Origin of the sequence: Corynebacterium occultum (assembly GCF_009734425.1) — a bacterium.
Classification (GTDB): domain Bacteria; phylum Actinomycetota; class Actinomycetes; order Mycobacteriales; family Mycobacteriaceae; genus Corynebacterium; species Corynebacterium occultum.
In genome coordinates this window covers 2,578,387-2,693,729 of the sequence record NZ_CP046455.1, presented here as the reverse complement: position 1 = coordinate 2,693,729, position 115,343 = coordinate 2,578,387, and the positions used below count along the sequence as shown (strand labels likewise).

The window sequence follows — 115,343 nt, the reverse complement described above, 5'->3', positions numbered from 1 at the left end:
CCACCGAGCACGACGATGAACATGCCGGAGAAGAGCGCGGAGAGTGAAATCGCGATATTCATGACGGACATCGGCATTCCGACGTCCTCGGCCATCATCGGGCCGATGTTCATGGTGGTCTGTGCGAAGAGCCAGAAGGTCACGACCGCCAGGACGATGCCCAGCAGGGCGGAGTCATTGCCTTTGAAGGTGGTGGGGTTGGTGGGGGTTGCGGTAGTCATTTAGGACTCCTTGAGCAGCCAGGGCGAGACTGCGACGATGATGGCCTCGGTGCCGCGGTCCAGGGTGGGCTGGAGGTCGGGGGCAAAGAAGGGGGAGTGGTTGCCGGGGGCGGTGGTGTGGTCGGCGAAGCCGCCCAGTCCCCAGTAGGTGTAGGGCGAGCCGAAGGCGTCCGGGATCACGGAGAAGTCCTCCGAGGCCGGGATGGGGGCCAGGTCGACGGAGTTCTCACCGAAGTACTCATCGAAGGCGGTGCGCACCTTGGCGGTGGGCTCGGCATCATTCTCTGTCAGGGGGTACTGATCGTAGTAGCGGAACTCCGGTTCCCTGGGGGAGCGGGCCGCCTCGCATTCCTTGCGGACGATGCGTTCGATGGCCTCATGCAGGTGGGCCGCCACATCCGTGTCATAGGCGCGGGTGTTCAGCTGCAGCACGGCGGAGTCCGGGATGATGTTGGACTTGGTGCCGGCGTGGAAGCTGCCCACGGTGACCACGGCGGTTTCCGTGGCGGCGATCTCACGGGCGACGATGGTCTGCAGGCGGGTCACGATCGCCGATCCCAGCACGATCGGGTCCACCCCCAGGTTAGGCATGGAACCATGTGAACCCTTGCCGTGGATGGTGATCTCGATGGAGGCGGCGGCAGAGAGCATCGCGCCGGCGCGGGTGCCCACGGCACCACCGGGCAGGGAACCCAGGACGTGCTGGCCCAGGTAGACATCGGGCTTGGGCAGCTTATCGACGATCCCGTTGGCCACCATCTCCTTGGCGCCGGCGGCATTTTCCTCGGCGGGCTGGAACACGGCGAGGAAGGTGCCGGACCAGGTGTCCTTGTGGCTGTTGAGCGCCTGGACGGCGCCCAGCAGGCAGGAGATGTGGAAGTCATGGCCACAGGTGTGGGCGACCGGGGTTTCCTTCCCGGTGTTCTGGTCCACCTGGGTGACACCTGCAGCGGCGTAGTCCTTGTCGGACTGTTCCGCCATGGGCAGGCCGTCAATGTCACCGCGCATCGCGATGACCGGGCCCTCACCGTTGCTGATGACACCGACCAGACCGGTTTCCCCGATCCGGATCACCTCGATACCGGAGGCCTCCAGTTCTTCCTGAATCTTGGCGGAGGTCTGGTGCTCCTGAAGGGAGAGCTCGGGGTGCTGGTGGAAGAACTTATACAGTGACTCCCGGGCATCTCTGGTGGAATCGAGATCGGACAGAATCTTCTGAACTGACATTGGGCCTCCAAGGCTCAGAATTTTATCGGTCCTTTCCAATTTTAGACTTAATGAGCACCTTCCGCAGGACTTGTTATATCCGGTAGATCACAGTTCCTCAGATCCCCGGGAATCCTTGCCGGGGCGGGTTTGAACCGGGGGTTGTGCGATAATCAGCCGAACCCGAATTCCCGTGTCTAGGAGACCTGAATAACCGTGTATACCCCTGACCACATCGGCACCCCGCTCTCGGCGTCCGCAACCAGGGTGATGCTGCTGGGTGCCGGTGAACTGGGCAAGGAGATCGCGATCGCCTTCCAGCGGCTGGGGGTGGAGGTTCACGCCGTGGACAGCTACCACGACGCCCCCGCCCACCAGGTTGTCCACGAGGCGCATGTGGTGGATCTCAGTGATCCCGCCGCCATCCTGGAGCTGGTCCGGCGGGTGCAGCCCCAGCTGATCGTCCCGGAGCTGGAGTCGGTGGCGATCCAGGTGCTCCTCGATATCGAGGAGACCGGAATCGCCGCGGTGGTACCTTCCGCCCATGCCACTGAGCTGGCGCGGGACCGCGAGAAGATCCGCCGCCTGGCGGCCGAGGAACTCGGCCTGCCGACCTCCGCCTACGCCGTGGCCAGCAGCCTGGAGGAACTGGGCGGGGCCATCGATAAAATCGGTCTGCCCTGCGTGATCAAACCCGTCTTCGGTTCCTCCGGGCGGGGACAGTCCGTGGTCCGGGAGCTCTCGGAGCTGCCGGCCGCCTGGGAATATGCCTTTGCAGGTGCCCGGATCCAGGCGGACCGGGTGATCGTGGAGCGGCTCATCGACTTCGACCATGAGATCACCCTGCCGACGGTGCGTTCCATCGACCCGGCGACCGGGAAGGCGGCCACCTGGTTCTGTGAGCCCATCGGGCACGTGCAGGATGCCGGTGACCTGTCTGAATCCTGGCAGCCGATCAACATTCCCCCGGCGGCGCTGGATAATGCACGTTCCGTGGCGGCCCGGATCAGCAATGCGCTCGGGGGACGTGGGGTCTTTGACATCGAGCTTTTCGTCGCCGGTGAGGACGTCTACTTCTCGGCGGTCAGCCCACGCCCCCATGACACCGCCCTGGTCACCCTGGTCACCCAGCGGTTCTCGGAGTTTGACCTGCACGTCCGGGCGATTCTGGGGTTGCCGATCGATGCGACCCTGATTTCCCCGGGGGCCTGCTCGGTGCTCCGGGCGGTTGATGAGGAGGGTCCGGTGAACTATCACGGACTGGCGGAGGCCCTGCAGGTACCGGAGGCGGATGTGCGGCTCTTCGGTAAGCCGGTGGCCTATCCGGGGCGTCGCATGGGGGTTGCCCTGGCGACGGCCGATGATGTGGAGCAGGCCCGGGCAAACGCTGCGGAAGCGGCCCGGGCCCTGCGGTTGGAAACCCTGAACTAACTGGTGTCTTGAACTAGCTGGCAGCGGCGGCGGCGCCGAAACGCTCGCTCAGGACTGCGGCATCCAGCTTCATCGGCAGATGCGGGACATCCGCCTCGGTGAAGGGATCCCCGCAGACCTGGAAACCATATCCCTCATAGTAGGACTGCAGCGGGGTCTGGGCGGCGATGATGACATCCCGGCCGGGGGCGCGCTCGAAGGCGAAGCGCAGGGAGTTTTCGATCAGTTCGGCGGCCAGGCCGGTGCCACGCTCGGCGGGGGCGACGATGAGGCGACCCAGTCGGACGACATCGGCACCCTCGTAAGTGTCGAGGTGGAGGCGGGCGGCACCGACCAGCTGGCGGCTGGCACCTTCCTCACCCTTGGTGGCCTGCCAGGCCATGACGTGCATGGTGTGTTCCGCGGCGTCGATGTCCTCGATCTCAGCGTAGGGGGTGTGCTGCTCGTGGACGAAGATGTCAACCCGCAGTTTATAGAGTCGGTGCACCTCGAGGGATGAGAGGTTCGCGAGGTTGGAAACCGCATAGAAGATGGTCATGGGCGAAAAGTCTAGGCTGCTCACCCCCTGAAACAAAATAGTTGCCATGGGAATATTTCAAACGGAATCGGCGGGTGCCGTGGATGTGGTTTTGAACATCCGTGACACTGGCCGTCTTTCCGACGGACTCTTACCCGGGGTGGGTGAAAAGAGTGCGCTGAACTGGCGAAAGCTGCGGTCTATATCTCGTATTCCGGGCCCGCGTGCTGAACCATCTCATCCCACTCGACGATCTTCTTGCGTTCGCGCCCCTCCGCCTCACCGAGGGCACGCTCGGCGGCGTCGAGGCGGTACCAGCCATCCCAGGTGGTCACCGCGATACCGCGGGACCTGAGCATTTCGGTGACCTCTTCGGGGTCCCGTTTGGTGGCTTCGTTGAGCTTGCCGGCGGACCAGTCGGCCAGCAGCATGTCAGTGGTTTCCTTGGCATCGGACTTGGTGTTGCCGATCAGCCCGATGGGGCCGCGCTTGATCCAACCGGTGGCGTAGAGGCCGGGCACCGGCTCCGCGGTCTCCGGGTCGAGGACATGGCCGCCGTCATTGGGGATCACGGCGTTCTCATCATCGAAGGGGACGTTGGTGATCGGGTCGGAACGGTAGCCCACGGCCCGGTAGACGGCCTCGGCCTTCCAGATGGTGAACTCCCCGGTGCCGCGGACATTGCCGTCGCCGGTCAGTTCCATGCGCTCGGTCTTGATGCCGGTGACGTGGCCCTCCTCGCCGATGACCTCAACCGGGGACTCCAGGAAGTGGATGTACAGCTTGTGGGGGGCGTCCTTGGGCTCGCGCATGGCATAGGACTCCAGGGTCTGGCAGACCAGGTCCTGGGACTTGGAGGCGCGGCGGAGCTCCTCCGAGGCGGCGTCGTAGTCGATGTCCTCCGGGTTGACAATGACCTCGATGGTGGGGGACTCGTCGAGCTCCTTGAGTTCCTTGGGGGTGAACTTGGCCTGGGCGGGGCCCCGGCGGCCGAACATGTGGACCACCTTCGCCCGGTTCTGGGCCAGGGTGTCATAGACATTGTCGGGGATCTCGGTGACCTTGAGCTCATCGGCGGTCTTGGCGAGGATGCGGGCGATGTCGAGGGCAACATTGCCGACACCGATCACGGCGACATTCTCGGCGGAGAGGTCCCAGTCCCGGGAGAAATCCGGGTTGCCGTCATAGAAACCGACGAACTGGCCGGCACCGTAGAACTCCGGCAGATCCGAACCGGGGATGGCCAGGTGACGGTCAGCGGTGGCACCGGTGGAGAAGATGATCGCGTCATAGTAGTCACGCATCTCATCGATGGTGATGTCCTTGCCGATCTCAATATTGCCGAGCAACCGCAGTTCGGGCTTGTCCAGCACATTGTGCAGGGACTTGATGATGCCCTTGATGCGCGGATGATCGGGGGCGACTCCATAGCGGATCAGGCCGAAGGGGGCCGGCATGCGCTCGTACAGGTCAACGCTGACCTCCGTGTCAGACTTGATGAGAAGGTCTGAGGCGTAGATGCCGGCGGGGCCGGCACCGACAACGGCGACACGCATGGGTCGGGACATAAAGGGGCATCCTGTTCTGACGGGGTCTTGGGCGGGAACTGAATAATCCCAGTCTACGTGGCCCGCCTGGGGGATGAAAGGCCACCCTTATGACGGTGCTCACCCACAGTGTGGCAGAAAGTGGCCGCAGGACAGGTGGGGAAGGCCCCCTGGTGCGGTGTGCCGAGTGGGCAAGGTCCCTGCCCACTCAGCGGGGGGAGCGTCGGGGGGAGAGGATCCCCCTGGAGTGTTGCCCCGTAATTTCCGCTCAAGTCGGGCAAAAATGTTGTTAAGGAAGCATGATTGGATTGCCACAAAAATTTGCAGAGAAGAAGTACTGAAAGGTCTGGCCTGCAAAGGTAGAGTTAGCATCAATCACATGTCAGTGGTTAATGTGCTCTGTGGCACAATCGAGCGGAATGGGTTCCCCGGCTCCGGGCCAACGCCAGTGGTCAAGACCGCAGAGCCCGGATCCATCCCTGTCCGATCAGCAACCCGCACGGAGACCCCGTACAGAAAGGGACCGCATGTCAGTCCAACCCAGCCCGGTCGTTCTCAGCACCGTCGGTCGTAGCCTCGATGGTTTTGACGTCAAGGACTTCGCCGACCGTATCGGCCTGAAGCGCATCATCGATCTCACCGAGTTGGAGTCCAACCTCGGTGATATCTACGGTTCGAAGCCGCTGAAGGAGGGGCCGGCCCTGATCCTCACCTCCGGCAACCTCAGCTTCGATTGCGAGGTCGGTGGCGCGCTGGGCGTGCCGCTGCTGCTGCTCGTCGACCAGCAGGGGCCCCCGGTGGATCTGGCCTTCGCACAGGCCCACCGCCTGCAGGCCACCGTCGCCGATGCTTTCACCGCCGAGGAGATGGCGGACACCTCAAAGGTGGTCGAGGCGCTCAAGATCGACACCCCGGAGGTCATGACCCCGCCGGTCTTCGAGTCTTTCCTGCTGGAGCGGGCCCGGGCCGCCAAGGCTCATATCGTCCTGCCCGAGGGCCATGATGACCGCATCCTCATGGCTGCGGACCGCCTGCTGGAACGCCGCATCTGCGAACTGACCATCCTCGGCGATGCCGGGCACATCCAGAACCGGGCGCAGCAGCTGGGCCTGAACCTGGACAACGCCCAGGTGATCAACCACCTCAAGGACCCGCACCTGGAGGAGTTCGCCGCCGAGTTCGCGGAGCTGCGCAAGAAGAAGGGGGTCACCCTCGAAGAGGCGCGGGAGACCATGAAGGACATCTCCTACTTCGGCACCATGATGGTTCACCGGGGCATGGCTGATGGCATGGTATCCGGTGCCGCGAACACCACCGCCCACACCATCAAACCCTCCTTCCAGATCATCAAGACCGCCCCGGACGCTTCCGTGGTCTCCTCCATCTTCCTGATGATTCTGCGGGGTAGGCTCTGGGCCTTCGGTGACTGTGCGGTCAACCCGAACCCCAGCGCCGAGCAGCTCGGGGAGATCGCGGTGGTTTCCGCCCGCACCGCCGCCGCCTTCGGGATTGAGCCGCGCGTGGCGATGCTCTCCTACTCCACCGGTGCCTCTGGTGCCGGCCCCGATGTGGAGGTCACCATCGAGGCCCTGGAGCATGCCCGCCGCATCAACCCGGATCTCTGCGTCGATGGCCCCCTGCAGTTCGATGCCGCGGTGGATCCGAGCGTGGCGAAGAAGAAGATGCCCGACTCCAAGGTCGCCGGCCACGCCAATGTCTTCATCTTCCCGGATCTGCAGTCCGGCAACATCGGTTATAAGACCGCCCAGCGCACCGGTTCTGCCCTGGCGGTGGGGCCGATCCTGCAGGGTCTGAACAAGCCGGTCAATGATCTCTCCCGTGGCGCCACCGTCCCCGACATCGTCAACACCGTCGCCGTCACCGCCATCCAGGCCGGAGGGAACTGACCATGACCTATGCCCTCGTCCTGAACTCCGGTTCCTCCTCCATCAAGTTCCAGCTGCTGGACCCGAACAACAGCGCCACCGATGAGCCCTTCGCCTCTGGTCTGGTGGAGCAGATCGGGGAGCCCCTGGGGCGTGTCATCCTCAAGTACGGCGGGGAGAAACACCTGCTGGAGGAGCCGATCCCCAACCACTCGGTGGGCCTGAACCGTGCCTTCGAGCTGATGAGTGAGCACGGTTGCGGCCCCGCCCAGGTGGAGATCACCGCGGTCGGGCACCGCGTGGTGCACGGCGGTATCCTCTTCTCCGCCCCGGAGATCATCACCGATGAAATTGTCGACATGATCAAGGACCTGATCCCGCTGGCCCCGCTGCACAACCCGGCCAATGTGGACGGCATCGAGGTGGCCCGGAAGATCCTGCCGGATGTGCCGCATGTCGCGGTCTTCGACACCGGTTTCTTCCACACCCTCCCCCCGGCCGCCGCGATCTACGCCATCAACAAGGAGGTGGCGGGGGAGAACGGGGTGCGTCGCTACGGTTTCCACGGCACCAGCCACGAGTACATCTCGCAGCGGGTTCCGGAGCTGCTGGGCAAGCCGACCGATGAGGTCAACCAGATCACCCTCCACCTGGGCAATGGTGCCTCCTGTGCCGCGGTCCGGGGTGGCCAGGCGATCGACACCTCCATGGGCATGACCCCGCTTTCCGGCCTGGTGATGGGCACCCGCACGGGTGATATCGACCCGGGCATCGTCTTCCACCTCTACCGCACCGCCAACATGAGCATCGATGAGATCGACACGCTGATGAACAAGCAGTCCGGTATCAAGGGCATCTCCGGGGTCAATGACTTCCGGGCCCTGGCGGAGATGATCGAGGACGGCGACCCGGATGCCTGGCTGGCCTACCAGATCTACATTCACCAGCTGCGCCGCTACATCGGTTCCTACATGATCAGCCTCGGCCGCGTCGACGCGATCACCTTCACCGCAGGTGTGGGCGAAAACGCCGCCAATGTCCGCGCTGATGCCATGGCCGAGCTGGAGATGTACGGCATCAAGATCGACCCGGAGCGCAACGCCCTGCCCAACAGTGGCCCCCGCGAGATCTCCACCGATGACTCCACCATCAAGGTCTTCGTCGTCCCCACCAATGAGGAACTGGCGATCGCCCGCTACGCCACTGAACTCGCCCCCTAAAAACAACACTTATCGACGGCCGTGCCTGCCCCGCAAGGGGGAGGAGCGCGGCCGTCGATAAGCGTTTTAGAACCAGGTGACCGGCCGAACCTGATTGGCCATGTCCACCAGGGCGTAACGGTGGCGGGCGAAGGGGGCCTGGCGGGCTTGCTGGCGCAGCGTCTCCGAGAGCCCGTAGCGCAGGCCACGCTGGGTGAAGGAGAATTCGAAGAGTTCATTGGAGCTGGCCGCGGAGCGCAGATCCGCATCACGCAGATAGTTCAGGGCGGCGGAGAGCACGGCAGTCTTGATCTGGAAGAAACGGGGCTCATTGGTGGGGATCTCCTCCAGGCGGCGGGCCGCCCGCCTGATCCGGCCCTCGGTGAGCTTGCCGGAGACCAGCTCCAGGATGGTGGTCAGCTGGGCCATGCGGTGGTGTCGGGAAGCCAGGGGCACCTTGTCCAGGGCGGCGACCGCCATCTCAATCTGGTTCTCGGCGGTCAGCTGGCGGGAAAGCCCGAAGGCGGAGGAAACGGTGGTGGGGTTGGTGCGCCACACCAGACCGTAGAGACGCATCGCCACGAAACGCAGCAGCGCCGGATCCTCGGTGGTGTGGGTCCAGGCATCATTGATGGCGGTGAAGGCCGCATCATCGAGCTCCTCGGAGTCCAGGTCGAAATTGGCGGCCATGCGGGTGGCCGCCGGGTCGAGCAGGGGAGTGCGGTCATAACCCAGCTGCTGCAGCAACAGCTCATTGACAGCGGCGATCGCCAATTTGGGGGCGGACTCCCCGGGCAGGATGCTGAGCACACTGTTGAAGTGTTCCTGGGCGGCGGCGAAATCATCCAGCAGCAGGTCAGTCACCCCGGAATACCACTGAAAACGCCAGTCATGGCCGAGCCGCTCCGCCAGGCTGGCCAACCAGGAACGCGCCTGGCCGGTGAAACCGAGATCCAACAGGGCACGGACCACACCGAGCGGGATTTCCGAGGAATGCTGGTACTCCTCCGTCTTCATCGCCTGACGCAGGGTTTCCAGGGCCTCCTGGGGTTCGGTGTAGGAGGAACCGGAGAGCATGGCCGCACCCACATCGGAACGGTCGATCAGGGGGGCCGCCAGGGCGGAAACCACCTCCGAGGTGGTGATCCGGGCGGTGCGGTCGATGCCGTCGATGAGCTGGTCGGTGCGGAACACCAGCAGCTTGGTGCCGAAGGTGGAACGCTGCGGTGAGAAGAGGGAGTGCTGCGCCGGGAACTGCCGCCCATCCCGCACCGCCAGGATTTCCCGCAGCACCCCGAAAAGCTGGGTGCGCATCTCCTCGATATTGCGGAAACGCCGCTGCGGATCCACATGGGTGGCGCGTTGCAGAAAACGGTAGAAGGAGAGGTAACGGCGGAAGAGCGGCTCCTCCGCCGGGGTGGGCAACCCCGGCTTGTAGATGCCACGCTCATCGGCGGGCAGCTGCAGGGTCAGGGCCGCCAGGGTACGGCCGATGGTGTAGATGTCGCTGGCCACGGAAGGTCCCTCGGTGCCCACCTCCGGGGCCTGGAAACCCTTAGTGCCGTAGATATAGCCGAAGGCACCGATACCACTGACCGCACCCAGGTCAATCAATTTCACCTGATCCTCGGTGATGATGATGTTGGAGGGCTTGAGATCGTTGTAGACCACCCCACGGGAATGGAGATAATCCAGTGCCGGCAACACCTCCAGGATATAACCGATGGCGATGTCAATGGAGAAGGTACGGTCCGCGAGCACATTACGACGATCCCGCAGGGAGGGGCCACCGACATACTCCATGACAATGAACCCCCCTGGCACCCTGGGGTCATCGATGAAGTTGAAGATCTTGACGATACCGGGGTGGGTGATGTCGGCCAGGAACTCCCGCTCCGCCTCGGCGGTGCCCTGCTCCTCCAGGCTCTTCTCCGCCTGCATCCCCTTGAGCACCACCAGCCGGCCGGAGACATTCTGGTCCTCGGCCAGGTAGATCCAGCCCAGACCACCATGGGCGATGGGGCCCATGATCAGGTACTGGTCGGCGATGCTGTCCCCGGCCTTGAGCTGGGGTGGGGCAACCTTCGCCTTCTGGATATCCTCCGCACTCTTCAACGCCGCCGCCGGGTTGGTCAGACCGACGAAGGGCAGGTGCACCATGCCATCAGCGACGGTGCGTCCCACGCGCCGGGTGCCACGGCGTTGGCGGAAGGTGGAGATGGCCTCCTGCCGGGAGCGGGCACTGGTGTCCTGGGCCAGATTCCGTTCATGGGGTTCGGTGCCGTGATCATCGTCGAGAAGCCCGGAGACCCGGATGCCGGTGCTCATCAGACCGTCGCGGGCATCCTGCGGACTGATGACCGGGGCAGAGGAGGATACGGGTTCATCCGGTTCGGGAACCCCGCCGGGTTGCTCGCGTAGTGAACCGAGCTCCTGGATCAGGGCACCGATATCAGCGTCGAGGAGTTCCTCATCCTCTTCATCATCATCGGCGAAGGGGTCGAATTTCACCGCCTCGGTGCCTTCGTAGTTCAGGCTGGGGTGTTCCGGGGCCGGGGGTCGCGGATCCGCCGCCGCTGGCCGGGGGATGGGGATGGCCACCCCCAGGGTGGGGTCGAACTCGACCTCGATCTCATCTTCATCATCATCGGCGAAAGGGTCGAATTTCACCGCTTCGGTGCCGATGTGTTCCGGGTTCGCCCGGGCCCTGCCGGCCGCAACCTGCTCCGTCTCGGCGGTGGCAGCCCCATCTTCCGGGGTGTCCTCGTCGGCGAAGGGGTCGAATTTCACGGCCTGGGTGCCCACATACTCCGGGCCGACCACCTCATCATCATCGAAGACCACCTCATCTTCAGGGGTTTCCTCATCGGCGAAAGGATCGAAGGCCACCGCCTCGGTGTCGATGTCCACCGGCTCCGGGGTCTGGCCGTGTCCGCCCGCCTCGGCTGGGGGCGGGGTGTTCTCACACGGCTGCTGGTTGGGGTCGGTGCTCACGGCTCTTCCTCGCTGGTCTCGGTGGTCTCTGCTGCCGGGGTGTCCTGGTAGGGCTCCTCTTCCGCCCGGTAGTTCAGCGGGGGCTGCCCGGAGGTGCTGAGGTAGGCGGAGAACCAGCGGTCGTACATCCGCCACCAGGTGCCATCCTCCCGGATCCGCTCCATGGTGGCGTTGACCTGGCGGATCAGATCCTCGGAGAGCTCAGAGACCCGGGGGTGTGCGGCGGCGACACCGTACTCGGAGGAGGCCGGGGACTCCCCGACGATGGTGGTGTAGGGGTCCTGGGCGGTGATTCCGGAGAGGATGTAGTCATCGGAGATGATCGCCTGCGCCTGATGCTGCTGCAGGGCCACCAGGCAATCCGCCCAGTTGCGGGTCTTCAGGATGGGGGAGTGCGGGGCATACTCCCGGGCGGTCTCCAGTCCGGTGGAGTTATCGGCCACACAGACGGTCTGGCCAGGTAGGGAATCGAAGGAGTTGACACCGGAATGGGCCATCACCAACAGGCGGGTCTCGGCACTCAGGTAAGGGGCGGAGAAGAGCACCTCATTCTGTCGTTTCTCGGTGACCGACATATTGCGGATCACCAGATCCACCTCCCCGCTGCTGAGGGTGCTGACCCGGTCAAAACTGTCGACGAAGCGGAACTCCACCCTGGAGGGGTCCCCGAAGATGTCCCGGGAGATCTCCCGGGCCAGATCGATCTCAAAGCCCTGCAGGTCGCCGGTGACGGAATCACGGTAGCTGAGCAGGTACTGCGACTGGTCTACACCGATGATGATGCGGCCCCGCTCCAGGATCTCCGGGATCCGCTCCCCCGGGGTGGCGTCCCCGGGGCGTAGCGAACCGATGAGGTTATCGGTCAGGTCCGGTTCCGCGGGGAACTGGCCGGCCGCCTCCACTGAAGCATCGGCCGGCAGGGGTGGGCCATAGGTTTCCGCCCGATCCACCCGCTCTTTCTTCTCCTCGGGTTCCGGCTGGAAGAACATGGAACAGGACGTGAAGAGGACGGAGGCGGTGATCAGGAGAATGGTCAGGGCAAAAAGACGGCGGATCATCACAGGTACTCCCGGAGCCGGGGGCGGATGCCCAACCAGATGGCGATGACGGCAGCCAGGGAAAGCAGCATCACCACCGTAGACACCAGTTTGGTGGCGGCCAGACCATCATTGATGAAGGCCCGCATGGAGGCGCGGGCATCAGAGATCAGGGCGGCGAGGGCACTATCCAACACCCCATAGGCAGAAGCGGCGGTGGGTGAGCCACCATTTTGCTGCGGGGTGCCGGTGGAGAGAATGACGGCGCGTTCATAATCACCGGAATCCAGGGCAGTCCCCAACCCCTGATGGGCGTTCTCCCAGTGCTGCAGGGACTCCCGGGCCTGCAGCAGGATGCTGTCATTATGGGTCTGCTCGGTTTTTTTCTCAGCCAGTTCAAAATCCTCCAGGGCCACCTTGACCTCATCAATCGTCTGGGTGAAGGTGGTCTCGGTCTCCTCCAGGGACTGACGGCGCACCAGCACCAGGGTTTCCGCGGTGCGGGTCTGCTGTGCCAGGATCCGGGAGGTGGTCAGGGAGTCCCAGGGCATCGCAGCTTCCGCGAAACCGCGGTTACCGGCCTGCCAGGTGGCGAAATTCGAGGCGGAGACCCAGAGGATCGCCGTCAGCATCAGGGCGGTGGCCGCCAGGAAACCCTTGTTGAGGCGGCGTCGGGTCAACCGCCACAGCCACCACTGGGCGATGCTGAGGAAGAATACGGCGGCCAGCAGCCCAGACAGGGGCACCCACTGCGGCATGGTCAGGCTGCGCTGCTCATCGGACACCCGCTGGCTGGTCGCGTTGAAAAGGTCGGAGGCCGCCGGCAGGATCGTGTCCCTCATCAGGAAGGACGCTTCCGCCATGTAGGCCACACCCACCGGATTACCCACCCGGTTGTTGACCCGCGCGCTTTCCACCATGCCGCTGTACACCGGCAGCTGGCGCTGGATCTCGGTGATCAGGCGCATGGAGTCGATATCGGAGGCGGGAATGCTGGCCGCCGATTCGGAGGCCGCCACCGAGGCCCGGTCGAGGGCCGCGTTATAGCGGGCCCGGGTGTCCGCCGACTCCACCCCGGCCTGCACGAAACCGGTGGTGGCGATGGTGTCCGCCAGTGAGAGGGAGGTGTAGAGGTTGTGGGCGGAGTAGCTCATCGGCTCGGTGGTGCTCAGCAGCACATCCAGGGAGGCCTGCCGGTGACCCGCGGACTGGGACATGGAATAACCGGCGGCGAAGATCGCGATGGACAAAATCACCGTCAGAGTGAGCAGCTTGCCCGGACTGGTGGCGATATAGGAGAAGAGCTGCCGCGACCAGTGGATGGGCACGGCGAAGGAATCGTAGAGAACATTCCAGACATTGAACCGGCTCCCTCCCTCATCCTGGGAAATATGGTCGAGCCAGTGGTCCTGGGTGTCTTCCGGAACCTCACTGTCATCGATCAGCGGAGCCAGACCACGGGGTTTGCGGAGCTGCCGGACCGGCTCATTCCGCAGGCGGGTCCGGGAATAGGCGAACTGCTGCTCCGGGGATCCTGGATTTTCCCAGTCCTCCGGTTGCTCTGAAAGTGGCTCGCTAAGTGGCGCAGGGGAGCCCTTTTCGCCGTTCATTCTCCCAGGATAACCAATGTGGTGGGGAATATGTCTAATGTCGCGGTGAGTTCCCCGAAAACGCTTGGCGACGCCCCTGCTGTCCCCCGGTGGGGAAAGCCCCACCCCCAGGCAGTTGGGCAGGGGGTTGTAGGCTGAGCCACTTCCCTCCGGCGCGGTGAGATTCTCCGGGGTTCTCCCACTCCGGTCCCGGAACTGGTTAGTCTTTGAATCATGATTGGTGATGGAAATGGCTGGGCCGCAGGGCCCCGGGGTTCGAAGGTGTGGGGCAGGTTCGGGGCGGCCGGTCTCTTCCTGGTCGCGAATCTGCCCACCGGTCCCGAGGTACTGATGCAGCACCGTGCCCTCTGGACCAATGCCGGTGGCACCTGGGCGCTGCCCGGTGGGGCCCGGGACTCCATGGAATCCCCGGTGCAGGCCGCCATCCGTGAGGCTGCCGAGGAAACCGGCATCAGAGCCGCTGAGGTTGAGGTGCTCGACTCCCTGGTCACCGCGGGGCCCTTCCAGGGGGATCCGGAACGCCCCGCCCTGCCCGGGGGCTGGACCTACACAACTGTGATTGCGCGCACATTCCATGATGATCGTCTGGCGACGATCCGCAATGAGGAATCCGTGGAACTGCGCTGGGTATCGCTGGACTCCATCCAGGATCTGCCCCTGTTGCCGGCTTTCAGCCGTTCCCTTCCCAGCCTGCAGGAGAAGACCCTTGAGCTGCTGAGTTAGGAATTTGTGGCACCCTGGTGTGCATGATTGAAGTTCAGGGACTGACCAAACAGTACGGGGAGGTTCGGGCGGTCGATGATCTGACATTCTCAGTGAAGCCCGGAATCGTCACCGGCTTTCTCGGGCCGAATGGCGCCGGAAAATCCACCACCATGCGGATGATCCTGGGGCTTGATGCCCCAACCTCCGGTACCGCCACCATCAAGGGGCAGCGCTACACCGAGCTGAAGAACCCCCTGACCCACGTCGGCGCACTGCTGGATGCCGGTGCCCGTCACCCCAACCGCAGCGCAGCCAACCACCTCAGGTGGATCGCCCGCTCCAATGGGTTACCCAAGGGCCGGGTCCAGGAGGTTCTGGACCTGGTGGGCTTAAGTGGGGTCGCCACCAAATCCTCCGGTGGTTTCTCCCTCGGTATGGGGCAGCGCCTCGGCATCGCCGCAGCCCTGCTCGGTGACCCGGAGGTCCTGATCCTGGATGAGCCGGTCAACGGTCTCGACCCGGAGGGTATCCGCTGGGTCCGGGATCTGATGAAGTCCCTGGCCGCAGAGGGGCGGACCGTGCTGGTCAGCTCCCACCTGCTCTCTGAGATGGCACTGACCGCGGACCACCTCATCGTCATCGGGCGCGGCAAGCTCATCTCCGATATCTCCACCTATGAGTTCATCAAGCAGAATTCCGCCACCACCGTCGTGGTCCGGGCGGAGCAGCTGCCGAGATTCACTGAGAGTCTGAAGCTCCAGGGAATCAGCCATGCGGAATCCCGGGATGCGGAGAACCGTCTCATCCTGGAGATCCCGGACCGCAGCACCGATGAAATCGGTGCCCTGGCCTTCGCCGAGGGAATCAGCCTGCAGGAGCTCAGCCTCCGCCAGGCCTCCCTGGAGGATGCCTTCATGGGGATGACCGGAGATTCGGTGGAGTACCACGCGGCCGCTGTGCCGGGTGCCGTGCCGCCCACCGCCGCCACCGCGGTGGGCGTCGATAAGCAGCCGAATCAGGCAGAGGAGAAGTAGGACCACCATGTTTGTCAATACCATCATCTCTGAAGCCATCAAGCTCTTCACCACCAAGTCAATCTGGTGGACCTCTGCCCTCTTCATCGCCTTCAGCCTCGGCGTGGCAGCCCTGATGGGCAGCTTCACCGAAGGGATGCCACTGACCCCGCAGAATGCTGTGGTCGGTGTCTACATGTTCGGTTTCATCATCATCGCGGTGCAGGCGGTCATGGTGATCACCAGTGAATACCGGCACAAATACCAGTCCATCACCTACTTGGCGACCCCGCGCCGCTGGACCGTCGCAGTAGCCAAACTCCTGCTTTATGCGGTGATCGCCGCGCTTTTGACACTGGTGGTCCTCGTGGCCTGCTACCTCCTCGCGGAGGCGCTGGTCTCGCCTGAGGTCGGTGCCGCTTTCGATCCCTTCGGTTCCGAGGATGGCCAGCGACTGATCTGGGCGTACCCGCTGATGGCCGCCCTGATCACCCTCTTCGCCCAGGGTATCGCCCTGCTGCTGCGGCAGACCGCGGGTGCGGTGACCCTGGTGCTGATGTGGTACCTGGCGCTGGAGGACATCATCGGAATCCTGCCGAAGGTCGGTGCCGATATCCGCAACTATCTTCCCTTCAACAACCTCCACGCCTTCGTCTCCGGTACTCCCATTCCGGACATCGCCTGGGGTGTGGGCGGCAGTGGACTTTACTTCCTCCTCTGGGCAGTGGTGATCTGGGTGGCCGGTGTGATCCTGCTGCAGAAGCGGGATGCCTGATCGGCTCTGACACCACCTTGCCGGGGCGTGGCCCCCCTGGGAACCTTCAAGGTCCCCCAGGGGGGCCACGCCCTTTCTCATTCCGTGGAGAGCAGTCTTCAACGTCGGTGATTGCAGGTCTCACCTCCCCGCTTTCCCCGGGGCAGGAAGCCACCCCCAGGCTCAGTTCAACAGTGAGTAGACACCGATGACGGCGGCGGGGAGGAGGAAGAAATAACCCATCAGCAGTACGAAGGAGAGGGTGTAGCTGCGTACCGCGAAGTCCGCCAGGCGGGTCGCGAGGAAGAGGATCAGCTTCCTCAGGGGTGGCAGCAGCAGAACCAGCAGGGCACCCAGGACATTGAAGAGCAGGTGCACGATGGCGGCCTGCAGGGCGAAGCTGCCCAGACTACCGGGCAGGGCCAGGGCAACCAGCAGGGAACTGAGCGTGGTACCCACGTTCGCACCCAGGGTGATGGCCAGTACCTCCCGTAGTTTCAGGGAGCCGGCGGCGGAGAAGGGGAGTAGGGAGGACACCGTGACACTGGAGGCCTGCAGCGTCATGGTTCCCACCGTTCCGGTGAGCAGCCCCAGGGCGTCGGAGGTACCGGAGGAACGTTCCAGCAGGGTGTGGGTGGCGGCGGCCATGAGGGTGCGCAGCTGCACGCTGATGGCCCGGACCCCGATCACGATCAGCGCCGTTCCCAGCAGGATGGTCATCACCGCGGCCACCGTCGGTATGAAGATCTCCCCCAGCAGGCCGCGGTTGCCGATGAAATCGACCGCCGGCTGAAAGATGGCGGTGATGAAGGTGCCGGTATCCGAGGGGCCCAGAACATCACCGAACACTGAGGAGGCCATGGCCCCGGAAACGCGGCGGAGTGGTGCGAAGATGAATTCGATGGGGACGAGGAGAAGCACCATCAGCAGGTTGAAGAATCCGTGCACGGCGGCGGAGGCGAAGGCCCGTCGGAATTCCTCCCGGTGGCCGATGTAGCTGTAGGAGATGATGAAAACCGTCACGGTGGTGCCGATATTTGCGCCCATGATCACCGGTATGGCCACCGGAACGCTGATCACACCCAGCCCGACCGCGGTGACGGTGATGGCGGTGGTGGCGGTGGAGGACTGGAGGAGGGCGGTGGCCAGGATGCCCACCATCAGGCCGATCAGAGGATTGGTCGCCAGGCCGAAGAGATCCTGCGCCCGGGAATTGCCGAAGCCGTAGACACCGTCGATGATCAACCCGACGCCCAGCAGCATCACCAGGACGGATACCAGGACCCCGAGCCAACGGATCGTCTTCCCGATGCCGGAGAGCATGACCATGTCATCATCGGGGGAGATGGACTTGGGGTTGATGAACTGCTGGGTGCCCAACGCCGCGCGGTGTATCACCTGGTCCCGGCTGTTCCTCATCTCCTGGGGATCACCTGCCTCACCGGAAGTCACTGTTGCGCATCCCCTTTCACCGCTGATCCCTCTTCACCTGCCCTGACCCCGTTCTGATCGGACAGGGGATTCAACCACTCATCCTAGGCACCACGTCCCAGGAACCACCCCATATTGCCGAGGTGGCACTGCCGGCCGAAGAGCTGCCGGAGAGCTTGAGGTGCAGACTACCCCCGGGAATACTCCCCGGATATTTATTGAAATCGGGGGGAGGTGTCCCCCTTGGTCCCATCAGGTCTGCTGTTTCCCCGCGGGGCGATATCATCCCAAGAATATCAACTGACCCACATATCCGTCTCATCAGAGGGAGCTGGATATCAGCGAAGCACACCCAGGTTCGGGGATGTGTCGGCGGTGAGCGGAAAGTGTTCCCCGGTGGGTTAGGATTCATCCGTTTGCTCCTCACTGGGGCATCTCGGGCCGCTGGGATGGCCTGGGGGAAGAGGATTTCGACCCCGGAGAGTGCCTCATCGGGCACACCTGAGCCGAGGCGCATCCATTGGAATGATGAGAAAGAGGCGATGATCCTTGGCCGTGAATGATCCCCGGGGTGAGGAAGCCGGAAAACCCCGCCAGCATCTGGGGACGGGACTGTTGATCGGTCTGGCGACCCTCTCCGCTGCCGCCCCCCTGTCCACGGACATGTATCTTCCGGCTCTGCCGAATATCGTCAATGAGTTGGACACCACCCAGGCGATGGTGCAGTTGACGCTTTCCGGGTTCATGCTCGGCATGGCCGTCGGGCAGTTGATCATCGGCCCGATATCGGATGCCACCGGAAGGAAGAAGCTGCTGGTCGGGGGCGCGGTCATCGCCCTGTTCGCCGCAGTTGTCGCCGCGCTTTCCCCGAGTGTGGAAATGCTGGTGTTCTCGCGGGTGCTGCAGGGCCTGGGTTCGGGTGCCTGCATCGTGATCTCCCGCGCGGTGGTCCCGGATCTGGCGGTGGGGAAGAAGGCTGCCAAGGCCTTTGCCCTGCTGATGATGATCCAGGGTGTGGCCCCGGTGCTCGCCCCGGTGGTCGGTGGTCTGCTGCTGTCCTCCATCGGCTGGCGCGGAATCTTCTGGGTGCTGGCCGGCATCAGCGTGGTGCAGCTGCTGATCTCCCTCTTCGTGGTCCGTGAGTCCCTGCCCCCGGAGAACCGTTCGGAGCTCAGTATCGCCGGTGTCTTCGCCAACTACCTCTATGTGCTGCGCAAGGGTGCCTACCGCGGTTATCTGGTGTCCTTCAGCTTCGGCTTCGCGACCCTGTTCTGCTATATCTCGGCCGCTCCTTTCGTGGTGCAGAACCAGATGGGTCTTTCGGTTACCGCCTTCACCCTGATCTTCGCGGGGAATTCCCTCGGTCTGATGGCGGCGAACATCATCAATTCCCGGCTCATCGACCGGTTTGAGGTGCACTCCATTCTCCGCGTCGGGCAGCTGCTGCTCATCTTCTTCACCATCATGCTGCTCATCGCGGTGCAGTTCACCATCTCACCCTGGGTGATTCTGCCGCCGCTCTTCTTCTCGGTCGCCTGCCTGGCCATCGTCATGGGCAATTCCACGGCCTTGGGCACCGGTGTGGTGCGGGAGCGGGCCGGTTCCGGTTCAGCGGTCATGGGTTTCGCACAGTTCGGTCTGGCGGGTCTGGTCAGCCCGATCATGGGGCTCGGCGGCAACCCGGTGTTGATCATGGCGAGCGGAATGGTCGTGTGCGCGCTGGTGTCCTTCGCCGGCCAGGTCTACGCCGGTGCCCGCCGCGGCTGAATCTCCCCCATGCTTATCGACGCCGTGGGATCCCCGGCCCGCGCTTGCCCACATGGTCCGGTGCCGGGGCGGCGGGGTTATTGCAGTGCGCTGGTCAGCCGCATGACATTGTCCACGTAGCGGCGAAAGAAGCTGCGTCGGTTCCAGGCCTCCAGGGTCAGTTCCTTCGCCACGGACCGGTAGACCTCGGCCAGGTCGGCGAGCTGGCGCAGCAGATTTCCCTGGGTGATCATCAGGGAGACCTCGTAGTTCAACCCGAAGCTGCGCATGTCCATGTTGCTGGAGCCGACCACCCCGAGCGGATCACCGACCGGCCCGTCTGGGTCGGCGATGACGAACTTGGAGTGCAGCACGAAGGGCGCGGGGAACTGGTGGATGCGCACCCCAGCCTCCAGCAGGGCCTGGTAGTAGCTGGACTGCGCATGGTGCACCATGAACTGGTCGGCTTTCTCGCTGACCATCAGTTCCACCTTCACCCCGCGGTAGCAGGCGGTGGTCACCGCCTCCAGCAGGGATTCATCGGGGATGAAGTAGGGGCTGCAGAGAATCAGCCGCTCCTTGGCGTGGTGGACCACCGAGTTGAACATCCGGAGGTTGGGTTCAGTGGAGTAGCCGGGACCGGAGGGGACCAGCTGCACCAGGTTACGGGCGGAGGTCTCCGGGGCATCTTCAGAGGCGGGGGCGGGCAGGTGGTGCCGGGGCAGACGGTGGGAGATCTCCAGGTCCTCATTGGTTTCGGAGTACCAGTCAACCGCGAAGAGCATCTCCATTGAGGTGACCACGGAACCGGTGAACTCCACCATCACGTCCACCCACTGGCGGCCCGCCCGGACATTGGCACGCACCCGGTAGGAACGGTCGATCATGTTCAGGGAACCGAGGAACCCGATCTCGCTGTCCACGATCAGCATCTTGCGGTGGTTGCGGAGATCGGGGCGGCGGAAGCGGGCACGCCAGGGCTGCAGGGGCAGCATGAGATGCCATTCCACCCCGATCTCGCTGAGACGTTTCCCCAGTTTGAGGTAGCCGGGGTATTTGAAGCTGCCCACCTGGTCGAAGAGGAGGCGCACCTTCACACCCCGTTTGACCGCCCGTTCCAGGGCGCGGAAGAAGGGGTCGGTGGTTTCATCCCAGGACATGATGTAGATCTGCACATGGACCTGCACCTCCGCCCCATCCACGGCTGCCGCCATCCTCCGGATCGTGCCCTCATAGTCAGCGAGCAGACCCTGGTTGATGCCCACGACAGCGGGGTTGCCGGTGAGGAAACGGTTCTGCCGGATCAGGGAGGCCACCTCCCGGTCGACGGTGGCGTCCACGGGGTAGTCGGGTACCTCGGCCAGGACATTTTCCACCATGGCCTGGGATTCTTCCTGGATCCGGTGGCGGCGCCGGTTGATGTAGGGGCTGCCCATCAGCAGGAAGAGCGGTAGGCCGAGGACCGGAAGCAGCAGAATGGTCAGCAGCCAGGCATTGGAGGAGCTGGGCCTCCTGCCCTCCGGAACAAAACCGATCGCCAGAATCTTGATGCTGTAGTCGATGAGCAGACCGATGGTCTGCCAGACCTCAAGATCTATGGAGAGACTCACGGGCGATTCTAGAGCTCGTAGTCGATCACTACCGGGGCATGGTCAGATGCTCCCTTGGTGCTGCGCTCTTCAACATCCACGAAACCACCGGCGGCGGTGGCTGCCAGGGCAGGGGTGGCCAACTGGAAGTCGATGCGCATGCCCTCACCCTTCTGGAAACGCATGCCCTTGTAGTCCCAGTAGGTGAACTGGTCTTCGGTGAACTGTCGGCTGACCTCTACCAGGCCACGTTCCAGCAGAGTGTCGAAGGAGGCGCGCTCCGGTTCGGTGATGTGGGTTCTGCCCTCGAAGAAGGAGAGATCCCAGACATCCTCATCATGTGGGGCGATGTTGTAGTCACCGCAGAAGACGACCTTGGCCTGGGGATCTTTGCCCAGGCGTTCGGTGACGTGGATGCCCAGGGCGAAGAGCCAGCGCAGTTTGTAGTCATAGTGCGGGTCAGCGATCTCGCGGCCATTGGGCACGTACAGGCTCCACACCCTGACCCCGCCACAGGTGGCGCCGATGGCGCGGGCCTCGATGGCCTGTTCCTGGGTGGGGTCCTTGGCAAAGCCGGGTTGGCCGGGGAAGTGCGTTTCCACGTCCTCCAGCCCGACGCGGGAGATGAGGGCCACGCCATTCCACTGGCTCAGCCCAAAATGGGCGACCTGATAACCCAGCTCCTCGAAACGTGCGGTGGGGAACTGCTCATCCGTGCACTTGGTTTCCTGGACCGCCAGGACATCCACATCCTGCCGGACCAGAAAATCCACCATGCGGTCTACCCGGGTGCGGGCCGAGTTCACGTTCCAACTGGCAATACGCATGTGTCCTACAGTAGCCGTTCCACCTGCACGATGAACCTATGCGGGGGAGAATCGGAGTGGGGTACCGGCACCGGGAACCGGGCTGTCACCGAGGGGGTCCTTCTCCTGAGCACCATCCTCCCGGTCAGCAGGGGATGTTCTGCCGGGGGCACCTGAGTGGCTGGCCCCGGTGTCTCCCCCCCCTGTAATCCCGGTTCCGGTGGATATTCAGGATGATGATCAGGAAACGGGAAAACCCTGAGCCCGCCACCACCGCCACCACCACGGGGGCCGGCGCAGCTGAACTAATTCAGGTGGGCATAGCGGTGCCGGTGATGCTCGACGAAACCGAGCTTGTCATAGAGCCCGATGCCCGCCAGATTTGTGGCGATGACCTGCAAATAGGCTTCATCGGCTCCGTGTTCGGCACCCCAGCGCAGCATCTCCGCACCCAAGCGGGTTCCCAGCCCACGGCGGCGCCAGGCGGGGGCCACCTCCACTGCGGAGTAACCGAGGAAGACACGGTCGTTTTCCGCGGCGGTGATGGTGCCGCGGGTGATGGCGACGGTTTCCCCCGCGGGGGTGAGCAGCCGACCGAAGCCCATCTGGCCGTCGATCCTGGTGCGCAGCAGTTCCAGCGCACGGTGCGGCAACGGCTGACCCCGGAAGTGGTACAGGTCGAGCCAGTCTTCATCGGGCTGTTCATCGATGCGGAAGCTCAGGTGGCCGGGGTCGTCGATAAGCGGCGGCAGCGCGAGGTCACGGTGCATGATGATGATCTCCGGGCCCAGTTCCCAGCCATCGGCGCTGACCATGCGCAGTGCCGGGTTGCCCAGGCGCTCCGGTAGCAGCAGTCGGACGGGAAGCTGGTGGGAGCGGTAGAAATCGAGGATCTCCTCGAGGGGTACGGAATCAAAACCCGCGGAGGGGCCCAGGGGGGCGGCGGAGTTGGAACGCTCGGTCACCCCATCCCCGGCGCGCAGCAGCCATTGCCCGGATCCGGACCAGCGGTGCTCGATGCCGGGGAAGGCTTTTGCGGTGGCGGTTTCGATGGCGCGGATATCGGAGTTGCGGATCCGGCGGGGCGAGAGTTTCTTCACAATCTTGAGCAACTCAGCGGGAATCTCGATGGCGGGGGCCTGGCTGGGGAATCCGCCCACCGACTGGGGGCGCAGCACCAGGGGATCCACCGAGAGGACGTGGCCGATCACATCGCTGAGATGGCCGGGGGTGTCCGGCAGGATGCGGCGTGCCACCACCCGGTCGCCGACCTTGAGGGGATCAGAACGGAAGAAACCGGCCATATCAGCTTTCTGCTTCTTCTTCGGCGAGCTCGTCGTGGCCGAAGGGATCCTCATCCACACCCGGCAGCCAGGTCAGGCCGGCTTCGGTCCAGCCATTGCGTTTGATGGTTTTCTTCGCGGCCCGCTTGTAGCGTCCGATCAGGACGTCGGTGTAGAGGAAACCGTCGAGGTGGCCGACCTCATGCTGCAGGCAGCGGGCGAAGAAGCCGTAGCCTTCGACGGTGACGGGGTTGCCGTTTTCATCGGTGCCGGTCACCCGGGCCCAGTCGGCGCGGGGGGTGGGGAAGCCTTCCCCGGGGACGGAGAGGCAGCCCTCATCATCGGTGCCGTCATCGGCGGGCATGGTTTCCGGGATCTCGGAGGTTTCCAGCACGGGGTTGATCACACAGCCGCGGCGCATACTTTGTTCCGCTTCCGGCAGCGCTTCCCCGTTGGGGCCGTCGATGTCGGGGCAGTGGTAGACGAAGAGGCGTTTACCCACGCCGATCTGGTTGGCGGCCAGGCCGACGCCGTTGGCCACCTCCATGGTCTCGTACATGTCGGCGATGAGCTCCGCCAGCTCAGCCGGGGATTCAGTTACTTCGGTGGTGGGATTGTGCAGCACGGGGTCACCGTGGATAACGATCGGACGAACAGTCATGCCCTACAGTTTAGGCATGCCAGAGTTAGATGACTTCGACGCCCGCCTCCTGGACTTCGAGGCGACCTCCCCGCGCAGCCTCGGTGCCAAAGAGGAAGCCATCCGTCGGGAACTGGGGATCAGCCCGATCCGCTACTATCAGCGCCTCAACCTGCTTATCGACGCCCCAGCCGCCATGGCCGCCCATCCTGGCCTGGTGGCCCGGCTGCGCCGGATCCGTGAGCAGCGTGCCGAGGAACGGGCCCACGGACAGCATCAGGGGCGGCAGGAGGAGTGAGGGGGGTGAGGCTTTCCGGGTCTTTCCCCGATCCGGGGTCTCTGGGTCGTTGATTCCCCAGCTCAACAATCCCTTCAGTCACAGCAGTCACAGCAGCCCCACACCCGGGATTGTGTACTGAGGCGCGGTTGAGAGGTTGAGACGGCTAGACTCTAAGGGGTGTCGAATAATAACCCGGAGACCCAGAATTCCCCCGCCACCGGCGGCCTGCCGCTGCGTGGCCTGGCCATGGTGCTCATCGCAGTAGCCGTGCTGCTGGGGCTGTGGGGGCTTTATTCCCTGACCCAGGACGGCGAGGACCCCACCCAGACCGCCGAATCCTCCAACACCTCGGACAGCGCCCCAGCTGAATCCGGTGCCAACGGTGCCAACAATGCGACACCTGATGTCAACGGTGACGCAGACCGGGACACCCCGGTTGAGGAATCCGCCCGGGAAGATGCCGAAGATGCTGACTCCCCGGCCCCGGGGGACACCCCGGAAGCCGGCGAAGGGGAGCGTCAACCGGAGGCAGCTGAAAGCCGTGACCGGGATGCCGCCCCGGCCGGCACCGCCTCCGGCAAGCCCGCAGACACCCCCAAGCTGAATGTGCTGAACAACTCCACCGTCCCCCAGCTGGCCGCCACCGTCTCGGAACAGCTCAACGATGAGGGCTATGAACTCGGCGAGGTCGGGAACTTCGCGGATGAAATATTCCCGGAAACCACCGTATTCTTCCATCCCGATAACCCCGAGGCGGAGCAGGAGGCCCGTGAGCTGGCCTCCCGCCTCGGTGGTGTCGCCCGCGTCTACAAGGACACCCTGCCCGATGAGACCGGTGGCACCAATGACCTGACCCTGGTCCTGGTCAAGGAAGTCATCCTCTAATAACCCCTCCCCGTGTCAGCACGGGAATCTCAGGAAGGGAGGTCCGTGATGGCCGCCATTGAATTCAAGCGTTCCCCCCGCCCCACGCTCGGAGTGGAGTGGGAGATTGCGCTGCTGGACCCGGAAACCCGGGATCTGGTGCCCCGCGCCGGGGATGTCGTCGACATCGTCCACCGCGACCACCCCGAGATCCACCTGGAGCGGGAGTTCCTGCAGAACACCGTGGAGCTGGTCACCGGCATCTGTGACACGGTCCCCCAGGCCGTGGTGGATCTGGACAACTCCCTGCAGGCGGTGGTCGCCGCCGCCGATGAGCTGGGCCTGGAGGTCTGGGCCTCCGGTTCCCACCCCTTCTCTGATTTCCGTACCCAACCGGTCTCGGTCAAGGGCAGCTACGCCGAGATCATCGCCCGCACCCAGTACTGGGGTTCCCAGATGCTGATCTGGGGCATCCACGTCCACGTCGGCATCAGCCATGAGGACCGCGTCTGGCCGATCATCAACGCCCTGAGCACCAACTACCCGCACCTGCTGGCACTGACGGCCTCCTCCCCGGGTTGGGACGGCATAGACACCGGTTATGCCTCCAACCGGACCATGCTTTATCAGCAGCTGCCCACCGCCGGCCTGCCCTACCAGTTCCAGAGCTGGCAGGAGTGGCTGGACTACATGCATGACCAGGACCGTTCCGGGGTGATCAACCACACCGGTTCCATGCATTTTGACATCCGCCCGGCCAGCAAGTGGGGCACCATCGAGGTGCGTATCTCCGATGCCACCTCCAACCTGCGGGAACTTTCCGCGGTGGTGGCCCTCACTCATTGCCTGGTGGTCCACTATGACCGGATGATCGACCGCGGGGAACAGCTGCCCACCCTCCAGCCCTGGCATATCTCGGAGAATAAGTGGCGGGCCGCGCGCTATGGGCTGGAAGCACAGATCATCGTCAACCGTGACACCGATGAACGCTGGGTGACGGAGGAACTGGCCGAGATGGTCACCGACCTCGCTGAACTCGCCGAGGAGCTGGGCTGTGCCGCCGAACTGGCCCTGGTCCAGGAGATCCTGGAGCGTGGTGCCGGTTATCACCGCCAGCGTCGTATCTTCCAGAAGACCGGTTCCTGGATCCCGGCGGTGGACCAGACCTGCCGGGAGCTGAAGGAGATGAGGCCCCTTGAGTGAGTACCTGATCCTGCTGCCCGGCACGGGACAGCTGCCCGAGGTCTGGACCGAGGTGGTCAATGCACTGCCTCCGGAGCTCACCCCCAAGATCCCGCTGCTGCGGGGCAGCCTGGCGGAACAGGAGGAGCAGCTCTTCGACTATGTCCAGAAAAATGAACTGGGTTACTTCCACCTGGTGGGCCATGAAAGTGGCGCCATGGTGGCGCTGAGGTATGCCGCCGCCAACCCCCGGCGGGTCAACTCTCTGACCCTCTCGGATCTTTCCCTGAGCTTCGATCCCGCGCAGCTCAAGGGGATGAAACTGGGTCTGAAGATGACCCCCGGCTTCCTGTTGCGGAGAAGGGGAGTGGACAAGCAGAAGATGCTCAACCAGCTGGCGGAAGCCGCCGCACTTGATCTCAGCGAGCTGGCCGGGGATCTCAGTCTGCCGGTGCAGGTGCTGGCCGGAACCCAGGGGGATGCACTCGCCCGGGAGGCCGCCGGAAAGATCCCCGGGGCCAGCTACCAGAAAGTGGAGAGCTCAACCCAACCCTGGTTCCGGGAATACCCGGAGATCCTGGTGGAGGGACTGCAGCGCCTGCGCTGATATGGCTGCTCGGCCCCCGCAGTTTTAAGTCCGCTGCGAGCTTTTAGTCCGCTGTCGCACATGGCCGGCCGTGTCCCCAGGGGGAGTTCATCCCTGGCTTAACGACGGCGCAGGGAACGATCCGCCGGGGCCTCGTTCTCCAGCATCTTCCCTTTCTCCCCGTAGAGACCTTCACGACGTCCGATGCGGCCCACGCGCTGCGCGGTGACCGGACTGGTGAGCAGGGCGAAGATCACCAGCAGCAGCAGGACCCCCAGGTCACCGCGTTCCGCGGGGGAGAAGTCCGGGCTGCCCAGCACCCGGATGATGGTGCCGGTGACCGCGAGGATCAGCCCGGTGGTCTGGGGTTTGGTGATGGCGTGGACCTTGGACATGGTGTCCTTGAAACGCAGCAGGCCGACCGAGGCGGAGAACGCCAGGAAGCCACCGGTCAGGAGAAGCACCAGGGAGATGATGTCGGTGATCACATGCAGATCCATTAGGAACCATCCCGCTTCCGGAATCGGGCGACACTGACGGTGCTGATGAAGCCCAGCAGCGCCACCACCAGCATCGCATTGGAGACGGTGGTGTCCAGGGTCCAGCAGATGTAGGTGGCCAGGGCGCACTGGATCATCGCGACCAGCCCATCCAGGCCGAGCAGCCGGTCCAGGGAGTTGGGCCCGATCAGGATGGCCCACATGGTCATCAGGAAGGAGGCGGAGAAGAAGAGCGAGGCGATGATCAGGATCGAATTGTAGATTGCGGGATCCATCCGGCTTAGCTCCTTTCGAAGGCGTTGATGAGGCGGCGTTCCAACGTGGCCACGTTCGCGATTTCAGCCTGCAGCTGTTCCTCGGTGTCGGTGTCCAGCAGGTGGATGGTCCACATCCGGTTGGCGATGTCGATATCGGTGACGGAACCACCCGGCTGCAGGTTGAAGAGCATGGTGCCGAAGGCGAGGACCAGGTCATTCTGCACGCGCATCGGCACCTGAACGATGGAGGTCTTCGGCGGGGCCTGGGGACGCAGTGCCAGCCAGGCCACCTTGGCGGAGGCGAGCATCAGGTTGAAGATCCAGGATCCCATCAGCTGGAAAAAGGGACCCCAGTTGATGCGCAACCCGTAGATCGGCATCGCCGGCAGCGGCAACCCGAAGGTGATCAGCAGGGCGAGAACCAGCCCGGCGAGGAGGTTCGCGATGGTGAACTCACCCTGCAATCCCATCCACAGGATCGTCAACCAGATGATGGAACCGGGGCGGAAGCGGTTTTTCAGGCCGGTCATCACTGCTCCTCCTCATTTACTGCCACTGCTGCCGGGGCGTCGGTGGTTGAGGTTTCATTCACCGGTGGCGGTTTGGGTAGTTCATGCTCCCGGTTCTGGCGGTCATCGCGGCCGTCGTCCAGCCGGTTCTGCTCCAGGTTGCGGGTCGGGTTGTCCATGTTTCCGCCCAGCACAGCGGTGCGGTAGATGTTGACGTCCTGGGCGGATTCGGCGGCCCGGTCCGTGATTCCGGACAGCTGCCCCGCGCCCACTGTCAGGGAGAGGGAGGCGATGACCAGGGCGGCGGTGGCTCCGACCATGCCGAAGGGCATCTTGCCCACGTCCTTGCGGTCGGTGAACTTCACCTCATCGGTGACATCGGCCAGCGGGGCGGGGCGTGCCATGGCGACGGAACCTTCCGGCGCGTCCATACGGTCCCGCCAGAAACCCTTGGACCAGACCAGAACCATGGTGTACAGGGTCAGCAGGGAGGTGACCACGGCACCACCGATCAGGACCCAGGCCATCCAGCCACCCTCATTGGCACCGGCCTCAAGCAGGATGATCTTGCCCAGGAAGCCGGAGAAGGGTGGGATACCGCCCAGGTTGATGGCGGGGATGAAGTAGAGGATCGCCAGCACCGGGGAGATATAAGCCAGGGAACCCAGCCGGCGCAGGGAGGAGGTGCCGGCCTGACGTTCGATCAGGCCGACGACCAGGAAGAGGGCGGTCTGCACCAGAATATGGTGGATGGCGTAGAAGATGGCACCGGAAAGGCCCTGGGCGGAGCCGATGGCAATGCCGAAGATCATGTAGCCGATGTGGCTGACCAGGGTGAAGGACAGGAGTCGTTTGATGTCATTCTGTGCCATCGCGCCGAGGATGCCGACCAGCATCGTCGCCAACGCCACCCACATCAGCAGGGTGTCCAGGGAACCGTCGGTGAAGATCACCGAGCGGATGCGGATGATGGAGTAGACACCCACCTTGGTCAAAAGACCCGCGAAAACGGCGGTGACCAGGGAGGGGGCGGTGGGGTAGGAGTCCGGCAGCCAGGCATCCAGCGGGAAGACCGCGGCCTTGATGCCGAAGGCGACCAGCAGGGTGCTGAAGATGGCGGCCCGGGTGCCGGAGGGCACATCCTCCATGCGCAGTCCGATCTGCGCCAGGTTCATGGTGCCCACCGAGGCGTAGACCATGGCCAGGCCGAAGAGGAAGATCATGGAGGAGGCCATGGAGACCATCACATAACCCACGCCGGCCCGCACCCGGGACGGTGAACCACCCAGGGTCAACAACACATAGGAGGCGACCAGGAAAACCTCGAAACCGACGTAGAGGTTGAAGAGGTCACCGGAGAGGAAGGAGAGGTTCACACCCATGCTCAGCAGCAGGTAGGTGGGCATGAACACCGCCACCGGCTCATCCTTGCCACCATCCCGGATGCCCTGGCTGATGGCGTACCACATCACGCAGAAGAGCACGAGAGCGGAGACGGTCAGCATCAGGACGGAGAGGCGGTCGGCCACCAGCGTGATACCCACCGGGGCTTCCCAACCGCCGATCTGCACGGTCTGGATGCCGGCACCGTCCACCACCCACACCATGGTGGCGGAGATGATGATGACCAGTGCCAGGGTGACCAGGGCGACCACGCGTTGCAGGGTGGGGAAACGGCTGAGCAGCAGGGCCAGGGCCGCGGCGATCGCCGGGAGGACGATGGGCAGGGGGATCATGTAGGGGAGCAGATCCAGCAGGAAGGTGTTCAGGTCAGTCATCCTCTTCTCCCTTCACCGGAGCCTCGAAGGACTTCGGACCGAAGGAGTCACCCTCGGAGGTCAGGCGGCCGGTCTCCGGATCATCGGAGGCATCATGGTCGGGTGCCGCCGAAGCGGTGGAGGGGCGTGCCGCGATGGCCGCATCCTCGGTGTCATCCTCGATGAGGTCGGCGGTGCGGTAGCGGTACTGGCGGTAAGCCAGGGTGAGGATGAAGGCGGTCATCGCCATGGAGATGACGATGGCGGTGAGGATCATGGCCTGGGCCAGGGGGTCGGCGATGCGGTCATCATAGACCTCGGAGTCGCGGTTCATGATCGGTGGGGAACCGGCGGATCCACCGGACATCAGGATGAGCAGGTTGGCTCCGTTGCCGAGCAGCAGAATACCCATCATCATCTTGGTCATCGCACGATCAAGCATGAGGTACACCCCGGCGGCGATCATCGACCCGGCGGCGATCAGCAGGAAGAGGTTGGCTACCATTCTCAGCTCTCCTTTCCGGTGTGGTGCTTGCTTGTCGACGTCCCGCTGGGCGGGCTCTGGCTACTGTGTTCGGGGGCTGCGCTACTGGCCGCCAGGCGTTGCTGTTGTTCAGTGCGGCGGCGTTCCACCGCCCGGGTCATGGCCCGGGCGCGGTCCCTGGCCCGCTGTTTACGCATCTCCTCATCCCGGTCGAGCTGTCCGCCGAGGGAGGTCAGCACATGCATGATCAGACCCACGACGATGAGGTAGACACCGGCGTCGAAAAGCAGCACCGAGGGAATGTGCATATCGCCGATCAGGGGCAGCACGATGTCCCAGGAATGGGAGCTCAGCGGTGGCCGACCCCAGAAGAGGGGGAGCAGGACCGCAGCGGCCGAGGCAAGGAGACCGGCGCCCAGGATACGGCCGGCATCCACCGGCAGGGCCTCCTCGAGCTCATCCCGGCCACCGGCGAGATAACGCAGGGTGAAGGCCAGGGCGGCGACCAGGCCACCGGCGAAACCGCCACCCGGGGCGTTGTGCCCGGCGAAGAAGAAGTAGAGGGAGACGACCATCATCGCGGGGAAGAGCAGGCGGGTGACGATGTCGACCATCAGGGAACGGTTCTGTGCCTTCTCGGTCTCCACCGGGGCAGCCAGCCAGCGGCGACCCGTCGTCCGCAGTGTGGGGCGGCGGGACTCCCGGGAGAAGGAACGGGTGCGGTAGATCAGGGAGGCGACACCGGTTGCGGCGATCACCAGCACCGAGATCTCACCGAAGGTATCGAAGGCGCGGATATCAACCAGCAGCACATTCACCGCATTGGCACCATGACTGATGTCATAGGCCAGATCCGGCATGAACTTCGAGATCGGCTCCTCGGAACGGGCGTTGATGGCGAAGAGGGCGACGAGGGTGACGGAGAAGCCCACCGCAATGGAGAGCCAGGCCCGGAAACGGTTGCCCTTCGGGGTGCCCTTCCATTCGGTTTCGGTGGGCAGCTTGCGCAGCACCAGCATGAACACCACCATCACGATGGTCTCCACCAGGGTCTGGGTCAGCGCCAGGTCCGGGGCGCCGTGGAAGGCGAAGATCATCGCCATGGTGTAGCCGGTGACACCGACCATGATCACACCCGAGAGACGGTTCTGCGCCTGGGTGGCCGCCACCGACATGATCACGATGACCACCGCGGCAATCGCCTGGTAGGGGGTGTCCCAGAGCACCATGCGCACATCATTCCGCTCACCCAGGATCAGTGAGATCAGCGGCAGGGAGAGCAGCACGATGAAGATGACACCCAGGTTGATGGTCAGCGAACCACGCTGCGTGGAAGCGGTCAGGCGCAGCGAGATCTTGCGCAGCTGATCCAGCACCCAGTCATAGGCGGAGTCCGCATCGCCCAGGGCGGGCTGCTCGAAGGTGAACTTCGCGATGAACTTACGCTGCCAGAACAGGAGTGCACCCAGGGCGATGATCACCAGGGAGAGCAGCAGGGGCAGGTTGAAACCATGCCAGAGCGCCAGGTAGGTGGCTTCCTCGCCCGGGGCCAGGGGCAGCACCGCATCCAGGTGCAGCTCGATCAGCCAGGAGAGGGCACCCGGGAAAAGACCAAGCCCCACCGTCAGGAAGGTCAACACCATCGGGGCAACCCAGAGCTCGAAGCCGATGGGATGCATCTTCGCCACCGCCGGGGAGGTGCCACCACCGGAGATATGGCCCTCCTTCTTGGTGGCGAAGGCCTCGTAGACGAAGTAGAGACTGTAGGCCATGGTCAGGATGGAACCGAGCACCATGCCCACGATCATCAGGTTGCGGGGCATACCCACCAGCAGCGACTCATTGAGCACCGCATCCAGGGCGGTCTCCTTGGCCACGAAACCCAGCAAGGGTGGGATACCCGCCATCGAAGCAGCCGCGATAACCGCCAGCACCATCACCAGCGGTTGTTTCCGACCCAGCCCCGAAAGCTGCCGGATGTCACGGGTGCCGGCGGTGTGGTCGATGGCGCCGACGATCATGAAGAGCGTGGCCTTGAAGAGGGAGTGGCCGAAAGTCAGTGCCAGGCCGGCCAGCATCGCCTCCCGGGAACCAATGGAAATCACCGACATGATGAAACCCAGCTGGGAGACGGTGCCATAAGCCAGGATCAACTTCAGATCCTTCTGCCGCAGCGCCATCCAACCGGACATGATCATGGTGAACAGGCCCAGCGGAATGACCACCAGATGCCAGGCATTGACCACATTGAAGTCCGGTGCCAGGCGGGCCACCAGGTAAATACCGGCCTTGACCATGGCCGCGGAGTGCAGGTAGGCCGAAACCGGGGTGGGGGCGGCCATCGCACCGGGCAGCCAGAAGTGGGCGGGGGCGATCGCGGACTTCGAGAGGGCACCCGCCAGGATCAGCACGATGGTGGCCATGAAGTAGGGGGTGACCGCCAGGTCGGTGTACTGCGGGATGTCGGAGAAGTTCCAGATCCCGGTCTGGCGGCCCAGCAGGATGATACCCACCAGCATGGCCAGGCCACCGAGGGTGGTGACCATCAGCGCCTGTCCGGCGGAACGACGGGAGGAGGCACGCTCACCGTAGTAACCGACCAGGAGGAAGGAGAGCACGGAGGTGATCTCCCAGAACACGTACATCAGCAGGATATTGTCCGAGATCACCAGGCCGAACATGGCTCCGGCGAAGGCGACCATCTGGGCGCCGAAATAGGAGAGACGTCGGGGGTTGGAGTCGAAGTAGCCCCAACAGTAGATCAGGACCAGGGCACCCACACCCAGGATGATCAGGCTGAATAAGCCTGCCAGGGAATCCAGTCGCAGATTCAGATCCAGATTGGCGGAGGGCATCCACGGGGACCGGAACTCCAGGGCCCCACCGTTGTCGAAGGTGCCACGGAAGAACTGTGAGAGCACCCAGGCGAAACCAGCGGCCGGCACCAGTGCCAACAGTCCGAAGGCAGGTCTACCGATGAGTCTGATCAGGGCCGGGGCGACCACCGCGGCTGCAGTGAGCGCCATAAGAGTTATCAGCACGTGCCCGAAGCTCCCCTATTCATTGACGGACAGGACAATGCCGCTTTCCCGCTTGTCGTCGCCAACGTGCGTGCTGCCCCCAGCAGCAGACGGACCTAGAGATCTTCTTACTGAGAAACACCCATTTCGGCGGCGTCAGAAGGGCGCGGCCAACAAAATTGAAGTCTACCTGTGGTTTAGAAAGGGTGGTAGTCGAAACTCGAGAAGACAGTATTATATGGTGCTTCTGTGTTTCCCCGAAAAGTTCATGTTTGAGCTGCTGAACATGAAAATCTGGTGCTGTGGTCGGAGGCTGAGAAATTGCCGGAAAATTTTTCAGATTAACTGAAGACTCAGGGGCCCCCGAGGTCAGGTCCGGCTCCCGAGGTCAGGGCTGTGTAACCTCACACTGTGTCTGAATCCGAGAAGGTGTCCGAACCTGAGAAGAGCCCCAACCCGGAGGCGAATCTGCCGGGAATCCAGTGGGGCCCCCTGCTGCGCGGGGCCGGACTGCTGGTTTTCGTGGTGGTGATGCTCTGGCTCGCCTTCAATGTCCGCCTGCCGGACCTGGAGGTTATCCAGGCCTGGTTGGAGGGGCTGGGCTGGGCCGGGTTCTTGGGTTTCATTCTGCTCTACGCACTGGTTGCGTTGACCCCGATCCCGGTCACCATCATGGCGCTGGCGGGTGGCCTGCTCTACGGGGTGGTGGTGGGCAGTGTGTTGTCGGTGGTCGGGGCCCTGCTGGGTTGCTGGGGTGCCTACTGGATCGCCCGCGGCCTGGGCAAGGAAACGGTCAAGAAGCTCCTGGGTGATTATGGGGCCAAGGTGGAGGGGCATCTCGAGGGTGCCGGATTCCAGGCGGTGTTCATGCTCCGTGTGATGCCCGGCCTGCCCTATTGGCCGGTCAACTACGGTGCCGGGGTGTTCGGCATCAACCACCGTGACTATCTGGTGGCCAGCAGCATTGCCATAGTCCCCGGCCAGGTCTCCCTGATCGCCATCGGTAATTTCATCTCCGAGCCGAATCTGAGCAACGGGGTGATCGTCGGGGTCGCCTGGGCGGTGGTGCTGGCGATGACGGGATGGGGTTATTTCACCTGGCGGGACGCCCGCCGGGAGGCGGAGGCCGGAGCAGGCCCCGGCCCAGCGGGGCGTCGATAAGCGCTGATCAGTTGTAGAGGCGCTGCGTGTCATTGAGACGCTGGGCACCGGAGCTCATGGCGGCGGTGACCGAAGCCTCCGGGCTGGGGCCGAAACCGATGGCCCAGACAGTGCGACGGTCATTGGTGACCTGCAGGAAGGTGGCGGTGGCCGCGAAGATCTCCAGCTGGTGGAAGCTGAGGATCTCGGTGCGGCAGCCGGCCTCAGCCAGCAGGGTGGAGCAGGCGGAGGTCGGGCCGGTGGAGATCAGCTCACGACGCTCGGTGTGCGGCTCAGCGGTCTTGGAGCTGTGGATCAGTTCGGTGTGGAAGCGGTACAGGCCGCCGCGCAGCTTCTCGATCTTGCGGTGGTGCAGACGGATGTTGGCGCTGGGGGCGTAGGTGGCGGTGAAGAGGTTCCAGTCCATGCCGGCTGCCTCTTCGCGCAGGCCGCGGGGCAGGCGGTGGTGGGCGCCGAAGCGGTTCTGCAGGGGATCTTCACTGCGGGTGCGGGTCGGCTGGCTCGGGTTCAGGGACGCGGTCTGGCGCAGGAACTCAGTCTGATCCTGGGACTCGGTCTGGGTGTGGAACTCGGTGGTGGGGGTGCTGGTGAACATTTTTCGGTCCTTCGCTCTTAAGCGGATGAGGGGGTTGGACCGACTTCTTCAGATCGAGATTTATAACGACTACTGCCCCATGCACGGGGAGTCAGTCCTTATCCCGTGCTGGGGTATGTAGCCTCTGCTACTCGCTGCTGAAGAAGAATGTTCGTGATCATGTGAGCCAAGGTAATTCAGATCACATGAGAATGCAAACCCTAGTTCTGGTCACCGTAGTTGAGCAGGAACAATGCCTCCGCGGCGGCGATATGGAGGATCTCTGAGGGGTCCACCGACTCATTGGGGGAGTGGATGGTGGACTGCGGTTCCTCCACCCCGAAGAGCGCGATCTCCGCCTCGGGGTGCGCCTGCTGCAGGGCGGTGCACAGCGGGATGGAACCACCCGAACCCACGGTGCCGGTCTGCTCCGCGCCATAAGCGCTGGCCAGTGCCTTGCCCAGCAGGGAAAGCGCGGGGGAGGAGGTGTCCGCGCTGAAAGGCTCGTTGACATCGGCGACCTCCACCTCCACCAGTGCACCCCAGGGGGTGTTGTGGCGCAGGTGCTCAGCCAGTTTCGCGGCGGTGTCCGCGGCGGAGGTCCCGGGGCCGACCCGCAGGTTCAGCCGGGCGGAAGCGGTGGCCGGCACCGCATTCACGGCCTCGGCAACCGGGGTGGAGGTGAAACCAGTGATGGTCACCGAGGGCCGTGCCCAGACGAAATCAGCCGGCGAATCGGACTCATCGCCCATCAGCTCCACACCCCCGAGCACACCCGCATCGGCGCGGAAGGTCTCGGCATCATAGGGCTCACCCTCCCAGCGGGTGCTGGTGTCCACACCATCGATGACGGTGCGGCCCCGCTCGTCGCGAAGCGTGTTCAGCAGGCGGACCAGGGCGGCCACGGCATCCGGGGCGGCACCGCCGAACATGCCCGAATGGACCGGGGTTCGCAGGGTGTTCAGGGTGACGGTGACCTGCGCCCCACCGCGCAGGCTGGTGGTCAGGGTGGGCTTGCCGACGGCCGCGTTACCGGTGTCGGCGATGAGGATGGCGTCGGCGGCGAAAAGCTCGGGACGTTCGGCGATCAGCTTGTCCAGGCCCTCACCACCCTGTTCCTCGGAGCCCTCGATCAGCACCTTCAGGTTCACCCGCGGGGTCTCCTCGAACTGCTCCAGGGTGCGCAGCGCAGCCAGGTGCATCACCAGGTTGCCCTTGCAGTCCGCCGAACCCCGGCCGTACCAGCGGCCCTCACGCTCCGTGAGGGTGAAGGGATCCGAGAGCCACTTAGTGCGCTCACCAGCCAAAACCACATCATAATGGGAGTAGAGCAACACCGTCGGAGCCTCTGCGGAGATGTGACGCTGACCCACCAGGGCGATGGAGCCGTCGGCGGTGACGATCTCATCCACCGTCAACCCGGCCTCGGTCAACGCCTGACTGACCCAGGCGGCGGCGGAACGACAGTCCTCCTCGTGGCCGGATTCACCATGGACGGAATCGAAGGCCACGAGCTCCGAAAGCTGGCGGAACACCTCCTCCTTCTGGGTGAGGGCGTGGGTGCGGATTTCAGCGGACAAGGGCAGATGCGTGGGTGTGCTCATGCGCCCGAGTCTAATGATTTCCAGTCCGGGCAACCCAGGGGCCCGGTGGGGTTGGCATGGCTGGCTGATACTCAGGGGGCGTGCTGGCTGGGGGTGGGGAATTCCCGGTGGCCTTGGTGTGGGTTCCGGGAAGGACTGTCTGGGCTGGGGGTCCAGGGGGCCTCAAGCTGGCCGCCTGGCATGAAATCCAGGGGGGTGAAGGAGCCGATATTCGAATATATGTCGGTGCCATTCCCCTCCGAAACTGAGAATGTCCCTGCCATTAACTAGGCTTTCTGGCATAGTTGAATGATTTTCCTTTCCCTCTATGTGATGCCGGAGCAGCTGATGTCCCAAGGATTCACACCCTTTCCCGGAGATTCCGCCGGGTCCTCACCGGGAGGTAAGGGCCCCGGCCAGTCCGGTTCGGGCCAGCCGAGCTTCGATCAGTCTGGTTTCGGACCTGCCGGATCAGGGCCACCCCGTTTCGGACAGAACCCCCAGGGGGACTCCGGTTTCCGACCCGGCCAGCCGGGGAGCAGCCCTTTCCCATCGAATTCCAGGGGCCCTTTCGGATCCCAGCCAGGGCCCTCAAGCGGGCCGGGTCTGAATTCCCCAACCCCCGCCGCCGCCCCCTCCGGCGGCGGACGTGGTGGTGCCACCTCCGCCCCGGTGGGAAGGCTGGCTCCCAGCCTCATCCTGGGGTTGATCGGCATCATCCTCAACGCCTGGCTCACCTTCGGTTCCCTGGTTGCCACGGACACCACCTTCGGCATCACCGCCATAGTCGCCTGGTTTTTATCGGGTTTCCTGGGGGTGAGCTGCCTCGGCCTCTACTTCTCGGAGAACAATAAACGCCGGGCCTCCGGCTTCTACTCCCATGTCGACTGGAAGAAGGGGATCTTCTACGCCACCGTCGCCGCTCTGGTGATCGCAGTGCTCTGGTCCGCCGTTGATATCGCCCTGTGGGCGGGAAAGCTATGAACCCTGTGAGATCCTTCAAGACCCTGGCAGTGGCCGCCGCCGCCACCCTGATAACTGCAGTGGCTGCACCGGGCGCCCTGGCACAGCCCGGAATTCCGGCCCCCGCGAGTGGTTCCCTCTCCCAGGTCGGTGCCTGCATCTCCGATAAGAAGGCACTTGATCTCATCATCATGATCGATGAGACCGGCTCCCTGATCCACGAGGTCAGCGGTGGACAGATCCACGAGGACCGCCCCGGCGCGGACGTCGAACACAACCGGGTTCCCGCCGCCCAGAGCTTCGTGGAGGAGCTGCTGAGCAAGCAGAGTGATGAGGGTTTCCGGACCACGGTGCGGATCGCCGGTTTCGGCCAGACCTATAAGTCAGGGGCCACCGACCCGGAGAACTACGGGGAGTGGACTGAGCTCAGCGAGGCCACCGTGGCGGACACCAAGGCCGAGATCCAGGCTTTCACGGAGCGCACCGATGAGCAGTACACCAACTACGCCGCCGCCATCGATGGTGCCTACCAGGATTTCTCCCGTTCCGCCTCGGGTGATGCCTGCCGCATGCTGGTGACCTTCACGGATGGTGCGCTCACCGCTGCTGAGGGTGCCGACGCCGCGGAGCAGGCGCTTTGTGCCCCGGGTGGGGTCAGCGACCGGTTGCGGTCCGCCGGTGTCAGCCACATCGGCATCGGTCTCTCCGCCCCCCAGAACCCCTCCGACTTCGGTCTGCTGCAGTCCATCACCGAAGGGGCCGGTACCTGTGGTGAGCTGCCGCCCAATGGTGCCTTCTTCACCGCCGACAATGTCGGTGGGCTCTTCGCGGCTTTCCGGGAGGCACTGGCCACCGGCGGTGAGGCCATGGGGGAGACCGGCGCCGGGGAACCCTTCACCTTCACCCTGGATAACTCGGTGAATTCGGTGCGTTTCACCGCGATCGCCAAGGATGATCTTGGTCCTGCTGCCCACCTGGTGCTCACCGCACCGAATGGGGAGACCGTGGAGCTGCGGGAGTCAGGTTCCGGTTCCCTGAATTCGGCGGAGGTCGGCTGGGAGGCGGAGAGCACCCCGGTGCAGATGGCAGATGGCACCCTGGCCCTGCCGGAGGGCGGGGACTGGGCCGGTGTCTGGCAGCTGCAGTTCCAGAACTTTGATTCCGGGGCCGTGGACAGCCGGGTCTTCAACTCGGTGGAGATCCAGCCCGACCTGCAGCTGCGTTTCGGCGCCGGCGAGAATCCGGCCGAGGGGGGAGTGAACCTGCGTGATGATCAGCAGCTGCAGCTGCAGCTGGTGGATCGGGATGGCAACCCCCGCGCCCTGGAAGGGCAGGCACGCCTGGAACTGAGCTTCACCCGTGCCGATAATGCGGAGACGCAGGTGTTGGCTGAGGATCTCGACCTTTCTTCCGGCCAGGCGGAGGTGGCGTTGGATGCCATCACGGACCTGCCGGCCCTGGGTTCCTTGAACGCCCGGACCACGATCACCACCGCCGGGGCGGACGGCAACCCGGGCACCTCCCTCAGCCCGATCCTGAGCGCCACCTCCTTCTCCCTGACCCAGCGGGATATGCCGCAGCTGCCGGGGGGAATCCACTTCGAGGCCACTGAGGAAACCCTCAGCGTGGATGTCCCGGTCAACGGCCCGGGCAGGGTGTGGCTGCCGGAGGGCTCCCAGCTGCAGGGCACTCTGCCCGAGGGGATGTCCATCACGGCCGGCAGCGAGTACAACAGTGTGGATAATGCCCTGGTGCTCGGTGAGGATGAGTCCACCACCTTCCCAGTGGACCTGAGCTTGAGCGAATTACGCGATGGCCTGGTCAACGGTTCCCTGCCGTTGCAGATTGCGAACCCGGAGGGGGCGAACGAGGCCACTGTGGCAGTGCCCACCGAGGGCAGCGTCAGTGTGCCCATCAACACCACCACCTTCCTGGCGGCCCTGATCAGCGCGCTGCTCCTGGCCCTGCTGATTCCGCTGCTGGTGCTCTACGCTGTGCGTTTCTTCACCGCGAAGATCCCCCGGGAGGCTTTTGCAGCGGTGCGCATCCCGCTGGAGTACAAGGATGGTCTGCTCACCTATGAGGGCCGGAACCAGCCGGATCTGAACTCCCGCACCACCGCGCAGAATCAGGTCAACATCAGCGAGGGACAGTTCCACGCCGACGGCTACCAGGTCCAGGTCAAGAGCTTCCAGCTCAATCCCTTCGCTGAGCCGGTTGCCGTGGTCGAACATGTGCCCTCCATCAGTGGTGAGGGCAAGCAGGACCAGGGTCGGGCGAAGCTGCCGCTGGTGGTTCAGGGCAGCTGGTTCCTCGCCGCCCGCAGTGGGGAACCCGCACAGCTGGAACTGGTGGCATTCCCCTACCTGCCGAGCGACCCGGGACAGCTGAATGAGCTGACCCACGACATCACGCACTACGCCCCCAACCTGGCGGAACAGCTCCTGGAAGAACTTGACGACGTCCCGGCCCAGCCCGGCGATGCGAACCCCGGTGCCCCCGGTGGCGGGGACACCCCGGCTCAGCCGGGGACGGAGTACCCGCAGCCGAACTTCGGTGGTGGCTTCGGTTCCGGTGGGCCAAACGGTCCTACTCCTGGTGGTGGCTTCGGCTCTGGTGGGCCGGGTGGTGGTTTCGGTTCCGGTGGGCCGGGTGGCCCTAACCCGGGTGGCGGTTTCGGTTCGCCGCGAACCCCTTAAGCTCCCCGGCTAACCTGTACAGACATATCTGGGCATTTTTCAATTTCATCAATATCAGTCAAGGAAAAAGTGGATCATGCGTAAAATTTTCGTCGTCGGTTGCGGCGGCTCCGGTGCCAAGACCCTGGCCTATATGATGGATCAGCTCAAGACCACTCTGGCGGAGAAACTGCCGGAACGTTACCCCAGCCCCAAGGACGTGAAACTGCCACGGGCCTGGCAGTTCGTCTCGGTGGATGTGCCGACCAGCCCGGAAAGCGCCGGCGCGAATCTGCCGAACGTCTCCGAGGCCGGGGGCCGCTACATCTCCTGCGGTTCCACCGAGCGTTACTACCCGGTGGACACCGCCGTCTCCAACCAACTGGGCAGCCGCCGCGAGCTGGGCACCATCGCCAGCTGGGCGCTGCCCAACCCGGAGTCGGAGACCACCGTCATCAGTGCCGGCGCCGGCCAGTACCGTTCAATCGGCCGCATGCTGATCCTGAGCAAGCTGCAGGAGGTGCAGCAGGAGCTGCGCAAGTCCTGGGATGTGCTCTTCACGGGTGAAACCGACCGTGAGCTGGCTGACCTCCGTAACCAGCTCTACAACGAAACCTCCTCCGGTGCGGACAGCTCCCAGAGTCAACCCCTGGTGTTCGTCGTCTCCTCCATGGCCGGCGGTGCCGGTGCCTCCATGGCATTGGATATCTGCCGCCTGCTGACCGGCCTTGAGGGCATCGCCGTGGGCAACACCTCCCTGTTCATGGTCACCCCGGACATCTTCTCCCAGCTTTCCCCGGATGCCGTGGCCGGTGCCAACCCGAATGCCCTGGCGATGTTCTCCGAACTGCTGGCCGCCCAGCTGGGTTCCGCCACGGAGTCGGACCAGCGGATCTTCCAGGCGCTGGGAGTTCCGGTGGGAGGAGATTCCGTCCCGGTGGGACGTATCTTCCCGGTGGGTGTGCGTTCCGGTGAGAATGGTGCCCTGCTCGGCGACGGTCAGGCGGACACCGTCTACCGCGCCCTGGGCCGGGCGCTGGCGGCCCTGGTCGCCGATGACGGGGCCCTGGAGGACTACAAGCGTTACACCCTCGGCAACCGGGGCGGTGCCAGCGCAGACCAGAGCCGTTTCGCCTGGGGTACGGCTGAACCGAAGAACGTCCCCTGGGGCACTCTCGGCTACGCCCAGCTGTCCATGGGCCGTGACCGCTACGCCGAGTACGCCGCTCAGCGCCTGGCACGTTCCGCCGTGGAACGCCTGCTGCGCGGCCACTATGACAAGAGCGATGAATCCCCGGCCGACCTGCAGATCAAGAAGCGCCTGGACAATAACCGCAATGGTCTGGACAATCAGCTCCACCGCATCATGCCGCTGCCCGGCCAGTCGGAGGGCTGGATCAACCAGATGTTCCAGGGGGTCGTGGAGAGATGGACCCAGCGGATGATGGGTGTGGTGCAGGACCAGATCCCCAACGCCCAGAACAAGCGTGGTTCCGAATGGGTCATCGACGTCACCCGGGCCCTGCAGATCAGCAGCAGCATGGTCGACAATGACCAACGGCAGGAGCTCTACTCCGGGGTCGCCGAATGGGCCAGCGCCGGGATCCTCCAGGAAGGGCTGCTTGGGCTGCTGCGTTCCGAAATCGCCAAGTTCGGGGTGCCCTACGGCAGTGCACTGCTGCTCGACATCCGCCACAAGATCGAGGACAACCTGGTCGCTGAGCTGCGCCAGCTCTCCGATCGCCGCGCCCCACAGGCCGTGGTCCTGGATGAAACCCAGCGCGCCGCCCTGGAAAGTGACCGCGGCCGGATCGACGACTCCACCAAGTGGACGCAGGAGATCGTGGCCAAGATCGCCCCCCAGCTGCGGAACCGGGCGATGGCGATGATCGCCCAGCACATGGCCAGCGTGCTGCATGACTTCGTCAGCAACTTCATCACCCCGCTGCAGCGCAACATCCAGATGGGCCACGCCGATCTGGAGGATGCGATGACCAAGACCAGCGACTCCGACCTCGGCGTCGCCCAGCTCAAGACCAATGTCCCCGCCCTGTGGCCGGATGAGTCTCAGAACACCGTCCCCACCCGCTTCAGCCAGGCCGCCAACGAGGTCTTCCTGACGGAGGTGGACTCCTTCGTCGGCCAGTTCATCACCGACATCACCCAGTCCGCCCGGACCGAGGAAATCCACAACTTCGACTATGAACAGGCCCTCAATGTGTCGGCCCAGCGCGTGGTCAGCGGCAACTGGGAGTCACTCTCCGGCTCGGAGGCGGCCCCCCGGGACCTGATCCGCCTGATTGAGGTCTGGGTTGCCCGCGACCTGGCCTATGACCCGGAGAACTCCGGGGAACACCGTGATCCCCGCCCCGCCCGTTTCCAGTTCAACATCAGCAGCGCCGAGGTGCTCGAGCGTGCCCGCCAGTACATCCGCCGCCCCGGTTTCTCCTTCCAGCAGTTCATCTCCAGCTCGCTGCGGGATTTCGTCACCGCGCCGGGGCTTTCGGAGAGCGAGCGGGGGGCGCGTCGTCAGCAGGTGCTGAGCAAGTTCAGTGAGGCGATGACCTACGCCCTGCCGCTGGCCCAGATCAACACCCAGCTGGTGCGCGCCATCTATAACGATGAGGTGCGCTATGAGTTCAACTTCTCCCAGATCCCCTTCGGTGGTGATGAGCTGGGTGATTCCCTGAAGCAGGCGGTGCGTGATTACCCGAACCACCGCCCCGCGGACATCACCAAACCGCTGGGCAGTGCCCTGGTCAACCAGGGTGAGGAACGCCACATCGACATCTTCGGCTCCTACCCCAACTATGTGCCGATCGTCTTCGATTCCCTGCTGCCTCCCATCGAGAAGCAGTGGCGCCAGACTGCCGGCACCCGCTCGGAGTTCTGGAACGGCCGTCGGGCCCGCCCGCTGCCGGCCGCCCTGCCGATGACCGACACGGAGCGGCTGGCCATGGTCAAGGGCTGGTATATCGGTCGCATCATCGGTCGGATCTACTTCCCGGAGACCCTGGACACCGCGGACACCACCCCGGTGCAGATCCACGAGGAGCAGAGCAAGCAGTGGGTCAACTTCGACACCCCGCTGCTGACCCCGGTCTCCCGTTTTCGGGCCGGCCTGGACTGGTTGCCGAGTCTGCTGGAGTCGGTCTCCCTGGCCTGGGCACGCTCCGGTGAGCAACCCCTCTTCCGTTCGGTGCAGCCCTATATCCTGTTGCGTCAGCTCTGGGATGACGCCCCCAGCCCTTCCCTGGGAGGACGGACCACCCGTGGGCGTCGCCTGCTGCATGAGTGGCTCTACAACGGTGAGCGGATGGCCGGTGAGGTCAACCAGATCGCCGGCACGGGTGTCGGTGCCACCCCGGCGGAACGCCTGGAGATCACCAGGGCCTGGCTGCAGCGTCAGCATGAGATCGCCCAGGCCTATGTGCCCAGTGCGAAGCTGGGGGAGGGACGCCTCTTCAACACGGCGGATCGCCCCTTCGCCGACATCACCGACCGTTCGGTGTCCGCCAAGGTGCCGGTCTTCGCCGATATCGCTCCCGATGTGACCGAGGCGACCGCCGACATCATCAACATCCTGGAGGCCTGCCTGCAGGCTGGCCCGCCCCAGGCCGAGACCGGTTTCGTCCCCACCTTCGATCCCCGCGCCGCCCAGTCCGGTGCAGCGGACCTGCCCGGAGCCGGTGAGTTCTGATGAGCACCCCTGTTGGGCTTGACAGCACGCTGACGGTGTTTCTGGGCCGGGGCCGACTGGCACAGGGCATCCGCCAGACCCTGGAGGATTTCACCGCCACCGGCCTGATCCGGGATCTGGTGTGGGTGGATGCCGACGCCTTCGTGAGTCCTTCCTCTGAGGCCATCCACCTGCGGGTCAATGCGGACGGCACCCCGGAGATCAATCGTCGCCCCTTCAACTCCCTGGTCTCCCAGTCTGGGGCCTCCCGGATGCACCTGGGCATCATCAACGTCATCGGTGCCGAGGACGGAATCCTCTCCGCGGTGGAGATCACCGCGCTGAATAATGCGCTGAGCAGCTTCAGCGTGGGCCGGGGCATCCACCGCACCAACCTGATGATCACCGCGGTTGATTCCCCCCTGGCCGCACCGTTGCCGATCCTCAACGGCTACACCAACCTGATGCTGGCCCCTGAGGACAGTCTCGGCCCGGAATCCTCGACGGTGGCCTACTACCACGACCACCTCGACCCCCGTTTCACCCTGCACTGTGCGGCTGGGATCGCCAGTCTCTTCGGTATCTGGGAGGGTGCAACATCCGCCCCGGTGAGTGAGCTGGCCCCCAACCACGGTGAAACCTTCCGTCTGGTGCGTTCCTTCTACCGCCGGATCGACGGCCAGGCGGTGCAGGCCCAGCTGAAGTCCCGCATCCTGGACACCAGCGAGAACCCGCTGCCCCGAATTGAGCGACCAGGCCAGGAGATCAGTGCCCAGCACACCCAGAACCCGGCCGGTTTCGCCGCTGAGGCGGCCCAGGGTCTGCTCGAAAAATTTGAGGACCAGCTGATCGGCGATCGGGTGAGCCCGACCGTGGAGCGGACCCGGAACACCAGTGCCGCCGCCGGATTCAAGAGTTTCCTGGGTGAGTGGTTCAAGAACATGATCAGCACCCCGGTCCGCGCCTGGGGTGATGTGCGCGCCGAGTCCAGCAGCTTTGCCACCGACGCGGTCCAGTCCACCATCTATGGTGAAACCGGTTCGCGGATCCGGGTGGGCGGCGACTCGCTTAGCGACGCCCCGGGCCACACCCCCGCCCAGCGGGACCCTGCCCAGGTCGACCTCAACCTGCGGGCCGCGGCTGAGCTACGCCCCCTGTGGGAGGCCTACAAGAACACCGCCATGAGTCTGCTCGATGCCGCACCCCGGCTGGTGGGGGAAGGCGAGGCCCGCCTGCCCAGCGTTGTCAACGACGGTTCATCCTCCCGGTTCACCGTGGCCAAGCAGGCTGTTGAGGTGATCCCGGGACCAGAGGAGAACTTCGGTGCCGAGCTGCCCTACGCGCTGCGCAGCGTGCTCGGTGAGCATCGGGTCGCCCCCTATGACGTGGTCGGGGTGCAGGAGTATGAGCAGCGGTTGGGCAGCCAGACCCAGGTCGGGCAACGCCAGATGGGCCAGGTCCGCAGTGAGTTCCAGCAGTGGCAGGGCCGGAATTCCCAGAGCTTCGCTTATCATGTCGGCCGCGGACTGCAGGAGCGGATCCAGCAGCAGCACCAGCAGCAGGCCAACTATGCGGCCCAGATCGAGCATTATAGAAAGGATAAGAAAGAGGTTGCCGGCCCGGGGCGCGCGGGCAAGATCTTCCGCTGGCTGGGTTGGGTGACCTTCTGGTCGGCCGCTGTCTTCGCCCTGGTCTGGGGGGTGGAGAACTGGCGGGCTGAGTCCGTGATGGAGTTGAGCACCTGGGTCCGTCACCTCAACCAGTCTGAGACCTCCACCAAGGCCTGGCTCTTCGGGATCTGGTTGGCGCTCTGGCTGTTGTGCTGGATCCTGCAGGTCTACTTCGAGACCCGTGACAATATCCGCCTCCGGAACCAGCGCAGTGACGTGGCATCCCGGCTGGCGGTGGCGCTGGAAAACCACAGCCGCACGAAACACACGATCGGCCGTCTCAATGTCGCTTACCAGCAGTTCCTCTCCGTCTCCCAGGTCATCGGCACCCTGCTGGAACGCCCCTTCGGCAAGATCCAGCACACCAGGGTGGAAGCCGCGATCCCGGTGAACACGATGCCGGACTCGCTGCTTTTCGCCGAGGCCACCCCGGATGAACAAACCGTGAGCCAGTTGGCGGTGGGCTTCCGCAGAAAGCTCTACCGCCAGGGTTGGCTGCAGGACTACGTCGATGGCGGCATGAAGGAAGCCGCCCGCAGCTTCACCGCCGAGAACCACACCCCCATCGGTGTGGACCACCTCTTCGCCACCACCGGGCAGGGCAGCAGTGGTGATCTGGCACGTTTCTCCCAGTGGATCGCCGGCGAGAAATTCCGCTCCCAGGATCGGAGCGCCCCCAAGTGGAACTCCATCACCGCAGCGTTGGCCAATGACGCCCGCCATGAAGGGGCGGCAGTGTTGACCTCCCTCCAGTTCTACCGGGACGGGAAGAAGACCGAGGCTCCCAACCGGGCACCCCTGGCCAACTCCGTGGCCAGCGGCTCCTTCCACGGGGAGATCGCCTCCGCCAGCGGACAGGTGGGTCGGGTGCTTTCCCTGGACCCGAACTTCTGCACCCATGAACGTCACGCCAACGCCTTCGACGCCATCGGTGTCAGCGAGGTGCTGGTGCAGGTCGGACATACTGCCGGGCAGAGTGACATCGCCTTCCGCAGTCAGCTCTCGCAGTCTGCCTCATCGGAACTGCTCGCGCAGATGCCGACCGAGGAACATCACCTGCCACCGAGCCGGGGCACCGAAGCCCAGCCATTTTCCACCCAGTTTCGCCCGAATGAACAGCAGATGCCCGGAACGGGGGAATTCTAGATGTCAGACTCCACTGAGTATCAGATACTCGAGGCTTTCGACCAGTGGCACAAGGCTGCCCGCACCATCCATGCCGTGGAGAGCCTGCCCTCCGGCCAGGAGCTGCTGGCCGCCGCCCAGGACCCCTCCCAGCTGGAGCCGGGCACCAACCACCCGGCACTGCTGGTGTGGGCCTCCGCACTGCGTCGGGCCCGCGCTCTGGCCCTGATCGGCAACCTCGATCCCATTCTCACCCGCAGCGATCCGCGCCTTTTTGAACCCGACATGACTGTGGTGGCCGGTGAGGTGCAGCCCTCTCCCGAGGTTCCGCAGCAGCAGGTTTATGAGGGGGTGGTTGAACCCATGCCCCAGCATCAGCAGTGGCCGTCCCCGCAGGAGGTCCACGAGGCGGAGGTCGAGACTGAGCAGGACGCGAACCTTGACCAGGTATTCCCTCCCATCTTCGGCACTGAGCCGGACATCCCGGAACCGGAGTACTCCTCCTACCAGCCGGAACCCACCCCGGAACCGGCATCGCCGCAGCACCAGGAGGCGCAGTACCCTGAACCGGAGTACTTCTCCCCTCAGCCGGAACCTGCTGTGAAACCGGCAGAGACCTGGATCCCGGAACCGGAGTACTCCTCCTACCAGCCGGAGCCGCAGCCCGCGGAGACACCCTTGGAGGGGCACCTGAGTTCCTGGCAGCCCCATCAGTTCCGGGGCCTGGACTTCTTCTCTGAGGTCGTCGAGGTCCCGGGCGCCCAGCTGAACATCAACCCCACCTCGGATGGTTCTCTGGAATTGTCCTGGTCAGTCCCCGACGATGGTGCTGCGGTGCAGGTTTACCGGGTACTCAGTGATGAAAGCGAATTCGCCCGGGACCTGCAGCACGGTGAAGACCGGGCAATCACGCTGAAAACCCGTTGGGTGGATTCTGATCCCCTGAGCAAGGCCTTCCGGGTCTACCAGGTGTGGCTGTACGAAGGGTCCTCTGAATCTGCTGCGGTGCAGAGCGAACCCCGCCTGGTGGGGGAGCGCTACTTCATCCTCCCCATCGACAACATCGACCTCTCTGTCGCCGGTTCGGTGATCACCGGCCAGTGGGCACCGGTGGAGAACACCCACCGGGTCGCGGTGTTCCGCGCCCCAGCCACCGAGCGCAGGATCCGTTCCCCGCAGAATGAGATCGTGAAGCAGGAACGGAACCGGGAGGGTTTCCGCTTCACCCCGGAACACCGCGGGGTGGATTATAAGTTCGTCGCCGAACGCTTCGTGTTGATCGGTGGGAATGAGGTTGCCTCGGCCCCCTCCGAGGAATTCACCATCACCATGCCCGCCGAGGTGGTGGAGGTCCCGATCGAGGTGACCCCCGCCGGCAGCGGTGTCGATGCCCGATTCGATGTCCGCTGGCAGCAACCCCACTCCGGCAACGTCCGGATCTACCGGACCGAAAACCCACCGGCCGATGGTCTGCAGGACCGGGTCGTGGAGGTGGAACAGCTGGAGGGCTTCGGCCTCCCGGACCGGGACCGGGCGAACTTCCTGAATCAGGGCGACACCGCCTCTGTCGTGGACTGGCCGGAAGACTGGTATTCACTGTTCATCACCTCAGTGAGTGTGGTGGGCAACCAGGCTCTGGTGGGCAAGTCCTATTCCTGGGTGCGGTGCGGTCAGGTCAGTAACGCCAAACTTCATGAGCGGGTGAGTACCCAGCTGCTGACCTTCGGTTGGCCGGAACAGGCCCACCATGTCACCGCCGTGATCGCAGAACCCGGTGTGGGAGACCTGTCCGGGCAGACCCCGGGCAAACTTGATCCCTCGGTCACCGCGATCGCCGGCACCATCTCCCTGGAGAACTATGCGGAGCAGGGTGGGATGCGGATTCAGCTGAACCACCCCGGCAAGGTGCTGCTCTACCCCAGCCGCACCTATGGTGGCGAGAAAATCTGGGGAGAGCCCACCACCCTGCACTACAACGGGTTGCGGAAATTCTCCTACAAACTGGTTGCCAACGGCCACAACCGCCTGGCACTGGCCATCTACAGTGACCGTGAGATCCCGGAATACCGGAGCTTCACCCTGGTTGTCCGCAATGATCGTCTGCCCCTGGAACCTGATGACGGGCAGCCGATCTGGACCCGGAAGAACAGTGAGGGAAGCAGCAACTTTGAACAGGTGATCAGCACTCTCAACCTCCGTAAAAAGGGGGAACCGGAAGTGGAGTACTGGGAGTTGGACCCGGACCTGTTCACCCGCTACCGCACCGGTTTTCTGCGCCTTTTCCTCACCGATGACAACACCCCCGGCGCGGAGGTCAATGCCCTGATCGATCCGAATCCGGAACAGCTCTCCCTGGATCAGTGGATGCGGCACTTCAACCCAGGGGGCTGGTGATGGGTCCGATGAGTCCCTGGACGCATGTCACCTATGCCTCCTTCCGCAATGCCTCCGGACAGGGCGGGTGGCGCACGGGACCGTCGATAAGCGCCGCCGAGGAGCACCACCAGCTGGTCGCGGAGCATGCCCCGACCAGCCTCATCCCGGTGCAGACCTTTGATGATTTCATCGGCTCCAAGGCGATCGCTGAGCTGCCGCGGCGCTTTGAATACCAGCCGCTCAAAAAGGGCGCATTGATCATGCAGTCCGTGCCCGCCGGCAAGGATGCCACCGGCCGACCCGGCAATGTATTCACCCATGCGGTGATTGACCGGGATCTGGACATCCCGCTCAAGGCGCAGTACCCGATCAACTTTTTTCGTTCCCCGGATCTGCTCACCCCCTTCCGTGCCACCGAGGTCAACGCGGTCTCCCTGGAGCCTGGGCTGGCGGAACCTCGGCCGGGCTCCAAGTCGGACCTCTACGCCTCCTGGATGCTGGTCAAGGAACTCTACGGGGATCGCAGCGGTGCCCTCCACCGGCTGCAGGACGTGCTTCAGGCAGGTAAGGAACAGGCGGTGCTGCTGCTCGAGGACCCCGATCAGGCGGCCTTCTGGCTGATGGCGTTGTCCTCCACCCTCACCCCGGCGGAAGCCCGTAGACTCTTAAGTTTCTCCACCTTCGAAAGGGCGGCGGCCCTGCCCACCCAGGATTTCCGCAACGGGTTGCTGCCGGTGCTGGTGCTCCCCGCACAGGACAAACATCAGCTGGTCGGGCGCAGGGGCATTCAGCTGATCGACCCCGACGATCCCGCCACGCACACCCCGGAACTCACCGGCAGTTGGGCGCAGTTGACCACCGGGTTGCTTCGCAGTGGACTGGCGGGTGATGAGCTGCCAGCTGAACTGATGGCCGCCAATGAGTCGGCGCGGGTGACTTACCGGCTGGGTGATGGCCTGGCGAGGCTGGTGCGTAAGCATGCCGCCAAGCTGCCCGCAGAGCTGGTGAAACTGGCAGATCAGCAGCTGGATCAGGGGAAGGCTGCGGCACCCCGGGCGCCGGTCGGGGATTATCTGCCGCACCGCCGAGGGGATCTGGCCTGGGTGGAGAAGGTGATAGCGAACCCTCTTCTTGCAGATCCAAGCCGGATGCCACCTAATGAGACTTGGCAGGCGTTCCAGATCGGGAAACTTCCCCCGCAGAAGCAGCAGTCGCTGAGGGAACAGGCGATGAAGAATCTGGAGCTGATCTATGCCGCACCGATTTTGACACTGATCTATTACGTTGATTTCCTGCTGCAGACCCAGTTGCTGGTGGAGAAGATCAACGGGTCTGAGTTCCGCTCCCATTTTAACCACTTCCCGGCGATGGACGAGTGGCAGCAGGGGAGAGCGTTGCATCCCGGGGCACATTCGCAGCTGCATTTTCAATTTGAGCGGGCGAACCGGGAATATGGGTATTCACATTCGGTGCAGCCGACTACCCGGGCACCACGGGGCCAGGTTGAGCAGCATCGGGTCATTCCCGAACCACCATTCAGTGGGGTCGGCTCGGGCCCTGACCGGGAACCCGCCGGGGCGGAGAAATGGTTGGCGAAAATCGGTTTGCGGGTGCCGATCGGTTCCTTGATCATGGTGCTCAGGGCGAAAGACACCCCGGTTATGCTGCAGCGTCTGCTGGATGAGGAAGTGATCGAGAACAGCCCCGAAGACTACTCAGATGAACTATTACGTGTGTACTACTCAGTGGTGCTGCGGGCTGAGATTCAGCGGGTGCTCCACGAAGACGCCATTAAAGAAACGGCCCTGACCAATCAACTGACGGAGCTGACGCGCAGGGCGGTCCAGCACCGCGTAGAGCCCTTGGCGGAAGTGGGCGGTGATCTCGCGGAGGCTTCACTCAAGGATCTGGGTCGAACCATCGCGGATCAGGATTATCAGGACCTGCCCTGGAACGACCGGGAAATGGCCGCACTGCTCCGCCTCGTGGAGTCATATACCCGGAAAGACTATATTCGCCGCAGCGAGAAAATAAACCTGGTATTTGGGCTGGTGGCTCAGGCGATGCTCGCCAGATTGAAGGAAAAAACACCCCCCGTGCAGCAGACCTCGTCCCCGTCCAAAAACACGGAGCCCCGCACCGCACCCAGTGGTGAAAGGCGCAGGCCCGAATCCCCGGCGACGGAACCGCCACCAGCCACCCAGAGCCGCAGACGTTTCCGGATGAAGAACAAGAATAAGGAGAAGAACTGATGGCGGTCATCCGTCTGGCCTCAGGCCAGTCCCATATTGTCCCCCGGGATAAGTTCCTCGCTCAGCTGCAGGTCTTCTTGAGCGATGACAGCAGCTTCGAGGTGGAGATTTCCCCCACCCTGGAGTCCCACCGCAGGCCCAACAGCAACCTGGTTGCCCTGCGCAACCCCCAGGGCGAAGCCGAGATCACGGTCCTGCCGGGTCACAGTGGCTCGCAGTTCATCAGCGGCACCAGCCTTTTCGCCACCTTGAGCATCGCTTCCGGGGCCGGTGGGGAAACCCGGTTGGAACTTCCGGCCTTCGAGGTCGGCGGGTTACGTGCCAGCACCATCCTCCGGGTGATTCCGGAGGGGGATCAGGTTTACATCCAGGTTGGGGAAACCGGTGGGGACGGTTCCCTGGACGCCGGTTCGGCGGGGGTGCGTTCCGCCCTGCGCAGCTCCATTGACCGGGACGGCCTGCCCCAGGGGCAGCGTCGTGACCTCACGCTGCTGGTGGATGTCACCTCCTCCATGAACTACAGCACCTCCCCGGAATGTTTCGGGGCCATGTTCACCTTCGCCGCGGGGGTGCTCTCCAGCATCGTCGCCGACCGCAGGGTGCAGTTGCTGACCAGCAGTGCCAGCAGCACCCCGGAGCTGTTGCAGGGGGCAGAGTCGATCCAGGCGCTGGGCCAGCGGGAGTTTGAGCGCCGCGAAGTAGGTTGGGGAGTGGAACTGAGCCAGATCTCCCCTGATGAGGCACTGGTGGTCATCTCTGATGACCTGCCGGCCGAGGTGCTCAAGTTTCCCGGTATGGTGCACCTCCTCAGCCCCCGGCCACCACTGTTGCCGCAGGGGATCACCGCGACCGTCTTCGACGGGCAGATGATCAAGGCGGTCACGGAACACAATGACACCACGCTGAGAGCACCCACCAGAATCATGTACGACACGTTGACCAGGGGAGAGAAGTAGGGTTATGAATTTCCCACAGAATTTGAGCGCGGAACCTGGCGATGGTCAGTTACCCACCCGCTGTCCCTATACCTTCCGGGTGATGGAGGATCCGGCGGCGCAACATTCCCCTTTCGTCAACCCGAAGTACCAGGCGGAGTGGCCGCTGCCGCAGGGCTGGCAGAACTCCAGCACCATCACCTTCGCCATGGCGGGGGCGCGGTCCTCGGGCAAGAGCCTCTACATCGCGGTCGTCGTCAAGCTGTTGAAGCGCCTGGTCGTGGAGAACGGTGGCACCTTCCGCTATGCCGATGAAACCACCCGGATGATCTACGAGGAGAAGTATGAGAAACCACTCTTCGAACAGATGGGTCTGCTGCCGCCGACCCCGCCGGTGGCTTCCTCGGATGCGCATCAGCAGCGCCCCCTGATTTTCGCCCTGACCAGCCGGCAGTTCCCCGGCAAGCGGATCTTCGTGGTCTTCCGTGATGTGGCGGGCGAGGACCTCAAGGAGGAGAAATTCGTGGAGCGGCAGGCGGAGCTGGACTTCTTCCGCTACGCCAACCGCGTCATCTTCCTCTATGACCCGATGGCGGTGCCGGAGATCGCGCGGATGCTGGAGGGCACGGTGCCCAGCCATGATGTCGGTGATGATGATCCGACGGCGGTGCTGCGCAATGTGCTCAGTGTGCTCGGACCCGTTGACCGCCCTCGGATCTCCCTCTGCCTCTCCAAGTTTGACACCATGCAATTCCTCTCGGAGGTGGAGCACGGCGCCTTCTACGGTGGGGGTGACCAGGTGAACTGGCAGCGGGTGATGAGCAACTACGGAGCCTCCTTCCGCCGGGACAGCGCACCCCTGGACCAGCCCTTCGACAAAGGTGCCAGCACCCTGTTGGATCTGGAGATCCGCAGCCTGCTGAGCTGTCTGGGGGCGAATGAGCTGCTCAACCAGCTCAATATTCCGCTCATGGGTTCCCACACCTATCCCTTCCGCTGCTTCGCGGTCTCCGCGCTCGGTGCCCCACCAGAGGGGGATCGCGTCAGCCGCACCGGCATCGCCCCCTTCCATTGTCTCGACCCGGTGCGGGAGGTATTCGCCGAGTACGGGCTTTTCGACGGCGCGCACATCCCGGCGGACTTCCCCTCGGCCTGGGGATCCGCCCCGCAGCAGCCCTCCCAGGTGCCCCAGCAGGCTGCTCACCCCGGCCAGCAGCACTACCCGCCCGAGGATGGTGCCTCCCCCCAGCAGGCTCCCCAGCGGCACCCCGGGCAGCAACCCCAGCAGACCAATCCCAACCTCAGCCAACCGGAACCACAGCAAGAACAACCGGCGGCGGGGAAGAAAAAGAAGAAGTGGTGGTTCAAGTGAGTTATCCGGCAGGTAATCCCGGCTGGGACAGTCAGTCCCCGGCCCCCGGTGGGGACAGCGTGAGCCTGGACGCGGTCACCGAGGCGGAACAGTGGGGAAGTGACCGTCGGGCAGAGAACAAGGCGCGCCGGGGGCGGATGATGGCCTGGATCCTTTCTGCGGTCATTGCCATCCTCCTGGTGGCGCTGCTGATGGGCTATCTCTGGTCCACCGAGCTCTTTGTGGCGACCGAGACCGCCGACCAGGTGTTGTCGAAGATGTAGGGGCACCCTCCGGTCGTTTCCCCTGGCCAGGGACTCGCCGGGGTGTCGCACCTTGCACTCGTCGGGTTCGACTGCTAAAACGGAAGCTGGCACTCGAGCTATTTGAGTGCCAGATAAACGAAAACGAAAAACGAGCGGGTGAGGTTGGTTCACACTCACCGACCGTGCCGTCGCGGGCGCCTGCTTGAAGCTCAGACGTGAGTGTCGTCTCTCGCAACACTTGAATCAAGGAGCACAACACATGGCAAAGATGATTGCCTTCGATGAAGAGGCACGTCGTGGTCTGGAAAAGGGTCTGAACATCCTGGCCGACGCTGTCAAGGTCACCCTCGGCCCCAAGGGTCGTAACGTCGTCCTGGAAAAGTCCTGGGGCGCCCCGACCATCACCAACGACGGTGTCTCCATCGCCCGTGAGATCGAGCTTGAGGATCCCTACGAGAAGATCGGCGCCGAGCTGGTCAAGGAAGTAGCGAAGAAGACTGACGACGTCGCTGGCGACGGCACCACCACCGCCACCGTGCTGGCACAGGCAATGGTCCGTGAGGGCCTGCGCAACGTTGCCGCCGGTTCCAACCCGATGGGCATCAAGCGCGGCATCGAGCAGGCCGTGGTCAAGGTCACCGAGCACCTGCTGAGCCAGGCCAAGGAGGTGGAGACCGAGGAGCAGATCGCTGCCACCGCCGGTATCTCCGCCGCCGACCCGGCCATCGGTGCCCAGATCGCCAAGGCCATGTACGCCGTCGGCGCTGGCAAGGCCAACAAGGATTCCGTCATCACCGTCGAAGAGTCCAACACCTTCGGTGTTGAGCTCGAGGTCACCGAGGGTATGCGCTTCGACAAGGGCTACATCTCCGGTTACTTCGCCACCGACACCGAGCGTCTGGAGGCTGTCCTGGAGGATCCGTACATCCTCTTCGTCTCCTCCAAGATCTCCAACATCAAGGATCTGCTGCCCCTGCTGGAGAAGGTCATGCAGTCCGGCAAGCCGCTGCTGATCATCGCCGAGGACGTCGAGGGCGAGGCACTGTCCACCCTGGTCGTCAACAAGATCCGTGGCACCTTCAAGTCCGTCGCCGTCAAGGCACCGGGCTTCGGTGACCGCCGCAAGGCGCAGCTGCAGGACATGGCCATCCTCACCGGTGGCCAGGTCATCGCCGAGGAGGTCGGCCTCTCCCTGGAGACCGCTGATCTGCCGCTGCTGGGTCGCGCCCGCAAGGTCGTCGTCACCAAGGACGACACCACCATCGTCGAGGGTGCCGGTACCCCGGAGCAGATCGAGGGTCGCGTGAACCAGATTCGCGCCGAGATCGACAACTCCGACTCCGACTACGACAAGGAGAAGCTGCAGGAGCGTCTGGCCAAGCTGGCTGGCGGCGTTGCAGTCCTCAAGGTCGGTGCCGCTACCGAGGTCGAGCTCAAGGAGCGTAAGCACCGCATCGAGGATGCCGTCCGTAACGCCAAGGCTGCTGTCGAGGAGGGCATCGTCGCCGGCGGCGGCGTGGCTCTGCTGCAGGCTGCCAAGGCTCTGGAGGGCCTCCAGCTCACCGGTGATGAGGCTACCGGTGTGCGCATCGTCAACGAGGCACTGTCCGCACCCCTGAAGCAGATCGCCCAGAACGCTGGCCTGGAGCCGGGCGTCGTCGCCGCCAAGGTTCTCGAGCTGCCGGAGGGTCAGGGCCTCAACGCCGCCACCGGCGAGTACGAGGACCTCATGGCCGCCGGCATCAACGACCCGGTCAAGGTGACCCGCTCTGCACTGCAGAACGCCGCCTCCATCGCGGCTCTCTTCCTGACCACTGAGGCTGTCGTCGCCGACAAGCCGCAGCCGGCAGGTTCCGCAATGCCGGGTGCTGATGAGATGGGTGGCATGGGCGGCTTCTAAGCCTCCCAGGTAGCCCCTCTGGCTCACCATCAGGGAACGCGCCCCCAGGGGCCCCTCGCGGGGTTCTGGGGGTGCTTTCGCGTCCTTGGGGAAGGGAGGCGTGGGCTGAGAAAAACCGGGGGTGAAGCTCAGCGGCTGTTGAGCCACCCTCAGGTGGGTGCAGCTGGTTCCGGGGGCAGGCATTTTCAATAGCGTTCGACGAGGGTTATTAAGACTGATAACATCCTCAGGAAAACTTCACCAAGGCGCTCCGTTCAGAGGGAAAACGGGTTGCTCTCTAGCTCGGGCAGGGCTTCGCCCATGTAATTATGGGGTGGTTTCACCCCCGAATTGGGTGGTTTTCTTTTCCTGAAAGGGGGAAGGTGGACCCTGATATCGGAATTTTTGAAGATCCGTTACAGAGGTCATCAAGGCTTTGTCTCCCGTTAACGGGAACGGAAGTAAATCCGCAGCTCGGCGACTTTCAGGCCAAAACTGTTAATGAAAATTTTAACTATGGATTGATGAGATGCTGCTCATCCCTGTCACAGACGTTCGCCAGAAAGACTTGACGGCTTTGCGAAGTGTGACAGAATAAATTCCTGTGACGCCCTGAGGGGTGTCAGCAAACTGGAAACCCACCAGCTTTCTGCTGGTCCTCTCAAGGAGCAATTTAATGGATCTTGATTTCGCTATCGATCAGCTTGACGTCTTCGCCACCTTCGGCAAGAACATCGGCGATGTTCTCACCGGCCTCCCGGATCTGCTGCAGACTCTCATCAGCTTCTTCACTGGCGGCGCTGAGGACAGCACTGCTGAGACCTCCTCCATCATTGAGGCCGGCTCCTCCACTGAGGAATAAGTCTTAGCTGTCACTTCGGTGACACACCCCGGCCCGGGCCTTTGAGCCAGAGCCGGACCCTCTTTAACGCAAGAATATTCTTAACTCATAAGGAGTACATATGTCTGACTTCCTCACCACCTGGTCCGCTGCTTCCTCCGATGGCATCTTCGGCGAGGTCTTCGGCCTGCTGGATACCGCTGGCACCTGGGCTGGCGCCCTCGCTGACCTGCTGGGCCTGCTGTAAATAGCATCCCTCAAGGCTTGAGTCAGTTCTGACTGACAGCTTTAGATCCCGATCCTTCTTTTAGGATCGGGATTTTTTCCTGCCCGGGGGAGGGCCCACCATGGGGAGGGATCAGGTGGGGGTTGATAAGTGAATCCGGGGTGGAAATAATCTCGGGGCGGAAGTTCACCGTTTTCGCCGAGCTATTTCCCCGGCAACCAGTAGAATCATCTCTATGGCTGAACACAATGGTGATGAACTTCCCGTCATCGATCTCGCAAAAACCGAGGGCTATGTCGTGGATGACTCCGATGAGGATGATCCGACACTGCTCCGTCCAGATGGCACCGCGATCGAGACCTGGCGCGAGAACTATCCCTATGAGGAGCGGATGACCCGCGAGGAGTACGAGAAGATCAAGCGTGCCCTCCAGATCGAGCTCCTGAAATTCCAGAATTGGACCAAGGAGACGGGGCAGCGGCACATCGTGCTCTTCGAGGGGCGTGATGCCGCCGGTAAGGGCGGCACCATCAAGCGTTTCAATGAGCACCTCAATCCTCGTGGGGCACGCACCGTCGCCCTGGAGAGGCCTTCCCCGCGGGAATCCACCTCCTGGTATTTCCAGCGTTATATCCAGCACTTCCCGGCGGCCGGGGAGATCGTGTTCTTCGATCGCTCCTGGTACAACCGTTCTGGCGTGGAACGCGTCATGGGATTTTGCACGGAGTCCCAGCACGCCGAATTCCTGCGTGAGGTTCCGATGCTGGAGAATATGCTGCTGGGTTCGGGCATCTCCCTGACCAAATTCTGGTTCTCGGTGACCCGTAAGGAACAGCGCACCCGTTTCGCCATCCGTCAGGTTGACCCGGTTCGTCAGTGGAAGCTCTCCCCGATGGACCTGGCCTCCCTGGACAAGTGGGATGACTACACCCGCGCCAAGGAGGAGCAGTTCCGCTACACCGACACTGATGAATCCCCCTGGATCACCATCAAGTCGAATGACAAGAAGCGGGCCCGCATCAACGCGATGCGCTATGTCCTCAGCAAGTTCGAGTACACCGAAAAAGACCATGAGATCGTGGGAACACCGGACCCCAATATCGTCCTGCGTGGCATCTCCCAGATCGGTGACTAAAAGCCCCGGAACTCTAGCTGAACTGAATTAATTTCACCGCACCGTGAGCTCAGCCTGATGGCCCCGGCAGGAAAACTTCCTGCCGGGGCCATTCCTATGCCGGATATAGGGTCCATGCCCGGCAGAAGGTGAACCCCTCGGGTCTTCGACGTCAGTATGTGGAGACTACTGCTGCCAGGGTTCGATCGGGTTGCCCTGCCAGAGGGTGTTGCCGGGTACCTGGTCACCGCGCATCACCAGGGAACCGGGGCCGACGGTCGCGGCATCACCAAGGGATGCGGCGGGCAGTGCCACGGAGTGGGAGCCCAGGGTGGCACCTTCACCGATGGTGACGGTGTCCAGGCTCATCACCCGGTCCTGGAAGAGGTGGGTCTGAACCACGGTTCCGGGGCCGACGGTGGCACCCTTACCCACGCTGATCAGGTCGGTTTCCGGGAACCAGTAGCTGTCGATCCAGGCACCACGGCCGATCTTCACACCCAGCAGTCGCAGGGCGGTGTTGATCTGACCGGTACCCAGGTTCGGGACGAGGAACCAGGGGCCGGCGACGGTTTCGACGAAAGCGTCCTGGAGCTCATTGAGCCACACGAACCAGGACCAGAGGGGGTGATCCCCGGCCTTGTGCTTGCCCACACAGAGCCATTTCACGATCACGGTCACGACCATGGCGATGATGCCGGTCAGCATCAGGATCAGTCCGCCCAGCAGCCAGGCCAGGCCAAGGCCAGCCAGACCATCGGCGTACTGCAGCAGCAGCTGCATCAGGCTGAGGGAGAAGGCGAGCAGCATGGCGGAGAACATGGGTGCCAGCAGACGCAGGGTCTCAATATAGCCACGGGTCAGCTTCACCCGCAGGCCCGGGTTGTAGGTCAGGGCATCACCACCGTCAGCTTCGACGGTCACGCGGCGCATCCGCTCCGGCGGGGACCCCCACCAGTTGGCATTGGCCTTGGTCTTCTTCGGGGTGGAGGAGAGCACCGCCACCAGGGAATTCTTGGCCAGCTTGCGGCCGGTGCCGACGATGCCGGAGTTGCCGACGAAGGAGCGTTTGCCCACGCGAGACTCGCCGGTCAGCATCCAGCCGCCGCCGAGTTCATAACCGCCGATGAGGGTGTCATCGGCCAGGAAGGCACCATCACGGATATCGGAGAGCTTCGGCACCATCACCGCGGTGGAGATCTCCACGTCCTTGCCGATCTTGGTGCCGAGGCTGCGGAACCAGAGCGGGGTCAGCTGTGCGGCGTAGAGCGGGAAGAGGTGGGTGCGGGCATCATCCATGAGACGCTCGGTGGCCCAGATCTGCCAACCCCGGCGGGAACGCACCGGGGTGACCCCCGGGCTCAGTCCGATGCCCAGCAGGCGCACCCCCAGCCAGGTCAGCACCATGTAGGTGGCGAAGGCGGCCAGGCCACCCAGGGGAGCGAAGACCAGTGCACCGAGGAAGGCGTTGCCGCCGGTCAGGTTCAGCAGCCACAGCACCAGCAGTACACCGGCACCCAGGGCGATCAGGGGGTGCAGGGAGAGCAGGATGGAGGTTGTTCCGTAGATGGGGACCCAGCGGCTGCGGCGGGGAGGATGTTCATCCGGGAAGCGGTGCTTGGAGCGGCCCACCTTGACGGCGGGGCTGCCCGACCAGCGGGAGCCGGCCTTGATCATCTTGTTGCCGGTGACGGTGGAACCCGCTTCGACGTGGGCGTCGGCACCGATCACGGTGCCCGGCAGCAGGGTGGAGCGGGCGCCGACGCGGGCGTTCGGGCCGATCTCGATGGCACCGATGCGGAGGATGTCGCCGTCCACCCAGTAGCCGGAGAGATCCACCTCCGGTTCGATGGAGGAGTGCTGGCCCAGGGTCAGCAGGCCGGTGACCGGCGGCAGGGTGTGGAGGTCCACGCCCCGGCCGACCTTCACCCCCAGGGAACGGGAGTAGTAGTTCACCCAGGTGGAACCGGCGATATTGCGGGCACCTGAGGCATCGGAAAGTCTTTCGGCGGCCCAGATCCGCAGGTGGGTGGAACCACCGCGCGGGTAGTTTCCGGGGGCGATCCCGGTGGTGAGCAGGCGGGCACCCCAACCACCGATCGGGAGGCGGCCCAGCGGGGTCGCCAGGATCAGGACCATGGCGATCACCGCCCACCAGGGCAGGGACACCGCCCAGGGGGTACCGAACTCCACAGCGACATTATTGATCAGGGCCAGCCAGGCCACCCAGGAACCGGCCTGGAGGGTCATGATCGGCACCTGGATCAGTGCCTGTGCCAGCCGGGTGCCGAAGCCCACCGGCTTAACCTCGCGGGCCGGCTTAGCGGGGGCGTCGTCAAGCGTGACACCGGACTTGGCGGCGATATTCTCCACGGTTTCGGCGAAGGAACCGAGGCGGGGATGGTCATAGAGATCGCGGACGGCGACGGTCGGGACCTTCGCGCGGACCCTGCCGACCAGGGTGGCTGCGGCCAGGGAGGAACCACCGAGGGAGAAGAAATCCGCGTCGGCATCCTCAATGGCGGTGCCCAGCACATCAACCCAGATCTGGGCGAGCCAGGCCTCGATTTCCGTGAGGTTGGTGGCCTCCACCCCGACTCCCGGCAGGGGCCAGGGCAGGGATTTCTTGTCCACCTTGCCGGAGGTGGTCACCGGCAGATCCTCCATCACACAGATGCGGGGAACCAGGGCGGCGGGCATGGTCTCAGCCAACCGTGTCGCGGCCTCCTTCTGATGGAAACCGGCCTCCTCATTCTCCAGGGAGACATAGGCGACCAGCACCTTCTGATCTGCGCCGGTGGTCTGCACCACCACAGCGGAGGAGCGGACATTGGGCAGGGCGGCGACGTTGGCGTCCACCTCGCCCAGCTCAATGCGACGACCTCCGATCTTGACCTGGTCATCCACCCGGCCGACGAAGTAGAGGCCATCCTCCTCCAGGCGGACATGGTCACCGGAACGGTAGGCGCGGGACCAGCCCACGGAGGGCAGGGGCGCGTACTTCTCGCGGTCCTTCTCCGGATCGAGGTAGCGGGCCAGGCCCACACCACCGATCACCAGTTCACCGACCTCGCCGATGCCGACGGGGGTACCCTCACCGTCCACGACGGCCAGGTCCCAACCCGCCAGCGGCAGGCCGATGCCCACCGGCTGACCGGCGTAGAGCTGGGTGCCACAGGCGACCACGGTGGCTTCGGTGGGGCCGTAGGTGTTCCACACCTCACGGTCCGGGGTGGAAAGGCGCTCCACCAGTTCCTGGGTGCAGGCCTCACCGCCGACGATCAGGAGGCGCACATGGGAGAGCGCCTCCGCCGGCCAGAGCCCGGCCAGGGTGGGCACCGTGGAGACCACGGTGATGTCGCGACGGATCAGCCAGGGGCCGAGGTCCATGCCGGAACGAACCAGGGAACGCGGGGCCGGCACCAGGCAGGCACCGTGTCCCCAGGCCAGCCACATTTCCTCACAGGAGGCGTCGAAGGCTACGGAAAGCCCGGCCAGGACGCGGTCCTCGGGACCCAGCGGGCCGCCGGGGGAGTCCACCAGGAACATCTGGGCCTCAGCGTCGACGAAGGCGGCGGCGGAGCGGTGGCTGACGGCCACGCCCTTGGGCTTGCCGGTCGAGCCGGAGGTGAAGATGATCCAGGCGGTGTCATCGAGCAGGGGGCGGCGGGTGTCGCCACCGGCGGTGGGGCGCAGCATCCGGAAGCCCTCATCGGTGAAGACACCGTTGATCTTCGCCTCCCCGAAGACCATGTCCGCACGCTCATCCGGGTCATCTGCGTCAACCGGCACATAGGCGGCACCGGCGGCGATGGTCGCCAGGATGGCGATGTAGAGGTCCTTGGTTCCGGAGGACATACGGACACCGATGCGGTCCCCGCGACGCACCCCGTTGGCGTGCAGTTCACGGGCCAGTTCATGAACCGCATCCATCAGCTCGGAGTAGGTGATGATCTCACCGTCGTCGATGGCCGCCGCCTCCGGGTTGAGCTGGGCGGTGGTGGCGAGCACCTCATAGAGCGTGCGTTTGGGAGGGGCCTCCGCGGCGCGGAGGAACTGCGCCGGTATGTCCTTGAGCGACACGATGAAATTAATCCTCTTCTGTGGCGATGATGCTGGCTGCGAGTTTCCGCAGATGCTTGAGCTGTTTGGAGGTGGACTCATCCAGAGCCCGGTCCTCTGCCTCGGTCACCAGTGCGACAAGTTTGGCCTGCGCACTGCGACCCTTCTTGGTGCTGGTCACGATCTGACGACGGCGATCCTTCGGATCCCGCTCCCGGGCGGCCCAGCCATGAGCCTCCAGGGCGTCGATGAGACGAACCATGTCGGAGGCGTCGATCGCCAGGAGTTCGCTGAGATAGGACTGGCTTGCTGCGTCACGGTCGACGAGGCAGGTGAGGACCCAGTACTCCCGCAGCGAGGTTTCCTGGGTGTTGAGAGCCTGCTCCGCTTCATCACGGGTGCGGCGACGCAGACGCTCCAGCTGGAATGAAGGAGACTCCAGCAGCGCTGTGGGTATCTCATTAGTGGAAGGCATGGGATTATCATAAACCGATATCATGGCTTTGTAAAAAGATGGGTGATGGCCAACTATTAATGTTAGCCACTGATTTCGGGGAGATTTATGTTCTGAGCTGCAGGAATAGTTTTCATAGGTGGCCTGGAAAAAAGTTTCCTTTCGCTCCACATATGACATGAGGTGGTTTTATCCGTGGGATATCACCGGAAAATAAAGGCCGGTTCCCCTCCTGAGAGGTGTGGAGCGGCGAGGTGTGGGTCGGCGCAGTGTGGGCCGGGGAAACTGTTCGCGATGTGCTGGTGGGATCACGGCGTCTGGTGCACTCCAGGGGTGTCGGCGTGCCAGGGTAGGGGGGTGGTGCCTCGGAAAACAATGCCCCAGGGGGAGGATATTGCCCCCGGCCCGGGTCTGCAGGGTTCGGACTGGCCCCGGAGGGGGCAAAAACGTCAAGAGGGAGCCCCCGCCGAGACTGGGTCGGCTGGGCTCCCTCCGGTTCTGGGGTGGCGGTGTTCTGGTGTCGCTGGCGCTGAGGTTTTTGGCCTAGGCCATCGGCAGACCGGCCTTGCGCCAGGCATCGGTGCCGCCATCGACGTTGTAGACCCGGGCACCCTCGAGCTTTTCATCCAGGTATTCGGCAACCTGTGCGGAACGGCCACCGAGCTTGCAGATCACGTAGATATCGCGCTCCGCGTCGATCTCGTTGATCCGGCCGATGAAATCACTCATCGGGATGTGGACGGCGTCGGCGGCGTGGTCAATGGCCCACTCGTCGTTCTCGCGGACGTCGATAAGCTGGGCATCGGCCGGGACCTCGTTGACACTGACGTTCTTCATCTTCCGGTTCCTCCTGGAATAATCGTGTGACAGAGATGTTTTCGGGGCTGGCCGAGGAGTTCCCGGAACTGTTCGGGCCGGAGAAAACCGAAGAGAATGCGGCCAGTCGTCCTCAATGCTAGTGACTCCGCCGCCATCGTGAGGTCCAGACACCGTGGGGAAATCCCTCCCCCTGGGGTTCATCCCGGATCCCCTTGCGGGGGCGGGGCACACCCACCCCCATCTGAAGGAGCACTGAAAACACGTGAACAACGTCGCGGCCATGAACCCGGTGCAGCTGCGCCGGCTCACCTGGTCGATCACCTTCCGGCTCTGGATCGTCGTCGCACTCACCGGGGCGGTGGGCTGGCTCTTCCTGCAGTGGGTGGTGCTCATGGCGCTCGGGGCAACCCTGGCCACAGTCGCAGCACTCACTGCCCCGGTGGCGATGGTCTGCCTGCTGGCCGCCCTGCTCCGCCAACCCGCCCGGCAGCTGCCCCGCTGGCTGCTCTGGTCCGGTGCGGTCGGCTCCCCGCTGCTGCTGGTGCTGCTGCTCATCGAACCCCTGCCCTGGGCGATGGTCGGCCTGGCCCTGGCGGTCTGGTTGTTGGTGGTCGGGCTGATCGCCGCGGTGGCGCAGTCCTTCTTCCAGAACTGAAGCACTTAGCGACGCCGCGACCCAAAACGCCCAAGGTGTCCAGGCCCACAGGTACGCTGTTCACAAGGTATTTAAGCAGGGACATTTTCAAGGGAGAAGCCAAGATGAACATCTGGTTGTGGCTGGTTCTGGCGGTGTTGGTTGTCGCGGTCATCGGCCTCTGGTACGGCTTGGCGGGCCGCCAGCGGCAGCAGGTGGAGGAGACGAAGGAGTTTCTGGGCCCCAATCTGGGCGGCGGTGGTGTCCCCGAGGCGCCGGAAGAGGTGTGGCGTGAAGGGGAGGAAGGCTGGGTCGATGATGCGGAGGAGGTGTCCCGCCGCAATAACGCCCAGTTCCAGGCTCCGCCCCAGCACAGTGAGGTGCCCCAACCGGAACTCAATGTCTCCTTCGAGGGGGTGCAGGGGGCGGATAAATTCGGTCCCACCGTCCTGGCGGCCGGGGCCCACGTCATCTTTGAGGGCACCCGCTACCTGGTGGCGGGGACCGGTGCGCTGAAGGTGGGCGGCCTGGATACCGAGGGTAAGGCCGATCCGGATCAGCCGGAACCACGGATCTGGTACGAGCACATGCTCCAGGGTGGGACGGGATCCCGCTGGATCAGCGTGGAGGACATCGAGGGCCGGATCCGCCTGGGCTGGTGGGAAAACCGGCCCGACCTGATGGTGGATGAGACCGACACCGAGGTATCCGCCGATGGGGTCACCTACCGCCGTGGGGATGCCGGGGATGCGCTCTTCGCGGTCTCCGGGTTGAGCGGCGCGGTCACCCAGGGCCAGTATTTCTTCACGGACTTCCACGCCGATGAAGCCGTGGAAGCATCCGCCCATCCCCTGCTGCGACTGGAGACCTGGGGGGTGGAGGCCAAGCCGGGGGCTTCCCTGGGACGCTATATCTCCCATGATCAGCTGGTGGTCGAGGCCCCACAACCCGAGGCATAAGAAATAACGATTGGGAGGCATTCCCGGTAGCCCTGGGATTTGCATGGGGTTAGTGACATCATCGGAAGGTATGCTGACCGGCGTACTGCCCCTGACCCCAATTGCCTAGGGAGAATTCCATGGCCTCAACCTGGCTGATTCTGGCCGTCATCCTGGCGGTCGCCGCCGTCGTTTTCTTCGTCATCTCGGTGCGCAAGAAGGACGATGATGGTCTTGCTGATCGCCAGCCCTTCCGTCAAGACCCCCTGAAGGACTCGGATGGTTCCCAGGGTTTCGGCCCGGAGATCCTCGGCCCCGGCGCGATCGTCTCCTTCGGTGGCATCGACTATGTCTGCCGTGGTGGGATCGCCCTGCGCCAGGGCCAGTATGTCTGGCATGAGTACCTGCTCGAGGGCGGCAAGGGTGGTGAGTACCTCAGCGTCGAATATGACGAGGGGGAGCTGAACCTGGGTTGGTGGATTTCGCGCCCCGACCTGGATATCGAGCCGGCCGGGGAGGTCACCGTCGAGGGTGTGCGCTACCGCAAGGTGGAGAGCGGTGTCGGTGAGTACCGCTCCGAGGGCACCACGGGGGTCGGTGATTTCGGTCGCTATAAGTTCTGGGACATGGCGGAGGCAGGTGGGAATCGCCTGCTCAGCTTCGAGGTTTATGGTGAGGATGGCCCCACTGAGGTCTCGCTCGGCTGGAAGGTGCTGCCGGGTGAGCTCAAGGTCTACCCGGCACCGAAACACTAGCCCCATGCACCGTGTACTTGATTGCATCCCGGCGGATGTCAGCGCCACCCAGCTCGGCGTGAGCTGGAATGGTGAGCTGCCCGCAGTTCTGGCGGAGCGGCTTATCGACGCCCCCGGTCATCCTTCTTCGCTGCATCTGGCGGTGATCGGCGGTTCCCATGTGGTCACCGTGGATGCTCCGTCGGGACAGTTCCGGGAGGAGATCTCCTGTGATGCGCCCCAGGCTGCGGGAGCGTGCTGGCCGCTGCCCGAGGATGTGGATGAGGGGGGCTATCGTCTGCTCACCCGCACCCGGGCATTCTCCCCGGATGCCTTCGAGACTGCCGGGGACGCCATTGCCGCGGGTGGCGGGGACTGGCTGATCGCCACCTTCCCCGGGGTGGGCAGGCATCATCTGACCGCACTGAAGGGTGAGTTCGTGGCGGGGGAGTGGCGGTGGTGGACCCACCATCTCTACCCCGGGGAACTGACCATCGTGAGCACAAGGAGCACCTACCGACCATGAGCGCCAAATTAGCCCGCACCATCGGCATCATCCTGCTGGTGCTCGCGATCATCTGCGTGTTCGCGGCCCTGATCAGCAGGGACTCGTTGAGCAGTCAGATCTCGCAGCGCTGGGAGGGCAATAACGGCAGTTACTCCTGCGCCAATGAAAGTGGCGTGGTGGGTGGCATCGTCGCGATGCAGCAGCCCCAGGCCCAGCAGACGGACCCGAACACCGGTGACACCTACCTGCGTTATAACCGGAACCTGGTGATCGTCAGCGGGGAGGGCACCCCGGACTGCCGGGTCACCATCGAGGACCTCAACCGCGTCAATAACGGCGCCTTCATCTGGCTCGGCGGTGGTTTCGCACCTTCCTCACCGAGTGGCTCCAGCGGCGGATCCTCCGGGTCCGGCGGCGGCGTCAAATAAGCACCCTTCCCACCCCCTCACCATCAAGGAGAAAGCAATGAGCGAGTACCTGCTCACCGGTGTCACCGGAACCCTCGCGTACTTCGTCCTGGCCGCCGTGATCCTCGTCATCGGTTTCATCATCCTGGACCTGATCACCCCCGGTAAGCTGCATGAACTGGTGTTCGTGCACCATCTTCCCAATGCTGCGCTGATCACCGTCGCCCAGCAGGTGTCCATCGGCATCATCGTGGTCACCGCCGTGCTGACCTCCTCCGACATTCTCTCGGAGGGACTGATTGAAACCGCCGTCTTCGGTGCGCTGGGTCTGCTGATCCAGGTGGTTGTGATGGTGTTGCTGGAGGTGTTCATCCCGGGTCGTTTCCGTGACCTGGTGGAGGACCCGAAGCTGCGTTCCGGTGCGGTGGTCGCCGCCGTCATTCTGGTTGTGGTGGGAGCAGTTAACGCTGCATGTCTGATCTAGCCCAACCCCGGGTCAGTGAGGGGGTGGGGGCGCCCCAGGTGGAACTGAGCCGGGTGTGGCGCTGGTTGCTCCTGGTGTCGGTCGCGATCTGTGCGGCCTCCGGTCTGGTCTATGAACTGGCCCTGGTCTCTCTTTCCGCCAGTCTCAACGGCGGTGGCATCGTGGAGACCTCCTTGATCGTCGCCGGCTATGTGGCCGCCCTGGGCCTGGGTGCCCTGCTGGTCAAACCCTTCCTGCGCTGGCCGGCGCAGACCTTCCTCGGGGTGGAGACCCTGCTCGGTCTGATCGGTGGCACCTCCGCCATTGTGCTTTACCTGACCTTCGCCACCATCGGCCAGTCCATCTGGATCCTGGTGCTGGCCACCGCCCTGATCGGCATCCTGGTGGGCGCGGAACTGCCGCTGCTGATGACCATGATCCAGCGGGGCCGCATCGCCGATGCCCGCACCACCGGCTCCCTGGTGGCCACCCTCAACGCCGCCGACTACCTCGGCGCCCTGATCGGTGGCCTGTCCTGGCCCTTCATCCTGCTCCCCTGGTTGGGGATGATGCGGGGTGCCGCCGCAGCCGGAATGATCAACTTGCTGGCCGCCCTTTTCGTCGGCTGTGTGCTCTTGCGTCACCTGCTGCCGGGACGCCAGTTCGTGGTGTCAGTGGGTGCGTTGCTGCTGGCGATCGCACTGCTGGCCACCCTGTTGATCCGTTCCGAGGGGATCGTCACCACCGCCCGCCAGCAGCTCTACACTGACCCCCTGGTGTTCTCCCAGCAGTCCGACTACCAGGACATCGTGGTCACCCAAAGAGGTCAGGACCGGCGCTTATATCTCAACGGTGGGCTGCAGTACTCCACCCGCGATGAACACCGCTACACCGAATCCCTGGTCTACCCGGTGCTTTCCCCCGCTGCGGAGGAAGTGCTGATCATCGGTGGTGGGGATGGGTTGGCGGCCCGGGAGCTCCTGAAATTCCCCGGGATGCAGATCACCCAGGTGGAGCTGGACCCGAAGGTGATCGAGGTGGCCAACACCGTGCTGCGTGAAGACAATGGTGGGGCCATGGAAGACCCCAGGGTGAAGGTCATCGTCGATGATGCCTTCACCTGGTTGCGGGGCGGTGGGGAGCAGGGGAAAAGCTATGACGCCATCATCATCGACCTGCCGGACCCCAATAATGACACCATGGCCCGGCTCTACTCCCAGGAGTTCTACACCCTGGCCGGGGCGCGGCTGAATGAGGGCGGGCGCATGGTGGTGCAGTCCTCCAGCGCCTACACCACCCCGGATGTGTTCTGGCGGATCGGTGCGACCCTCTCCGCCGCGGGCTGCGAGAAACTGATTCCCTACCATGTGCATGTGCCCACTTTCGGGGACTGGGGTTTCCAGCTCTGCGGCCCCACCGAGATGAAGCTGGGCCTGCGGCCGGACACCCCGGAGCTGGAGTTCCTCAATGATGAGGTGCTGGCGGCGGCGACCGTCTTCGGGGAGGACAACCAGAAAAAGGAACTTGAACCCTCCACCCTGGATCACCCGAGGGTGGTGGAGGACCTGCGGCGGGGTTACCGGCAGGCAGGGGAGTAGTAGGGGCGGTCTTTTAGCGGGGGCGGGGGCCCTCCGGCGAGGCAGGAAATGTAGAAGGCGCATCCAGGCATAAAATCACCCGTTTTCACCCCTCGGGACCCGTGGATGCGCCTTCTACGTTGCATTCCCCAAAAACAGACATAAAGAAAACCGGCACCCCTGAAACAAGTCAGGGAATGCCGGCTCCTTAAATGCAGCGGTACTTCTGGCCGTAGTCAGAACTTTTTACTTGCCGTAGCGCTCGATGGACTCCTGGTAGATGCGCACAGCCTCTTCCTTGGTGCCCCAACCGGCGCCCTTTACTTCCTTGCCCGGCTCCAGATCCTTGTAGTGCAGGAAGAAGTGCTCGATCTCATCCTGGGTGAACTGGGAGATGTCGTTGATGTCCTGGAAGGATTCGAAACGCGGGTCATCGATGACGGTGAGCAGCTTGTCATCGCCACCGGCCTCATCGGTCATCTTGAACACGCCGACGATACGGGCGCGGACGATGACACCCGGAACCACCGGCTCCGGTGCGATGACCAGTGCGTCCATCGGATCGCCATCTTCACCCAGGGTGTGGTCGATGAAGCCATAGTCGGCCGGGTAGGCCATCGGGGTGAACAGGTAGCGGTCGAGGTAGACCTTGCCGGTCTCATGGTCGACCTCGTACTTGTTGCGGGAGCCCTTCGGGATCTCGACGGTCACTTCAACGTTCATAATGCTTCGATTCTCCTCATCGCGGATTTGGCAGCCTTCATCTTAGCTGTCAGCCTCAGGGACTACGCTGTTAGCCGATGGCTAAGAAGGTGTGGTGGATCAGTTCGGCGATTATCGCCGGCCTCGCGGTGGCGGGCGTTGTCACTGTCGGGGTGGTTACTCAGGAACGCTATTCGGAGCTGGAACATGCCCCGGCCTTTGCCCTTGCGGAGGCTCCCGAGCGGGAGCTGTTGCCCGCACAGGCAGAAGGGGAGGTGGATAACACGGCATTGGCGGCCCGCCTCCGGAAGCTGGCCGACACCCCCGACCTGGGAACCTTCGGGGCCCGGGTCACGGACGCGGTGAGCGGGGAAGTGGTTTTCGAGCAGAACCCCCTTAAGGCACTCCGCCCGGCTTCCTCCACCAAGGTCCTCACCTCTGCGGCGGCGATCTACACTCTGGAACCCACCAAGGTGCTCAGCACTGAGGTGGTGGCAGGTGAAACCCCCGGCACCGTGGTGATCCGCGCCGCCGGTGATGTCTGGCTGACCCCGGAAAACATCACTGAGCTGGCCGAGCAGGTCGGCACCGCGGAACGGGTGCTCATCGACACCTCCCTCTGGTCCGGTCCGACCTATCTGGACAGCTGGGATGAGGGCAATGTCGACGGCGGCTATGTCGCCCCGATGGAACCCGCCATGATCCACCAGGGCCGGATCGGTGCAGACTCCGGGGATGTCCCACGCAGCCACACCCCCGCCCTGGATGTCGCCGCTGCCCTGGCCCGGGAGGTAGGTGCCACCGACACCGGTTTCGGCAGCGCCCCCGCTGAGGCACAACTACTGGCCAGCACGGATTCCCCACCGCTGATCCACCGCGTCCGGGAAATGATGGTCCACTCCGACAACGTCATGGCCGAGGCCATCGGCCGCGAGGTGGCCCTGGCCCGGGGAGAGAGCCCCGATTTCGCCGGTGCCACCCGCGCCACACTCGCCGCCCTGCAGGAACATTCCTTCGACACCATCAACACCTCCCTGCAGGACAACAGCGGACTCTCCCCCCAGAACCTCATCACCCCCGCCCTGCTGGACGCGCTGCTTCTCGACGCCGCCCAAGGCTCCGACCTCGCCGAAGTCCTGCGCACCCTGCCCGTCGCCGCCGGCAGCGGCACCCTCATCGAACGCTATGAAGATCTCGCCGGCCGCGGCTGGGTGCGCGCCAAAACCGGCACCTTGACCGACACCTCGGCCCTCGCCGGAGTGGTTACCTCAAGAAGCGGCCGGGTCTACACCTTCGCCCTGCTCAGCAATGACGCCCCGATCTTGTCCCAGCGCGAGGCCCTGGACACCTTCGCCTCCGCCATCCGGGAAAACTGATGCCCCGCTTCATCGGAAGCCTGGAACTGCCGAAGAACGCACGGCATCTCCACCAGCTCCGCCTGGCGGTACGCCGACATCTCCACACCCACCCCGCGACCCAGGTGGTGGTGGGGCTGTCCGGGGGAGCGGACTCCCTGGCACTCAGCGCCGCTGCCCGGGCGGAAGGGCTCCCGGTCCATGCGCTCTGCGTGGACCACCAGCTGCAGGCAGGTTCCGCACAGGTGGCGGAGCGCGCCGCCGAGCAGGCCCGCCACATGGGGGCCACCGCCGAAGTCGTGGCGGTCCACGTCGACCCGCGGGGATCCCTGGAAGCGGCGGCGCGTCGGGCCCGCTACCAGGCGTTGCGGCAGGCGGCGGGGCAGCGGCCGGTGTGGGTGGGTCACACTCTCGATGACCAGGCCGAAACCCTGATCCTGCGGGCGGTGCGGGGGACCGCGGCCGGCATGTTGCCGGTCAACGGCCAGATCCACCGGCCCCTGTTGACCCAGCCCCGCTCAGCCACCCTCGGGGCCTGTGGGGAGCTGGGCCTGGAGCCCTGGCAGGACCCCCAGAATGAGCAGGAGAATTTCGCCCGGGTGGGGGTGCGCCGGAAAGTGATTCCCCTGCTCAGGGAAGTCTTCGGTCATGAGATCAGCGGGGGTCTGGCCCGGGCCGCGCAGATCGCCGCGGAGGACGCGGCAGCCCTGGACGGGATCGTCGATAAGCGGGATGAGCTGGGTGTGGAGTGCGCCGCCGAGCCAGTTGCTTTGCGACGCCGCCGTATCGCCGCCTTCCTGCACCATCATGGCTGTGCGGTCAACGCCGCCGTCCTGGCCGGGGTGGACGCGCTGCTGGTGGACTGGAGGGGGCAGGGGCCGGTGGCGGTCGGGGGGGATGTCAGCGCCCGGCTGGTGGTGCGCCGCGTGGGTGATCGGCTGGTGCTGGGTGAGGAGGAAACGTCCTGAGTTCAATTGGTGTCGCCCCGGTAAGTAGTATGGGCGACATTGAGCTTTATCCTGCTGGTCACCACAAAGTGAGAGGGAACCCCTGATGCACGATCAGAAAGACTTCAACGTTCCGGAGAACAAGTACGGCACTGATGTGGAGGCCGTCCTCATCAGTGAGGATCAGCTGAAGCAGCGTATCAAGGAGATGGCCGACAAACTCTCCCGCCAGTACGCCGACAGCGAGGATGATCTGCTGCTGGTCTGTGTCCTCAAGGGGGCGGTGTTCTTCCTCACTGATTTCGCCCGCGAGCTGTCCATCCCCAGCCAGATGGAGTTCATGGCCGTCTCCTCCTACGGCAACTCCACCAGCTCCTCCGGTGTGGTCCGCATCCTCAAGGACCTGGACCGGGACATCGAGGACCGCAATGTCGTCATCGTCGAGGACATCATCGACTCCGGCCTGACCCTGTCCTGGCTGCTGAAGAACCTCAAGGTGCGTCGCCCCAAGTCCCTGGAGGTGGTCACCCTGCTGCGCAAGCCGGAGGTGCAGACCGCCAAGATCGATCTCTTCGACGTTGGTTTCGACATTCCCAACGAGTTCGTCATCGGCTACGGTCTCGACTACGCCGAGCATTATCGGGACCTGCCCTACGTGGGCACCCTCAACCCCAGCGTCTACTCCGACAACTAGCTACCTGCCCAGGGAACGAATCACCCCGCTCAGGCGTTGGAAATCTAGACATACCCAGCAGTACCCCCCGCGTACCGTTTTCTGTCCCGCACCTTCCGAAGGGACGAGGTGGGACCCTAAAGGTCAGACCCTCACCGCACCGCCCCGCAGTGTCGTCTCCGCACAGAAAGGCCCAGGCCGAGCGCCAACGCAGACCCGGCTGTCCCCATGAAAAACCAGAAACTCCTCAAGTACGGCGGCATCGCAGCCGTCGTCCTCATCATCCTCTTCCTCTTCAGCTTCCTCACCGATGACACCCGTGGATTCCAGCGGGTGGAAACCTCGGTGGCGCTGAGCCAACTGGACGCCAATAACGTTGCCGAAGCGCAGATCGATGACCGTGAGCAGCAGCTCCGGCTGACCCTGCGCGAACCGGTCACCATCGAGGAGCGGGAGGGTGTCGAGGAGCTGATCACCCAGTATCCGGCGCGGACCGCCCCCCAGATCTTCGATGCGGTGCAGGCCAGTGACACCGAGAAGTACGAAACCAATGTCACCCAGGACAGTCTCCTGGGTTCCATGGTGACCTTCCTGCTGCCGATGCTGATCCTCTTCGGTCTGCTCTTCTTCTTCCTGACCCGGATGCAGGCTGGTGGCGGCATGTTCGGCATGGGTGGCAGCAAGGCCAAGGAACTGACCAAGGACATGCCGAAGAACACCTTCGAGGATGTCGCCGGTGCAGATGAGGCGGTGGCGGAGCTCCACGAGATCAAGGACTTCCTGCAGGACTCCGCCCGCTATGAGGAACTGGGTGCGAAGATCCCCCGGGGTGTGCTGCTTTATGGCCCGCCCGGCACCGGTAAGACCCTGTTGGCCCGTGCGGTCGCGGGTGAGGCCGGGGTGCCCTTCTACTCCATCTCCGGTTCCGACTTCGTGGAGATGTTCGTCGGTGTGGGTGCCTCCCGGGTGCGTGACCTGTTCAAGCAGGCCAAGGAGAACAGTCCCTGCATCATCTTCGTCGATGAGATTGACGCCGTGGGCCGCCAGCGTGGTTCCGGCACCGGTGGTGGGCATGATGAGCGCGAGCAGACCCTGAACCAGCTGCTGGTGGAGATGGATGGTTTCGGTGACCGCGAAGGCGTGATCATCATGGCGGCCACCAACCGCCCGGACATCCTCGACCCGGCGCTGCTGCGTCCGGGCCGCTTCGACCGTCAGATCCCGGTGACCAACCCGGATCTGGCGGGCCGTGAGCAGATCCTGCAGGTCCACTCCAAGGGCAAGCCCTTCGCCCCGGATGCCGATATCAAGGCCCTGGCCAAGCGCACCGCCGGTATGTCCGGCGCTGACCTGGCCAATGTGCTGAATGAGGCGGCCCTGTTGACCGCACGTATCGGTGGCAATGTGATCACCGCGGACGCCCTGGAGGAGGCCACTGACCGGGTGGTCGGTGGTCCCCGCCGGGAAGGCAAGATCATCTCCGAGAAGGAGAAGAAGGTCACCGCCTACCACGAGGGTGGGCACACCCTGGCGGCCTGGGCGCAGAAGGACATCGAGCGGGTCTACAAGGTCACCATCCTGGCCCGTGGCCGCACCGGTGGTCATGCGATGACCGCCCAGGAAGATGACCGCGGCATGTACAACCGCGATGAGCTCTTCGCCCGTCTGGTGTTCGCCATGGGTGGCCGCGCCGCCGAGGAACTCGTCTTCGGTGAGCCCACCACCGGTGCCTCCGCCGATATTGAGCAGGCCACCAAGATCGCCCGCGCCATGGTCACCGAATATGGCATGTCCCCGACATTGGGCACCGTCAAGTACGGCGAGGAGCAGGGGGATCCCTTCTCCGGGCGGGGTGGCAGTGGTTCCCTGGATTACTCCCCGGCCATCGCGGAGCAGATCGATGAGCAGGTCCGCTACCTGGTGAACAAGGCCCATGAGAAGGCCTATTCCATCCTCCACCAGTACCGTGACCACCTGGATAAGCTGGCTGAGAAGCTGCTGGAGAAGGAGACCCTGCGTCGTCCTGACCTGGAGATTCTCTTCAGTGACATTGAACCCGAGGCAGCCGGGGATGTCTTCCCCGAGGAGAACACCCGCTTCCCCATGATGGAGGAGCGCGAGCCGGTCAAGACCCCGGTGGAGCTGGCGCTGGAACGTGGTGAGGAACCGCCGAAGCGTTTCTCCCTGCTCGAAGCCGCCAAGACGGCCCGGGCCAAGCGGGAAGCTGAACTTGCCGCCCAGAAGGAGCAGTTCTCGCCCGTCGCCCCGGAACAGGGACCGGTCAACGCCGGAGGTGATGCTTCCGGTGGCCGTCACTCCGCCCCGGAAACCTCAGGTGCCTCAGTGGGGGGTGGCACTCCGCCGCCGCCGGCTGATTGGTCGGTGCCGGGTTGGCCGAATTCCTCCCAGGGGGGCAGCACCCCTGTGGGCGGAAGTACCCCTGTGGGAGGCAGCACCCCTGTGGGCGGAAGTACCCCTGTGGGAGGCAGCACCGCTGTGGGCGGAAGCACCGCCCAGGGGGCGCCGGGCCAACCCGCAGGGCAGCCCCAGCGTTCCGAGAAACCCCAGCAGTCCCCTTCGCAGGCACCGACCGGGGAGTTCCCGGCGCAGCCCGGCCAGCAGAACCAGCCGAACCCCCAGAATCAGCAGGGCCAGCAGGACCCCCGGGTTTCCCGCCAGCAGCCTTCCTCGCTGGAGGATCCCCAGCCTGCCCGCCACCCCAACCCTTACACCCCCTCCCCGGTTGATCCGGGAGTGCCGCAGCAGCACACCGCGGAGCACCCCGGGATGAAGGCCTATGGCATCGGTACCCCCGGTGGGGTGACCCCGGCTGCCGCTGATCCGGCCACCGCCGCCGAGGATCATGCCGCGGCGCATACTGACCCGGGGCAGAGCGCACCGAATTTCAGTGCGCCGAGTGAAGCCAAGACCGAGTTCATCGGTTTCCGGCTCCCCGAGCATGAGCGCCCCGACCACGGCTGGAATGCTGAGGATAAGCCGGAGCAGGCTGAAGACACGCCGGGACGGCAGGTCCCGGAGAACAAGGACGAAGAGGATGAACGTGAGCGCTGAGTTTGATTTTGAGCGGGCTGAGGCTGCCGTGCGTGAGCTTCTCATCGCGGTGGGGGAGGATCCGGAGCGGGAAGGCCTGCTGGAAACCCCCACCAGAGTGGCCAAGGCCTATCAGGAGATCTTCTCCGGACTTCATGTTGATCCGACCGAGGTGCTGGCCAAGTCCTTCAGCGAGGATCACCAGGAACTCGTCCTGGTGCGTGATATCCCGATCTACTCCACCTGTGAGCACCACCTGGTGCCCTTCTACGGGGTGGCCCACATCGGCTATATCCCCGGTGAAGACGGCCGGGTCACCGGACTGTCCAAACTGGCCCGCCTGGCCGACATGTACGCCAAGCGCCCCCAGGTGCAGGAACGCCTGACCTCCCAGATCGCCGACGCGCTGATGGATCGTCTCGGCGCGCACTCCGCGATCGTCGTCATTGAGTGCGAGCACCTGTGCATGGCGATGCGCGGCATCCGCAAGCCTGGTGCCATGACCACCACATCGGCGGTGCGGGGTGGTTTCAAGACCAGCGCCGCTTCCCGCGCGGAGGTCCTTACCCTGATCCGGGGTGCCTGATGCGGGTCGCTGATCTCACTGTTCCGGATCGTTGCCTGGTGATGGGCATCGTCAATGTCACCGAGGATTCCTTCTCTGACGGGGGCCGCTACCTCCATGTCGACGCTGCCCTCGAACATGCCCATGAGCTGGTGGCCGCTGGTGCGGACATGATCGACATCGGGGGTGAGTCCACCCGCCCCGGGGCCACCCGGGTGGCTGCCGAGGATGAGCGTGCCAGGGTCACCCCGGTGATCCGGGCGCTGGCCCAGGACGGCATCCCCACCAGTGTGGACACCATGCGGGCCTCCGTGGCGGAAGCTGCGGCCGAGGCCGGGGTGTCGATGATCAATGATGTTTCGGGTGGGCTGGCCGATCCGGAGATGTTCCGGGTGATGGCGCAGTCCGATATCCCGGTCTGTCTGATGCACTGGAAGACGGTGCGTTTCGGGGATGCCGCCGGCCGGGCGGATCACGCCGGTGATGTGGTGGCTGATGTCCGCCAGACCCTGGATGAACTGGTGGAGAAGGCCCTGGCCGCCGGGGTGGCACGCGATAATATCGTGCTGGATCCGGGCCTGGGATTCGCCAAGTCCCGGGAGGATAACTGGGCCCTGCTCCACGCTCTGCCCACCCTGCTGGAAGGCGAGTTCCCGATGCTGGTCGGCGCCTCCCGGAAGCGTTTCCTGGCGGGGGTGCGTCGGGAGCGTGCCGCCACCCCGGAGGCCGCCGCGGCGGTGCACCCCACCGAGGCTGATCCGGCGACCGCTGCGGTCACCGCGATCTCCGCCCAGATGGGGGCCTGGGGAGTGCGCGTCCACGATGTCGCCGTGTCCCGGGATGCGGTGGATGTGGCGGCACTGTGGAACAGTGCCGGCGTCTACCGTGGCGAGGGCCATCAGTCCCGGAGTGGTGTCCGTGGCTGACCGCATTGAACTCAAGGGCCTGGAATGCTTCGGTTATCACGGGGTTTTCGAGGCGGAGAAGCGGGAGGGGCAGCCCTTCATCGTGGACCTGGCCTGCTGGTTGGATTTTAATCAGGCCGCCGCCACCGATGATCTGCAGCTGACCGTGAACTACGCAGAGCTGGCTGCCCTTGCCCATGGCATCGTCACCGGTCCCTCCCGCGACCTGATCGAAACCGTGGCCACCGAGATCGCGGAGTCCGTGATGCGCGAGTTCCCCCAGCTGCATGCCGTGGAGGTCACCCTGCACAAACCACAGGCCCCCATCCCGCTGCAGTTCCAGGATGTTGCCGTGGTGGCTCGGCGCTCCCGTAAGAGCATGCGGAGCGGTTCCTGATGCGTGCGGTGCTCTCGATCGGCTCCAACTTGGATGACCGTCGTGCCCTGCTGGACACCGTTCGCAGCGAATTTTCCACCGAAACCCGCGCCGCTTCCGGGGTGTATGCCACCCCGCCCTGGGGTGTCGTCGACCAGGATGAGTTCCTCAATGCGGTGCTGATCGTGGAGGTGGAGCAGACCCCCCTGGAGTTGCTGCGCCGCGGCCAGGCCCTGGAAGAAGCCGCGGAACGCAAGCGTATCCGCAGGTGGGGGCCCCGCACCCTGGATGTTGATGTGGTGCAGGTCCTCGATGACACCGGGCAGGAAGTGCTTGACGACGACGCGGTGCTCACACTCCCGCATCCCTTCGCCGTACAGCGCGCTTTTGTGCTGGTGCCCTGGCTGGAGGCCGATCCTGCGGCCCGGCTCAAGGGAGTGGGCCTGGCGGAGCTGATCGCGCAGTTATCTGCGGAGGATGTGGCCGGGGTGCGCCGCATCGGGGAGTTCTCCCTGCCGCAATGAAAAGAACCCCGCTCTGGCAGCTGATCGGCACCGGTGTCTTCATCGCCCTGGCTTCACTCATTTTGACCTGGGGTTTCTATGGTCGGATGGCCGGCATCCCGGTGGCGGTCTCATTGACCCTGTGGGTGATGGCGGGGGTCTGCTGCTATCTGGCCTTCAAGGTCCGGAGTCGCCTGGCGGAGGGCCGGATCGGCCAGGACCGCAGCCAGCTCAACCCGGTGACCGCCGCGCAGTTCCTCATCATCGGCAAAGCCTCCGCCTGGACGGGGGCAGTGGTGGGTGGGGGCTATGTGGGCATGGCTTTATACATCTTTCCCCAGGCCGGCATCCTGGCCGCCGCTGCCGATGACCTGCCCGGGGTCATCGCTTCCGCGACCGGCGGCCTGGCTCTTTCAGCGGCGGGACTTTATCTGGAGAAGGTGTGTCACGTCCCGCCTCCCCCCGATGGCGCACCGGTTGGGTAGATTAGGGTTCATGAGTGTCGAGAAGTCTGAGAAGTCATCGACTGGGGCAATCGACCGCGGTCAGATGCTGTTGATCGCCCTGGTTGTGCTGGCCCTGATCGCCAGTGTGATCATGCTGGTCACCGACAGCAACACCGCACTCAAGTTTGCCCTGATCGCAGCGCTCTGGGCGGCCGTCATCGGGTTCTTCCTGGTGACCCGCTACCGTCGTGAAGCGCAGCGCAGCGAGGAGCAGCTCCAGCATGAACGGAAGCTGCATGAGGTGGAATCCGATAAGGAGAGAGCGGAGCAGCAGGCGGAACAGGAGAAGTTCGCCCGGGAGTACCAGGAGAAGCAGCGTGCCGAGGATGCTGACACCCTCACCGAGATCCAGCAGGAGCTGGCGGAATTGCGTGCCAACCTGGAGGCCTTGAGCGGCCAGGACTTCGGTTATGAGCCGGCCGCCCTGCGTGCCCAGGCCCGCCGCATCATGGAGCTGGAATCGGAGTCCGGTGCCGGTCTTCCCAGAGGGCCCCATGTCAAGGGGGCGCCCTCCTCCGCCGCGGTCACCGGCCTGCTGGGTCAGACCCCGAAGGAGCCGATGCGTCGTCCGGAGGCGGAGGGTCCGACCACCGCTGAGACGGAGATCGTGCGTACCCCGGAGGAGATCGCCTCCCACAAGACAGTGGCGGAAAAGTCCTCCCCTGAGAAGGACACCGCGGTGAAGGCTGCTGCGGAAAAGCACCCCACCCCCAAGCCCACCGCAGCCCAGCCTGCAACCCCGAAGATCCCGGCGGAGAAGACGGCCACCACAGATGATGCCCGGGCCGCCGTGAAGAGCGCTGAGCCGCAGGTGGCGGAGACCCCCAAGGTCCCGACCCCCTCCACCTCTGAGACCCGGGTCTTCAACAGTGGTTCCTTCGGTGCTGTGAAGTGGGATGCCGTGGGTGATAAGCATGTTGCCGATGATGAGGCGAAGAGCCCGGTGGTGGGTGCACACTCCGCTGCCCGCAAGGACGCTGAGAAGGCCGCCACCCAGGCCGAAACCACCAAGGCAGGACACGCCAAGCCGGACCTTCCCAAGGATGCCGCAGCTGAAACCACCAAGGCAGGGGGTGCTCCGGAGAAGGCTGCCGCAGGCCGGGCCGAGAAGCCGGGTGCCCCAGAGCGCCCCGAGGCGGAGAAGCCGGGTGTCAAGAAGCCCGGTGCCGAGCAGAGCGCCGAGGAGAAGGCCGCTGAAGAGCGTCGGGGCCGTCGTCGCCGCGATGAGCGTTCCGACGGTGTCTCAGTGGCTGACCTGCTGGCCAATATCAAGAAAGAGGGCAATTGAGGGGCCCACGCCTGAAGGTCGGGGTCCTGGAGGATGAACATGATGAGATCGACCTGGGGCTGATGCTTGCCTCGGCCGGTCATGATGTCTCCTGGATCCACCACACCGAGGAAGCCCGCGATTTTCAGCTGGTGGTGCTCTCGGTGATCGAGGAGGATCTGCCCGACCTGGTGGAGGAACTGGCGGCGGGGGCGCGGCGGGGCCAGATCTACCTGCACACCTGCCTGGGCCATGGGGTGCAGGTGCTGGATCCCCTGGAACCCAGCGGTGCCCTGGTGGTCGCCGCACACCCCCTCAGCGACAAGCTCTGGGCGGTCGGCTCCCTGGATGAGCTGGGGGAGACGGTGGTGGAGCTGCTGATCGGTGAACTCGGCGGCGAGGCCCTGAACATCCCGGAAACCCAGCGTTCCCGGCTGGCGGCCGGCATGAGCTATGTCGGTTTCCTGGAGACCATCCGCAATGACGCCTTCATCCTGCTCTCCGAGGCCCTGGGCAATGAGGAGAAGGCCCTGGGGATTACCGGTGAGCTGGGCCAAGGCCGGATCCTGCATGGGGTGGGGTCGGTGGAAAGGGAACTGGCGGCCATCGCTGATCCGGGCCGGGCCCGCACCTACCGCGATTTAACCCGCCGTACCGCCGAAATCAGCGGCGTGCAGGACATAGAATTATGGGCGATCCAGGAGGATAAATCATGAGTTTTCAAAGCGGTCAGGCAACGGAATTCCGGGAGAAGGACGGGGTGGCGGTGCTGTCCCGTGCCTTCCGGAAGGTAGGTAGGCCGGTGGCGCTGGTGCCCCTGGGGGCGGGTATCCACGCCGGTCATCTGGCGATGGTGCGGGCTGCGAAGCGCATCCCCACCGCCATCGTCATCGTCGCGGTGGAGGAGGGGGTGGACATCAGCCCGCTCAAGGAGGAGCAGGTGGATGCCGTCTTCTTCTACAACGAGGAGATTCTCTGGCCGCATGGGCAGCGCACCCTGGTGCAGCCCCCCTCCCACCAGATGGAGGACGCCCGCGGGCTGGCCCTGGAGCTGACCGAACGAGTCGCCCTGGTCAACATGGTCCAGCCCAGTGATGTCTTCTTCGGTGAGAAGGATTTCGAGCTGCTGATCGCCACCCAGCACGCCTTCAACGATCTGCACATCAGCAGCCGCATCCATGGGGTGCCCACCGTCCGGATGCCGGATGGGTTGGCGATCTCGCTGCGCAACACCACCGTCTCCGAAGCCGCCCACGATCAGGCGCTGGTGCTTTCCGCCGCACTCACCGCCGGGGCCTATGCCGCCGAGGATGGCGCGGAGAAGGTCATCGAGGTGGCCACCTCCGTGCTGACAGCCGCGGGGATCACCCCGGAGTATCTGGAGCTTCGTGGCCTGGATCTGGGCCAGGCGCCGGTGGAGGGCAATGCCCGCCTTTTCATCGCCGCGGAGGTTGGTGGGGTCCGCCTGATCGACAATGCCGGGGTGCCGGTGGGGATCGGTTTCCGCAACCTCGGCGAGCAGGAATAACACGCTTATCGACGCCCCCTGCCCCTTGCCGGGCAGGGGGTTCTAGGGCATGACCTCGGGTTGTCCGCCCAGGCCGAAGACCCGGAAGGAGACACCCCTCTCGACTTCCGAGAATTCCGCTGCGGCCGAGAGGGCGAAGTTCACTACCTCCGTCGGGGTGGGGTAGTCCACCAGGTCACCCAGGTAGGCCTCATGACAGGCCAGGGAAGCGATGGCTGCCGCCACGGCCTCATCATCAACCTCCACCACATGGGTGGGGTCACTCGGGGCAGCCACGAGCAGCAGATCCGCGGTATGTGGTTCATGACCTTCCACCTCGAGCAGCTCACGGTGCGACCAGCGATTCGCGGCATCACGGGCGGCATCCAGGGCGGCGACCCCGGCGACGCGGTGGTCGGACTGATTCAGGGTGCCATATGCCTCCTGCTCATAATTGGCGGTGATCACCACATCCGGCTTCAGCCGACGGATCTGGCGGGCGATATCCCGGCGCAGCTCAATCGAGGGCATGAGGTGCCCATCCGGGTAGCGCAGCATCACCAGCTCATTGACCCCCACGCAGTCACAGGCCGCGCGCTGTTCCCGGGCGCGTAGTGCCGCAGCTTCCTCAGGGCTGCACTGCATCCCTGCTTCACCATGGGTGAGCAGCAGATAGTCCACCTCAATGCCATGCCGGGTCCACAGCTGCACCGCCCCGGAGAGCCCGTATTCCGCATCATCGGGGTGGGCGACAACCACCAGCACCCGCTTCCAGTTGCGCCAGTCCAGTTTCGCTACAGCCATGGGACATCTCCTGCCAAGTTGGGGGAACTCTTTAAAGTCCATCCTCCCAGGGAAGTGGCCTAGCTGTCCTGCTTGGGAAGATTCCCCTGGTTGCTGCTCTGGCTCTTGCCTTTTTCAGCCCCCGGCACCACGGGGCGGGAGGATTCGATGTACCGGACGTTGGCACCCCAGTCCTTGCCCTGCTGCTTGTCATATTCCTCCAGCACTGCGCCGACCACCGCCGGGTTGAAGCCATTGGGATCATCGGTGGAGTCGTTGGGGATGTGATGGACGGGGCCGATCGGTTCGGGGGAGGGGATCTCCTCGTTCTTCTCCCAGTCCTCCGGGGTGTAGGCCTCATCCCACTGTCTGGTGACCACGGGCAGCGGGCTGCCCATGTCTGCGTTGAGGGCGACCCACAGGCTCCACATCTGGATGAATCCCATGATGAAGAAGGGCAGGCCGATCACGATGATCACCTGCTGCAGGGCCTCGAGGCCACCTTCTCCGGTGGTGGTCAGCAGCACGGCGGCAACTGCACCCATCATCACCGACCAGATCAGTTTCTGGTGCACCGGGGCGAAGCGGGGTTCCTTGCCGGAGGCGATCATGTCGGTGACCATGGCGGCAGAGTCCACCGAGGTGGTGAAGAAGATGATCACGATCAGGATGGCGGCGCCGGAGACGAAACCGGCGAAGGGGTAGTTGGAGAGGAACTCGAAGAGGGCGCCGGGGATATCACCCATGGTGACCACGCGGTCCACCAGTCCGCCCTCGCCGTTCATCTCGATATTGAAGGCGGCGGTACCGAAGGCACCGAACCAGAGGACGGAGAAGGCCACCGGCAGGGCCAGGACACCGGCCACGAACTCACGGATGGTGCGGCCGCGGCTGATCCGGGCGATGAAGATACCCACGAAGGGCGACCAGGTGATGGTCCAGGCCCAGTAGAACACCGTCCAGGTGTTCTGCCAGGTGGCATTGTCCGGGGAGTTGGGCGCCGTGTTATTCCAGAAGGCCAGTTCCGGTAGCCGGGCCAGGTAGATGCCCAACGACTCGATCGTGCCCTTGAGAATCAGGAGGGTGGGGCCGGCGGCGATGACGAAGACCAGCAGTGCCACAGCCATCACGATGTTGGTGTTCGAGAGGATCTTGATGCCCCGGTCCAGGCCCAGTGCCACGGAGATGGAGGCGACAGAGGTCATCCCGATGATGATGATCAGCTGGACCAGCGGGGAAACCTCGACATCGAAGAGTTCGCTGAGACCGGCGTTGATCTGCAGGGTACCCAGACCCACTGAGACGGCGACACCGAAGACGGTACCGATCAGGGCGATGACATCGATGGCCTTGCCGATCGGACCGTAGACCTTTGAGCCCAGCAGCGGGGAGAAGATGGAGCTGACGCGGGGCGGCATCTTCCGCTTGTAGATGAAGTAGGCGAAGCACAGGGAGGGAAGCGCGAAGATGGTCCAGGTGTGCAGGGCGAAGTGATAGTGGGTGAAGGCGATGGCCTGGTTGGCTGCCTCCTGGGTCTCCGGGATGACATCACCCATCGGCGGGTTGGCGAAGTGGGAGATTGGTTCCGCGACACCCCAGAACATCAGGATGGATCCGATACCGGCGGCAAACAGCATGGAGAACCAGGTGAGGGTGCGGTACTCCGGTCGCTCATCATCACTGCCGAGCCGGACGTGACCGAAGCGGCTCAGCGCGATGGCGATCAGGAAGATCAGGAAGACCGAGACCCCGAGGATGTAGAACCAACCCAGATTGGTCATGATCCAGCTTGAGGCGGTACCGAAGACCGCTCCCACCTGATCACCGAAGAGGATGGTGGCCACGACGAAGGCGAGCATGATCCCGATGGAGGAGAAGAAGACCCCGGGATCAGTTTTTAGCCGGAGAGCTTTAGCTAAACGTTCAAACATGGCGGGTACTCCTCCGCATGAAATGTTGAAAGGGTGGACGGAAAACTGGAGTCTCACCTTGAGAGTGAGACTCCGACACTCCATCTAGCCTTACCTGAAAGCTGATGCCGGTGGGCGCGGAAAAAGGGGGAGGATCAGCGTTTTCCGTCTTGATGTGGCCTTCTTAGTGGGAAAGCTTTTAGTATAACGATTCCCTAAAGCTTTTCTTTTCAGGGACTTTTCAGGGGCTTCAAGCTCCGGCGCGCAGGGTGGGCGGGAGGATCTTCTTCGCGATGAGGTCATCGAAAAGCTCCGGCAAACGGCTTTCGGTGTCGAGGGCATCAGCGAATCCCGCCTGACGGGCCTTGATGGTGGAGGTGATGTTGTCGGCCTCGTGGTGGAAAAGGAAATCACCGACCGGCCAGGCGACCAGGGTGTTGAAATCGGTGGCCACGAGATCGTATTTCTCCACCAGTTCCTCCCAGACCGCCGCGCGGGTGGGCATTGCCTCACTCAGTGACATCTGCTGCGGTGCGGCGTAGTCCATGCCGAAGTGCTGGGCGAAACGGGGCCAGAGCTGGGACCAGCGGAACTGGTCGCCATTGGTGATGTTGAAGACCTGGTCGGCGGCTGCCTCGGTGGCGCCGGCCCAGATGGTGGCGCGGGCCAGTAGTTCGGCGTCGGTGGTCTGGTAGAGCACCTCATAGGCGGCGCGGGTGCCGGGGAAGCGCATCGGCAGGCCGAGTTCCTTGGAGATGGCGGCGTAGACACCGATGACCAGCAGGAGGTTCATCGGGTTGCCGGTGGCGTATCCGGTGACTCCCTCGGGGCGCAGTGCGGTGAAGGAGAAGCCGCGCTCTTCGGAAAGTTCACGGACCAGGTCTTCCTGGGTGTAATAGAAGTGCGGGGCGATCAGGCGGGGGTCCGACTCCTTGGCGGGGGTGTTGAAGAAACCGAGGTGGTGACCGTAGGCCTTGCCGCCTTGGTAGAAGGTGACGTGCTTGAGTGGGGCTCCGGCGGCGTGGAGAGCGTCCAGGGTGTTGCGCAGCAGTGCGTCATTGGTCTCGATGAGTTCGGCGTCGGTGGGTTTTTCGATGTAGGCGCCGAAAACCAGGTGGGTGACATTCTTGAGCTCTGCCAGTCCTGCGGTGGCGGCCTCGGGATCAAGCAGGTCGATGCTGTGGTGGGTCCAGGGGGAGTGCTCAAGTTCGCGGCGGCTGACCCCGTGAACCTCCCAGCCGAGGTCGTGGTAGGCCTGGGCGGCGTAGCTGCCGATCAGCCCGCCATCACCGGCGACCAGGACGGTGCCGGTTCCGGTGGGCAGATCAGTGAGGGTGAGTCCGATATTCGCGGGCATGCTGTTACTCCTGAAAGTTTTGGGGTTTCAGACAGCCTAAGCGCAAATAGTTGCAGCGTCAACTAATGTGGTGAGGGTGGGGTCAAGGGTTTGTCAAGGAGTTGAGATCGCCCACATCACCCCGAAACGATCGAAAACCTGCCCGTACCAACCACCCCAGGGAGCCTCTTCGAAGGGCATGTTGGATTCTCCACCTCCCGCCAGGAAAGCGTCGATCACCCGCCTGCCCTCCTCCGCATTGTCCAGGGTGTAGAGCAGGGAATAGGCAGTGTCACGGACCGGATACTGATTGTCATCCCCCGGCATCTGATCGCCACCCGCAAGCTCCACGCCGGGGGAACGCAGGGTCACATGCGCCACAGCATCCGGATCCGGTTCAAAGGGCATGCCCTCCATCGGGTTATCCCGGTAGGTCATGAGATCCAGTTCCCCACCGAGGATCTCGTGCCAGTGCTCAAAAGCTGCGCGGGTGGTACCGGGGAGGGAAATATAGGTGGCCAGGAATTTACTCATGGAAAAGTCCTCCTGCTAATGGCCGGGGCGGGATATCGCCTCGACTCCTCTCCCCAGGATAGTTTCCCCGCCTGAAGAACTGAGCTGGAAAACATCAAGCTTTCATTATAGGAGGGGAGAAGTTGCGGGCAGGCAGCTCCGGGGCCCGGTCTATGCTCCACCGGGCAATCACCAGACCACTCAGGGAGAGAATCAACAAAGGCAGATGCAACACCCCCATCCACCAGGACTCCGGATTGAGCAGGAACCAGGTCAGCATATTGAAAAGCCCGAAACCCAGACCGGCGAAGGAGATCACCGAAAGGGTGCCGGAATGGATACCCGGATGAAAACACAACAACAGGGAGAGAAACACCGGAGTGAGGAAACAGTAGGTGATCCCGGAATCCCCGAGAACCAGCCGCTCACCCACACCCGGCGGCAGGATGATGTCCCCACTCAAGGAATAGGGGGCGATAAAAGCGAAGAGCCCCGGCAACAGCGTCCAACTCATTGCGGGACGGAAATCCCGCCGGCGGATAATACTCAGCCGGTGCCGGACATCCGGCAGCAGCGCGAAAGACACCAGCACCATGACCACCGTGTTACCCACGACCCACACAAACCCCCACTCCTCGGTCTGCCCCATATTCTGCAGAAAACCGGTCACCAGAATGAAGAAGATATAGGCGAATAACAAAACCCGGGCGACAGCACGTTTCTCCCTCACCCCACGGGAACGGCCCGAGAAAGCACTGAGGAAGGTCATCACCACCATCCCCGCCAGCAAGCCGGTTGCCAGGGGTCGAAGGATCTCCCACTGATGGATGAGCGGATCCTGCAAGGTGGTGCTGATGACCCGGGAAGTGTCCCGAGGATCATAACCGCCCTCCGTGAAGAGCGGAATGACAAAAGCCAGCAGGATCAGAACGCGGGTCGGCCACCATCGCCGACCGCGGGGTTTATGGAGTTTCGGGGCAGATGGTGGGGTCCGTGTGTTCCTCGGGCTCGCCGGTGGATGAGCAGGCCGGGAAGAGCTCCGGGAATCACCGCCAGGAGTGGCGTGCTCGCCCTCGACATGATCGGAATCCGCTGATGTATCCGCCATGACCTCAGTCTATGAAACCACATGCCACTAAGGCAGGGCAGAGAGCGAATGTATCCGGGGTGATATTCAACCTTGATCATTTAAGAGGGAGGCAGGGAGAATCACCCTAAGAATCACAAAGTTCCCGCCTCCCCGGGAAATCCCACCTGAAGGTGGTGGCGGGGGCCTTCGATAGTGTGCTGAACTGGGTGAATGACAGGAATCAGTGCCCGGCGGCGGGCTTTGCGGGGCGTCGACAAGCAGTGCCGGGTATTAAATCACAAGAAAGAGCGACGCCCCGCCCCCCTGGTGCCTTCCCCCCCCCGTGAACTGGGGGGAGTGGCACCGGGGGCCGGGGCGTTAATCAGGGAAACTGCGCCGAATTCGGGGCAGTTCAGGGCGTGCAGGTGTTAAACCTCGACACCGATCATCTCGGTAGCGGCCGGCCAGACCTGAACCACGGCCGGACGCGGGGCGGAATCGCCGCCCTCGGGCCAGTGGCTCAGCGGGTTTTCCACGCTGGAGTCGTCGCCCTCGCCGGGGTGCTGGACGTTGACCAGGACGCGGTTGTCCTGGACGATCGGGCCACAGGTCTCGGCGGACTGCGGCACGGTCAGGAAGCACTTGACCTCGCCGCGACGCTCACCGTCGACGGCGACGGCGTAGAGGCCGTCGTTGGAGTCCAGGGCGTTGCCGTCGGTGGAGACCCATAGGTTGCCGTGGGTGTCGAAGGCCAGGTTGTCCGGGCAGGAGATCGGGGAGACCTTGCTCTTGTCGAAGCCGCCGAAGTAGGAGTAGGCGGCCTCCGGATCACCACAGACCAGCAGGATGTTCCAGTTGAAGGTGGTGCCGGCGTGGTCATCCTCCATCTCCATGACCAGGCCGTTCTTGTTCTCGGCGATCGGCGCGTACTCCGCCGGGCCCTCCTTGGACTTCTCGGCGTTCTCACCGGTGGCACCACGGTAGGAGTTGTTGGTCAGCGCGATGTAGACCTTCTGGTTGACCGGGTTGACCTCGACGTCCTCGGGGCGGTCCATCTTGGTGGGCTCTAGGGTGTCGGCGGCGTTACGGGTGAACACTGCGACCTCCTCGGCGGTGAAGCCCTCGACGTGAGACTCGGCAGAGCCGTCCTCGTTGACGGTCATCAGGCGCAGCCACTCACCGGAGCCATCGAACTGGCCGTCCTCGGGCAGCTCGCCGGAACCGTCGAAGTCGTGGTCGGTGGAGTTGCCCTCGAACTTGGCGACGTAGAGGGTGCCGGCCTCCAGGATGGTCATGTTGTGGGCGGTGTCTCCCTCGATCATCTTGCGGGAGGAGACGAACTTGTAGAGGTAGTCAAAGCGCTCATCATCACCGGAGTAGCAGACGACGGTGCCGTCATCGGTGATGTGGACCTGGCCGGCCTCGTGCTTGAAACGCCCCATGGAGGTGTGCTTGACCGGGGTGGAATCGGGGTTCATCGGGTCAATCTCCACGATGTAGCCGAAACGGTTCGGCTCATTTGGGGTCTTGGAGACATCGAAGCGGTCATCGAAGCGCTCCCACTTGCGGTCGGTCTCCTCACCGGAGATGCCGATGCGGGCCAGGCGCTCCTTGGCCTGCTCATCATCCAGCAGGTCGGCGTTGCCGAAGTACTGGTCGAAGTTCTCCTCGCCGGAGAGGATGGTGCCCCAGGGGGTGACGCCACCGGCACAGTTGTTCAGGGTGCCCAGGACGTTCTCGCCGGTGGGGTCCTGCTCGGTCTTGACCAGGTCAGAGCCGGCAGCCGGGCCGACCAGCTTGAAGGGGGTGGTGCCGGTGATGCGGCGGTTCAGCGGACCGAATTCGCGCTTGAGCTCACCGGTGTCACCGACCTTGGAGACCTCCAGGACGGTGAGGCCATGGGCGGCCAGGCCGATGAGGAACTGCTCCTCGGTGGGGTTCTCGGCGTCGTAGCCCTTGAACATGTTCGGCTCGGTGCTATACTCGTGCGAGCAGACGTAGACCATGCGGTTCTCATCGTCGGGGTGCTCGACCAGGCCGGCGAAGTCATTGTTGAAGCCGAACTGCTGCTCAGCGGCCTCCGGGGTCTGGTTATCGATGTCGAATTCCGGGGCGCCCTCAATGACCGGGTCGCCCCAGGCGACCAGGACGGACTGCTCATAACCTTCGGGGATGACAACGGCATCCTCGGTGTTGGGCTCAACAACGGTGAACTGCATGCCCTTGTAGGTGGGGGCTTCGGTAGCTGCCTGTTCCACGGTGGCTGAGGAGGAACCGGAGGAAGCTTCGGTGGAGCTGGAATCGGTGGAGCAGGCGGCCAGCACGGAGCCGGTGCCGACGGTGAGGACGGTGAGGCTGCCGGCCTTCAGTGCGGAGCGACGGGACATCATGTCGCCGAAGTAGGGGTTGGAGGACTTATTTGCGCACTCCCCGAAGCAGGCGTTGCCGCACTTGTAGGTGCAGGTCATCTTGGTGCGGGAGGAGGCAAATTTATTGCTGAGAAGGTTGAGGCCCTTGATCGCCACGGAAAACTCCAAATATTTGCTGAGAGGAATAGTTGAGACGAAATAAGACCCTATGGACTAAGTGTGACCAATCGGAGAGCTCTAGGTGGATGGGGGGTGAATACTTCCTTAAGCCGACGAATGCAAGGAGTCCCCGCCCAAAGTGATTGATCCCATATTTCCCGCACTTAATATTTAAACCTGGAAAATCAGTGTTAATGTGTCGGGTGTCGCCTCTTCAAGGGGCTGCAGAGATTAATTCACACCCAGGAGGATCTGAATATGTTCATCACCGACCAGCCCACCGCCCGTGACCGCAAGCTCACTCCGGAGCATGAGGAGATCATCAAGGCCACCCTGCCAGCGGTCGGTGCGAACATCGGCGAGATCGCCCAGACCTTCTACCGCACCATGTTCGGCAACCATCCCGAGCTGCTGCGCAACACCTTCAACCGCGGTAACCAGAAGTCCGGCGAGCAGCAGAAGGCGCTGGCCGCCTCCGTGGCCACCTTCGCCTCCATGCTGGTCGACCCCAACGCCCCGGACCCGATCGACCTGCTGGCCCGCATCGGCCACAAGCATGTCTCCCTGGGCATCACTGAGGATCAGTACCAGGTCGTCTATGAGAATCTCTTCGCCGCCATCGTCGAGGTGCTCGGTGCTGACGTGGTCACCGAGGATGTCGCCGCAGCCTGGAGTCAGGTCTACTGGATCATGGCGGATGTCCTGATCACCTTCGAGAAGAAGCTCTACGCCTCCGACAATGTCAAACCGGGTGATGTCTTCCGTGAGGTCAAGGTCATCGAGAAGGAGGTTCTCTCAGGCAACGTCACCAGTTACACCCTGGAAGGCGACCTGACCAAGCCTCTGCCGGGCCAGTACACCTCCATCGGTGTGGTGCTTGAGGACGGTGCCCGTCAGCTGCGCCAGTACTCGATTATCGCCCAGCAGCCGGGCCAGTACACCATTGCCGTGGAGACTGAGGGTGAGGTGTCCACCCACCTGCGCGAGAAGGTTGAGGTCGGCGACACTATCCAGGCCACCCTGGCCGCCGGTGATCTGGTGCTCGAGGAGGGTGATGCTCCGCTGGTGCTGGTCTCCTCCGGTATCGGCTCCACCCCGATGGTCGGCATGCTCGCCTACATGGCACGCGTCGGCGCGCAGCGTGAGGCCATCTACCTGCATGCTGATGAGTCTGAGGGCAACCATGCCCAGCGTGGCCAGACCACCGCCCTGCTGGAGCGTCTGCCCAAGGTCAGGGCGGAGGCCACCTACCGTGAGTCCGGTGAGCGTCTCGACCTGAACAAGCATGACCTCAAGGGTGCGGATGTCTACCTCTGTGGTGGCAACAGCTTCCTGAAGTCCGTCCGTGAGGACCTGTCCAAGCTCCCGGCGGAGAAGGCGCCGAAGTCCGTGCGCTTCGAGCTCTTCTCTCCCAATGACTGGCTGCTCGGTTAATCTGCTGAAGGCTCCTCCCGCTCCGCCCTTCCCTCGCCAATGTGCGAGGGGAGGGCGGTTGTCGTTGTGAGGGGGGCGTGGTCAACCCTGAGTCTGAAACGCTTGATCCCGGGCATCTTCTGTTGGGCCAAGCCTGCGACAGGGGGTACCCGTCCAGGGTGTGTTGCAGATCATATTTCAAGGACATCCGGTCCGAAATTGCACAAAGAAAAAAGCTAAGGCTTACCTTTGTAGCGTTTCGGTCATCGGGATGTCCTTTTTGCTATAGGTGGAGCCTTTCCGGGGGGTGTCTCAGGATTTGAGGGCAGTTTTGGTTTGAATAAGGACAGCCTAAGCTTTGCCTCAATCGGCTGGCCTTCACTGCTCTCAGGAGGTTGATGCAGGTCAGCGACAAAGATCCGAGTTCACTTATTAGGAGCCTTAAAACTCATGAAGCAGCAGAATCTCAAGAACCACGCCGTGCAGCGTGCCCTGGTCGGTCTGATGGCCGTGGCAGTGAGCACCGCCGGTGTCACCGTGGCAGGTACCGGTACCGCCTTCGCCCAGACCCAGGAGTGCTCCACCTTCGAGGCCCGCAACCAGGGTAACGGCAACGGCACCATCACCCTGAAGGAACCAGAGCGCAACTACAAGGGCGGTGACATCATCACCCTCGTCGGCACCGGTTTCGACGTTCGCCCGAAGAATGGCTCCCTGGCCTTCAAGATCGATGATGGTGCCATCCAGTTCCCCAAGGATCAGACCGGTTCCGACGCGGACACCTCCAACGGTGTCGACGCTTCCGGTACCGCTTATGTCGATACCCCGGTCAAGGCTGACGGCACCTTCGAGATCAAGCTCAAGCTGCCCGAGATCGCTGCCAACGGTCAGCACAACATCCGTCTGCTGGCGGGTAACGACGGTGGCGCCGGCGCCTCCAAGACCGTCTACTTCCTGGTGCAGAACGGCACGGCAGACGGCTCCTGCGGCACCATCGCCGCTCCGGCCGCCCCCACCACCTCTTCACCGGTTGTCCCGGTTATCACCGAGCCCGCCCCCACCACCACCACTTCGCCGACCACGGGTACCCCTGAAGAGGAACCGTCTGGTGTCGACAACTCCCTCCGCAATGAGAACCTCTTCGACATCCAGCGGGTCAGCGTCCCCAACGGCATGTACCAGACCGCCATCAACCCGGAGACCGGCAAGCTCTTCGCCGCTGCCTCGGTTGGTCGCCCCCCGATCAAGCAGTCTTCCCTGGTGAAGATGGATGCTGAGACCCTTGAGATCGAGAAGGAGATCCTCCCGGGTGCCGTTGAAGAAGGCAACGAGGAAAAGGGTGTCTTCGGTGTCTACGGCATCGGCCTGGACAACGAGCTCGGTTATGTCTGGGTGACCAACACCCGCCAGAACACCGTCGCCGTGTACAAGCAGGATGACCTTTCCCTGGTCAAGCAGTTCGACGCCGGCATCATCGACCACACCCGCGACATCATCGTCGATCCGCAGACCAACCTGGTCTACGTTTCCTCCGCGGCTCGTGGTAACGCTGATTCCGCTGTCATTGCGGTCTTCGACGGCAACACCCTGGAGCGCAAGGAAGACATTGTGGTCAGCGATGACAAGCACAACGTCGGCGTGACCATGTCCCTGGACTTCAACGCTGCGACCGGTGAACTCTTCACCTCCAGCTTCGCCAACCCGCTGGCCGCCAAGATTGACGTCCGCGACGGCAACAAGGTCACCATCTACGAGCTCGGGGACAATGCCGTCACCGCCTCCGGTGTCGCCTTCGACCCGAAGAACCGCAACCTGTGGGTGGCCAACCAGGGCACCAACAACGTCGTGGCAGTCAACGTCGACTCCGGTGAGCTTGTCGCTGACCTGCCGACCGGTGATGGCGCGCTGAACGCCGAGTACGACCCGACCTACGGCTACATCTACGTCTCCAACCGCGGCGGCGGCACCACCACCGTCATCGACGCCAACACCTTCGAGGAAGTTGCGAACCTGCCGGCCGGCACGAACGCCAACCACGTCGCTGTGGGCCCGAGCGGCTCCGTCTACATGGTCAACAAGGCCGGTAACCAGGGCGAGAACGACACCAAGTTCGACGACCTGTACCGCTACACCCCGAAGGCTGCACCGGTCGAGCCGATTGCACCGGGCAACGAGCTCTCCTCCGAGGGCACCGAATTCGGTGGCGCACTCGGCGGACTGCTGGCAGCCCTGGGCATCGTCGGTGCCGCAGCCGGTATCTTCGGCGCCCTGATCAACACCGGTCTGATCAGCGCCAATGTGCTGCCCTCCTGGCTGCGCGGCGCCCTGAACATCTAGTTCCGGGACACCTGATTCCAGGACAACCTGGGCCAGCACAAAGCCCTGGCACCTGCCACGGCTGGAGCTGAAATTCCCTGACCACACCCCGGCACGGGGCATCCGATAAGCGGATGTCCGGTGTCGGGGTTGTGGGCCGGAGTGGGCTCTTTATCTAAAAGTATTCCCAAAGTCTTTCTTATTGCCTTTAGCGGGGGAAACAGGGGAGAACGCCCCTGCCCGCATCCCCAGGGGAGAGGCGAACCCCCAGATCACGCCCCACCCTCCGGGACACCATGCCCGGTCAGATTTCCCCCAGAAAATTTCATCCCCGTCCATATCCGAACTCCCCCCCGAGAGGATCCGCTCATGAACCCCCGGTCCATTCTTCGTCTGGTGGCGCTACTGCTGGTGGCCACCCTCGGCCTTGCCGGCTGCTCCACCGCCCCCGGGCAGGCCGAAGGCCCCACCCGCACCATCACCGACATTGAAGGCACCGAGGTTGAGGTGCCGGTGGAGCCGGAACGGGTCATCACCCTCTCCGAACCCACCCTTGATGCCGTCCTGGCACTGGGCCTGGTGCCGGCAGGCACCGTCTCGGGCCGCGGGCAGAGCAGCGTCCCCAACTACCTGGCGGAACAGGCCGGGGACATCCCGATCCTGGGTACCGTGGCGCAGCCCAACTTCGAGGCCATCGGTGAGATCTCCCCGGACCTCATCCTGGTTGACGGCACCAGCATCAACAACAACCCGCCGGTGATCGAGGCGCTGCGCCAGATCGCCCCGACCGTCTACACCGGTTACGCCGGTGGGGACTGGAAGGCCAACCTGGGTTTCGTCGCCGAGGCGGTGAACAAGGTTGCGGAGGGTGAGCAGATCCTCGCTGACTATGAGGCCAAGACCAATGACGCCCGCGAGAAGCTCAACAGCTACGCAGATCAGACCTTCTCGGTGGTGCGCTGGCAGGGTAACACCGCCGCGATGATCCTCAAGGAACTTCCGGCAGGTCGGGCCCTGAGCGATGTCGGACTGCAGCGTCCCGAGAACCAGAACCGGGAGGGCCGAGGCCACTCCGAACCGGTCTCCGCGGAGAATCTGCAGGAGATTGACGCGGACTTCCTCTTCTTCGGCACCCTCGGTGGATCCAGTGTAAGTAACCCGGATGCCGGAGGCACCGTGGATGAGTCCGCCGCCCGGGAATCCATCGCCCAGGCGCGCAGTGTTCCCGGCTTCACCAGCCTGAACGCCTACCAGCAGAACCACATCATTCCGGTTGACGGCTCCGCCTGGACCTCCACCGGTGGTCCGCTGCTGATGAACAAAATCGTCGATGACATTCTCGCGGCACTGACCTAGGAAATGCAATGAACTTCATTTTCACCCTTCCCCGAGTCCTTCCCTCCGGTATCGCCCTGGTTGCAGCTCTGGCCTTCACCTGCACCGCAGCACCGGCACCGGCCTTCGCCCAACAGACGGTCTCCGCCGCTGATGTCCAGGAGATCAGCACCGAGGGTGCCACCCTGAAGATCCAGCAGGACGTGGACAGCAGGGGCACACTGCGGATCAGCGGTTCCGGATGGACCGCCGAAAGCGGTGGCTCCACGGTTCGGATCAAACTCAACTACGAGGCCAATGGGCTTCCCCAGCAGTACACCCGGACCGGGGGTGAAATCAACACACACCCCACCTCCGGCGCGCCGGACGCCACCCTCTGGGAGGTGTTCCAGGCTGACCAGGATGGCGACTTCGAGATCACCACTGATCTGCCGGAGCTGACTGCCGGCCAGAAGTTGATCGTTGACCTCAGCAGCGGACTGGTGGCCGGGGATGTTCAGCGCACCATCATCTCCAAGCCCCTGACCGTCGGTGGTGTCGCCTACCGGGAAGCCGCCGGGGAGGATGTGGAATGTGTCGCCTCCACCCCGCGTCCCGCCGCCACGGTCGCTGCCGAACCGGATTCCTCCGGCAGACTGCGGATCACCGGCACCGGCTGGTGCAACTCGCTCAGCGGTGGGGCCCTGATCGGAATCAAGATCGATGAGGGCTCGCTGAGCCGCGCAGATGACACGGTGCATGCGAACCGGACCATCTTCGCCATTGTCCAGGCTGATGATGCCACCGGTGACTGGACCTATGACCTGCAGCTGCCGGATGGCACCACCGGTCCCAGCGGTTCGGTGCCGGCCTTCACCAGTGGTGAGCACACCATCCGTCTGCTCAGTGGCTCCCTCCAGGAAAATGACCCGGTGGCCACCCTCCCGGGCCGTGGTGAGTCCTTCAAGTTCGTGGTCGGTGACTATGAGCCCAATGGCTTCCCGGATCCGCTGCAGTACTCGGAGGACCTGAAGAACGCCAACAAGAACGGCATCAAGATCAGGGAGAAGAGTGGGGGACTGGAGGTCACGGTTCCCGGTACCAAGGAAGGTGACTGGGTTTACCTCAACGCCTACAACCCGGCCGGCACCCCGGTCCTGCCCTGGCAGGGAACCTGGTTCCAGGTGAACGGGGAAGGAAAATTCAACGCCTCCTTGAAGGGCATCAACCTGGCTGCGGCCGAGTACAAGATGGTGGTGCAGTCCGGCAACCAGGACAGCCGCAATGAGCTGCTCGGCTGGGCCTGGTATGAGGTGGAGGGTTCCGGCACCGATGACGGAACCACCGATGACGGCACCTCCGAGACCGTCACCAGCGAGCTGATGGGCATTGTCTCTGAGCTGGAATCCGCTGTGGTGGCGATGGAGCAGTTGGACACCGACATCAGCAACTACCGAACCGGCCGGAACCCCCAGTCCGCCAGCGAGGACGGCACCGAGGATGACAGTCTCATCGTTGCGGACTTCCCGCTTGAAGAGACCCTCCTCACCACCGCCATGGACTCCACCTCTGGTGGGGCAGGCTTTTCTGTGGCCGCGCCCGGTGTGGCCAGTTTCCCGGTGGCCACCGGCGGTGGCAGCGTCACCCCCAACGCCCCGGTCGTCGCTGTGACCACCAGTGACGCTGAGGATTCTGTGGTTGCCGGGGTGGAATCCAAGCCGGCCCCGGACTTCGATCCAGCGGCCCCGGTGCCCGATATCGCTGGCCTCAACCAGGACAATGCCGGTGAGGTCACGGGATCCCTGGAGGGGGAGCTGCTGAGCATGGAGCTGTCAGGTGTCGCCGCCGGGGACTGGGTCTACCTCCACGTCTACGCCCCGAATGTGGTTCCGGTGGGTTGGGTGCAGGTGGATGAGAACAACACTGTCCGACTGGACACCAGCACCATCCCCAATGGCGTGCACAAGGTCGCGGTTCTGGGGGAAGACGGTGAGATTCTCGGCTGGGTGGAGATCACCCTGGGCGCGGACCAGCTTGAACTAGCTGATGTCCCGGTCCTCACCGAGGCCTCGAACCGGCAGAACGTGGTCACCACCGCCAGTGCGGTCGGAGCCACGGACTGGTGGATGATCCTGGTTGGTGCTCTGATCCCCGTGTTCTACGCCCTCTCCCTCTGGGCCGCCCACCGTAGTCCCCGCAGTTAAGATCTAAAGGACAAGAAACATGAGTCTCAAGGCATCCCCCCGATCGCGGCGTCGTCACGCTCTGGCTGTTCTGGCAGCCGGAGCTGTTGCGGCCATCAGCCTGCTTCAGGTCCCGCCGGTCACCGCCCTCCCACCGAGTGGCGCCAACACCGCCGACACCCCGGGTACCTCCTCCTCGGTGTCCCCGAAGACCCTTGCCCCCTGCGAGACCCTTACCTTCCAGGTGACGGGTTTCCCCGCCGGTGAAGTGGTCTACGTCAAGATCGATGATGGTCAGGGCTATGGCGACCAGTCGATCCAGGGTGCCGGCGTGGTGGCCACCCAGCGCGTCGACTCCTCGGGCCGGGCCTCCGGTTCGGTGCAGATCCCCTGCGACATGGACGAAGGATCCCACTGGTTGCGTTACCTGGCCAGTGAGCCCATGGACGATGCCGCCGGTGGTGGTGTGCTCGGTTACTCCAACAAGGGTAACTCCACCTTCAGCGTGAAGAAGAAGCAGCAGCAGGAAACCACCCAGGCTGCGGCCCCGGTGCGAAACAACACCACCCAGGCTGCGGCGACCCCCGCAGCTGCCGCCACCAGTGCGGCCCGCGCCAACAGCGCCGGGAGCAACACCCGTGGTGGCACGGCCGCCACCACCGTGGCACGGGCCGCCACCGGAAACACCGGTGGGCAGGCAGTCAACCAGGCCGTGGCCGCTCCGGCGAATGCCGCTGCAGCTGGTGCCGCCAACGCCGCCAATGCCGCCAACGCCGGTAACACCGCAGTCACCGCGAATGCCGCCAATACCGGCACGGATAACACCAGCGACACCGCGGCCGATGCCGCGATCGGCCCCGACGGTCAGGCCGTCAGCGCTGATGAGGGAATTTTCGGGGGAGTTCTCGATGATGCCCAAACCGGAACCGGCGCCGACGCTGGCACCACGGTGAACGGGGAAACCCTCACCACCGCCTCCCAGAGCCAGTCCAATTCGATTCCCTGGATCGGCCTCTTCATCGGCGGGGCAATCCTGCTGGTGGGCATGACGGCCATCAACACCTGGCTCTTCGTGCAGCGTCGTCCGGCCTATGCCACCCAGGCAGCTCAGGGAAACACCCGGAACAGCAACCACACCGCAGATGACTGGCAGGACACCGCTGTCCACCCCACCCTGGACGACCAGAGGTAGCAGCCCCCAGGGCTGAGCAGGATCATGATGACACCGGAGATGAACACCCCACGATGAGCACCGCACTAACCCCACCGAGACCGCAACCGAATCCGGAAGCAGCCCCGGAACCCACCTTCAGCCGGGCCCGAGGCCAGCTGAAGGGCGCCCTCAAGTTGATCACCGCCCTCCTGGTGCTGATGGCTCTGATCGCAGCCTCCCTGTTGGTCGGCTCCAACCCGATCCCCGTCGGGGAAGTGGTTCAGCTCCTGCAGCATCCCGATGAGAGCTTCAACTCGGTGGTGGTGCATGAGCAGCGGGTGCCGCGCACCATCCTGCTGATCCTGGTCGGGGCCGCGCTGGGTGTGGCCGGCAGCCTGATCCAGTCGCTGACCCGTAACCCCCTGGCGGATCCCGGCATCCTGGGAATCAACGCCGGCGCCTCGCTGGCGGTGGTGCTGGCGGTGGCCGTCTTCGGCCTGAGCTCGGTGTGGTTCTACCTCTGGTTCGCCTTCGGTGGTGCGGCGATCGCCGCTGTGGGGGTTTATGTCCTCGGCGGCACCGGCCGGGCAGCTGCTTCCCCGGAGCGACTGGCACTGGCGGGTGTGGCGATCAGCATGGCGATGGGTGCCCTGGTTCAGACGGTCATCCTCTCCAACCAGGATGCCTTCAATGAGTTCCGTTTCTGGGCGGCCGGTTCCGCCGAGGCCCGGGGCTATGACATCATCACGGCCGTGGCCCCCTTCATCGTGGCCGGGCTGGCGCTGGCGGTGCTGGTCACCCCGGCGCTGAATGCCATGGCACTGGGCCTGGATACGGCTCGTAGCCTCGGGGTTCGGGTGAATCTGACCCGTGCAGTGGTGGTGGTTGCGGTGACCCTGCTGGCGGGTGCCGCCACCGCAGGCATCGGCCCGGTGATGTTCATCGGGTTAGCGGTGCCCTACCTGGCACGGGCCATCTGCGGTCCGGATCAGCGGCTGGCCTTGCCCTGGTGCATCATGGCCGCCCCTGCGGTGATGCTCCTGGCTGATGTGCTGGCCCGGGTGGTGCTCGCCCCCTCGGAGGTCGCGGTGGGAATCATGAGCGCGATTCTCGGCGGCCCCTTCTTCATCGTCATTGTCCGTCGCCGTCGACTGGAGGCACTGTGATCCACCAAACCAGAACCCCCGCCTCCCCGGATCACCGCCTCTACACCCTGGCCGGCATGGTGCTGCGCCTGCCGAAGCGGACGGTGCAGGTGTGTCTGCTGATGGTGCTGTTGATCCTGTCAGCCGCGGGCATCGCCCTGTTGCTGGGGGACTACCGCTTGAGTATCGGTGAGGCCGTGGCCGCGCTCTTTGGGATGGGTAATGATCCCCTGGCCAGCTATTTCGTGCAACAGCAGCGTGCTCCGCGCATTGTGGCGGCAGTTCTGGTGGGCGCCGCCCTGGGTGCTTCGGGTGCACTTTTCCAGTCTCTTTCCGCCAATCCGCTGGGCAGCCCTGATGTCATCGGTTTCACCGTGGGTGCGGCCACCGGCGCGCTGCTGCAGATCATCATTTTCGGTGGTGGCCCCCTGGCCATTGCCGTCGGTGCCCTGGCCGGTGGTTTTCTCACCGCATGCATCGTCTACGCCCTCGCCTGGCGGGGTGGGCTCAACGGTATCCGCCTGGTGCTGGTGGGCATCGGTGTCGCTTCGGTGCTGCAGGGGCTGAACTCCCTGCTGGTGGTGCGTGCTTCCCTGGAGGCCGCGCAGACTGCGACGCAGTGGCAGGCGGGTTCCTTCAATGCGATGACCTGGAGCACCGCTGGGGTGGCGTTGATCTGTGTGGCGGTGCTGCTGCCGATCGCGTTGACGCTTTCCCGCCCCCTGAATGTGATGCTCAGCGGCGATGATCTGGCCACCGCGCTGGGGGTGAAGGTGGAGCGGCGTCGCAGCCAGATCGTGATGGTGGGTGTGGCCCTGGTGTCCCTGGCGGTGGCGGTGGCCGGCCCGATCGCCTTCGTCGCGCTGGCCGCCCCGCAGCTGGCGCGCCGTCTGACTCGTCATGGTGGGGTCGGTGTCGGTGCGGCTGCCCTGATGGGTGGTCTGCTGGTGTTGGTCTCCGACATCCTGGCGCAGCGTCTCTTCGCCCCGACCCAGTTGCCGGTCGGCGTGATCACCGGCAGCCTGGGCGGGATCTACCTGATATGGCTGCTGGCCCGGGAATGGCGCAAGGGTTTCTAACCCCCTGGCTGCTTATCGACGTCCTCGGCCACCACCGCCGGTGGTCTACCCCGGCGGGGGATCTCCCCGGCATCCCGGGGTAGGCGACCGGCCCGACGCAGACCATCCCGCAGCATCACCTCAATCTGGGCGTTGATGCTGCGGCTTTCGTCATTTGCCCACCGTGCGATCGCCTCATGGACCTTCGGGTCGATGCGCAGGGGCACATTTTTGCGTGCCATGGTCTTAGGTGTAGAGACTGCCTGTGTTGATCATGGGCTGGGCATTGGTGTCGGAGCAGAGCACCACCAGCAGGTTCGAGACCATGGCGGCACGACGCTCCGGGTCCAGGTCCACGATCTGACGGGCCTCGAGCTGTGCCAGGGCCGATTCAACCATGGTGACGGCACCTTCGACGATGGTTTCGCGGGCATCCACGATCGCACCGGCCTGCTGGCGCTGCAGCATGGCCTGGGCGATCTCCGGGGCGTAGGAGAGGGAACCGATGCGGGCCTCGATGATCTCCAGGCCGGCGAGGTTCACCCGGGCCGCAACCTCATCCGCCAGTTCCCGGGAGACCAGGTCGGTGGACCCGGAGAGTGAGGGGTGGTGGGAGGTGCCGCCGTCATAGGGGTGGGTGGTGGCCACATGGCGCAGGGCGGATTCAGCCTGGGTGCTGATGAACTCCTCGACCTCCTCCACCGCGAAGGTGGCCTTGGCGGTGTCGGCGATCTGCCAGACGATGATCGCCCCGATGTTCACCGGGTTGCCGTTGGAGTCATTGACCTTGATGGTCTCGGTCTCGAAGTTACGCACCCTCACACTGACCTTCTTGGCGGTGGTCAGCGGCGGTACCAGGGAGAGCCCGGTGCGGCGGTTGGTGCCCAGGTAGCGGCCGAAGAACTGGATCACCTGGGTGTGTCCGGGGGAGATCACCTTGACCATGGTGGTCAGCAGGATGAGGATGATGCTGAGGAGTGCGATCACGGCACCCACGCCGGTGGCGGCCCTCTCGAAGCCGATCAGCAGGATCCCGCCGGCGATACCGATTATGCAGAGCAGCATCACCAAGATGGCCAGGCCAGCCATGCCGGCTCCGGTGGTCCAGACGGGTTGCTCAACAACCTCGACCTTGACTCCCTCATGGCCGACGGGGCGGTCAGCGACCTCGGGGACAACAGCTTCAGGATTCTCAGGGGGCGGGGACTGTGGGGGTTGTGCGGAGCTCATCTTGGTCGAGACCAGCCTTTCCGGTTATCCAGGGGGATGGCTGCCGGAGGTGCGCTCCGAAACCTTCCTTTTAATGTGATATCAGATTATCAGGGTCTGGGAAGTAATGTGATATCAGATTAATAACTTCTTCCCGGAGTGGTTGGTCAGGTGGCAAAAAAGTGCGATTTGACCCATTGGGATCGTTTGCACGATGTCGGAAAGGTCCCAAACCGCACTTTTTTGCCAGCCCTGCCCACGGATCGGTAATTCAGGCACATCAAACCGCGCCACCCCGCTCCACACCCTGCGGCTAGCACTCCACCCTGAATTCCCAGCTCGGTAGGCGTTCGAGCTCACAGCTTCTGCACTTCGGAAGAAGCGCTGCTATCGACTACTCTTGAGACTCGTGACGAACGCCAAGGAAACCCAAGCCCAGACCAATGATCTTCCCGAGCAGCTGCGTATCCGCCGTGAGAAGCGTGAGCGACTGATCGAGGCCGGCACGGAGGCCTACCCGGTCACCGTGGACCGCACCATCTCGATCGCTGAACTGCGGGAGAAGTTCCAGGTCCTGGCCGAGGGCGAAGAGGCCGGCAACACCGAGGGGGTCACCTACCTCACCGCCGGTGCAGAAACCGATGTGGAGCACGCCATCGCCGGTCGTCTGATGTTCATGCGCAACACCGGCAAGCTCTGCTTCGCCACCCTCCAGGATGGTGACGGCACCCAGGTGCAGGCCATGCTTTCCCTGGCCGAGGTGGGGGAGGAGTCCCTGGCTGCCTGGAAGTCGGATGTGGATCTGGGTGACTTCATCTCCGTCCGCGGCCGCGTGATCGCCTCCCGCCGTGGTGAGCTCTCCATCATGGCCACCAGGTGGCAGATGGCTGCCAAGGCACTGCGCCCCCTGCCGGTGGCCTTCGCCGAGATGAACGAGGACACCCGGGTCCGCCACCGCTACACCGACCTCATCATGCGTGAGGAGGCCCGCAAGAACGCCCTGACCCGCATCAAGGTGATGCGCGCCCTGCGCAACTACCTGGAGGGTGAGGACTTCCTGGAGATCGAGACCCCGATGCTCCAGACCCTGCACGGTGGTGCGGCGGCACGTCCCTTCGAGACCCGCTCCAACGCCCTGGACATTGACCTCTACCTGCGTATCGCCCCGGAGCTCTTCCTCAAGCGCGCCGTGGTCGGCGGCATCGACCGCGTCTTCGAGGTCAACCGCAACTTCCGTAATGAGGGTGTGGATTCCACTCACAGCCCTGAGTTCGCGATGCTCGAGACCTACCAGGCCTGGGGTGACTACCGGGATGGCGCGAAGCTGATCCAGGGTCTGGTCCAGTCCGTGGCCCAGGAAGTCTTCGGCTCCACCACCGTCACCTGGGCGGACGGCACCGAGTTCGACCTCGGTGGGGAATGGCCGGTCATCGAGATGTACCCCTCCCTCAATGAAGCGCTGCAGCAGAAGTTCCCCGGCCAGCCGGAGGTCACCATCGACTCCACCGTTGAGGAGCTCAAGGAGATCGCCCAGGTCATCGGCCTGGAGGTCCCCGAGAAGGGTGGCTGGGGCCACGGCAAGCTGGTGGAGGAGATCTGGGAGCTGCTCTGTGAGGAGCTGCTCGAAGGACCCATCTTTGTCAAGGACTTCCCGGTGGAGACCTCCCCGCTAACCCGTGACCACCGTTCCAAGCCGGGCGTCACCGAGAAGTGGGACCTTTACGTCCGTGGCTTCGAGCTGGCCACCGGTTACTCCGAGCTGGTTGACCCGGTCATCCAGCGGGAGCGTTTCGCTGATCAGGCCCGCCTGGCCGCCGGCGGCGATGATGAGGCCATGGTCCTGGATGAGGAATTCCTGGCCGCCATGGAGCAGGGTATGCCGCCGACCTCCGGCAATGGCATGGGCATTGACCGCCTGCTGATGGCACTGACCGGCCTGGGCATCCGTGAGACCGTCCTGTTCCCCATGGTGAAGCCGGAGCAGAAGCACTAGGTTGGGGCCTGGCCTCCTGCTCCCTTAACCCATTTAACCCGCTTAATCCAGAGATCCTGCTTGCAGAAAGCAGTACTGATCTCTGGGTTAATTTTTATGCTTTCTGACGTCAGGAATTCCGAGTTAGTCACTTTCGCGGCAATCCGCAACCCCAGTAGTTCCGGAGCTGTGGGTAGAACAGCGTCATCCACAGGTTCTAAAGCAGCCCGCCCAGAACTCCTTGTGCCTTCAGGATTGCTCCCTCATTGTCATGTTCATGAAGAACTGGGGAGAGAAATTCGGGCTGATTAATCTGACCCGGCTCAGGCAAACTGACCGTGAGATCTTTAAACAACTGAATGAAGGGATTTTGCTGAGGTTGACCGCGGAGGTGGCGATAGACGCTGCGAAGTATGAACAGCTTCCACCGTGGGAACGCGCCACTGCACGAGCTTTCGCCGTTGGCCTCACGGTGGACAAGGCGGTGATCGGAGGGCAAGCCGCAGCCCGGTTGTGGGGTCTGCACACCCTTAGCATCGAAAATTCTGTGACCTGTTATCTACCGGACATGGGAACACCGTGTTCACCGAAGTTGTGGCCCAAGGGCGTCATCTACCGCTATGGGCGTATGGACTCACAGGATATTCGTGAATATCACGGTATCCGGGTTGCCTCATTCACCAGGTTTCTCCTGGACATCGCCTACTATGATGGCCTGCATGCGACGGTGGTCGTACTTGATTCCGCCAGGCGTCGGTGGCCGAAGCTAACCAAGGATTCTCTATACGACAAACTTCATGAATATCCCCGTTACCGAGGTCTCACGGTCCTCAGACAAGCCATCGAACTGTCAGTGCCCAATTCCGACAGTGCCCAGGAAACCCGCGCCAGGCTCATTCTCCATGAGGCAAACCTGCCGGAAGTCACATCCATCCGGCCCCAGGTGCGTTTCAATCGTGGGAAATATGGTCGCTATTACGTGGTGGATTTCCTGATCAATGACCGGATCATCGTGGAGATCGATGGGCGCTCAAAGTACAAGACCGACAGCTCGGACCAGCTGGAGACTGCCCTCTTAGCAGAGCGTGACCGGGAGAAGTTCTTCACCAATCATGGCTACACGGTGTTACGCATTGAACCGAACCAATTGAATGGGGAAGATTGTGAATTCCTCCAGATCCTCCGGAATACCCTGCTTGAGACTCCTTCAGCTCGACTTCCACGGTCAGGGTAGCTACATTCTCAGATTTCCGGTGGCGCAGATTCCAGTTCCACTGCAGACCAGCTTCCAGCGTCGAATACCGCTACCCCGGTGGTTTCCGGGGGATTCCACGGTTCGGCGTTGAAGGGCTGGATCGCCACCACGAAGCGGGTGGGGGAGATGATCTGTACAGTAGCGCCACTATTTTCCGGTTTGGGCCACCGGGTGATTTCCTCACCGGAGTCCTGGTCCACGAATACAAGTTCCGGCCCGGCGCTGTTCACAGCAACACCCTTATCAGCAGTCCAGGACCAGGGTGCCTCGCCCATTCCCGTGTGTTCAACGGATTCGACGCGGAAGTCGGGGCCTACGATCACGTGAAGTTCCCAACAGTTGAGGTAATACCGTTCACCAACGCGGGTGGCTTCACCGATGGTAAATCCTTCGGTGTGGATGAGGCAGATCTCCAGTTCGCCATCAAGGTTGGTTCGGGCCAGTGCGGTGCGAGAACCCTCCTCAGTCAAAGCATGTAAGGCGTAGAGCCCTTCCGAGAACCGCGTTATGATCTCCCAGGGTTCCGGAACTACAGGTTCGGAAACCGTGGGCTCCACCGCCGGAGTCCAATACGGAATTTCCGTGGTCACGGCTGCCCCAGGGGTTAAGGGCCAGGCCCGCGCCTCATCGTGGACGACCCTGTCGAAGAAGGAGAGTGAAAAAGAATCACGCAGTGAAACAGGCACGAATGTCTGCCCCAGATATGTGCCCGTTCCGGTGTGCCAGCATCGCAGGACCGGCAGATAGTGAGCCTTCACCCACAGATGCTCACCGACTGCGTGGATGGTGCCGGAGCGGAAAAGTTCTGGCATCAGGGGCGGGGGAGTGGCACCGTCGAGAGTGACGTCCAGGATGATGTCGCGAAGCGAGATTTCACCTTCGTTGTAGGCATCGGTGGTGTCTTCGAGCTTCTGCCAGAGGCGCCGTGAATCGGTGAACCCACCCACTGAACCATAGATTCCTTCGACTTTGACATCGTTAAACACCGACTCCGGATCCCAGGCGGAATAGCCGAACCAACCATCCAGTTCAGCCTCGCGAACCAGGGGCTTAGAAATAGAGGAATAGGTGGACCAGCCATCACCGGTGAAAATCACCGGCCACAGGGGATCAGGGTGGGATTCGTCCAGGTGGCGGATCCAACCGCGCCGGGTGGTCTCCAGCCCTGGCATGGGAGGCTCACCCCGTCGAAAAGCAAGCGGCAATCGCACGGATTCACCAACCTTGTACTGCGGGTAGGAACCCTCCAGGGAGCCGTCGCCGATCCAGATCCGCAGTCGGCGGGGATCTGTGGACTGCGGTGGGAGCTGCTCGAGGAAACCTGGGAGATCCTCGGGCGCGGGCAGCTCAACAGGATTCTTCAACGCGGCCAGCTGTGCATCCCATTCTTCTTTCCAGTCGACGGTTGCATCTTCCCAAGTGGGATCAGACATAACAGAAGGAAAGAGGACACTCACGGCCTCGATGCGTTCACGCTCGGATTCCACGGCCAGGAGGGTGCCGTGTTCCTGATCCACCTCGATCAGCCGGGGATGGTCTTCGAGATGGAGACGGCTATGAGCTGCGCTAGGAATCACCCAGGTGCCACGACCGGCAATCTCACCCTGGAGGATCAGGCTGAGATCAACATCATTGAGGTTCATATTTTTGATCACGGCGGCTGGTTTGAGGAAGAAGCCTGCTATTCCGAGGGTTTGGAGATCGGCGACGTCGACAAGCGCAGGAACCTCGCGCCCCTCAAAGACCCAACGAGTGGCACCGGAACCGCGCACCACGTCCACCTCGCCCCGGAGGGCGTGCACACCGCTCGCGGAGTGGTGGACGGTGAGGCCGGTGGCGTCGAGAGGCAGGAAGAAGGTGGGTTGGGTGACCCAGCCGAAGCGGCTCTCCGGTTCCCGGGTGCGAATAATCTGGAGATCAACGGTGGTGGGCTTCTCAGTACCCCGGCGGATCAGCTCAAGTAATTCAGTCACGCTCTGCATTGGTTCAGGTTAACGCAGGTGATAGGGCTGCGCTGGGTGTTCTCTGCACACATAAAAAAGCAGGCCAGGTCCAACGGGACCCGGCCTACTTCACCATCAATGGCGTGTTGTCGCTACGGCTCAGTTTGCCGTGGCATCCGCCATCTGCAGCAGCTCATCACGGGAGTTGAGGTAGCTGGCGATCGCCAGGCGGTTGATTGCCGAGCGGCTCATGATGCCGACGACGGGGCCATTCTCACCGCGTATCACCGGTACCTTCTTGATATTCGCATCAGACAATGCGGCAACGGCGTCAGGGATCGATGAGCTGACATCGATGGTGAGCACGTCGCGGGTGGCCAGTTTCATGACATTCAGGCCTGCCAGATCGGACATGGCCTGGGCCAGGTCGTCATCAGCACCGATCGCGTAGGAATAGATGGAGGTGGAGGAGGGGTGGGTTGCCGAGAGGTAACGCATGACGTCACCATCGGAGAGGAAACCCGCCAGGGAGCCATCCGCGTTGAGGATGGGTGCTCCGGAGATTCCGCGTTCCGCGAAGGTCTGCAGAGCACTCAGCACAGTCTGATCAGAGGACAGGGCGTACACATCGGTCTTCATGATCGACTCAACAGTGTTGTCCTGGCTCTGCGCAGCCTGGGCTGTCTCAGCCGAACGCTGGGACTGTGCCGAGCGGTGGGCGAGGAATGCCAGGATAATGCCGATGATCGAGGTGATGACCACCAGGGCCACGGCACCACGGAAACCGGTGAGCAAGGAATCGACCTCGCTGTTTCCAGCGTTGATGTTCGAGGCGGTCAGAGCGCCGTAGATACCGGCAGCCAGTGAGGTGCCCACACAACCGGCGATCTGGAAGCTGGTGGAGACCACCGTGACGCCATGCGGACTGGTTTCACGGTCGAGCTGGGACAGCGCGAAGGTCTGTGAGGGCCCGATGACCAGCGCGGTAGCCAGCACAGCGGGAACGTAGAGCAGACCGAAGAGCAGGATGGAGGAATAGCCAGCGGCCACTCCCACCAGAGTGACGAAGATAGCCATGATCAGGAACCCGAGGGGGATCGACCAACGGCCACCGTGGCGGTCGAAGAGACGGCCGGCCAGGGGACCCGCCACAACAGTGAGGAGGATACCCGGTGCCAGGGTGAGCGAAGCACCCAGCGGCGACATATCGCGGGCGGACTGCAGGAACAGCGGGATGATGACGTTCATGGCGAAGACGAACACCAGGCCGAGCATGGTCATCAGAACGCCGATGACGAACGGGGCGTTGGAGAACGGCCGCAGGTCGATCAGGGGATGTTCGATGCGACGCTGGCGGATGACGAAGAGCCACATTGCGATCAGTCCGACGACGGCGGAAATGCCGGCGTAGAGGGCGGCGCCACCGAAGGCAGCGGACACACCGTAGAGGATGCCGACCAGGCCGATTGCCACGAGCAGGAAGGACAGGATGTCCAGAACCGGGCGGCCCAGGGCAGCAACGTTACGCAGAATGATTCCGCCGGCAATCAGCACGAGGAGGGTGAGGCCACCGAAGACCCACATCAGAGTGGTCCACGGTGCGACGGTCAGCAGTGCGCCGGACAGCACGATCGCCAGTGACGGCCCAAGCGTGGTCATTGCGGCCATGATGCCCATGTTCAGACCCAGCTTCTCGCGCGGTGAGACAGCCAGGGTGATGTTCATGCCGATGGGCGTGAGGAGGCCCGTGCCGATGGCCTGCAGCAGACGTGCGATGAGCAGCACACCGAAGGTCGGGGCGAGAGCTCCCACCACCGAACCAACCACCATGATCGCAACAACGGCGACGAATAGCGGCCGTGTGGGGAATCGGTGGTAGAGGACATTGGAGACCGGGACGAACACGGCGGCAACCAGCAGGTAACCGGTGGTCAGCCACTGGACGGTGTTCACATCAACATTGAAGTCCGCCATGATGGGCGTGAAAGCCACATTGAGGAAGGTTTCATTGAAGGTGGCGAGGAAGGCGGCGGCGGCAGCGACCGCAATCATCCACACAGCACGTCTTTGGGAATGCACAGGGGTCGTTTGAGATGGAGGCATAGATTTCCTGACTTTCGGCGGGGGAAAGGCTTATCGACCGTGCCGTGTCAGAAGGTACTTCTAGAGACCTCGCGTGTCGTGTCATCGATGCGCCATAATGGCCAAAGGGCCACAGAGCATTATAACATATCATGCATCTAAATCCCAGTCCATTAATAGGGCATTATGGTGCGGAAATGGCGGGGGTACAGGGCGCAGATATAGCTGATGATGAGGTTCTGACCCCCTGTCGTGCCCACCTCCATAGGAAGGGCCCCGAGACCGGAAAGACCCGCCATGCTGTCCATCCGTGCCGGCGCTTATCGACGCCCCGCCCAACGGCCACCGCGCCCCCTGCACCAGGTACTGGCGCAGGGGGCGCGGTTTATGCCCTGCTGAGGTTTCGCCGGAGAATTAGCCGAACTGGTTCATCAGCTGGCCGTAGCAGGTCTCAGAGGCGACCTGCATCTGCTGGCTCTGCTGCGGAGTCAAGGCACTGTCCTCCACATTGGCGATGGCGTGGGTGAGATCATTCGCGCCCTGGGAGATCAGGTTGTCAGCCAGGCAGCCATAAAGACCGTTGAGGATCTCCGGGGGAATGGAGTTCACATCCTCCCCGGAAGCCTGGGCGGCAGTCGCCAGACCACCGATGACGGCATCCCGGCTGGCAGGGCTATTCTGCTGTGGTGCGGCCTGCTCCGGAGCGGGGGCCTGCTGTTCCTGCGGTGCGGGAGCCGGGGCAGGGGCCTGCGCCTGGGGCTGGGGCTGGTTATCGCGCGCCGAGGCAGGAGCCTCAGCCTCATCCTCTGCCGGGGCGTCCGCAGGGTTCGATTCCTTAGCGGAGGATGCCTCGCTGCTGGGTTCCTCGGACTCGGAGCTCTCGGTCTCCGTCTCGGTTTCCGTGGCTTCGGTGGTGGTTTCCTCGAGGGAGGAGGTCACAGTGGTGGAGGAGGTGGGTTCAGAGTCCGCCTCCTCAGCACTGGAGCAGGCCCCCAGAGCGAGAGTGGAAGCCAGGGCCACAGTGGTGAGGAAACGAGGGGTGAGCCTTTTCATGGAAGGCCTTTCTAGATTCCGGGGAAAGGTATGGGTGCCACCGTACTCGGCGCCCCTGAACTTTGCCGTGGTTACCCCGTTATTTAAAGCGAAAGCCGAGCCCTTCATCAGGGATGGTTCATCTGCCACAGGAAAACCCCCTGTAGCCTGCCGCATCCGGGGGTGAATGCGGTGGGGTACAGGGTGTGGAGAGTGTCCAGATCAGCTGGATCGAATATCGAAGATGCTTGACGACGCCCCACGCAGGGCATCATCCACCGTCTTTAGCGGGAGCCCCGTGGCATGCCCTCGGTGAAACCTGCCGCAGACTGCACCCCGACCACGGCTTTCTCCTGGAAGTCCGGGATGGAGTCCGCACCGGCGTAGGTAAAGGCGGAACGCACCCCGGAGATGATCTTGTCAATCAGGTCCTCCACCCCACCATGCTCTGGGTCAAGGTAGATCCGGGCGGTGGAGATACCCTCCTCAAACATGGCACGACGGGCCCTTTCAAAGGCCGCCACCTCGGAGGTTCGGGCCTCCACCGCGCGGCGCGAAGCCATACCGAAGGACTCCTTGTACATTCGATCATCCCGGTCAAAGTGAAGGTCGCCAGGGGACTCGAAGGTGCCGGCGAACCACGAGCCGATCATCACGTTGGAGGCCCCGGCAGCCAGCGCCAGGGCCACGTCCCGAGGATCCCGGACCCCACCATCGGCCCAGACATGTACCCCGATCTCCCGGGCCACGGCGGCGCACTCCAGAACCGCGGAGAACTGGGGACGACCCACCCCGGTCTGCATCCGGGTGGTACACATTGCCCCTGGGCCAACCCCCACCTTGATGATGTCCGCCCCCGCGGCCGCCAGGTCACGCACTCCGGCGGCGGTGACCACATTGCCTGCTGCCACCGGGATCCCTAATTCCAGAGCGGTGATGCGTTCCAATGTCTGGAGCATGCCTAGCTGGTGGCCGTGTGCGGTGTCCACCACCAGCACATCGACCCCCGCCTCGGCGAGGATTTTCGCGCGTCCCTCAATGTCACCGTTGATGCCGATGGCGGCCCCCACCCGCAGCTTGCCGGCCGCGTCCACGGCAGGGGAGTAGACCTTGGCACGGAGTGCACCCTGGCGGGTCAGGACACCCCGCAGCCGGCCGTGTGTATCAACAACCGGGGCGAGTTTACGGCTGGCTTCACACAGCTGGGTGAAAGCCGCCACCGGGTCAATACCCTCCGGCAGGGTGAGGAGGCTGGTGCTCATCAACGTTTTGACCTGGGTGAAATTATCAGCGTCACGTAAATCCTTGGCGGTGATCATGCCAACCGGGAGTTCATCCTCGACGACTATTGCCGCCCCATGAGAGCGCTTGTGCAGTAGGTTCCGGGCATAACCGACGGTGTGGTGCGGTTTGATGGTGATCGGGGTGTCAAAGACCAGATCCGCGGACTTCACCTTGGCGATGGTTTCCGCCGCGATTTCGGCGGGAACGTCCTGGGGAAGGATGGTGATTCCACCTCGGCGGGCCACGGTCTCCGCCATCCGTCGCCCGGCCACCGCAGTCATATTCGAGACCACCAGTGGAATGGTCGTGCCGGTGCCGTCTGAGGTTGTCAGGTCCACCGACATCCGTGATCCGACATCGGAATGATTGGGCACCATGAACACATCTGAGTAGGTCAGTTCGTAGGTGGGGAGGGTGTCATTGAGAAAACGCATGGTTCAGTCTCCTTCGCGGTCCGGGACCCTATTAAGCCTGAGGGTAGTGAGGTCTTGGGACCTCTGTCTTGAGGGAAGTCAGGGAAAAGATTCAATGCCCCTATTTTGAGGGGCATTATTTTGTTCCTTAGGGCCTTTCTCAGGTGGAATTTCCCGCGACATATAAAGTTTTCTTTTTGCGTATGAAGACGCTGAGAACGAAGCTATTCAATTTTTCTTATCGGGAAGGGTATGGGGTCTATTGGAAACGCTTCCAGAGCAATCGTTTGCAGGTGTACGCAGGGGAAGCCCTGAAAATTACGGGCTTTTAAGGCGGCAACCCGAACGGGTGCAAGGTATGCTTAGGAAAATATTAAAATATTGACCGGGAGGCCCTTTATGTTGCAAAGTGATGAGCTGGTTGCTCCGCAGTTGAGTAAGCGAGAACTAGAAGTTGTGCTCACTTGGTTTTCCTCTACTTCAAAGCGCGAAGCCGCGAAAGAACTGGGGGTTTCGGAAGATACAATCCGCACCCACATCGCCCGAGTTCGTGGCAAGTACATGAGCGTCGGTCGCTCTGCGAGCACCAAATCTGATCTGATGATCCGTCTGATGCAGGACAAGCTCTACAGCCTTTAAGGCCTCAAGTCACTCTTCACATCAGAAGAAGGCACCCTCTTCGTACCAGCCCGGTACGAAGAGGGTGCCTTCTTTGTTCTGTCCTGGGGAATACCACTTAAGCCAGCATCTGTTCGGCCGACGTCGTTGCCATGTCAGGGGAGTGGAGTTTCTGCCCAACGTCAGGGAGAAAACGAAAACCGGGCTCCCAAGTCAATGACTTGGGAGCCCGGTACTTTATCGCCTTCGGCGGATTCCTTTGCTCACCACATGTCCCACATCAGCGGGGCAGTTGATTTAGCGCAGGAAGTCCTGGATGAAGGGGAAAGCAACAGCGATCAGGCCGACGATGCCGCCGATGGCAGCGATCAGGCCGATGATGCCGGTGTTCTCGGAGGAACCGGTGGAACCGTTCTCGATGGGAGCCGGGGTGTTGTTCTTGCCTTCGGCGATAGCCTGGAGAGCCTCGGCGATCTGCTTCTGCAGAGCAGCTGCAGCCTCAGCCTCCTTAGCAAGGCGATCCTTCTCTGCGGCCAGAGCCTCAGCCTCGGCTGCAGCAGCCTCGCCCTGAGCCTTCAGCTGAGCGTCGATGGCCTCAACCTTCTTGACCTCGTCCTGCCAAATGCGAGAGTTCTCGCGGAGGTTCTGGTAGGTGGTGACCGCGAACTCAGCCTTCTCGACCTTGTACTGATCTCCATCGTTGTTGTTGGTCAGATCAGACTCCCAGGCCAGGAAGTAGTCGACGGTGGCCTGATCGGCGTCTGCCAGGAGCGGCAGGTTGTAGTCGACGCCCTCGATAGCAGCGTCAATTGCCTCGGAGTAGAGGGAAGCGAGGGTGACGGTCTCGTCGCCATCGTTGTAGAGGGTGCCGTCCTGGTGAAGCTCAACGAAGCGAGCGGTGGTGGACAGGACAGCCTCGACGGCGCGCAGGGTGTCGCGCTGAGCGGTTGCGCGCTCCAGGAAGAGCTGGCGAACCAGTACGTCTGTCTTCTGAGCCTCGCGGTTAGCGGCAACAGCTGCATCGTAGACGGTCTTGGCGGAGTCGAAGCGGGCGTCGAGCTCGATCTTCAGGGCTTCCAAAGCGGCCATGTGCTCGCGGTTGATGTACTGGCCATCGTCAGTGTCGATGTTCCAGATGCCAGCGAGCTCGTACTGACGGTCAACCTCAGCCTTGAGTTCCTTCAGCTGCTCGTATGCGCTGTGAGCGGTGTCCCGATCGACCGGGTTGTTGGTGACGGGGGAGCCGAAGTGGAGGTACTCGCCCTCCAGATCAGTCAGCGCGGGAAGGGTCTGGAACTCGTCAACGTGAGTGTTAGCGTCGTTGGTGCGCTCGATCAGGTTGTTCTCGGAGGTGACAGCATTCGGCGCGGGGGGGTTGAGGACCTCAACTGCACCATTCAGGTTGCTAACCAGTGCGTCCCAAGCCTCGGTAGCAGCCTGATCCTTTTCCAGAGCGTAGAGCACAGATGCGCGAGCATCCTTGATGTTCTGGGCGGAAGTAGCCAGCTGGGCAGCGGCGTCAGCCTCAGCGTCCTCGAAAGCGATGCGGGCAGCTTCCTCGGAGGGGTCGAAGCCATCGGAACCGAGGTCGATGTACTCGGTGATGAGTGCCTGCAGGTCGTTGGAAGGATCCTGCAGAGCAGCCAGGTAGGCAGCGGTGGCATCAGTCTTGGTGCGCAGCTGGACCTCGGTGATGTTCTGTGCGGTAACCGGGGCGGCAGCGGAGCCATCCTGGTTGTTAACGCCATCGATGGCGGTCTGTGCGACAGCGGGGACGGCCATGCCGGTCATGCCGGTGGCAACAGCGACGGCGCCGGCGAGAGCGGCGGTGCGGAGACGGTTCTTGAACATGAGTTGAAACTCCTGAAGATAAATCGGTGTGGGTTGGAAGACCCGAGGCCGAGCCTTTGGGCCAGCAAGGAAAGTCCACCGCGAAAAGAAAATTACTTAAAGAAGTTCTTATCTTGACGCAATGCCTGGCGACTCAGTCGCTGAGCTACACCTTAGGGAACTTCTCAGTTTTTTGTCTGCTGATCCGTCAAAGTTTTTCACCCGAACGGATGGTTGAAAATATCGAAAAAGCACTGAAAAAGCTCTTATGAGCAGGGGTTATGCCCATTTTGTGACATGAATGCAATCGTTTCGATGATTAAGGAAAAGTTGATTCATTAATCCGAACGGGCGACCAACTGAGGGGGTGATTAGACATTCTTTGTCGATTGTCAGGAGAAACTTTTGCGAAAAATAGAGAGAAAAGTCCCATTGCTGAGCATTTGCCTAACTTTAATTTGCTCTTCGTCAGGCGAATTTCAGTGATTGAGGCTCTCGGCTCGCCTTTTCCGCGGGTGGGGGAGTGGTGGGAAGCGTAATTCCCGTCACTGTCAGGTCTCGCTCCCAGCTTCAAGGTGGAACCGGGCCTATATATAGCAGTATCGCTCGAGTATGTTACATGCCACTTAATGGCGGGTATCCCCTGTTGAAATGCGGTCTAGCGGAGGGCGTTCGGGGCGTCTTTATTGCCCCAGGTGAACTTTCGGGCAACGTGGGGTCGACGGTAAGAGCCGGGTTAAAGGGGTCGGGGTGCCTTATATGTCGCTGTTCGCTACCGGCGTACACCTCAAGAATGTTCCCCCTACCTGCACAGATGCCTCTTTCGAGGGGGCTTTCGGCCCTTTCCTCCCACTAACCTGCAAGGAATTGCCCCGCCCGAACGTTAAAGTGGGTGACATTAAATAGACCGTGAAGGTTAGGGGTAACAGATGTTCGAGAGATTCACTGACCGCGCACGCCGCGTCATCGTCCTGGCTCAGGAAGAGGCGCGCATGCTTAACCACAACTACATCGGAACCGAACATATTCTCCTCGGTCTGATCCACGAGGGTGAAGGCGTCGCCGCCAAGGCCCTGGAGTCCATGGGTATCTCCCTGGATGCAGTGCGCCAGGAGGTGGAGGAGATCATCGGTCAGGGTTCCAAGCCCCACACCGGTCATATCCCCTTTACCCCGCGTGCCAAGAAGGTTCTGGAGCTCTCCCTGCGGGAGGGCCTGCAGATGGGCCATAAGTACATCGGCACCGAATTCCTGCTGCTCGGCCTCATCCGTGAGGGTGAGGGTGTCGCCGCACAGGTGCTGGTTAAACTCGGCGCAGATCTGCCGCGGGTGCGGCAGCAGGTTATCCAGCTGCTCTCCGGTTATGAGGGTGGCCAGAATGATGAGCCGGATGCGCCGCAGGCCGGTGGCCCCGGCCCGGTGGGTGCGGGTTCCGCCCCCGGCGGTGCCGGTGGTGGCCGTGGTGGCCAGGGCGGGGACCGTTCCAACTCCCTGGTGCTGGACCAGTTCGGCCGCAACCTGACCCAGGCTGCCCGCGACGGCAAGCTTGACCCGGTGGTGGGTCGTACCAAGGAGATCGAGCGCATCATGCAGGTGCTGTCTCGCCGTACCAAGAACAACCCGGTGCTCATCGGTGAGCCCGGCGTCGGTAAGACCGCCGTGGTTGAGGGCCTCGCCCTGGACATCGTCAACGGCAAGGTCCCGGAGACCCTGAAGGACAAGCAGGTTTACTCCCTGGATCTCGGCTCCCTGGTGGCCGGTTCCCGTTACCGCGGTGACTTCGAGGAGCGCCTGAAGAAGGTGCTCAAGGAGATCAACCAGCGCGGTGACATCATCCTCTTCATCGATGAGATCCACACCCTGGTCGGCGCGGGCGCTGCCGAGGGTGCCATCGATGCAGCCTCGCTGCTGAAGCCGAAGCTGGCCCGTGGTGAGCTGCAGACCATCGGTGCCACCACCCTGGATGAGTACCGCAAGCACATCGAGAAGGACGCGGCACTTGAGCGTCGTTTCCAGCCGGTTCAGGTTCCGGAGCCCTCCGTCGAGGAGTCCATCCAGATCCTGAAGGGCCTGCGTGACCGCTACGAGGCGCACCACCGCGTGTCCATCACCGATGGTGCCCTGGTTGCGGCTGCGAACCTTGCCGACCGCTACATCAACGACCGCTTCCTGCCGGATAAGGCCGTTGACCTCATCGATGAGGCCGGTGCCCGGATGCGCATCAAGCGCATGACCGCGCCGGAGGGTCTGCGTGAGATTGATGAGCGCATCGCCGATGTCCGCCGTGAGAAGGAAGCGGCCATCG

The 115,343-nt window shown here is 63.4% G+C and carries 93 protein-coding genes (2 of these 93 only partly in view); 56 read left to right on the top strand and 37 right to left on the bottom strand.

Going from position 1 to position 115,343, the window contains the following annotated elements:
• Together COCCU_RS12325 and COCCU_RS12320 are read right to left on the bottom strand one after the other, a co-directional pair.
• A protein-coding gene (locus COCCU_RS12325; RefSeq protein WP_156231899.1) for an MFS transporter crosses the window boundary here: on the bottom strand, positions 1-221 show its 5' end (the start). Its footprint begins 1,312 nt before the window's first position; only the first 221 of its 1,533 coding nucleotides appear in the window; its start codon is at positions 219-221; its stop codon lies off the left edge, out of view.
• On the bottom strand, positions 222-1,448 hold the full coding sequence (locus tag COCCU_RS12320; protein WP_156231897.1) for an amidohydrolase: 1,227 nt from the start codon (positions 1,446-1,448) through the stop codon (positions 222-224).
• 195 nt (positions 1,449-1,643) lie between these two features.
• Here COCCU_RS12320 and purT point away from each other — a divergent pair, with 195 nt between their 5' ends.
• Positions 1,644-2,858 carry a formate-dependent phosphoribosylglycinamide formyltransferase gene (gene purT, locus COCCU_RS12315; protein ID WP_156231896.1) on the top strand — a complete coding sequence of 405 codons (1,215 nt, stop codon included), beginning with the start codon at positions 1,644-1,646 and terminating at the stop codon, positions 2,856-2,858.
• Positions 2,859-2,871: 13 nt separating this feature from the next.
• Here the strand turns inward: purT and COCCU_RS12310 are convergent, their stop codons facing one another.
• Both COCCU_RS12310 and COCCU_RS12305 read right to left on the bottom strand, forming a co-directional pair.
• The gene (locus COCCU_RS12310) at positions 2,872-3,396 is read right to left on the bottom strand and encodes a GNAT family N-acetyltransferase (protein ID WP_156231894.1); all 525 of its coding nucleotides are present in this window, start codon (positions 3,394-3,396) and stop codon (positions 2,872-2,874) included.
• A 179-nt stretch (positions 3,397-3,575) separates the two neighbouring features.
• Entirely contained in the window at positions 3,576-4,943 is a 1,368-nt protein-coding gene (locus COCCU_RS12305) for an FAD-dependent oxidoreductase (protein WP_156231892.1), read from the bottom strand.
• 506 nt (positions 4,944-5,449) lie between these two features.
• Between COCCU_RS12305 and pta the strand changes: the two genes are divergently transcribed.
• Together pta and COCCU_RS12295 are read left to right on the top strand one after the other, a co-directional pair.
• Positions 5,450-6,829, top strand: a complete 1,380-nt coding sequence (pta, locus tag COCCU_RS12300) for a phosphate acetyltransferase (protein WP_156231891.1) — start codon at positions 5,450-5,452, stop codon at positions 6,827-6,829.
• A gap of 2 nt (positions 6,830-6,831) precedes the next feature.
• A complete protein-coding gene (locus COCCU_RS12295; RefSeq protein ID WP_156231890.1) occupies positions 6,832-8,028 on the top strand; it encodes an acetate kinase in 1,197 nt (398 codons plus the stop codon).
• Positions 8,029-8,094: 66 nt separating this feature from the next.
• On the opposite strand, the gene COCCU_RS12290 is transcribed toward COCCU_RS12295, so the two are convergent.
• Genes COCCU_RS12290 through COCCU_RS12280 form a run of 3 tightly spaced genes read right to left on the bottom strand, consistent with a single transcriptional unit; the run spans position 8,095 to position 13,648 of the window.
• On the bottom strand, positions 8,095-11,001 hold the full coding sequence (locus tag COCCU_RS12290; protein WP_231598769.1) for a serine/threonine protein kinase: 2,907 nt from the start codon (positions 10,999-11,001) through the stop codon (positions 8,095-8,097).
• Positions 10,998-12,059 carry a glutamate ABC transporter substrate-binding protein gene (locus COCCU_RS12285; RefSeq protein WP_156231888.1) on the bottom strand — a complete coding sequence of 354 codons (1,062 nt, stop codon included), beginning with the start codon at positions 12,057-12,059 and terminating at the stop codon, positions 10,998-11,000. Before COCCU_RS12285 ends, COCCU_RS12290 begins: the two co-directional genes overlap by 4 nt.
• Positions 12,059-13,648 carry a hypothetical protein gene (locus COCCU_RS12280; RefSeq protein ID WP_156231886.1) on the bottom strand — a complete coding sequence of 530 codons (1,590 nt, stop codon included), beginning with the start codon at positions 13,646-13,648 and terminating at the stop codon, positions 12,059-12,061. Before COCCU_RS12280 ends, COCCU_RS12285 begins: the two co-directional genes overlap by 1 nt.
• A gap of 213 nt (positions 13,649-13,861) precedes the next feature.
• Between COCCU_RS12280 and COCCU_RS12275 the strand changes: the two genes are divergently transcribed.
• From COCCU_RS12275 to COCCU_RS12265, 3 genes are read left to right on the top strand one after another with little or no spacing between them, the layout of a single operon-like run.
• Entirely contained in the window at positions 13,862-14,371 is a 510-nt protein-coding gene (locus COCCU_RS12275; RefSeq protein WP_156231885.1) for an NUDIX domain-containing protein, read from the top strand.
• A gap of 23 nt (positions 14,372-14,394) precedes the next feature.
• The gene (locus tag COCCU_RS12270; RefSeq protein ID WP_156231883.1) at positions 14,395-15,387 is read left to right on the top strand and encodes an ABC transporter ATP-binding protein; all 993 of its coding nucleotides are present in this window, start codon (positions 14,395-14,397) and stop codon (positions 15,385-15,387) included.
• 7 nt (positions 15,388-15,394) lie between these two features.
• A complete protein-coding gene (locus COCCU_RS12265) occupies positions 15,395-16,141 on the top strand; it encodes a multidrug ABC transporter permease (RefSeq protein ID WP_156231881.1) in 747 nt (248 codons plus the stop codon).
• A 162-nt stretch (positions 16,142-16,303) separates the two neighbouring features.
• Here COCCU_RS12265 and COCCU_RS12260 read toward each other — a convergent pair whose 3' ends face one another.
• The gene (locus COCCU_RS12260; RefSeq protein ID WP_156231880.1) at positions 16,304-17,539 is read right to left on the bottom strand and encodes a Na/Pi symporter; all 1,236 of its coding nucleotides are present in this window, start codon (positions 17,537-17,539) and stop codon (positions 16,304-16,306) included.
• A 567-nt stretch (positions 17,540-18,106) separates the two neighbouring features.
• On the opposite strand from COCCU_RS12260, the gene COCCU_RS12255 reads away from it, so the two are divergent.
• Positions 18,107-19,318 (top strand): multidrug effflux MFS transporter, encoded by a 1,212-nt coding sequence (locus tag COCCU_RS12255; RefSeq protein ID WP_231598768.1) that lies wholly within the window; start codon positions 18,107-18,109, stop codon positions 19,316-19,318.
• 77 nt (positions 19,319-19,395) lie between these two features.
• Here the strand turns inward: COCCU_RS12255 and cls are convergent, their stop codons facing one another.
• The 4 genes from cls to COCCU_RS12235 form a co-directional block, all read right to left on the bottom strand.
• Positions 19,396-20,907 carry a cardiolipin synthase gene (gene cls, locus COCCU_RS12250; protein WP_156231878.1) on the bottom strand — a complete coding sequence of 504 codons (1,512 nt, stop codon included), beginning with the start codon at positions 20,905-20,907 and terminating at the stop codon, positions 19,396-19,398.
• Between the two features lie 8 nt (positions 20,908-20,915).
• The gene (locus COCCU_RS12245) at positions 20,916-21,713 is read right to left on the bottom strand and encodes an exodeoxyribonuclease III (RefSeq protein WP_156231876.1); all 798 of its coding nucleotides are present in this window, start codon (positions 21,711-21,713) and stop codon (positions 20,916-20,918) included.
• A 284-nt stretch (positions 21,714-21,997) separates the two neighbouring features.
• Positions 21,998-22,996, bottom strand: coding sequence for an N-acetylglutamate synthase, CG3035 family (locus tag COCCU_RS12240; protein WP_156231874.1), 999 nt, complete (start codon positions 22,994-22,996; stop codon positions 21,998-22,000).
• 1 nt (position 22,997) lies between these two features.
• The gene (locus tag COCCU_RS12235) at positions 22,998-23,636 is read right to left on the bottom strand and encodes a peptide deformylase (protein ID WP_156231872.1); all 639 of its coding nucleotides are present in this window, start codon (positions 23,634-23,636) and stop codon (positions 22,998-23,000) included.
• On the opposite strand from COCCU_RS12235, the gene COCCU_RS12230 reads away from it, so the two are divergent.
• The 4 genes from COCCU_RS12230 to COCCU_RS12215 all read left to right on the top strand — a co-directional run bounded on the left by COCCU_RS12230 (position 23,635) and on the right by COCCU_RS12215 (position 26,548).
• Positions 23,635-23,913 (top strand): DUF3263 domain-containing protein, encoded by a 279-nt coding sequence (locus COCCU_RS12230; RefSeq protein ID WP_156231870.1) that lies wholly within the window; start codon positions 23,635-23,637, stop codon positions 23,911-23,913. The genes COCCU_RS12235 and COCCU_RS12230 overlap by 2 nt on opposite strands.
• A 159-nt stretch (positions 23,914-24,072) precedes the next feature.
• Entirely contained in the window at positions 24,073-24,780 is a 708-nt protein-coding gene (locus COCCU_RS12225) for a LytR C-terminal domain-containing protein (protein ID WP_156231868.1), read from the top strand.
• Positions 24,781-24,828: 48 nt separating this feature from the next.
• Complete coding sequence (locus COCCU_RS12220; RefSeq protein ID WP_156231866.1) at positions 24,829-25,962, top strand: glutamate--cysteine ligase; 1,134 nt, start codon at positions 24,829-24,831, stop codon at positions 25,960-25,962.
• Positions 25,955-26,548: an alpha/beta fold hydrolase gene (locus COCCU_RS12215; protein WP_156231864.1), complete on the top strand. Its 594-nt coding sequence runs from the start codon at positions 25,955-25,957 to the stop codon at positions 26,546-26,548. Before COCCU_RS12220 ends, COCCU_RS12215 begins: the two co-directional genes overlap by 8 nt.
• Positions 26,549-26,646: 98 nt before the next feature.
• Here the strand turns inward: COCCU_RS12215 and COCCU_RS12210 are convergent, their stop codons facing one another.
• Genes COCCU_RS12210 through COCCU_RS12185 form a run of 6 tightly spaced genes read right to left on the bottom strand, consistent with a single transcriptional unit; the run spans position 26,647 to position 33,075 of the window.
• Positions 26,647-27,027, bottom strand: coding sequence for a monovalent cation/H(+) antiporter subunit G (locus tag COCCU_RS12210; RefSeq protein WP_156231862.1), 381 nt, complete (start codon positions 27,025-27,027; stop codon positions 26,647-26,649).
• Entirely contained in the window at positions 27,027-27,302 is a 276-nt protein-coding gene (locus COCCU_RS12205) for a monovalent cation/H+ antiporter complex subunit F (RefSeq protein ID WP_156231859.1), read from the bottom strand. The genes COCCU_RS12210 and COCCU_RS12205 overlap by 1 nt, the downstream gene beginning before the upstream one ends.
• 5 nt (positions 27,303-27,307) lie before the next feature.
• The gene (locus COCCU_RS12200; RefSeq protein ID WP_156231857.1) at positions 27,308-27,817 is read right to left on the bottom strand and encodes a Na+/H+ antiporter subunit E; all 510 of its coding nucleotides are present in this window, start codon (positions 27,815-27,817) and stop codon (positions 27,308-27,310) included.
• On the bottom strand, positions 27,814-29,571 hold the full coding sequence (locus COCCU_RS12195; protein WP_197088359.1) for a Na+/H+ antiporter subunit D: 1,758 nt from the start codon (positions 29,569-29,571) through the stop codon (positions 27,814-27,816). Before COCCU_RS12195 ends, COCCU_RS12200 begins: the two co-directional genes overlap by 4 nt.
• On the bottom strand, positions 29,564-30,055 hold the full coding sequence (locus tag COCCU_RS12190; RefSeq protein ID WP_156231855.1) for a Na(+)/H(+) antiporter subunit C: 492 nt from the start codon (positions 30,053-30,055) through the stop codon (positions 29,564-29,566). The genes COCCU_RS12195 and COCCU_RS12190 overlap by 8 nt, the downstream gene beginning before the upstream one ends.
• A 2-nt stretch (positions 30,056-30,057) precedes the next feature.
• A complete protein-coding gene (locus COCCU_RS12185; RefSeq protein ID WP_156231853.1) occupies positions 30,058-33,075 on the bottom strand; it encodes a Na+/H+ antiporter subunit A in 3,018 nt (1,005 codons plus the stop codon).
• A 390-nt stretch (positions 33,076-33,465) separates the two neighbouring features.
• On the opposite strand from COCCU_RS12185, the gene COCCU_RS12180 reads away from it, so the two are divergent.
• A complete protein-coding gene (locus COCCU_RS12180) occupies positions 33,466-34,215 on the top strand; it encodes a TVP38/TMEM64 family protein (RefSeq protein WP_197088358.1) in 750 nt (249 codons plus the stop codon).
• A gap of 7 nt (positions 34,216-34,222) precedes the next feature.
• On the opposite strand, the gene COCCU_RS12175 is transcribed toward COCCU_RS12180, so the two are convergent.
• Positions 34,223-34,810, bottom strand: a complete 588-nt coding sequence (locus COCCU_RS12175; protein WP_231598767.1) for an acetyl-CoA acetyltransferase — start codon at positions 34,808-34,810, stop codon at positions 34,223-34,225.
• Positions 34,811-35,010: 200 nt separating this feature from the next.
• Entirely contained in the window at positions 35,011-36,393 is a 1,383-nt protein-coding gene (locus tag COCCU_RS12170) for a dipeptidase (protein WP_156231851.1), read from the bottom strand.
• A gap of 651 nt (positions 36,394-37,044) precedes the next feature.
• Here COCCU_RS12170 and COCCU_RS14745 point away from each other — a divergent pair.
• The 13 genes from COCCU_RS14745 to ppk2 all read left to right on the top strand — a co-directional run bounded on the left by COCCU_RS14745 (position 37,045) and on the right by ppk2 (position 57,748).
• On the top strand, positions 37,045-37,356 hold the full coding sequence (locus tag COCCU_RS14745; RefSeq protein ID WP_231598766.1) for a hypothetical protein: 312 nt from the start codon (positions 37,045-37,047) through the stop codon (positions 37,354-37,356).
• Entirely contained in the window at positions 37,353-40,034 is a 2,682-nt protein-coding gene (locus tag COCCU_RS12160) for a vWA domain-containing protein (RefSeq protein ID WP_156231849.1), read from the top strand. Before COCCU_RS14745 ends, COCCU_RS12160 begins: the two co-directional genes overlap by 4 nt.
• A gap of 76 nt (positions 40,035-40,110) precedes the next feature.
• Positions 40,111-43,713, top strand: coding sequence for a tubulin-like doman-containing protein (locus tag COCCU_RS12155; protein ID WP_156231847.1), 3,603 nt, complete (start codon positions 40,111-40,113; stop codon positions 43,711-43,713).
• Positions 43,713-46,508 (top strand): DUF3611 family protein, encoded by a 2,796-nt coding sequence (locus tag COCCU_RS12150; RefSeq protein ID WP_156231845.1) that lies wholly within the window; start codon positions 43,713-43,715, stop codon positions 46,506-46,508. Before COCCU_RS12155 ends, COCCU_RS12150 begins: the two co-directional genes overlap by 1 nt.
• Positions 46,509-48,881 (top strand): hypothetical protein, encoded by a 2,373-nt coding sequence (locus COCCU_RS12145; protein WP_156231843.1) that lies wholly within the window; start codon positions 46,509-46,511, stop codon positions 48,879-48,881.
• Between the two features lie 8 nt (positions 48,882-48,889).
• Complete coding sequence (locus tag COCCU_RS12140; protein WP_156231841.1) at positions 48,890-51,115, top strand: GAP1-N2 domain-containing protein; 2,226 nt, start codon at positions 48,890-48,892, stop codon at positions 51,113-51,115.
• On the top strand, positions 51,115-52,071 hold the full coding sequence (locus COCCU_RS12135) for a hypothetical protein (RefSeq protein WP_156231839.1): 957 nt from the start codon (positions 51,115-51,117) through the stop codon (positions 52,069-52,071). Before COCCU_RS12140 ends, COCCU_RS12135 begins: the two co-directional genes overlap by 1 nt.
• Before the next feature lie 4 nt (positions 52,072-52,075).
• Entirely contained in the window at positions 52,076-53,422 is a 1,347-nt protein-coding gene (locus COCCU_RS12130; RefSeq protein ID WP_156231837.1) for a TRAFAC clade GTPase domain-containing protein, read from the top strand.
• Positions 53,419-53,685, top strand: coding sequence for a hypothetical protein (locus COCCU_RS12125; RefSeq protein ID WP_156231835.1), 267 nt, complete (start codon positions 53,419-53,421; stop codon positions 53,683-53,685). The genes COCCU_RS12130 and COCCU_RS12125 overlap by 4 nt, the downstream gene beginning before the upstream one ends.
• A gap of 241 nt (positions 53,686-53,926) precedes the next feature.
• Positions 53,927-55,567: a chaperonin GroEL gene (groL, locus tag COCCU_RS12120; protein ID WP_156231833.1), complete on the top strand. Its 1,641-nt coding sequence runs from the start codon at positions 53,927-53,929 to the stop codon at positions 55,565-55,567.
• 655 nt (positions 55,568-56,222) lie between these two features.
• Positions 56,223-56,408: a PorH family porin gene (locus COCCU_RS12115; protein WP_156231831.1), complete on the top strand. Its 186-nt coding sequence runs from the start codon at positions 56,223-56,225 to the stop codon at positions 56,406-56,408.
• A 100-nt stretch (positions 56,409-56,508) separates the two neighbouring features.
• Positions 56,509-56,634, top strand: a complete 126-nt coding sequence (locus tag COCCU_RS12110; protein WP_156231829.1) for a PorA family porin — start codon at positions 56,509-56,511, stop codon at positions 56,632-56,634.
• A gap of 214 nt (positions 56,635-56,848) precedes the next feature.
• On the top strand, positions 56,849-57,748 hold the full coding sequence (gene ppk2, locus COCCU_RS12105; RefSeq protein ID WP_156231827.1) for a polyphosphate kinase 2: 900 nt from the start codon (positions 56,849-56,851) through the stop codon (positions 57,746-57,748).
• Between the two features lie 165 nt (positions 57,749-57,913).
• Here ppk2 and COCCU_RS12100 read toward each other — a convergent pair whose 3' ends face one another.
• From COCCU_RS12100 to COCCU_RS12090, 3 genes are all read right to left on the bottom strand, one after another.
• Entirely contained in the window at positions 57,914-61,810 is a 3,897-nt protein-coding gene (locus COCCU_RS12100; protein WP_156231825.1) for a Pls/PosA family non-ribosomal peptide synthetase, read from the bottom strand.
• Positions 61,811-61,817: 7 nt separating this feature from the next.
• On the bottom strand, positions 61,818-62,264 hold the full coding sequence (locus COCCU_RS12095; protein ID WP_156231823.1) for a MarR family winged helix-turn-helix transcriptional regulator: 447 nt from the start codon (positions 62,262-62,264) through the stop codon (positions 61,818-61,820).
• A 522-nt stretch (positions 62,265-62,786) separates the two neighbouring features.
• Positions 62,787-63,080, bottom strand: coding sequence for a rhodanese-like domain-containing protein (locus COCCU_RS12090; RefSeq protein WP_156231821.1), 294 nt, complete (start codon positions 63,078-63,080; stop codon positions 62,787-62,789).
• Positions 63,081-63,324: 244 nt separating this feature from the next.
• Between COCCU_RS12090 and COCCU_RS14565 the strand changes: the two genes are divergently transcribed.
• From COCCU_RS14565 to COCCU_RS12060, 7 genes are all read left to right on the top strand, one after another.
• A complete protein-coding gene (locus tag COCCU_RS14565; RefSeq protein ID WP_197088357.1) occupies positions 63,325-63,717 on the top strand; it encodes a hypothetical protein in 393 nt (130 codons plus the stop codon).
• A gap of 104 nt (positions 63,718-63,821) precedes the next feature.
• On the top strand, positions 63,822-64,655 hold the full coding sequence (locus COCCU_RS14560) for a DUF4178 domain-containing protein (RefSeq protein ID WP_197088356.1): 834 nt from the start codon (positions 63,822-63,824) through the stop codon (positions 64,653-64,655).
• A 119-nt stretch (positions 64,656-64,774) separates the two neighbouring features.
• Positions 64,775-65,389 carry a DUF4178 domain-containing protein gene (locus COCCU_RS12080; RefSeq protein ID WP_156231817.1) on the top strand — a complete coding sequence of 205 codons (615 nt, stop codon included), beginning with the start codon at positions 64,775-64,777 and terminating at the stop codon, positions 65,387-65,389.
• Positions 65,390-65,393: 4 nt separating this feature from the next.
• Entirely contained in the window at positions 65,394-65,894 is a 501-nt protein-coding gene (locus tag COCCU_RS12075; RefSeq protein WP_156231815.1) for a DUF2617 family protein, read from the top strand.
• Positions 65,891-66,304, top strand: coding sequence for a DUF4247 domain-containing protein (locus tag COCCU_RS12070; RefSeq protein ID WP_156231813.1), 414 nt, complete (start codon positions 65,891-65,893; stop codon positions 66,302-66,304). The genes COCCU_RS12075 and COCCU_RS12070 overlap by 4 nt, the downstream gene beginning before the upstream one ends.
• 37 nt (positions 66,305-66,341) lie before the next feature.
• Positions 66,342-66,767, top strand: a complete 426-nt coding sequence (locus COCCU_RS12065) for a DUF350 domain-containing protein (protein ID WP_156231811.1) — start codon at positions 66,342-66,344, stop codon at positions 66,765-66,767.
• Entirely contained in the window at positions 66,755-68,344 is a 1,590-nt protein-coding gene (locus COCCU_RS12060; protein ID WP_156231809.1) for a polyamine aminopropyltransferase, read from the top strand. Before COCCU_RS12065 ends, COCCU_RS12060 begins: the two co-directional genes overlap by 13 nt.
• Positions 68,345-68,569: 225 nt before the next feature.
• Here the strand turns inward: COCCU_RS12060 and COCCU_RS12055 are convergent, their stop codons facing one another.
• Positions 68,570-69,046: an inorganic diphosphatase gene (locus tag COCCU_RS12055; protein ID WP_156231807.1), complete on the bottom strand. Its 477-nt coding sequence runs from the start codon at positions 69,044-69,046 to the stop codon at positions 68,570-68,572.
• 77 nt (positions 69,047-69,123) lie between these two features.
• Between COCCU_RS12055 and dacB the strand changes: the two genes are divergently transcribed.
• The 12 genes from dacB to COCCU_RS11995 all read left to right on the top strand — a co-directional run bounded on the left by dacB (position 69,124) and on the right by COCCU_RS11995 (position 80,701).
• Positions 69,124-70,401 carry a D-alanyl-D-alanine carboxypeptidase/D-alanyl-D-alanine endopeptidase gene (gene dacB, locus COCCU_RS12050; protein WP_156231805.1) on the top strand — a complete coding sequence of 426 codons (1,278 nt, stop codon included), beginning with the start codon at positions 69,124-69,126 and terminating at the stop codon, positions 70,399-70,401.
• The gene (gene tilS, locus COCCU_RS12045) at positions 70,401-71,348 is read left to right on the top strand and encodes a tRNA lysidine(34) synthetase TilS (protein WP_156231803.1); all 948 of its coding nucleotides are present in this window, start codon (positions 70,401-70,403) and stop codon (positions 71,346-71,348) included. Before dacB ends, tilS begins: the two co-directional genes overlap by 1 nt.
• 85 nt (positions 71,349-71,433) lie before the next feature.
• The gene (gene hpt / locus COCCU_RS12040) at positions 71,434-72,021 is read left to right on the top strand and encodes a hypoxanthine phosphoribosyltransferase (protein WP_156231801.1); all 588 of its coding nucleotides are present in this window, start codon (positions 71,434-71,436) and stop codon (positions 72,019-72,021) included.
• A gap of 207 nt (positions 72,022-72,228) precedes the next feature.
• Positions 72,229-75,072, top strand: a complete 2,844-nt coding sequence (gene ftsH / locus COCCU_RS12035; RefSeq protein ID WP_156231799.1) for an ATP-dependent zinc metalloprotease FtsH — start codon at positions 72,229-72,231, stop codon at positions 75,070-75,072.
• Positions 75,056-75,637, top strand: coding sequence for a GTP cyclohydrolase I FolE (folE, locus tag COCCU_RS12030; RefSeq protein WP_156231797.1), 582 nt, complete (start codon positions 75,056-75,058; stop codon positions 75,635-75,637). The genes ftsH and folE overlap by 17 nt, the downstream gene beginning before the upstream one ends.
• Complete coding sequence (gene folP, locus COCCU_RS12025) at positions 75,637-76,542, top strand: dihydropteroate synthase (protein ID WP_156231795.1); 906 nt, start codon at positions 75,637-75,639, stop codon at positions 76,540-76,542. Before folE ends, folP begins: the two co-directional genes overlap by 1 nt.
• Complete coding sequence (folB, locus tag COCCU_RS12020) at positions 76,535-76,918, top strand: dihydroneopterin aldolase (RefSeq protein WP_156231793.1); 384 nt, start codon at positions 76,535-76,537, stop codon at positions 76,916-76,918. The genes folP and folB overlap by 8 nt, the downstream gene beginning before the upstream one ends.
• Positions 76,918-77,421 carry a 2-amino-4-hydroxy-6-hydroxymethyldihydropteridine diphosphokinase gene (folK, locus tag COCCU_RS12015; RefSeq protein ID WP_156231791.1) on the top strand — a complete coding sequence of 168 codons (504 nt, stop codon included), beginning with the start codon at positions 76,918-76,920 and terminating at the stop codon, positions 77,419-77,421. The genes folB and folK overlap by 1 nt, the downstream gene beginning before the upstream one ends.
• Positions 77,418-77,885 (top strand): DUF3180 domain-containing protein, encoded by a 468-nt coding sequence (locus COCCU_RS12010; protein WP_156231789.1) that lies wholly within the window; start codon positions 77,418-77,420, stop codon positions 77,883-77,885. The genes folK and COCCU_RS12010 overlap by 4 nt, the downstream gene beginning before the upstream one ends.
• 10 nt (positions 77,886-77,895) lie before the next feature.
• Positions 77,896-79,194 carry a DUF6779 domain-containing protein gene (locus COCCU_RS12005; RefSeq protein WP_156231787.1) on the top strand — a complete coding sequence of 433 codons (1,299 nt, stop codon included), beginning with the start codon at positions 77,896-77,898 and terminating at the stop codon, positions 79,192-79,194.
• Positions 79,191-79,889, top strand: a complete 699-nt coding sequence (locus COCCU_RS12000; RefSeq protein WP_156231785.1) for a 6PGD fold domain-containing protein — start codon at positions 79,191-79,193, stop codon at positions 79,887-79,889. The genes COCCU_RS12005 and COCCU_RS12000 overlap by 4 nt, the downstream gene beginning before the upstream one ends.
• Positions 79,886-80,701, top strand: coding sequence for a pantoate--beta-alanine ligase (locus tag COCCU_RS11995; RefSeq protein WP_156231783.1), 816 nt, complete (start codon positions 79,886-79,888; stop codon positions 80,699-80,701). Before COCCU_RS12000 ends, COCCU_RS11995 begins: the two co-directional genes overlap by 4 nt.
• A gap of 42 nt (positions 80,702-80,743) precedes the next feature.
• Here the strand turns inward: COCCU_RS11995 and COCCU_RS11990 are convergent, their stop codons facing one another.
• From COCCU_RS11990 to COCCU_RS11965, 6 genes are all read right to left on the bottom strand, one after another.
• Entirely contained in the window at positions 80,744-81,484 is a 741-nt protein-coding gene (locus COCCU_RS11990) for a PIG-L deacetylase family protein (RefSeq protein WP_156231781.1), read from the bottom strand.
• Positions 81,485-81,543: 59 nt separating this feature from the next.
• Positions 81,544-83,394, bottom strand: a complete 1,851-nt coding sequence (locus COCCU_RS11985; RefSeq protein ID WP_156231779.1) for a BCCT family transporter — start codon at positions 83,392-83,394, stop codon at positions 81,544-81,546.
• Between the two features lie 229 nt (positions 83,395-83,623).
• Positions 83,624-84,730, bottom strand: coding sequence for an SDR family oxidoreductase (locus COCCU_RS11980; RefSeq protein ID WP_156231777.1), 1,107 nt, complete (start codon positions 84,728-84,730; stop codon positions 83,624-83,626).
• Between the two features lie 93 nt (positions 84,731-84,823).
• A complete protein-coding gene (locus COCCU_RS11975) occupies positions 84,824-85,243 on the bottom strand; it encodes a VOC family protein (protein WP_156231775.1) in 420 nt (139 codons plus the stop codon).
• Positions 85,244-85,337: 94 nt separating this feature from the next.
• Entirely contained in the window at positions 85,338-86,330 is a 993-nt protein-coding gene (locus COCCU_RS11970; RefSeq protein WP_156231773.1) for a hypothetical protein, read from the bottom strand.
• Between the two features lie 389 nt (positions 86,331-86,719).
• Complete coding sequence (locus COCCU_RS11965; protein ID WP_156231771.1) at positions 86,720-88,816, bottom strand: PhoX family protein; 2,097 nt, start codon at positions 88,814-88,816, stop codon at positions 86,720-86,722.
• A gap of 261 nt (positions 88,817-89,077) precedes the next feature.
• Between COCCU_RS11965 and COCCU_RS11960 the strand changes: the two genes are divergently transcribed.
• From COCCU_RS11960 to COCCU_RS11930, 7 genes are all read left to right on the top strand, one after another.
• A complete protein-coding gene (locus tag COCCU_RS11960; protein WP_156231769.1) occupies positions 89,078-90,253 on the top strand; it encodes an NO-inducible flavohemoprotein in 1,176 nt (391 codons plus the stop codon).
• A 429-nt stretch (positions 90,254-90,682) separates the two neighbouring features.
• Positions 90,683-92,569 carry a YncE family protein gene (locus COCCU_RS11955; protein ID WP_156231767.1) on the top strand — a complete coding sequence of 629 codons (1,887 nt, stop codon included), beginning with the start codon at positions 90,683-90,685 and terminating at the stop codon, positions 92,567-92,569.
• A gap of 348 nt (positions 92,570-92,917) precedes the next feature.
• Positions 92,918-93,904 carry an ABC transporter substrate-binding protein gene (locus COCCU_RS11950; protein WP_156231765.1) on the top strand — a complete coding sequence of 329 codons (987 nt, stop codon included), beginning with the start codon at positions 92,918-92,920 and terminating at the stop codon, positions 93,902-93,904.
• 8 nt (positions 93,905-93,912) lie between these two features.
• Positions 93,913-96,066, top strand: a complete 2,154-nt coding sequence (locus tag COCCU_RS11945) for a hypothetical protein (RefSeq protein ID WP_156231763.1) — start codon at positions 93,913-93,915, stop codon at positions 96,064-96,066.
• A gap of 19 nt (positions 96,067-96,085) precedes the next feature.
• Positions 96,086-97,237, top strand: a complete 1,152-nt coding sequence (locus COCCU_RS11940; RefSeq protein WP_156231761.1) for a hypothetical protein — start codon at positions 96,086-96,088, stop codon at positions 97,235-97,237.
• Between the two features lie 53 nt (positions 97,238-97,290).
• Positions 97,291-98,364: a FecCD family ABC transporter permease gene (locus COCCU_RS11935; RefSeq protein WP_197088355.1), complete on the top strand. Its 1,074-nt coding sequence runs from the start codon at positions 97,291-97,293 to the stop codon at positions 98,362-98,364.
• Entirely contained in the window at positions 98,361-99,422 is a 1,062-nt protein-coding gene (locus COCCU_RS11930) for a FecCD family ABC transporter permease (protein WP_231598765.1), read from the top strand. Before COCCU_RS11935 ends, COCCU_RS11930 begins: the two co-directional genes overlap by 4 nt.
• Here COCCU_RS11930 and COCCU_RS11925 read toward each other — a convergent pair.
• Both COCCU_RS11925 and COCCU_RS11920 read right to left on the bottom strand, forming a co-directional pair.
• On the bottom strand, positions 99,419-99,643 hold the full coding sequence (locus COCCU_RS11925) for a TA system antitoxin ParD family protein (RefSeq protein WP_156231759.1): 225 nt from the start codon (positions 99,641-99,643) through the stop codon (positions 99,419-99,421). The genes COCCU_RS11930 and COCCU_RS11925 overlap by 4 nt on opposite strands.
• A gap of 4 nt (positions 99,644-99,647) precedes the next feature.
• On the bottom strand, positions 99,648-100,631 hold the full coding sequence (locus COCCU_RS11920; RefSeq protein ID WP_156231757.1) for an SPFH domain-containing protein: 984 nt from the start codon (positions 100,629-100,631) through the stop codon (positions 99,648-99,650).
• 388 nt (positions 100,632-101,019) lie between these two features.
• Here COCCU_RS11920 and lysS point away from each other — a divergent pair, with 388 nt between their 5' ends.
• On the top strand, positions 101,020-102,603 hold the full coding sequence (lysS, locus tag COCCU_RS11915; RefSeq protein ID WP_156231755.1) for a lysine--tRNA ligase: 1,584 nt from the start codon (positions 101,020-101,022) through the stop codon (positions 102,601-102,603).
• A gap of 256 nt (positions 102,604-102,859) precedes the next feature.
• Complete coding sequence (locus COCCU_RS11910; RefSeq protein WP_156232837.1) at positions 102,860-103,816, top strand: DUF559 domain-containing protein; 957 nt, start codon at positions 102,860-102,862, stop codon at positions 103,814-103,816.
• Positions 103,817-103,824: 8 nt separating this feature from the next.
• Here the strand turns inward: COCCU_RS11910 and COCCU_RS11905 are convergent, their stop codons facing one another.
• From COCCU_RS11905 to COCCU_RS11890, 4 genes are all read right to left on the bottom strand, one after another.
• The gene (locus tag COCCU_RS11905) at positions 103,825-105,819 is read right to left on the bottom strand and encodes an acyl-CoA synthetase (protein WP_156231753.1); all 1,995 of its coding nucleotides are present in this window, start codon (positions 105,817-105,819) and stop codon (positions 103,825-103,827) included.
• A 120-nt stretch (positions 105,820-105,939) separates the two neighbouring features.
• On the bottom strand, positions 105,940-107,832 hold the full coding sequence (locus COCCU_RS11900; protein WP_156231751.1) for an MFS transporter: 1,893 nt from the start codon (positions 107,830-107,832) through the stop codon (positions 105,940-105,942).
• 444 nt (positions 107,833-108,276) lie between these two features.
• Positions 108,277-108,915: a hypothetical protein gene (locus COCCU_RS11895; protein ID WP_156231749.1), complete on the bottom strand. Its 639-nt coding sequence runs from the start codon at positions 108,913-108,915 to the stop codon at positions 108,277-108,279.
• Positions 108,916-109,178: 263 nt separating this feature from the next.
• Positions 109,179-110,612: a GuaB1 family IMP dehydrogenase-related protein gene (locus tag COCCU_RS11890; protein ID WP_156231747.1), complete on the bottom strand. Its 1,434-nt coding sequence runs from the start codon at positions 110,610-110,612 to the stop codon at positions 109,179-109,181.
• 378 nt (positions 110,613-110,990) lie between these two features.
• Between COCCU_RS11890 and COCCU_RS11885 the strand changes: the two genes are divergently transcribed.
• Complete coding sequence (locus COCCU_RS11885) at positions 110,991-111,230, top strand: helix-turn-helix transcriptional regulator (protein WP_156231745.1); 240 nt, start codon at positions 110,991-110,993, stop codon at positions 111,228-111,230.
• A gap of 276 nt (positions 111,231-111,506) precedes the next feature.
• Here the strand turns inward: COCCU_RS11885 and cspB are convergent, their stop codons facing one another.
• Positions 111,507-113,060 (bottom strand): S-layer protein PS2, encoded by a 1,554-nt coding sequence (cspB, locus tag COCCU_RS11880; protein WP_156231743.1) that lies wholly within the window; start codon positions 113,058-113,060, stop codon positions 111,507-111,509.
• Between the two features lie 26 nt (positions 113,061-113,086).
• On the opposite strand from cspB, the gene COCCU_RS11875 reads away from it, so the two are divergent.
• Positions 113,087-113,311 carry a hypothetical protein gene (locus COCCU_RS11875; RefSeq protein WP_156231741.1) on the top strand — a complete coding sequence of 75 codons (225 nt, stop codon included), beginning with the start codon at positions 113,087-113,089 and terminating at the stop codon, positions 113,309-113,311.
• Between the two features lie 657 nt (positions 113,312-113,968).
• A protein-coding gene (locus COCCU_RS11870; protein WP_231598764.1) for an ATP-dependent Clp protease ATP-binding subunit crosses the window boundary here: on the top strand, positions 113,969-115,343 show its start. It continues 1,385 nt past the right edge of the window; the window shows 1,375 of its 2,760 coding nt (coding positions 1-1,375); its start codon is at positions 113,969-113,971; its stop codon lies off the right edge, out of view.

Excerpts from the sequence above, each read along its gene's own strand:
- COCCU_RS12155 (WP_156231847.1), top strand. The coding sequence starts at position 40,111 with ATGCGTAAAATTTTCGTCGTCGGTTGCGGCGGCTCCGGTGCCAAGACC.
- COCCU_RS12285 (WP_156231888.1), bottom strand. The coding sequence starts at position 12,059 with ATGATCCGCCGTCTTTTTGCCCTGACCATTCTCCTGATCACCGCCTCC.
- hpt (WP_156231801.1), top strand. The coding sequence starts at position 71,434 with ATGCACGATCAGAAAGACTTCAACGTTCCGGAGAACAAGTACGGCACT.
- folP (WP_156231795.1), top strand. The coding sequence starts at position 75,637 with ATGCGGGTCGCTGATCTCACTGTTCCGGATCGTTGCCTGGTGATGGGC.
- groL (WP_156231833.1), top strand. The coding sequence starts at position 53,927 with ATGGCAAAGATGATTGCCTTCGATGAAGAGGCACGTCGTGGTCTGGAA.
- COCCU_RS11955 (WP_156231767.1), top strand. The coding sequence starts at position 90,683 with ATGAAGCAGCAGAATCTCAAGAACCACGCCGTGCAGCGTGCCCTGGTC.
- ppk2 (WP_156231827.1), top strand. The coding sequence starts at position 56,849 with ATGGCTGAACACAATGGTGATGAACTTCCCGTCATCGATCTCGCAAAA.
- COCCU_RS11980 (WP_156231777.1), bottom strand. The coding sequence starts at position 84,730 with ATGCCCGCGAATATCGGACTCACCCTCACTGATCTGCCCACCGGAACC.
- COCCU_RS12235 (WP_156231872.1), bottom strand. The coding sequence starts at position 23,636 with ATGACTGTTCGTCCGATCGTTATCCACGGTGACCCCGTGCTGCACAAT.
- COCCU_RS12230 (WP_156231870.1), top strand. The coding sequence starts at position 23,635 with ATGCCCTACAGTTTAGGCATGCCAGAGTTAGATGACTTCGACGCCCGC.
- cspB (WP_156231743.1), bottom strand. The coding sequence starts at position 113,060 with ATGTTCAAGAACCGTCTCCGCACCGCCGCTCTCGCCGGCGCCGTCGCT.
- COCCU_RS11920 (WP_156231757.1), bottom strand. The coding sequence starts at position 100,631 with ATGAGCTCCGCACAACCCCCACAGTCCCCGCCCCCTGAGAATCCTGAA.
- COCCU_RS12130 (WP_156231837.1), top strand. The coding sequence starts at position 52,076 with ATGAATTTCCCACAGAATTTGAGCGCGGAACCTGGCGATGGTCAGTTA.
- folK (WP_156231791.1), top strand. The coding sequence starts at position 76,918 with ATGCGTGCGGTGCTCTCGATCGGCTCCAACTTGGATGACCGTCGTGCC.
- COCCU_RS12140 (WP_156231841.1), top strand. The coding sequence starts at position 48,890 with ATGAGTCCCTGGACGCATGTCACCTATGCCTCCTTCCGCAATGCCTCC.
- COCCU_RS11940 (WP_156231761.1), top strand. The coding sequence starts at position 96,086 with ATGAGTCTCAAGGCATCCCCCCGATCGCGGCGTCGTCACGCTCTGGCT.
- COCCU_RS14560 (WP_197088356.1), top strand. The coding sequence starts at position 63,822 with ATGAACATCTGGTTGTGGCTGGTTCTGGCGGTGTTGGTTGTCGCGGTC.
- COCCU_RS12220 (WP_156231866.1), top strand. The coding sequence starts at position 24,829 with ATGGCCGCCATTGAATTCAAGCGTTCCCCCCGCCCCACGCTCGGAGTG.
- COCCU_RS11905 (WP_156231753.1), bottom strand. The coding sequence starts at position 105,819 with ATGCAGAGCGTGACTGAATTACTTGAGCTGATCCGCCGGGGTACTGAG.
- COCCU_RS12195 (WP_197088359.1), bottom strand. The coding sequence starts at position 29,571 with ATGACTGACCTGAACACCTTCCTGCTGGATCTGCTCCCCTACATGATC.
- COCCU_RS12005 (WP_156231787.1), top strand. The coding sequence starts at position 77,896 with ATGAGTGTCGAGAAGTCTGAGAAGTCATCGACTGGGGCAATCGACCGC.
- COCCU_RS12295 (WP_156231890.1), top strand. The coding sequence starts at position 6,832 with ATGACCTATGCCCTCGTCCTGAACTCCGGTTCCTCCTCCATCAAGTTC.
- COCCU_RS12075 (WP_156231815.1), top strand. The coding sequence starts at position 65,394 with ATGCACCGTGTACTTGATTGCATCCCGGCGGATGTCAGCGCCACCCAG.
- COCCU_RS12010 (WP_156231789.1), top strand. The coding sequence starts at position 77,418 with ATGAAAAGAACCCCGCTCTGGCAGCTGATCGGCACCGGTGTCTTCATC.
- COCCU_RS11885 (WP_156231745.1), top strand. The coding sequence starts at position 110,991 with ATGTTGCAAAGTGATGAGCTGGTTGCTCCGCAGTTGAGTAAGCGAGAA.
- COCCU_RS12240 (WP_156231874.1), bottom strand. The coding sequence starts at position 22,996 with ATGGCCGGTTTCTTCCGTTCTGATCCCCTCAAGGTCGGCGACCGGGTG.
- COCCU_RS12280 (WP_156231886.1), bottom strand. The coding sequence starts at position 13,648 with ATGAACGGCGAAAAGGGCTCCCCTGCGCCACTTAGCGAGCCACTTTCA.
- COCCU_RS12070 (WP_156231813.1), top strand. The coding sequence starts at position 65,891 with ATGAGCGCCAAATTAGCCCGCACCATCGGCATCATCCTGCTGGTGCTC.
- COCCU_RS12210 (WP_156231862.1), bottom strand. The coding sequence starts at position 27,027 with ATGGATCTGCATGTGATCACCGACATCATCTCCCTGGTGCTTCTCCTG.
- COCCU_RS12260 (WP_156231880.1), bottom strand. The coding sequence starts at position 17,539 with ATGAGGAACAGCCGGGACCAGGTGATACACCGCGCGGCGTTGGGCACC.
- COCCU_RS12080 (WP_156231817.1), top strand. The coding sequence starts at position 64,775 with ATGGCCTCAACCTGGCTGATTCTGGCCGTCATCCTGGCGGTCGCCGCC.
- COCCU_RS11975 (WP_156231775.1), bottom strand. The coding sequence starts at position 85,243 with ATGAGTAAATTCCTGGCCACCTATATTTCCCTCCCCGGTACCACCCGC.
- COCCU_RS11995 (WP_156231783.1), top strand. The coding sequence starts at position 79,886 with ATGAGTTTTCAAAGCGGTCAGGCAACGGAATTCCGGGAGAAGGACGGG.
- tilS (WP_156231803.1), top strand. The coding sequence starts at position 70,401 with ATGCCCCGCTTCATCGGAAGCCTGGAACTGCCGAAGAACGCACGGCAT.
- COCCU_RS12190 (WP_156231855.1), bottom strand. The coding sequence starts at position 30,055 with ATGGTAGCCAACCTCTTCCTGCTGATCGCCGCCGGGTCGATGATCGCC.
- COCCU_RS11990 (WP_156231781.1), bottom strand. The coding sequence starts at position 81,484 with ATGGCTGTAGCGAAACTGGACTGGCGCAACTGGAAGCGGGTGCTGGTG.
- COCCU_RS12095 (WP_156231823.1), bottom strand. The coding sequence starts at position 62,264 with ATGCCTTCCACTAATGAGATACCCACAGCGCTGCTGGAGTCTCCTTCA.
- COCCU_RS12135 (WP_156231839.1), top strand. The coding sequence starts at position 51,115 with ATGGCGGTCATCCGTCTGGCCTCAGGCCAGTCCCATATTGTCCCCCGG.
- COCCU_RS12160 (WP_156231849.1), top strand. The coding sequence starts at position 37,353 with ATGAACCCTGTGAGATCCTTCAAGACCCTGGCAGTGGCCGCCGCCGCC.
- COCCU_RS12170 (WP_156231851.1), bottom strand. The coding sequence starts at position 36,393 with ATGAGCACACCCACGCATCTGCCCTTGTCCGCTGAAATCCGCACCCAC.
- COCCU_RS12055 (WP_156231807.1), bottom strand. The coding sequence starts at position 69,046 with ATGAACGTTGAAGTGACCGTCGAGATCCCGAAGGGCTCCCGCAACAAG.
- COCCU_RS12310 (WP_156231894.1), bottom strand. The coding sequence starts at position 3,396 with ATGACCATCTTCTATGCGGTTTCCAACCTCGCGAACCTCTCATCCCTC.
- COCCU_RS12275 (WP_156231885.1), top strand. The coding sequence starts at position 13,862 with ATGATTGGTGATGGAAATGGCTGGGCCGCAGGGCCCCGGGGTTCGAAG.
- COCCU_RS11890 (WP_156231747.1), bottom strand. The coding sequence starts at position 110,612 with ATGCGTTTTCTCAATGACACCCTCCCCACCTACGAACTGACCTACTCA.
- COCCU_RS12145 (WP_156231843.1), top strand. The coding sequence starts at position 46,509 with ATGTCAGACTCCACTGAGTATCAGATACTCGAGGCTTTCGACCAGTGG.
- COCCU_RS11925 (WP_156231759.1), bottom strand. The coding sequence starts at position 99,643 with ATGGCACGCAAAAATGTGCCCCTGCGCATCGACCCGAAGGTCCATGAG.
- COCCU_RS11895 (WP_156231749.1), bottom strand. The coding sequence starts at position 108,915 with ATGAAAAGGCTCACCCCTCGTTTCCTCACCACTGTGGCCCTGGCTTCC.
- COCCU_RS11910 (WP_156232837.1), top strand. The coding sequence starts at position 102,860 with ATGAAGAACTGGGGAGAGAAATTCGGGCTGATTAATCTGACCCGGCTC.
- COCCU_RS12305 (WP_156231892.1), bottom strand. The coding sequence starts at position 4,943 with ATGTCCCGACCCATGCGTGTCGCCGTTGTCGGTGCCGGCCCCGCCGGC.
- COCCU_RS12110 (WP_156231829.1), top strand. The coding sequence starts at position 56,509 with ATGTCTGACTTCCTCACCACCTGGTCCGCTGCTTCCTCCGATGGCATC.
- COCCU_RS12205 (WP_156231859.1), bottom strand. The coding sequence starts at position 27,302 with ATGGATCCCGCAATCTACAATTCGATCCTGATCATCGCCTCGCTCTTC.
- COCCU_RS12065 (WP_156231811.1), top strand. The coding sequence starts at position 66,342 with ATGAGCGAGTACCTGCTCACCGGTGTCACCGGAACCCTCGCGTACTTC.
- COCCU_RS11960 (WP_156231769.1), top strand. The coding sequence starts at position 89,078 with ATGTTCATCACCGACCAGCCCACCGCCCGTGACCGCAAGCTCACTCCG.
- COCCU_RS12115 (WP_156231831.1), top strand. The coding sequence starts at position 56,223 with ATGGATCTTGATTTCGCTATCGATCAGCTTGACGTCTTCGCCACCTTC.
- COCCU_RS12320 (WP_156231897.1), bottom strand. The coding sequence starts at position 1,448 with ATGTCAGTTCAGAAGATTCTGTCCGATCTCGATTCCACCAGAGATGCC.
- COCCU_RS12265 (WP_156231881.1), top strand. The coding sequence starts at position 15,395 with ATGTTTGTCAATACCATCATCTCTGAAGCCATCAAGCTCTTCACCACC.
- dacB (WP_156231805.1), top strand. The coding sequence starts at position 69,124 with ATGGCTAAGAAGGTGTGGTGGATCAGTTCGGCGATTATCGCCGGCCTC.
- COCCU_RS12175 (WP_231598767.1), bottom strand. The coding sequence starts at position 34,810 with ATGTTCACCAGCACCCCCACCACCGAGTTCCACACCCAGACCGAGTCC.
- folE (WP_156231797.1), top strand. The coding sequence starts at position 75,056 with ATGAACGTGAGCGCTGAGTTTGATTTTGAGCGGGCTGAGGCTGCCGTG.
- COCCU_RS11950 (WP_156231765.1), top strand. The coding sequence starts at position 92,918 with ATGAACCCCCGGTCCATTCTTCGTCTGGTGGCGCTACTGCTGGTGGCC.
- COCCU_RS12060 (WP_156231809.1), top strand. The coding sequence starts at position 66,755 with ATGTCTGATCTAGCCCAACCCCGGGTCAGTGAGGGGGTGGGGGCGCCC.
- COCCU_RS11900 (WP_156231751.1), bottom strand. The coding sequence starts at position 107,832 with ATGATTGCGGTCGCTGCCGCCGCCGCCTTCCTCGCCACCTTCAATGAA.
- COCCU_RS12245 (WP_156231876.1), bottom strand. The coding sequence starts at position 21,713 with ATGCGTATTGCCAGTTGGAACGTGAACTCGGCCCGCACCCGGGTAGAC.
- COCCU_RS12150 (WP_156231845.1), top strand. The coding sequence starts at position 43,713 with ATGAGCACCCCTGTTGGGCTTGACAGCACGCTGACGGTGTTTCTGGGC.
- ftsH (WP_156231799.1), top strand. The coding sequence starts at position 72,229 with ATGAAAAACCAGAAACTCCTCAAGTACGGCGGCATCGCAGCCGTCGTC.
- pta (WP_156231891.1), top strand. The coding sequence starts at position 5,450 with ATGTCAGTCCAACCCAGCCCGGTCGTTCTCAGCACCGTCGGTCGTAGC.
- COCCU_RS11935 (WP_197088355.1), top strand. The coding sequence starts at position 97,291 with ATGAGCACCGCACTAACCCCACCGAGACCGCAACCGAATCCGGAAGCA.
- COCCU_RS11970 (WP_156231773.1), bottom strand. The coding sequence starts at position 86,330 with ATGGCGGATACATCAGCGGATTCCGATCATGTCGAGGGCGAGCACGCC.
- COCCU_RS11945 (WP_156231763.1), top strand. The coding sequence starts at position 93,913 with ATGAACTTCATTTTCACCCTTCCCCGAGTCCTTCCCTCCGGTATCGCC.
- COCCU_RS12270 (WP_156231883.1), top strand. The coding sequence starts at position 14,395 with ATGATTGAAGTTCAGGGACTGACCAAACAGTACGGGGAGGTTCGGGCG.
- COCCU_RS12090 (WP_156231821.1), bottom strand. The coding sequence starts at position 63,080 with ATGAAGAACGTCAGTGTCAACGAGGTCCCGGCCGATGCCCAGCTTATC.
- COCCU_RS11985 (WP_156231779.1), bottom strand. The coding sequence starts at position 83,394 with ATGTTTGAACGTTTAGCTAAAGCTCTCCGGCTAAAAACTGATCCCGGG.